At 66.2% G+C, this 101,134-nt stretch carries 84 protein-coding genes, 3 tRNA genes and 1 pseudogene; 54 read left to right on the plus strand and 34 right to left on the minus strand.

Features of this window, described 5'->3' with window-relative positions; translation table 11 throughout:
* Nucleotides 1-97: 97 nt before the first annotated feature.
* Nucleotides 98-174, minus strand: a tRNA-Arg gene (locus AWC12_RS20230).
* A gap of 98 nt (nt 175-272) precedes the next feature.
* Between AWC12_RS20230 and AWC12_RS20235 the strand changes: the two genes are divergently transcribed.
* The 9 genes from AWC12_RS20235 to AWC12_RS20275 all read left to right on the plus strand — a co-directional run bounded on the left by AWC12_RS20235 (nt 273) and on the right by AWC12_RS20275 (nt 16,352).
* Complete coding sequence (locus tag AWC12_RS20235; RefSeq protein ID WP_085176610.1) at nt 273-1,769, plus strand: wax ester/triacylglycerol synthase family O-acyltransferase; 1,497 nt, start codon at nt 273-275, stop codon at nt 1,767-1,769.
* A gap of 20 nt (nt 1,770-1,789) precedes the next feature.
* Nucleotides 1,790-3,325, plus strand: coding sequence for an HAD-IB family hydrolase/lysophospholipid acyltransferase family protein (locus AWC12_RS20240; protein ID WP_207576460.1), 1,536 nt, complete (start codon nt 1,790-1,792; stop codon nt 3,323-3,325).
* Nucleotides 3,322-5,673, plus strand: coding sequence for a glycerol-3-phosphate 1-O-acyltransferase (locus AWC12_RS20245; RefSeq protein WP_024448394.1), 2,352 nt, complete (start codon nt 3,322-3,324; stop codon nt 5,671-5,673). The genes AWC12_RS20240 and AWC12_RS20245 overlap by 4 nt, the downstream gene beginning before the upstream one ends.
* Nucleotides 5,674-5,704: 31 nt before the next feature.
* The gene (locus AWC12_RS20250; protein WP_085176614.1) at nt 5,705-7,714 is read left to right on the plus strand and encodes a bifunctional copper resistance protein CopD/cytochrome c oxidase assembly protein; all 2,010 of its coding nucleotides are present in this window, start codon (nt 5,705-5,707) and stop codon (nt 7,712-7,714) included.
* A 305-nt stretch (nt 7,715-8,019) separates the two neighbouring features.
* Nucleotides 8,020-8,481, plus strand: a complete 462-nt coding sequence (locus AWC12_RS20255; RefSeq protein WP_024448396.1) for a single-stranded DNA-binding protein — start codon at nt 8,020-8,022, stop codon at nt 8,479-8,481.
* 111 nt (nt 8,482-8,592) lie between these two features.
* Entirely contained in the window at nt 8,593-10,266 is a 1,674-nt protein-coding gene (gene ettA, locus AWC12_RS20260) for an energy-dependent translational throttle protein EttA (protein WP_085176616.1), read from the plus strand.
* 118 nt (nt 10,267-10,384) lie between these two features.
* Complete coding sequence (locus tag AWC12_RS20265; protein ID WP_085176618.1) at nt 10,385-15,256, plus strand: NAD-glutamate dehydrogenase; 4,872 nt, start codon at nt 10,385-10,387, stop codon at nt 15,254-15,256.
* Nucleotides 15,253-15,672 (plus strand): acyl-CoA thioesterase, encoded by a 420-nt coding sequence (locus tag AWC12_RS20270; RefSeq protein WP_085176619.1) that lies wholly within the window; start codon nt 15,253-15,255, stop codon nt 15,670-15,672. Before AWC12_RS20265 ends, AWC12_RS20270 begins: the two co-directional genes overlap by 4 nt.
* On the plus strand, nt 15,660-16,352 hold the full coding sequence (locus tag AWC12_RS20275; RefSeq protein ID WP_085176722.1) for a DUF8185 domain-containing protein: 693 nt from the start codon (nt 15,660-15,662) through the stop codon (nt 16,350-16,352). Before AWC12_RS20270 ends, AWC12_RS20275 begins: the two co-directional genes overlap by 13 nt.
* Before the next feature lie 6 nt (nt 16,353-16,358).
* Here AWC12_RS20275 and AWC12_RS20280 read toward each other — a convergent pair whose 3' ends face one another.
* The 3 genes from AWC12_RS20280 to AWC12_RS20290 are packed head-to-tail and all read right to left on the minus strand — an operon-like array spanning nt 16,359 to nt 20,633.
* Complete coding sequence (locus tag AWC12_RS20280; protein ID WP_085176620.1) at nt 16,359-16,769, minus strand: globin; 411 nt, start codon at nt 16,767-16,769, stop codon at nt 16,359-16,361.
* 51 nt (nt 16,770-16,820) lie between these two features.
* The gene (locus AWC12_RS20285; RefSeq protein WP_085176622.1) at nt 16,821-19,418 is read right to left on the minus strand and encodes a LuxR C-terminal-related transcriptional regulator; all 2,598 of its coding nucleotides are present in this window, start codon (nt 19,416-19,418) and stop codon (nt 16,821-16,823) included.
* Nucleotides 19,419-19,445: 27 nt separating this feature from the next.
* The gene (locus AWC12_RS20290) at nt 19,446-20,633 is read right to left on the minus strand and encodes a catalase family protein (RefSeq protein ID WP_085176624.1); all 1,188 of its coding nucleotides are present in this window, start codon (nt 20,631-20,633) and stop codon (nt 19,446-19,448) included.
* Nucleotides 20,634-20,835: 202 nt separating this feature from the next.
* Here AWC12_RS20290 and AWC12_RS20295 point away from each other — a divergent pair, with 202 nt between their 5' ends.
* From AWC12_RS20295 to AWC12_RS20305, 3 genes are read left to right on the plus strand one after another with little or no spacing between them, the layout of a single operon-like run.
* Nucleotides 20,836-21,501, plus strand: coding sequence for an HNH endonuclease (locus AWC12_RS20295; protein WP_085176626.1), 666 nt, complete (start codon nt 20,836-20,838; stop codon nt 21,499-21,501).
* Nucleotides 21,502-21,526: 25 nt separating this feature from the next.
* On the plus strand, nt 21,527-21,760 hold the full coding sequence (gene ctaJ / locus AWC12_RS20300) for an aa3-type cytochrome oxidase subunit CtaJ (RefSeq protein WP_234814107.1): 234 nt from the start codon (nt 21,527-21,529) through the stop codon (nt 21,758-21,760).
* Entirely contained in the window at nt 21,747-22,223 is a 477-nt protein-coding gene (locus tag AWC12_RS20305) for a DUF5130 domain-containing protein (RefSeq protein WP_085176628.1), read from the plus strand. Before ctaJ ends, AWC12_RS20305 begins: the two co-directional genes overlap by 14 nt.
* Before the next feature lie 18 nt (nt 22,224-22,241).
* On the opposite strand, the gene AWC12_RS20310 is transcribed toward AWC12_RS20305, so the two are convergent.
* Together AWC12_RS20310 and pepN are read right to left on the minus strand one after the other, a co-directional pair.
* Complete coding sequence (locus AWC12_RS20310) at nt 22,242-22,634, minus strand: HNH endonuclease (protein WP_024448407.1); 393 nt, start codon at nt 22,632-22,634, stop codon at nt 22,242-22,244.
* Nucleotides 22,635-22,698: 64 nt separating this feature from the next.
* The gene (gene pepN, locus AWC12_RS20315) at nt 22,699-25,422 is read right to left on the minus strand and encodes an aminopeptidase N (RefSeq protein ID WP_133057368.1); all 2,724 of its coding nucleotides are present in this window, start codon (nt 25,420-25,422) and stop codon (nt 22,699-22,701) included.
* 95 nt (nt 25,423-25,517) lie between these two features.
* On the opposite strand from pepN, the gene AWC12_RS20320 reads away from it, so the two are divergent.
* Nucleotides 25,518-26,138 (plus strand): mycothiol-dependent nitroreductase Rv2466c family protein, encoded by a 621-nt coding sequence (locus AWC12_RS20320; RefSeq protein ID WP_024448409.1) that lies wholly within the window; start codon nt 25,518-25,520, stop codon nt 26,136-26,138.
* Between the two features lies 1 nt (nt 26,139).
* Here the strand turns inward: AWC12_RS20320 and AWC12_RS20325 are convergent, their stop codons facing one another.
* Entirely contained in the window at nt 26,140-26,778 is a 639-nt protein-coding gene (locus AWC12_RS20325; RefSeq protein ID WP_085176632.1) for a flavodoxin family protein, read from the minus strand.
* Nucleotides 26,779-27,019: 241 nt separating this feature from the next.
* Between AWC12_RS20325 and AWC12_RS20330 the strand changes: the two genes are divergently transcribed.
* The 6 genes from AWC12_RS20330 to AWC12_RS20355 all read left to right on the plus strand — a co-directional run bounded on the left by AWC12_RS20330 (nt 27,020) and on the right by AWC12_RS20355 (nt 33,218).
* Entirely contained in the window at nt 27,020-27,463 is a 444-nt protein-coding gene (locus tag AWC12_RS20330) for a nucleoside deaminase (protein ID WP_085176634.1), read from the plus strand.
* Entirely contained in the window at nt 27,439-28,413 is a 975-nt protein-coding gene (locus tag AWC12_RS20335; RefSeq protein ID WP_085176635.1) for an isopenicillin N synthase family dioxygenase, read from the plus strand. The genes AWC12_RS20330 and AWC12_RS20335 overlap by 25 nt, the downstream gene beginning before the upstream one ends.
* A gap of 112 nt (nt 28,414-28,525) precedes the next feature.
* The gene (locus tag AWC12_RS20340; protein WP_085176724.1) at nt 28,526-28,999 is read left to right on the plus strand and encodes a ribose-5-phosphate isomerase; all 474 of its coding nucleotides are present in this window, start codon (nt 28,526-28,528) and stop codon (nt 28,997-28,999) included.
* Between the two features lie 126 nt (nt 29,000-29,125).
* Nucleotides 29,126-30,667 carry an amidase family protein gene (locus AWC12_RS20345; RefSeq protein WP_085176637.1) on the plus strand — a complete coding sequence of 514 codons (1,542 nt, stop codon included), beginning with the start codon at nt 29,126-29,128 and terminating at the stop codon, nt 30,665-30,667.
* A 12-nt stretch (nt 30,668-30,679) separates the two neighbouring features.
* On the plus strand, nt 30,680-31,480 hold the full coding sequence (locus AWC12_RS20350; RefSeq protein WP_085176638.1) for an Fpg/Nei family DNA glycosylase: 801 nt from the start codon (nt 30,680-30,682) through the stop codon (nt 31,478-31,480).
* A 49-nt stretch (nt 31,481-31,529) separates the two neighbouring features.
* Complete coding sequence (locus AWC12_RS20355) at nt 31,530-33,218, plus strand: cation:proton antiporter (RefSeq protein WP_085176640.1); 1,689 nt, start codon at nt 31,530-31,532, stop codon at nt 33,216-33,218.
* Between the two features lie 3 nt (nt 33,219-33,221).
* On the opposite strand, the gene AWC12_RS20360 is transcribed toward AWC12_RS20355, so the two are convergent.
* On the minus strand, nt 33,222-34,052 hold the full coding sequence (locus AWC12_RS20360) for a hypothetical protein (protein ID WP_085176642.1): 831 nt from the start codon (nt 34,050-34,052) through the stop codon (nt 33,222-33,224).
* Nucleotides 34,053-34,215: 163 nt separating this feature from the next.
* Here AWC12_RS20360 and AWC12_RS20365 point away from each other — a divergent pair, with 163 nt between their 5' ends.
* Complete coding sequence (locus AWC12_RS20365; protein ID WP_024447887.1) at nt 34,216-34,845, plus strand: C39 family peptidase; 630 nt, start codon at nt 34,216-34,218, stop codon at nt 34,843-34,845.
* A 108-nt stretch (nt 34,846-34,953) separates the two neighbouring features.
* Here the strand turns inward: AWC12_RS20365 and AWC12_RS20370 are convergent, their stop codons facing one another.
* Both AWC12_RS20370 and AWC12_RS20375 read right to left on the minus strand, forming a co-directional pair.
* The gene (locus AWC12_RS20370; RefSeq protein WP_036465527.1) at nt 34,954-35,607 is read right to left on the minus strand and encodes an MmpS family transport accessory protein; all 654 of its coding nucleotides are present in this window, start codon (nt 35,605-35,607) and stop codon (nt 34,954-34,956) included.
* A 216-nt stretch (nt 35,608-35,823) separates the two neighbouring features.
* Nucleotides 35,824-35,897 (minus strand) — tRNA-Gly (locus AWC12_RS20375).
* 136 nt (nt 35,898-36,033) lie between these two features.
* On the opposite strand from AWC12_RS20375, the gene AWC12_RS20380 reads away from it, so the two are divergent.
* The 4 genes from AWC12_RS20380 (at nt 36,034) to clpP2 (ending at nt 38,942) form a co-directional block, all read left to right on the plus strand.
* Nucleotides 36,034-36,110: transfer RNA gene (locus tag AWC12_RS20380), tRNA-Pro, on the plus strand.
* A gap of 43 nt (nt 36,111-36,153) precedes the next feature.
* Nucleotides 36,154-37,596 carry a trigger factor gene (gene tig / locus AWC12_RS20385; RefSeq protein WP_165762839.1) on the plus strand — a complete coding sequence of 481 codons (1,443 nt, stop codon included), beginning with the start codon at nt 36,154-36,156 and terminating at the stop codon, nt 37,594-37,596.
* Nucleotides 37,597-37,650: 54 nt separating this feature from the next.
* Nucleotides 37,651-38,307, plus strand: coding sequence for an ATP-dependent Clp protease proteolytic subunit (locus tag AWC12_RS20390; RefSeq protein ID WP_081660078.1), 657 nt, complete (start codon nt 37,651-37,653; stop codon nt 38,305-38,307).
* Nucleotides 38,304-38,942, plus strand: a complete 639-nt coding sequence (clpP2, locus tag AWC12_RS20395) for an ATP-dependent CLP protease proteolytic subunit ClpP2 (protein WP_024447890.1) — start codon at nt 38,304-38,306, stop codon at nt 38,940-38,942. The genes AWC12_RS20390 and clpP2 overlap by 4 nt, the downstream gene beginning before the upstream one ends.
* 6 nt (nt 38,943-38,948) lie before the next feature.
* Here the strand turns inward: clpP2 and AWC12_RS20400 are convergent, their stop codons facing one another.
* Nucleotides 38,949-39,389 (minus strand): TIGR03618 family F420-dependent PPOX class oxidoreductase, encoded by a 441-nt coding sequence (locus AWC12_RS20400; protein WP_085176647.1) that lies wholly within the window; start codon nt 39,387-39,389, stop codon nt 38,949-38,951.
* Between the two features lie 133 nt (nt 39,390-39,522).
* Between AWC12_RS20400 and AWC12_RS31160 the strand changes: the two genes are divergently transcribed.
* Together AWC12_RS31160 and clpX are read left to right on the plus strand one after the other, a co-directional pair.
* Nucleotides 39,523-39,792 (plus strand): hypothetical protein, encoded by a 270-nt coding sequence (locus AWC12_RS31160; protein ID WP_024447892.1) that lies wholly within the window; start codon nt 39,523-39,525, stop codon nt 39,790-39,792.
* Between the two features lie 375 nt (nt 39,793-40,167).
* Nucleotides 40,168-41,448 (plus strand): ATP-dependent Clp protease ATP-binding subunit ClpX, encoded by a 1,281-nt coding sequence (clpX, locus tag AWC12_RS20405; RefSeq protein WP_085176649.1) that lies wholly within the window; start codon nt 40,168-40,170, stop codon nt 41,446-41,448.
* Nucleotides 41,449-41,455: 7 nt separating this feature from the next.
* Here clpX and AWC12_RS31165 read toward each other — a convergent pair whose 3' ends face one another.
* The 5 genes from AWC12_RS31165 to AWC12_RS20425 all read right to left on the minus strand — a co-directional run bounded on the left by AWC12_RS31165 (nt 41,456) and on the right by AWC12_RS20425 (nt 47,549).
* The gene (locus AWC12_RS31165) at nt 41,456-41,620 is read right to left on the minus strand and encodes a hypothetical protein (RefSeq protein WP_165762840.1); all 165 of its coding nucleotides are present in this window, start codon (nt 41,618-41,620) and stop codon (nt 41,456-41,458) included.
* Nucleotides 41,617-42,963 (minus strand): nucleotide disphospho-sugar-binding domain-containing protein, encoded by a 1,347-nt coding sequence (locus AWC12_RS20410; RefSeq protein ID WP_085176651.1) that lies wholly within the window; start codon nt 42,961-42,963, stop codon nt 41,617-41,619. The genes AWC12_RS31165 and AWC12_RS20410 overlap by 4 nt, the downstream gene beginning before the upstream one ends.
* 12 nt (nt 42,964-42,975) lie before the next feature.
* Nucleotides 42,976-44,286, minus strand: a complete 1,311-nt coding sequence (locus tag AWC12_RS20415) for a glycosyltransferase (RefSeq protein WP_085176653.1) — start codon at nt 44,284-44,286, stop codon at nt 42,976-42,978.
* Nucleotides 44,287-44,364: 78 nt separating this feature from the next.
* Nucleotides 44,365-45,228, minus strand: a complete 864-nt coding sequence (gene fdhD / locus AWC12_RS20420) for a formate dehydrogenase accessory sulfurtransferase FdhD (RefSeq protein ID WP_085176655.1) — start codon at nt 45,226-45,228, stop codon at nt 44,365-44,367.
* 2 nt (nt 45,229-45,230) lie between these two features.
* Entirely contained in the window at nt 45,231-47,549 is a 2,319-nt protein-coding gene (locus AWC12_RS20425; RefSeq protein ID WP_085176725.1) for an FdhF/YdeP family oxidoreductase, read from the minus strand.
* Between the two features lie 286 nt (nt 47,550-47,835).
* Between AWC12_RS20425 and AWC12_RS20430 the strand changes: the two genes are divergently transcribed.
* The gene (locus AWC12_RS20430; protein WP_085176657.1) at nt 47,836-50,013 is read left to right on the plus strand and encodes a glutamine synthetase III family protein; all 2,178 of its coding nucleotides are present in this window, start codon (nt 47,836-47,838) and stop codon (nt 50,011-50,013) included.
* Between the two features lie 103 nt (nt 50,014-50,116).
* Here AWC12_RS20430 and AWC12_RS20435 read toward each other — a convergent pair whose 3' ends face one another.
* From AWC12_RS20435 to iolC, 9 genes are all read right to left on the minus strand, one after another.
* The gene (locus AWC12_RS20435; protein WP_024447899.1) at nt 50,117-51,118 is read right to left on the minus strand and encodes a Vgb family protein; all 1,002 of its coding nucleotides are present in this window, start codon (nt 51,116-51,118) and stop codon (nt 50,117-50,119) included.
* A 237-nt stretch (nt 51,119-51,355) separates the two neighbouring features.
* Entirely contained in the window at nt 51,356-52,201 is an 846-nt protein-coding gene (locus AWC12_RS20440; protein WP_085176661.1) for a sugar phosphate isomerase/epimerase family protein, read from the minus strand.
* 103 nt (nt 52,202-52,304) lie between these two features.
* Entirely contained in the window at nt 52,305-53,798 is a 1,494-nt protein-coding gene (locus AWC12_RS20445) for a CoA-acylating methylmalonate-semialdehyde dehydrogenase (RefSeq protein ID WP_085176663.1), read from the minus strand.
* 33 nt (nt 53,799-53,831) lie between these two features.
* On the minus strand, nt 53,832-54,836 hold the full coding sequence (locus tag AWC12_RS20450) for a Gfo/Idh/MocA family protein (RefSeq protein ID WP_085176665.1): 1,005 nt from the start codon (nt 54,834-54,836) through the stop codon (nt 53,832-53,834).
* A 2-nt stretch (nt 54,837-54,838) separates the two neighbouring features.
* The gene (locus tag AWC12_RS20455) at nt 54,839-55,741 is read right to left on the minus strand and encodes a sugar phosphate isomerase/epimerase family protein (RefSeq protein ID WP_085176727.1); all 903 of its coding nucleotides are present in this window, start codon (nt 55,739-55,741) and stop codon (nt 54,839-54,841) included.
* A gap of 15 nt (nt 55,742-55,756) precedes the next feature.
* Nucleotides 55,757-57,706, minus strand: coding sequence for a 3D-(3,5/4)-trihydroxycyclohexane-1,2-dione acylhydrolase (decyclizing) (iolD, locus tag AWC12_RS20460; RefSeq protein ID WP_085176667.1), 1,950 nt, complete (start codon nt 57,704-57,706; stop codon nt 55,757-55,759).
* 4 nt (nt 57,707-57,710) lie between these two features.
* Nucleotides 57,711-58,586 (minus strand): 5-deoxy-glucuronate isomerase, encoded by an 876-nt coding sequence (gene iolB / locus AWC12_RS20465; RefSeq protein ID WP_085176668.1) that lies wholly within the window; start codon nt 58,584-58,586, stop codon nt 57,711-57,713.
* Nucleotides 58,583-59,467 carry a Cgl0159 family (beta/alpha)8-fold protein gene (locus AWC12_RS20470; RefSeq protein ID WP_085176670.1) on the minus strand — a complete coding sequence of 295 codons (885 nt, stop codon included), beginning with the start codon at nt 59,465-59,467 and terminating at the stop codon, nt 58,583-58,585. The genes iolB and AWC12_RS20470 overlap by 4 nt, the downstream gene beginning before the upstream one ends.
* A complete protein-coding gene (gene iolC / locus AWC12_RS20475) occupies nt 59,460-60,428 on the minus strand; it encodes a 5-dehydro-2-deoxygluconokinase (RefSeq protein WP_085176672.1) in 969 nt (322 codons plus the stop codon). Before iolC ends, AWC12_RS20470 begins: the two co-directional genes overlap by 8 nt.
* 157 nt (nt 60,429-60,585) lie before the next feature.
* Here iolC and AWC12_RS20480 point away from each other — a divergent pair, with 157 nt between their 5' ends.
* A complete protein-coding gene (locus tag AWC12_RS20480; RefSeq protein WP_085176673.1) occupies nt 60,586-61,317 on the plus strand; it encodes a GntR family transcriptional regulator in 732 nt (243 codons plus the stop codon).
* A gap of 75 nt (nt 61,318-61,392) precedes the next feature.
* On the opposite strand, the gene AWC12_RS20485 is transcribed toward AWC12_RS20480, so the two are convergent.
* Nucleotides 61,393-62,175 (minus strand): TIM barrel protein, encoded by a 783-nt coding sequence (locus AWC12_RS20485; protein ID WP_085176675.1) that lies wholly within the window; start codon nt 62,173-62,175, stop codon nt 61,393-61,395.
* A 196-nt stretch (nt 62,176-62,371) separates the two neighbouring features.
* Here AWC12_RS20485 and AWC12_RS20490 point away from each other — a divergent pair, with 196 nt between their 5' ends.
* From AWC12_RS20490 to AWC12_RS31170, 6 genes are all read left to right on the plus strand, one after another.
* Entirely contained in the window at nt 62,372-63,364 is a 993-nt protein-coding gene (locus tag AWC12_RS20490; protein ID WP_085176677.1) for a LacI family DNA-binding transcriptional regulator, read from the plus strand.
* A 164-nt stretch (nt 63,365-63,528) separates the two neighbouring features.
* On the plus strand, nt 63,529-64,515 hold the full coding sequence (locus tag AWC12_RS20495) for a substrate-binding domain-containing protein (RefSeq protein ID WP_024447911.1): 987 nt from the start codon (nt 63,529-63,531) through the stop codon (nt 64,513-64,515).
* Nucleotides 64,515-65,573: an ABC transporter permease gene (locus AWC12_RS20500; protein WP_085176678.1), complete on the plus strand. Its 1,059-nt coding sequence runs from the start codon at nt 64,515-64,517 to the stop codon at nt 65,571-65,573. The genes AWC12_RS20495 and AWC12_RS20500 overlap by 1 nt, the downstream gene beginning before the upstream one ends.
* A 4-nt stretch (nt 65,574-65,577) precedes the next feature.
* Nucleotides 65,578-66,402, plus strand: a complete 825-nt coding sequence (locus AWC12_RS20505; protein ID WP_085176680.1) for an ATP-binding cassette domain-containing protein — start codon at nt 65,578-65,580, stop codon at nt 66,400-66,402.
* A 43-nt stretch (nt 66,403-66,445) separates the two neighbouring features.
* Nucleotides 66,446-66,919, plus strand: coding sequence for an SRPBCC family protein (locus AWC12_RS20510; RefSeq protein WP_024447914.1), 474 nt, complete (start codon nt 66,446-66,448; stop codon nt 66,917-66,919).
* Nucleotides 66,920-67,064: 145 nt separating this feature from the next.
* Nucleotides 67,065-67,214 carry a hypothetical protein gene (locus AWC12_RS31170; protein ID WP_162562248.1) on the plus strand — a complete coding sequence of 50 codons (150 nt, stop codon included), beginning with the start codon at nt 67,065-67,067 and terminating at the stop codon, nt 67,212-67,214.
* Nucleotides 67,215-67,245: 31 nt separating this feature from the next.
* On the opposite strand, the gene AWC12_RS20520 is transcribed toward AWC12_RS31170, so the two are convergent.
* The 4 genes from AWC12_RS20520 to AWC12_RS20535 are packed head-to-tail and all read right to left on the minus strand — an operon-like array spanning nt 67,246 to nt 71,277.
* On the minus strand, nt 67,246-68,208 hold the full coding sequence (locus AWC12_RS20520; RefSeq protein WP_085176684.1) for a Gfo/Idh/MocA family protein: 963 nt from the start codon (nt 68,206-68,208) through the stop codon (nt 67,246-67,248).
* On the minus strand, nt 68,205-69,080 hold the full coding sequence (locus AWC12_RS20525; RefSeq protein ID WP_085176686.1) for a sugar phosphate isomerase/epimerase family protein: 876 nt from the start codon (nt 69,078-69,080) through the stop codon (nt 68,205-68,207). The genes AWC12_RS20520 and AWC12_RS20525 overlap by 4 nt, the downstream gene beginning before the upstream one ends.
* Nucleotides 69,077-70,093: a Gfo/Idh/MocA family protein gene (locus AWC12_RS20530; protein WP_085176688.1), complete on the minus strand. Its 1,017-nt coding sequence runs from the start codon at nt 70,091-70,093 to the stop codon at nt 69,077-69,079. Before AWC12_RS20530 ends, AWC12_RS20525 begins: the two co-directional genes overlap by 4 nt.
* Nucleotides 70,090-71,277 carry a phytanoyl-CoA dioxygenase family protein gene (locus AWC12_RS20535; RefSeq protein WP_085176690.1) on the minus strand — a complete coding sequence of 396 codons (1,188 nt, stop codon included), beginning with the start codon at nt 71,275-71,277 and terminating at the stop codon, nt 70,090-70,092. Before AWC12_RS20535 ends, AWC12_RS20530 begins: the two co-directional genes overlap by 4 nt.
* A gap of 158 nt (nt 71,278-71,435) precedes the next feature.
* On the opposite strand from AWC12_RS20535, the gene AWC12_RS20540 reads away from it, so the two are divergent.
* From AWC12_RS20540 to AWC12_RS20565, 6 genes are all read left to right on the plus strand, one after another.
* Nucleotides 71,436-72,446, plus strand: a complete 1,011-nt coding sequence (locus AWC12_RS20540) for a LacI family DNA-binding transcriptional regulator (protein ID WP_085176692.1) — start codon at nt 71,436-71,438, stop codon at nt 72,444-72,446.
* A gap of 328 nt (nt 72,447-72,774) precedes the next feature.
* Nucleotides 72,775-74,712: a 2-oxoacid:acceptor oxidoreductase subunit alpha gene (locus AWC12_RS20545; RefSeq protein ID WP_085176694.1), complete on the plus strand. Its 1,938-nt coding sequence runs from the start codon at nt 72,775-72,777 to the stop codon at nt 74,710-74,712.
* A 28-nt stretch (nt 74,713-74,740) separates the two neighbouring features.
* Nucleotides 74,741-75,823 (plus strand): 2-oxoacid:ferredoxin oxidoreductase subunit beta, encoded by a 1,083-nt coding sequence (locus AWC12_RS20550; protein WP_085176696.1) that lies wholly within the window; start codon nt 74,741-74,743, stop codon nt 75,821-75,823.
* Between the two features lie 36 nt (nt 75,824-75,859).
* Nucleotides 75,860-76,480 (plus strand): molybdenum cofactor guanylyltransferase, encoded by a 621-nt coding sequence (mobA, locus tag AWC12_RS20555; protein ID WP_085176697.1) that lies wholly within the window; start codon nt 75,860-75,862, stop codon nt 76,478-76,480.
* A 1,016-nt stretch (nt 76,481-77,496) separates the two neighbouring features.
* Nucleotides 77,497-77,820: a transglycosylase family protein gene (locus AWC12_RS20560; protein ID WP_085176699.1), complete on the plus strand. Its 324-nt coding sequence runs from the start codon at nt 77,497-77,499 to the stop codon at nt 77,818-77,820.
* A 240-nt stretch (nt 77,821-78,060) separates the two neighbouring features.
* On the plus strand, nt 78,061-78,561 hold the full coding sequence (locus AWC12_RS20565; RefSeq protein ID WP_024447925.1) for a transglycosylase family protein: 501 nt from the start codon (nt 78,061-78,063) through the stop codon (nt 78,559-78,561).
* 8 nt (nt 78,562-78,569) lie between these two features.
* On the opposite strand, the gene AWC12_RS20570 is transcribed toward AWC12_RS20565, so the two are convergent.
* A complete protein-coding gene (locus AWC12_RS20570) occupies nt 78,570-79,736 on the minus strand; it encodes an FAD-dependent monooxygenase (protein ID WP_085176701.1) in 1,167 nt (388 codons plus the stop codon).
* Between the two features lie 61 nt (nt 79,737-79,797).
* On the opposite strand from AWC12_RS20570, the gene AWC12_RS20575 reads away from it, so the two are divergent.
* The 12 genes from AWC12_RS20575 to proB all read left to right on the plus strand — a co-directional run bounded on the left by AWC12_RS20575 (nt 79,798) and on the right by proB (nt 95,425).
* The gene (locus AWC12_RS20575; protein ID WP_085176703.1) at nt 79,798-81,786 is read left to right on the plus strand and encodes a S9 family peptidase; all 1,989 of its coding nucleotides are present in this window, start codon (nt 79,798-79,800) and stop codon (nt 81,784-81,786) included.
* Between the two features lie 11 nt (nt 81,787-81,797).
* Complete coding sequence (locus AWC12_RS20580) at nt 81,798-83,078, plus strand: saccharopine dehydrogenase family protein (protein ID WP_085176705.1); 1,281 nt, start codon at nt 81,798-81,800, stop codon at nt 83,076-83,078.
* 45 nt (nt 83,079-83,123) lie between these two features.
* The gene (locus AWC12_RS20585) at nt 83,124-83,711 is read left to right on the plus strand and encodes a DUF937 domain-containing protein (RefSeq protein WP_024447932.1); all 588 of its coding nucleotides are present in this window, start codon (nt 83,124-83,126) and stop codon (nt 83,709-83,711) included.
* Nucleotides 83,712-83,764: 53 nt separating this feature from the next.
* Nucleotides 83,765-86,449: a valine--tRNA ligase gene (locus tag AWC12_RS20590; RefSeq protein WP_085176707.1), complete on the plus strand. Its 2,685-nt coding sequence runs from the start codon at nt 83,765-83,767 to the stop codon at nt 86,447-86,449.
* Nucleotides 86,450-86,464: 15 nt separating this feature from the next.
* Nucleotides 86,465-87,880 carry a bifunctional tetrahydrofolate synthase/dihydrofolate synthase gene (folC, locus tag AWC12_RS20595; protein WP_085176709.1) on the plus strand — a complete coding sequence of 472 codons (1,416 nt, stop codon included), beginning with the start codon at nt 86,465-86,467 and terminating at the stop codon, nt 87,878-87,880.
* Nucleotides 87,877-88,260 (plus strand): DUF4233 domain-containing protein, encoded by a 384-nt coding sequence (locus tag AWC12_RS20600; protein WP_024447935.1) that lies wholly within the window; start codon nt 87,877-87,879, stop codon nt 88,258-88,260. Before folC ends, AWC12_RS20600 begins: the two co-directional genes overlap by 4 nt.
* A 31-nt stretch (nt 88,261-88,291) precedes the next feature.
* Nucleotides 88,292-88,702 (plus strand): nucleoside-diphosphate kinase, encoded by a 411-nt coding sequence (gene ndk / locus AWC12_RS20605; RefSeq protein ID WP_085176711.1) that lies wholly within the window; start codon nt 88,292-88,294, stop codon nt 88,700-88,702.
* Between the two features lie 308 nt (nt 88,703-89,010).
* Nucleotides 89,011-92,013 carry a ribonuclease E gene (gene rne / locus AWC12_RS20610; protein WP_085176713.1) on the plus strand — a complete coding sequence of 1,001 codons (3,003 nt, stop codon included), beginning with the start codon at nt 89,011-89,013 and terminating at the stop codon, nt 92,011-92,013.
* Between the two features lie 155 nt (nt 92,014-92,168).
* Nucleotides 92,169-92,492 (plus strand): 50S ribosomal protein L21, encoded by a 324-nt coding sequence (gene rplU, locus AWC12_RS20615; RefSeq protein WP_024447938.1) that lies wholly within the window; start codon nt 92,169-92,171, stop codon nt 92,490-92,492.
* Nucleotides 92,493-92,509: 17 nt separating this feature from the next.
* The gene (gene rpmA, locus AWC12_RS20620; RefSeq protein ID WP_024447939.1) at nt 92,510-92,779 is read left to right on the plus strand and encodes a 50S ribosomal protein L27; all 270 of its coding nucleotides are present in this window, start codon (nt 92,510-92,512) and stop codon (nt 92,777-92,779) included.
* A gap of 88 nt (nt 92,780-92,867) precedes the next feature.
* Nucleotides 92,868-94,322, plus strand: coding sequence for a GTPase ObgE (obgE, locus tag AWC12_RS20625; protein WP_024447940.1), 1,455 nt, complete (start codon nt 92,868-92,870; stop codon nt 94,320-94,322).
* Nucleotides 94,319-95,425 carry a glutamate 5-kinase gene (gene proB / locus AWC12_RS20630; RefSeq protein ID WP_085176715.1) on the plus strand — a complete coding sequence of 369 codons (1,107 nt, stop codon included), beginning with the start codon at nt 94,319-94,321 and terminating at the stop codon, nt 95,423-95,425. The genes obgE and proB overlap by 4 nt, the downstream gene beginning before the upstream one ends.
* On the opposite strand, the gene AWC12_RS20635 is transcribed toward proB, so the two are convergent.
* Nucleotides 95,415-96,050, minus strand: coding sequence for a TetR/AcrR family transcriptional regulator (locus tag AWC12_RS20635; protein ID WP_085176717.1), 636 nt, complete (start codon nt 96,048-96,050; stop codon nt 95,415-95,417). The two genes, proB and AWC12_RS20635, sit on opposite strands and share 11 nt — an antisense overlap.
* A gap of 66 nt (nt 96,051-96,116) precedes the next feature.
* Between AWC12_RS20635 and AWC12_RS20640 the strand changes: the two genes are divergently transcribed.
* Nucleotides 96,117-97,382: a cytochrome P450 gene (locus AWC12_RS20640; RefSeq protein WP_024447943.1), complete on the plus strand. Its 1,266-nt coding sequence runs from the start codon at nt 96,117-96,119 to the stop codon at nt 97,380-97,382.
* On the opposite strand, the gene AWC12_RS20645 is transcribed toward AWC12_RS20640, so the two are convergent.
* Both AWC12_RS20645 and AWC12_RS20650 read right to left on the minus strand, forming a co-directional pair.
* Nucleotides 97,372-98,211, minus strand: coding sequence for an NAD-dependent protein deacetylase (locus AWC12_RS20645; RefSeq protein WP_085176719.1), 840 nt, complete (start codon nt 98,209-98,211; stop codon nt 97,372-97,374). The two genes, AWC12_RS20640 and AWC12_RS20645, sit on opposite strands and share 11 nt — an antisense overlap.
* Nucleotides 98,212-98,397: 186 nt before the next feature.
* A pseudogene (locus tag AWC12_RS20650) lies at nt 98,398-98,814 on the minus strand (Hsp20/alpha crystallin family protein); the annotation flags it as partial.
* 199 nt (nt 98,815-99,013) lie between these two features.
* On the opposite strand from AWC12_RS20650, the gene AWC12_RS20655 reads away from it, so the two are divergent.
* Nucleotides 99,014-101,056 carry an NAD(+) synthase gene (locus AWC12_RS20655; protein WP_085176729.1) on the plus strand — a complete coding sequence of 681 codons (2,043 nt, stop codon included), beginning with the start codon at nt 99,014-99,016 and terminating at the stop codon, nt 101,054-101,056.
* The last annotated feature ends 78 nt before the right edge of the window (nt 101,057-101,134 follow it).

The following is a 101,134-nucleotide window of genomic DNA, read 5'->3' on the forward strand; positions in this document are numbered from 1 at the left end:
GGAGCACCCAAAGGACCCACCCGACAACCCCCGAAACGACAACAGCCGAACCTACAAACGTAGGTCCGGCTGTCGCCGATGTCCTGAGACATCACACTGGCGCCCCCGGCAGGAATCGAACCTGCGACCTAGGGATTAGAAGGCCCTTGCTCTATCCAACTGAGCTACGGAGGCTGCGTCGAGGAGTGTATCGCGAGCACGGGCTGTGACCGCTGCGGCAACAGCGACTAAAGCCGCTCCGAGTCCGACGGGCGCCGACTAGTTTGGTGCGCATGAGCAATGCGCCGGACTTGGACGCGGCCGGACTGCCGGAGGAACTCAGCCCGCTCGACCAGATCCTGCATCGCGGGGAAGCCAATCCTCGCACCCGCTCGGGGATCATGACCGTCGAGCTCCTCGACACCACCCCCGACTGGGACAGGTTCCGCACCCGCTTCGAACACGCGTCGCGCAAGGTCCTTCGGCTGCGTCAGAAAGTCGTCACGCCCACCCTCCCTACCGCGGCGCCGCGCTGGGTGGTGGATCCCGACTTCAATCTCGACTTCCACTTGCGTCGTGTGCGCGTACCGGAGCCGGGCACCTTCCGCCAGGTGATGGATCTCGCCGAGATTGCCGCCCAGTCGCCGCTCGACATCTCGCGGCCGTTGTGGACGGCCACGCTGATCGAGGGGGTGGAGAACGGCCAGGCCGCCTTGATGGTTCACCTGAGCCACGCCGTCACCGACGGTGTCGGCGGTGTCGAGATGTTCGCCAACCTGTACGACCTCGAACGCGATCCACCGCCGCAGCCGGCGCCGCCGCTACCCGTTCCGGCGGACCTGTCACCGAACGATCTGATGCGCCGCGGGCTCAACCGCCTGCCCGGCACCATCGTCGGCAACATGCGCAACGCTGTCGTCGGTGCCGTCAAAGGTGTCGGCCATGTCGTTCGCGACCCGATGAACCGGCTGGGCAGCGCATTCGACTATGCGATGTCGGGGGTCCGCGTGGTCGGCCCGGTCGCCGAGCCGTCGCCGATCCTGCGGCGGCGCAGCCTGTCGACGCGCAGCGAAGCCATCGACATCGAGTTCGGCGACCTGCACCGGGCCTCGAAGGCGGCGGGGGGCTCCATCAACGATGCCTACCTGGCCGGTCTGTGCGGCGCGTTGCGGCTCTACCACCAGGCCAAGGGCGTACCCGTCGACACGCTGCCGATGGCCGTTCCGGTCAACTTGCGCTCCGACGACGACCCCGCCGGGGGCAACCGCTTCGCCGGGATCAACCTTGCGGCACCCATCGGTCTGTCCGACCCCGAGGCCCGCATCCAGAACATCCGCTCGCAGATGACCAGTAAGCGCGACGAACGCGCCCTCGACATGGTCGGCGCGATCGCGCCCGTGGTCAGCCTCCTGCCCGACAGCGTGCTCGAATCGATGGCCGGATCAATCGTCAACTCCGACGTGCAGGCGAGCAATGTGCCCGTCTATGCGGGAGACACCTTCATCGCCGGCGCAAAAGTGTTGCGCCAGTATGGTCTTGGGCCGCTGCCCGGCGTCGCGATGATGGTGGTGCTGGTCTCGCGGTCTGGCTACTGCACGATCACCGCCCGCTACGACCGGGCCTCCATCACCGATCCGGATCTGTTCGCGCAGTGCCTGCTGGCCGGATTCGACGAGGTTCTCGCCCTCGGTGGTGACGGCCGGGCGACGCCCGCCACGTTCACCGAGTCCTCCGAAGACACCGAATCCCAGCAAAGCACAGTGAATCTGAACGGAAGTGGCCAGCAGTGACGACACCGGGCAGCGGGGAGATGCGTCTCCCAGGATCGGTCGCCGAGGTGCGGGCTAGCGAAAGCGGACCGCATATCGGGGCGTTCTTCGACCTCGACGGGACGCTCGTCGCCGGGTTCACCGGCGTGATCATGACGCAGGACCGGTTGCGGCGCAGGCAGATGTCGGCGGGTGAGTTCATCGGCATGGTGCAGGCCGGCCTGAACCACCAGCTGGGCCGGTCCGAATTCGAGGATCTCATCGGCAAGGGCGCCCGCATGCTGCGCGGCAACTCGGTCGATGACGTCGACGAGTTGGCCGAACGACTGTTCGTCCAGAAGGTCGTCGGCAGAATCTATCCCGAGATGCGTGAGCTCGTCCGGGCGCACATGGCCCGCGGCCACACCGTCGTGCTCAGCTCGTCGGCGCTGACCGTCCAGGTCGAGCCTGTGGCCCGCTTCCTGGGGATCAACAACGTCCTGAGCAACAAGTTCGAGACCGACGACGATGGTCTGATCACCGGTGAAGTTCAGCGCCCGATCATCTGGGGTCCTGGAAAGGCAAGGGCGGTACAGGAATTCGCGGCTGCCAATAATATCGACCTTTCGAAGAGCTACTTCTACGCCGACGGCGACGAGGATGTCGCCCTGATGTACCTCGTCGGGAACCCACGCCCCACCAACCCCGAGGGCAAGATGGCGGCCGTCGCGGCGAAGCGAGGCTGGCCGATTCTGCGGTTCAGCAGCCGCAGCGGTGCGAGCCCCGCCTCGCAACTGCGCACCGTCGCGGGCATCGCGAGCATGGTGCCTATCGCGGCCAGCGCTCTCGGCGTCGGTCTGCTGACTCGCAACAGGCGCACGGGCGTCAACTTCTTCACCTCGACCTTCGGCCGGACCCTGCTCGACATCGTCGGCATCGACCTGCAGGTCATCGGCAGGGAGAACCTGACCGCTCAGCGGCCCGCGGTGTTCATCTTCAACCACCGCAACCAAGCCGATCCCCTCATCGCCGGCCGCCTTGTCAGCGACAACTTCACCTCGGTGGGCAAGAAGGAACTCGAGAACGATCCGATCGTCGGCACCCTCGGCAAGATCATGGACGCCGCGTTCATCGACCGAGACGATCCGCAGAAGGCCATCGAGGGACTCAAGAAGGTCGAAGATCTAGCACGCAAGGGGCTTTCGATCCTCATCGCGCCCGAAGGCACGCGCCTGGACACCACTGAGGTGGGCGCCTTCAAGAAGGGGCCGTTCCGCATAGCGATGTCGGTGGGGATTCCCATCGTGCCGATCGTCATTCGCAATGCGGAGGTGATCGCTGCCCGTGACTCGAGCACGTTCAATCCAGGAACCGTGGATATCGCTGTCTACCCGCCGATCTCGGTGGATGACTGGACGCACGACAACCTGCCCGAGCGCATCGACGAGATTCGCCAGCTCTATCTCGACACGCTGAAGGAGTGGCCGCACGACGAACTGAAATTGCCCGACCTGTACACGCGCGCCAAACCTGCCAAGAAGTCGGCCAAGCGTAAGGCGCCGGCCAAGAAGGCCGCCGCACCCAAGGGGCGGCCGTGAAGATCCGCGCCGACGACATTGCGGCCTACACCGCGGTTGGCGACACCCTGGTCCTCGCCGCAGGGTCCTCACCCGCCGAGGAGGCGCTGCTCAACGACTGGTTGGAGAGCCAGCGGCGCGCGCACCCCGAATCGACGATCGAGGTGCTCAGGCTGCCCGCCGACGACGATCCGCCACCGGCCACGCTCGCCCGGCTCGTCCAACTGCTGGGAGCCGACGAGGATCGATCCGTCGTCCCGGTCAGAGTGTTCTGGATCCCCGGCGGTCTTCCGACCCGCTCCAAAGTGGTGGCGCTGATCTCCGGCCGCGATACGTACCGTCCGCCGAAAGTGTTGCAGCACAGCATCCTCAAGCGTGATCCGTCCCGTGCACGTGTCGTCGCGGGCGAACCGGCCAAGGTATCCGAGCTGCACCAGCGCTGGAGCGAGACCACAGTCGCCGAGAACCCCAGGGAATTCGCCCGATTCGTGATCCGTCGCGCGATCCTGGCCATCGAGCGTGTCGAACTGCGCCTGCTCGGCCCCGAATACAAGTCGCCGCAGCTGATCAAGCCGGAAGTGCTCGCGTCGGCCCGGTTTCGGGAGGGGCTGGCGAAGATCCCCGGCGCGACCGTCGAACAAGCCGGCGAGATGCTCGACGAACTCAGCACCGGCTGGAGCCGATTCTCGGTCGACCTGATTCCGTCGCTGGGTCGCGCGATCTTCAGCCGCGGATTCGATCCGAACATCGACTACGACCGTGCCGAGGTCGAGGTCATGCGCCACGCGCTGGAAACCCATCCGGCGGTGCTGCTGTTCTCCCACCGGTCCTACCTCGACGGCGCGATCGTGCCCGTCGCGATGCAGGAGAACCGGCTTCCGCCGGTCCACACCTTCGCAGGCATCAACCTGTCGTTCGGGTTCATGGGCCCACTCATGCGCCGCTCCGGCGTCATCTTCCTGCGCCGCAAGCTCGACGACCCGCTGTACAAGTTCGTGCTGCGCCAGTTCGTCGGCTACATCGTCGAGAAGCGGTTCAACCTGTCCTGGGCGATCGAAGGGACGCGGTCGCGCACCGGAAAGATGTTGCCGCCCAAGCTCGGCCTGCTCGCCTACGTCGCCGATGCGTATCTCGACGGGCGCAGCGACGACATCCTGCTGCAGCCCGTGTCGATCAGCTTCGACCAGCTGCACGAAACCGCCGAGTACGCGCGGTACGCCCGCGGCGGCGAGAAGACTCCCGAGGGGCTGTCGTGGCTCGTCAACTACATCCGGGCGCAAGGGGAACGCAACTACGGCAAGATCTACGTGCGTTTCCCCGAAGCGGTGTCGATGCGCGAATACCTCGGAGAACCGCACGGTCCGATGACCACCGACGAGTCGGCCAAGCGTCTCGCGATGCAGAAGATGGCGTTCGAGGTGGCCTGGCGCATCCTTCAGGTCACGCCCGTCAACGCGACGGCACTGGTGTCCGCGCTGCTGCTCAGCACCCGCGGTGTGGCGCTGACGCTGGACCAGCTTCACCACACGCTGCAGGACTCGCTGGACTATCTCGAGCGCAAGCAGACGCCGATGACCAACAGCGCGTTGCGGTTACGCACTCCTGACGGTGTCCGGACCGCAGTCGACGCCCTGTCCAACGGACACCCGGTGACGCGGGTCGACGGTGGCACCGAACCCGTCTGGTACATCGCGCCGCAGGACGAGCTGGAGGCGTCGTTCTACCGGAATTCGCTCATCGATGCGTTCCTGGAGACCTCGCTGGTCGAGTTGGCGCTGGCCTACGCCTCCCGGGCCGAGTCGGATCGCCTCGAAGCGTTCTGGGCCCAGGTGATGCGGCTGCGCGATCTGTTGAAGTTCGACTTCTACTTCGCCGACTCCACGGCATTCCGGCAGCACGTGGCGGAGGAGATGTCGTGGCATCCGAATTGGGAAAGCCATATTGAATCCGGCGGCGAGCAGATCGACGCATTACTGAGGTCGAAGCGTCCGTCGATCGCCGGGCCGTTGCTCCGGCCGTTCTTCGAGGCCTATCAGATCGTCGCGGACGTGCTGCTCGATGCGCCGGCGGAAATTTCGGAGAAGGACCTGACGACCAAAGCGCTCGGCCTGGGCCAGCAGTACGTGGCCCAGGGGCGGGTGCAGAGCAACGAGTCGGTGTCTGCGTTGCTGTTCGTCACGGCCCGGCAGGTCGTCGCCGACCAGAAGCTGCTCGAACCGGCCGCCGACCTGGGCGAGCGGCGGCGAGCGTTCCGCAACGAACTGCGCGGCATCCTGACCGACATGGACAAGGTCGACGCGTACTCGCGGCAGCAGTTCTTCGAGCGGGAGCGCAGCCGCAGACAACTGCGCAACGCACCTGTGTCGTAGATCGCCTTCGACAAGGTCATACGCTGGCGTCATGACCTCGCCGGATCGGTTAGCAGCCCGCACCGTGCCCGTGTGGTCGGTGCTCTACGGGGTGGCGCTGCTGGCCGGGGTGACGGCGGCGGCTTTGTCTGCGCTGTCGCTGGCCGATGCACTGACTGCGACGGGCCTGCCCGACCCCGGCCCGACGACCACCTACGGCTTGCCGTTCGTCAAGGCAGCCGGGGAGATCGCCGCCGTGACGGCCGTCGGGTCGTTCCTGTTCGCGGCATTCCTGGTGCCACCCCAAAAGAGTCAGGTTCTCGACGCCGCCGGCTATCGCGCGCTGCGCATGGGCACGGTCGCCTCGGGCATCTGGGCGGTCTGCGCCGTGCTGATGGTGCCTCTGACGGTGTCCGATGTCAGTGGGCAGCCGCTGTCGACGAGGCTGAGCTTCGCCGATGTCTGGTCGGTGGCAGACCTGATCGAGATCGCCGGCGCCTGGCGGTGGACGGCCTTGTTCGCCATCCTGGTCACCGTCGTCAGCATTCCGGTGCTGCGCTGGTCATGGACGCCGTTGCTGTTCGCGGGTTCTCTGGTCACGCTTCTGCCGCTGGGCCTGACGGGACACTCGTCGGCCGGCGGCTCCCACGACGTGGGCACCAACAGCCTGCTCATCCATCTGATCGCCGGGGCGCTGTGGGCAGGTGGTCTGCTCGCGCTTCTCGCGCATGCGCTCAGAGGGGGCGAACACGCCGACGTCGCGGCGCGTCGATTCTCTGCGCTCGCACTGTGGTGTTTCGTGGCGATGGCGCTCAGCGGGGTCATCAACGCACTGGTGCGGGTTCGGCTGTCGGACCTGGTGAGCACCACCTACGGCGCGCTGGTCATGGTCAAGGTGGCGGCGCTGCTGACGCTCGGCGCCCTGGGCTGGCAGCAGCGCCGCAGGGCAGTGACTGCGTTGCAGAGCGACCCTGGAGCGCGCCGTGCGCTGATCCGCCTCGCCGTCGTGGAAGCGGTGGTTTTCGGTCTCACGTTCGGCGTGGCCGTCGCTCTCGGCCGCACACCTCCGCCCGCCCCGTTCGACCCGAACCTGTCGATCCCTGCCCTGGAGATCGGCTATGACCTGGCGGGCCCACCGACAGCGGCCCGGGTGCTGTTCGACTGGCGCTTCGACCTCGTCTTCGGCACGGCGGCGCTCGTGTTCGCGCTCGTCTACCTTGCCGCGGTGCGCAGGTTGCGGCGCCGTGGCGACGCATGGCCCACCGGACGAGTGGTGGCATGGTTGCTCGGCTGCCTGGTCCTGCTGCTGGCCACTTCGTCGGGCATCGGTCGATACATGCCCGCGATGTTCAGCATGCACATGATCGCGCACATGCTGTTGTCGATGCTGGCGCCGATTCTGCTCGTGCTCGGGGCTCCGGTGACGCTCGCGCTGCGCGCGCTTCCCGCCGCCGGACGTGATGCCCCGCCGGGTCCGCGGGAGTGGCTGCTGGCCGCACTGCATTCACGGGTCTCACAGGTGCTGACGAATCCGTTCGTCGCCACCGCGCTGTTCATCGTTGGCTTCTACGGCCTGTATTTCGGCGGCATCTTCGACGCCGTCGCCGGCAGCCACTCCGCTCACCTGGCGATGAACTTGCACTTCCTGCTGAGCGGCTATCTGTTCTATTGGGTGGTCATCGGTGTCGACCCGACACCGAGACCGATCCCGCATCTCGCCAAGCTGGGCATGGTGTTCGCGTCGCTGCCGCTGCACGCGTTCTTCGGGGTGGTGCTGATGGGCACCCAGTCGGTGATCGCCGAGACGTTCTACCGGTCGCTGCAACTGCCCTGGCACACGGACCTGATGGGCGACCAGCGGCTCGGCGGCGGAATCGCTTGGGCCGCAGGCGAAGTACCGCTCGTGGTGGTGCTCATCGCGCTCTTCGTGCAGTGGCGCCGCAGTGACGACCGCACCGCAAAGCGACTCGACCGGGCAGCAGATCGCGACGAGGATGCCGACTTGGCGGCCTACAACAACATGCTCGCCGAACTTGCACGGCGCGAGCGGGAACGCCACTGACGCTCCCGGGGGGCGCAACAGGCGGCGACATCTGCTTCATATTTTCAGATGTTCAGGTATTCAGGTGTTGTGCTAGCGTTGCCGGCACGGGCCGGCCAGGCGACAGCGATGCAGCACATCGACGCCATGGCCGGCCCGCACCAGGTGAGCCTCGGTTATCCCCACATCGTTTTTCATCCACAGCCTGCGGTCGCCGCTGGTGTGTCCGCGGGTGAGATGTCGGCGGCGACGCGCTCAATGGCGGTGTCATCAACGGGCCAGGCAGGTGCCTGACCCGTAGCCAAGGAAAAGGGAAAGGCACCGCCATGTTCGAGACACCCATCACCATCGTCGGCACCATCGCCACCAAGCCGGACCGCCGCTGGGTGGGTGACCAGGAACTCATCAAGTTCCGTGTCGCCAGCAATTCCCGTCGCCGCACCGCCGACGGCACCTGGGAGCCCGGGAACTCGCTGTACGCAACAGTGAACTGCTGGGGGCGCCTCATCACCGGGGTCGGCGCGGGCCTGGGGAAGGGAGATCCCGTCATCGTTGTTGGAAACGTGTACACCAGCGAATACGAAGACCGCGACGGGAACCGCAGGTCGTCCCTGGAGATCCGCGCGACCTCCGTGGGCCCGGATTTGGCGCGTTGCATCGTCCGCATGGAAAGCCGCAAGCATCCCGAGCCGCCGCAGGCGAACGCGCAGGCAGGGTCCGAGCCGGGCGAGGACGCCTCGGACGAGGACGTTCCGGAGGTCGACGAGGCGCTGCCGCTGAGCGCCTAGCGGCCAACGGGCCCGATACCGGCGCGCCTAGGATGGTTCCCGACTATCGCGTGGTCCGAACCGTCCGCTGTATTCGAGACCCGAGATCTGAGAAAGGCGACATCTGAGGCTATGGCCGAATTCATCTACACGATGCGGAAGGTCCGCAAGGCGCACGGCGACAAGGTCATCCTTGACGACGTCACGCTGAACTTCCTTCCGGGCGCGAAGATCGGTGTCGTCGGGCCCAACGGCGCCGGCAAGTCGAGCGTCTTGAAGATCATGGCCGGGATCGACCAGCCCAACAACGGCGACGCCTTCCTGCAACCCGGCGCGACGGTCGGCATCCTCATGCAGGAGCCGCAGCTCGACGAGACCAAGACCGTCCGGGAGAACGTCGAGGAAGGCGTCGCCGTCAAGGCGAAGCTCAACCGGTACAACGAGGTCGCCGAGCTGATGGCGACCGACTACACCGACGAGCTGATGGAAGAGATGGGCAAGCTCCAGGAGGAGCTCGATGCCGCCGACGCGTGGGACATCGACAGCCAGCTCGAACAGGCGATGGATGCGTTGCGCTGCCCGCCGCCCGACGAGCCCGTCACCCATCTCTCCGGTGGTGAGAAGCGCCGCGTCGCGCTCTGCAAGCTGCTGCTGTCGAAGCCGGACCTGCTGCTGCTCGACGAGCCGACCAACCACCTCGACGCCGAGAGCGTGCAGTGGCTCGAACAGCACCTCGCCGAGTACAAGGGTGCGATCCTCGCGGTGACCCACGACCGGTACTTCCTCGACAACGTCGCCGAGTGGATCCTGGAGCTCGACCGCGGACGCGCCTATCCCTACGAGGGCAACTACTCCACCTATCTGGAGAAGAAGGCCGAGCGCATTGCGGTGCAAGGGCGCAAGGACGCCAAGCTGCAGAAGCGTCTCAAGGACGAGCTGGAATGGGTCCGGTCGGGTGCCAAGGCGCGCCAGGCGAAGAACAAGGCCCGCCTGCAGCGCTACGAGGAGATGGCCGCCGAAGCGGAGAAGACGCGCAAGCTCGACTTCGAGGAGATCCAGATTCCGACCGGTCCGAGGCTGGGCAATGTGGTGGTCGAGGTCGAGCACCTCGACAAGGGCTTCGACGGCAGGCAGCTCATCAAAGACCTGTCGTTCACGTTGCCTCGTAACGGCATCGTCGGCGTCATTGGTCCCAATGGTGTCGGCAAGACCACGCTGTTCAAGACGATCGTCGGTCTCGAACAGCCCGACAGCGGCACCGTCAAGGTCGGCGAGACAGTCAAGCTCAGCTACGTCGACCAGAGCCGCGGTGGCATCGATCCCAACAAAACGGTGTGGCAGGTCGTCTCCGACGGCCTCGACTACATCGAGGTCGGCCAGAACGAGGTGCCGTCGCGGGCCTACGTATCGGCGTTCGGATTCAAGGGCCCCGATCAGCAGAAGCCCGCAGGCGTGCTCTCCGGCGGTGAGCGCAATCGGCTCAACCTGGCGTTGACCCTCAAAGAGGGCGGCAACCTCATCCTGCTCGACGAGCCGACCAACGACCTCGACGTCGAGACCTTGAGCTCGCTGGAGAACGCGCTGGAGAACTTTCCCGGTTGCGCGGTGGTGATCAGCCACGACCGCTGGTTCCTGGACCGCACCTGCACGCACATCCTGGCGTGGGAGGGCGACTCCGACAACGAAGCCAAGTGGTTCTGGTTCGAAGGAAACTTCGGTGGCTACGAGGAGAACAAGATCGAGCGCCTCGGCGCGGACGCCGCGCGTCCGCACAGGGTCACCCACCGAAAGCTCACGCGGGACTAGTCTCGTTCTGCGGACCAGGTAACCGGGTGCGCACGCGAGGAGCAGTCCAGTCCGAGCCCCAGTGCGCCCGGTTGCAGCCAACGACGGCCGGTGCGCACGTGTGAGTCAGGAGCGGCGAATGTCGTTGAATCTCGGAGCCTTAGGCGATCCGGACCGGCCGGCAGCACCTCCCGAGATGGTCGACCGACTCATCCCCGCCTACCTCGCCACCTACCGGGGTCCGCACGGCGGCGCACCGGGCGCCGAGGCGGCGGTGACGGGGCCGCTACGCAGACACGGTGGCGACACCGTCAACAGTCCTGCACTGGTCGCAGCGCAGCTGCGGCTCGGAAGCAGGCGGGCGCCGGGGGAGACGAACGTCGCGGTGTACTCCGCGGACAACTCCGGCGGCTTCGGACCTGCGTTGCAGATCGTCACCGACAACGCGACGATGCTGATGGACTCGGTGACGGTTCTGCTGCACCGCATCGGTGTTGCCTACACCGCCATCATGAATCCCGTGTTCCGTGTCCGGCGCGGCACCACGGGCGAACTTCTCGAGATCGCCGCCGCCTCGGAAGCCACCGTCGTCGACGGCGTCGACGAAACGTGGGTGCACGTGCAGTTGGCGAATTCGGTCGACCGGCGCGCACTCGACGAGGCTGAGCGGCTGCTGCCGCGCGTGCTGGCCGACGCCAGGCAGGTGGCACGGGATTCCACCGACATGGGCGCGGCGCTGCGGATCCTCGCCGCCGAACTCGACAGCGACACCGGCCGGCGGTTCCCCAGCCCGGACCGCAAGGACGTGGCGGCACTGCTGCGCTGGCTCGCCGACGGCCACTTCGTGATGCTCGGCTACCAGCGCTGCCATGTCCGCGACGGCGAGGCCACAGTCGACGCCGCCAGCCGGCTCGGAGTGCTGCGCCTGCGGCAGGACGTACTGCCGCAGCTGACCAACAAGGACGAGCTGCTGGCATTGGCGCAGGCCACCATCCCGAGCTTTCTGCGCTACGGGGCCTACCCGCAGATCGTCGTCGTCCGTGAGCAGTCGCCGGACGGTGACGACGCCGCGGCGATCGAGCACCGCTTCGTGGGGTTGTTCACCGTCGCGGCGATGAATGCGAACGTGCTCGATATCCCGCTGGTGTCCCGGCGCGTCAACGATGCACTGGCCATGGCGCACCGCGACCCGAGCCATCCCGGGCAGTTGCTGCTCGACATCATCCAGACCATCCCACGCTCGGAGCTGTTCGCGCTCAGCGCGCGCGGGCTGCTCGACATGGCGATGGCCGTGGTCGACCTCGGGTCGCGTCGGCGCACCCTGCTGTTTCTGCGCGCCGATCCGCTCGCCCACTTCGCATCGTGCCTGGTCTATCTGCCCCGCGACCGCTATACCACCGCCGTCCGACTGGAGATGCAGGACATCCTGGTGCGCGAACTCGGCGGTGTGAGCATCGACTACGCCGCGCGTGTCAGCGAATCGCCCTGGGCGGTCGTGCATTTCACGGTGAAGTTGCCGGAGGGTCCTCGCAAGAACGAGATCGACGTGTCCGAGGAGAACGAGGCGCGCATCCAGGACCTCCTGACCGAGGCCGCCCGCACCTGGGGCGATCGGCTGCTGGGGTCCGTGCGTGCCGGCGGCCCGATCGATCAGAGCACCGCCGAGCACTACGCGTCCGCCTTCCCCGAGGTGTACAAGCAGGCCATCCCGCCCGACCATGCGCTCAACGACATCGCGATCATCGAAGAGCTGCAAGACAATTCGGTCAAGCTCGTCCTCGCTGACGGCGATGAGGCCGGAGTGTCGCACCTGATCTGGTATCTGGGCGGGCGGTCGGCGTCGCTGAGCCAACTGCTGCCGATGCTGCAATCCATGGGCGTGGTGGTGCTCGAGGAGCGGCCGTTCACGGTGACGCGGCCCGACGGGCTGCCGGTGTGGATCTACCAGTTCAACGTCTCACCGCACCAGGGCATCCCAGAGGCGCCGTCGGGACCTGAAAGGGAAGCGACCGCAGAACGTTTCGCGGATGCAGTCACCGCCATCTGGCACGGCAACGCCGAGATCGACCGCTTCAACGAGCTGGTGCTGCGCGCCGGGCTGACGTGGCAGCAGGTCGCCGTCCTTCGCGCCTACGCCAAGTACCTGAAGCAGGCCGGCTTCCCCTACAGCCAGTCCCACATCGAGACCGTGCTCAACGACAACGCACGCACCGCGCGCTCTCTGGTCGAACTGTTCGAGGCGCTGTATCAGCCCGCAGGTCAGAACTCGGGCGGGGCGAACCAGGATGCGCAGGCGGCCGCGGCCGCGGTGGCCGCCGATATCGATGCGCTGGTGAGCCTCGACACCGATCGAGTGCTGCGGGCGTTCGCCTCGATGATCCAAGCGACGCTGCGCACCAACTACTTCGTCACCCGCCCCGATTCGGCGCGCGCCAGCAATGTGTTGTCGTTCAAGCTCAATCCGCAGCTGATCGACGAGCTTCCCCTGCCGCGACCAAAGTTCGAGATCTTCGTCTATTCACCGCGTGTGGAGGGCGTGCACCTGCGGTTCGGTTTCGTCGCCCGAGGTGGCCTGCGTTGGTCGGACCGCCGCGAGGATTTCCGCACCGAGATCCTGGGCCTGGTCAAGGCGCAGGCGGTCAAGAACGCAGTCATCGTCCCGGTGGGCGCCAAGGGCGGATTCGTGGTGAAGAACCCGCCGGCGCGCACCGGGGATGCGGCGGTTGACCGCGACGCCACGCGCGAAGAGGGCGTCGCCTGTTACCGGCTTTTCATCGCAGGCCTGCTCGACATCACCGACAATGTCGATAAGGTCACCGGTGACGTGATCGCCCCCGCCGATGTCGTCCGCCGCGACGGTGACGATGCCTATTTGGTGGTGGCGGCCGACAAGGGCACGGCGACGTTCTCCGACATCGCCAACGATGTCGCCAAGTCTTACGGCTTCTGGCTCGGTGACGCCTTCGCGTCAGGTGGATCGGTGGGCTACGACCACAAGGCGATGGGTATCACCGCCAAGGGCGCCTGGGAATCGGTGAAGCGTCACTTCCGCGAGATGGGTATCGACACCCAGTCCGAGGACTTCACCGTCGTCGGCGTGGGCGACATGAGCGGCGACGTCTTCGGCAACGGAATGCTTCTGTCCGAACATATTCGGCTGCTCGCCGCATTCGACCACCGTCACATCTTCATCGACCCGACGCCCGATGCCGCGTCGTCCTTCGCTGAGCGGCGACGGATGTTCGACCTGCCGCGCTCCAGCTGGGATGACTACGACAAGTCGTTGATCAGCAAGGGTGGCGGGGTCTTCAGCCGCGAGCAGAAGTCCATCCCGATCAGCCCGGAAGTCAGAACCGCACTGGGGCTCGAGGACGGCGTCACCGACATGACGCCACCTGCATTGATGAAAGCGATTCTGAAGGCGCCGGCCGACCTTTTGTGGAACGGCGGCATCGGCACGTACGTCAAGGCCGAGACCGAGGCCGACGCCGATGTCGGTGACCGCGCCAACGACGCGGTCCGCGTGAACGGGAACCAGGTGCGCGCCAAGGTGATCGGGGAGGGCGGCAACCTCGGAGTGACGTCGCTGGGCCGCACCGAGTTCGACCTGTGCGGCGGCCGCATCAACACCGACGCGATGGACAACTCCGCCGGGGTCGACTGCTCAGACCACGAGGTCAACATCAAGATTCTGATCGATTCGCTGGTGACGGCCGGCAAGGTCAGTTCCGAGGATCGCACCGATCTGCTGTTGTCGATGACCGACGAGGTCGGTCAGCTCGTGTTGGCCGACAACAAGAGTCAAAACGACCTGATGGGCACCAGCCGTGCCAACGCGGCGAGTCTGCTGAACGTGCACGCCCGCATGATCAAGGACTTCGTCGACGAGCGGGGACTCAACCGCGAACTGGAGGCGCTGCCGTCGGAGAAGGAGATCCGGCGCCGTATCGACGCCGGAATCGGTTTGACCTCACCCGAATTGGCTACCTTGATGGCCCACGTCAAGCTGGCATTGAAGGATGACCTGCTCGCCACCGACCTTCCCGACCAAGAGGTGTTCGCAGCGCGGCTGCCCTCGTACTTCCCGACCCTGCTGCGTGAGCAGTTCGTCAGCGACATCCGCTCCCATCAGCTGCGCCGCGAGATCGTCACCACCATGCTCGTCAACGACGTCGTCGACACGGCAGGCATCTCGTATGCCTACCGCGTGACAGAGGATGTCGGGGTTTCCCCGATCGACGCCGTCCGCAGTTTCGCGGCCGGCGACGCGATCTTCGGATTCGGCAAGGTGTGGCGGCAGATCCGCGAGGCCGGGGACAACGGGGTGTCGGTGGCGGTGACCGACCGCATGACGCTGGATCTGCGTCGCCTCATCGATCGCGCCGCCCGCTGGTTGCTCAACTACCGGCCGCAGCCGCTGGCGGTGGGCGCCGAGATCAATCGGTTCGCCGAGAAGGTGGCGGCGCTGACGCCGCGGATGCCGGACTGGTTACGCGGCGACGACAAGGCGATCGTCGAAAAGGAAGCCGGTGAGTTCAGCGCCCAGGGGGTGCCGAACGACGTCGCGTACATGGTCGCCACCGGGCTGTACCAGTTCAGCCTGCTCGACGTCATCGACATCGCCGACATCGTGGATCGGGATGCCGCCGAGGTCGCCGACGCGTACTTCGCGCTGATGGATCACCTGGGTACCGACGGACTGCTCACCGCGGTGTCCCGGCTCTCTCGTAACGATCGCTGGCATTCGTTGGCGCGGTTGGCAATTCGTGACGACATCTACGGCTCCCTGCGCGCGCTGTGCTTCGACGTTCTCGCTGTCGGTGAGCCCGACGAGAACGGTGCCGAGAAGATCGCGGAGTGGGAGATGACGAACACCTCCCGGATCGGCCGTGCCCGCCGCACGCTCACCGAGCTGTACGAGGCCGGTGAGCACGATCTGGCGACGCTGTCGGTGGCGGCGCGGCAGATCCGCAGCATGACCAGGACGAGTGGAACGGGAAGTACCGGGTGACGGAATCGCGCGGCTTTACGGCACCGGTGCATGTGCGGTGGTCGGACATCGACATGTACCAGCACATCAACCACGCCACGATGGTCACGATCCTCGAAGAGGCCCGGATCCCTTTTCTGACCGAGCCATTCGGAGATGAGATCACCACGATCGGATTGCTGATCGCCGAGGTGAACATCTCCTACAAGGCGCAGCTCCGGCTCGTCGATTCGCCGTTGCAGGTCACGATGTGGTCGAAACGCGTGCGCGCGGTCGATTTCACGATCGGCTACGAGGTGCGCTCCGTCGGCGCGCCACCAGCTTCCAGACCCGCCGTCATCGCCGACACCCAGCTGGCCGCCGTGCACATCGAAGAGCAACGGTTGCAACGGCTCTCCGAGGCTCAGCGCGAATACCTGCAACGCTGGATCCGATGAGCGAGCGCGGAGTCTGGCTCGGACCCGACAACCGGACAGCCCACCGGGAGGACCTGGCGACGTTCACCGAGCGTGCGCTGCGGCTGGACGAAGCCGGCGTGATCCGGCTGCGGGAACGTCCGGACGGCATGATCGTCGCCTGGGTGGCCACCGGATTCGACGTCCTGGCCAGCCGGGTGGTGGCCGGCCGGATCAACCCGGCTGATCTGTGTGCCGGTGCCGACGCGCTGCAGCCGGCGCTGCGGGCGATGGACGCCGACGGCTACGTCGACCCGGGCTTCGCGATGGATTCCGCGTGGCGTGGCGCGCTGCCTCCCGAGACCGGGTTCGTCCATCTCGACGACGTCCCGGCGCGGGTCGTCCTCGATCTGGCTCAGCGGGGGATGAGCCTGGCCAAGCAGCACTCCAGTGCGCACGGTCCGCCGGCATCCCTGCTGGATCAGGAAGTGGTCGCAGTGACCTCCGAGGACGACAGCGTCGGCATCCCGATGCGGTGCGTGTTCGCGTTGACGGCGATGGGGTTCCTGCCGCAGTCGCCGTCCCGGGACCGGTTCGACCCCGAGTCGGTCAGCGCGGACGAGGTGGTGCGAGTGCGGGCGACATCGGCGTGGCTGCGTGTCGACGCCCGCTTCGGCACGGTGTATCGGCGCCGCGGCGACCCGGCGGTGGTGCTGCGCTGACGCCGGTCAGAACGATGAGTTGACCATCGACTGTGCCGCCATCTCCAGATAGGCGATCAGCTCCTGGCGGTGCGCATCGTCCAGGGTCGACGAGTCGATCTCGGCCACCGCGGTGTGCATGCACCGCAGCCACGCATCGCGCTCGAGGTAGCCGATGCGGAAAGGACTGTGGCGCATCCGCAACCGCGGATGACCACGCTGGTCGGAGTATGTGCGTGGTCCACCCCAGTACTGTTCGAGGAACATGCGCAGCCGCTCTTCGGCCCCGTCGAGATCGTCCTCGGGGTAGAGCGGGCGCAGGATCTCGTCCTCGCGCACGAGCTCGTAGAACCGCGACACGATGGCATCGAATGTGGCGTGGCCGCCCACGGCGTCATAGAACGACTGCTGTTTGTTCTGCGCGTCCATTGCCTCCATTGTGGGCCATCGCCGATGCGGACCTGACGCATGGATCGGGACCGACCGGGATTAGGACCGTTTCTTGATCAGTTTGGCCAGCTCATCGCGGTCGGCGACGTCGAGCTTGAAGCAGGCCCGGTACACATGGCCCTCGACGGTGCGCACCGACAGCGTGAGCTGCTCGGCGACCTCGCGATTGCTCAATCCCGCCGCGACCAGTTCGGCGATCTCACGTTCCCGCGGTGTCAGCGGCAACGGCCGCGCCGCGGCTTTGATCGCCGGCGTCGTCGCACCGCCGCATTTCTCGGCCAGGCGCAGCGCATTGGCGCCCGACTCATTGGTCCGGCGGCGGTCGCCCGCGGCGTCGTGCAGTGAGGCGGCCTGTGCGGCGGCATCGGCGGCGGCCAGCAGCAGGCCTGCCTGCTCGAAGTCGGCGCTGACCGAGTCCAGCGCCGCGGCGTCGCCGGCAGCGAAGGCCGCAGCGTGGCGCGCCAGCAGACCCACCACCGGCCCGTAGACGATGTCGGTGAGTTCGGCGAGGCGCGCGGCGGTGGTGCGGTCGCCGAACCTCGTGGCGTGGTGCAGCGCCTCGGCCTCGATCGCGTACTGGCCGGAGCGGCCGGCGTTGTCGGCGGCGGCCCTGGCGAGTTCGGCGGCGCGGCGCTCCATGCCGCTGGCCGCGGCCAGCCACGACCGTGAGATCAGTCGCTGCGGCTCGTGCACCGCCATGGACGGACCGGAGTGCTCGGCGGCGTCGGCGAGAACGCGCTCGGCCTCACCTGTGCGGCCGAGCGCCGCGTATGCACGGGCCAACAGCAGCCGGCCGGGCAATTGCCACGGCAGTGAGTTCTCCGCGTTCAGCGCTGCCAACGCCTGCTCGATCGACTGGATGGTCTCGGGGAAGTCGCCTCGGGCGGTCGCGACGACGCCCGCCATGATCTTGGCGATCGCCCAGGCCAGGAACTGCCCAACCGAGGAGAAGTTCGCATAGTCCGCGGCGCGTTGGTCCGCGAGATCCAGTTGCCCGGTGTGCGTCAGCGCGAGCACGTCGCAGTAACGCACCATCACGCGGATCATGCCGTCGGTCGAACTGAGTTCGGCGCGGCATCGGGCGGCGATCGGTTCGAACTCGTTGCCGCGTCCGGCGACGGGCATCGCCATCCCGGCGGCGAACGCGGCGAACTCGACGGCCTGGTTCGGTGACCTCGAATCCTCGAGAACGGTCAGTGCTTCGGCGATACCCTGCTCGATCTTGTTCTCGTGCACGGCCATTGCCGCGGCTGCCGCGGCGGCGAACAGCTGCAGCGACGGATGCTGAATCCGCTCGCGCACCAACGACATCGCCTCGTGCGCCCGGTCGACTTCGCCGAGGGACCAGAACAGACGAGAGGCGCGGGGCACCCCCCACTGTACCAGCTGGAGCTCGTCGAGTTCGTCGGGATTGAAGCGGGCCAGAACGGCTTCGGACTCCGCAGGCTTGCCCTGCCACAGCAGAGCCCGGGACAGCAGCTCGCCGGCCTGCACGGTGCCGCTGCGCTCGAACGCCGCGCGGGCGAGCCGCTCGCCGAGGGGCAGGTTGGACAGGTAGACCGCGTCTTTGGCGGCGGTGATGAGCAGGGTGTCGTCGACGGCCTGGTCACTTTCGATGGACAGCTGTGCCATCCGGATACGGCTCCCGGCGGAGTCCATCTCCCGCCGGCGCAGAACTTCGACGATCCTTCCTTTGAGCCGGCGTGATGCTGCCTGGCCGATGCGGCTGCGCACGACATCGCCGACCAGCGGGTGGCTGAACCGGGCGTTGAGGGTGTGGCCGTTGGGCACGCAGCGGATCAGCCCCCGCGTCTCCGCGTCGTCGACGGCGGCTTCGCCGGCGAGTTCGGTCAGCGCGTCGATGTCGAGCGGCTCGCACAGCGCCAGCAGTTTGAGCGCGCCGATGACGCCGTCGCCCGCGGAATCCAGGCGCGTGTCGAGGAGTTCGACCAGACCGGCCGGCACTGCGGTGGGGCCGCGCAGCTGCCACACGTCGCCGACCTTCTTCAGGGTGCCCGCGTCGATGGAGCCCTCGACGAGATGACGCAGGAACAGCGGATTGCCGCCGGAGGATTCCCACATCAGGTCCGCGGACAGGCCCTCGAGTCGTCCTCCGATCACCGACTCGATCAACGCGACGCTCTGTTCCTTGGAGAACGGTTGCAGTTCGATGCGGCGCAGGTAGCCGTCTTTCCACAACGATGTGACTGCGTCGGGCACCGGTTCCCCGCTGCGGATCGTGGCAAGGATGCGGCCGCTCTGCTCCACGGCGATCTGGTGCAGCAGCGTCGCGGACAGCTCGTCCAGAAGGTGGGCGTCGTCCACGCCGACGATGTTGTTGCTTCCTTGTGTCACAAGCGATTCGCGCGCGGTGGCGAGCAGGGCGGTGGCGTCGCGCGAGCCTGTGGATCCGACCAAGTGGGAGAAGACGCCCAGAGGAATGCTGCGCGACGACTGGGTCGACGCCACCCACTGCACAGGGGAGCGCAGAGAATCGGTGACCGCGCGCGCCAGCGTGGTCTTGCCGACTCCGGCGGCGCCGACGAGGACGACTCCGCATGACTCGTTGCCGGTCAAGGCGGAGCGGACCGCGCCGAATTCCGCCGGGCGATCGACTATTTGCCAAACCCCCGCCATGTCGTGGAGTCTAGGTCGCCGACGCCGTCAATTCTCGGCAATACCCGGTGCGCTAGATGTGGATCTGTCCCAGGTCGCGCGGCCGGGGAAGTCGGATAAATCCGCCGGCTCGTAGTCGGGCACCTGGTTTCGTTGGTGTCGAAATTTGCTGGACTCCGCGTAGACGCGGAGTTTGAGGCGGTTGATCGAGCCAAGAGGCGTGTGCTCGATGATCCCGCGCCACGAGTTGAACGTCAGCTTGTCGTCGCCGAACGCCTTCAGATCCTCGCTGTATGCCGTTTGCTTCGGGTAGCGGATGACGCCGACCGGGTAGTAGGGCGACCTCTTCTCCGACCACGGCTCGGTGGCATCGTCGAGCGGCATCTCGGTCGTGTCGGTGCACAACTGGGCCGAGATCGCGTACTCGGCGCCGTGGCTGCCGAAGTGCTGTGTGACCGCGTCGGAGGCAGCGTGGTCACCGCCGGGCCGGAGCGTCTCTTTTCTCAGCTTGACGACTTCAGCGGACAGCGGCGACACGCTGATCTTCGCGATGTATTTGCCGTACCGCACGGGCGCCGCGCTGTAGAAGGTCTGGCCCAAGGGGTGGTAGTTCGGCTCGGCGAACACCCGCAGCTTCGGGTGAAGTCGCTTTCCCAGGGCGTCGGTGACCATGCGGGCGCCTCGCAGCACGGTATTGGCGACGATCATGGCGGCGTCGGGCATCCTCGCGAGAATCTTGGCGGTCCTCATCCCGCCCTTGGCGTAGTCCGCCGCGTCCTTGAACAGGAACTCGGGTTCTGTCACGAACACGAAATCCTGGTTCTTGTCTTTCATGAAGTCGGCATGCGCACGTTCTTGAGATTCGACGCCGAGGATCTTGAGCCCCAGCCCGCGCACGCCGCGCACGCGGTCGGATCGGATGGCCCCCGACGTCGCGGAGATGCGTGCGATCACCGGGTAGGTCTTCCCGGGCGTGGAGAACAGCCCCTGCCGGTACTCCTCGGGAAGGTCGGTGTTGACGGTCAGCTCCCCGTACAGAATGGCGCAGCTCTTGGCATGTGCATCGCGGATCGCGTGCGGCTTGCCCCTCTTGAGGCTCTTGCGGTACTGGAACTCGTTGTTGCACCGAAGGTCCTTGATCATTTGGTCGATCAGGGCTTCTTCGGCGGGCTTCCACGCGCTGTGCTCTTCTCTGAACTCCGCGAACTTCGTCGCTCGGTCTTGTGTTGCCCCCATGGCGACAAGTGTGGCGCTCGAGAGGCTCCCATGGCATGAGTAACCGACTACCTGTTTTTCGCACGCGTCAGTTCTCAGGCAACGCGCCGGTTGCGGGCAGACGACGTCCGACACTCGAAGTTCATCGGACTGACCAGCGAACACGACCGGAATTGCCATGCGATCAGAAGGGATCCGTGGTGGACTGTCGGTCGGAGGACGTATGGCGCAGCGCAAGAACGGACGCGGCCACCGGAATCACCGGGCCGCGGTGCCCTCACCCGGGTCGACGGCGACGACTACGTCGCGCGCGCTGCACAGCGTGGTCCCCACCTCGGACACTCACCCCGCCGCCGCGCAGGAGCCCTCGATCTGGGGCCGCCGCCGGGTGCTGCTTCTGAACTCGACCTACGAGCCGTTGACGGCTCTGCCCTTGCGCCGCGCGGTGATCATGCTGATGTGCGGCAAGGCCGACGTCGTCCACGACGACCCCGTGGGCCCGGTGATCCATTCGGCATCGCGGGCGATCGTCGTCCCCACCGTCATCCGCCTGCGCACGTACGTGCGCGTCCCGTATCGCGCACGAATCCCGATGACGCGCGCAGCGCTGATGCATCGGGATCGATTCCGCTGCGCGTACTGCGGAACCAAGGCCGACACCGTCGACCACGTGATCCCGCGAAGCCGCGGCGGTGACCATTCCTGGGAGAACTGCGTGGCCGCATGCTCGTCATGCAACCACCGGAAGGCGGACAAGCTGCTCAGCGAGCTGGGATGGTCGTTGCACACCACGCCGTTGCCGCCGAAGGGCCAGCACTGGCGGCTGCTGTCCAGCGTCAAGGAGCTCGACCCGGCGTGGGTTCGATACCTGGGTGAGGGCGCGGCCTGACCGGGCCGTGGGATACGGTTTGCGCGTGAACTCGACAGCTCTGGTGCACGCAAGCTTCTTACTGGTACCGCTGGCTCTGACCGCGGTTCTCGCGCTGTTCATCTACACCAAGAAGGGTCCGCACCCGAAGACCTACGTCATGTCGGACAAGTGGACGCACGAGCCCATCCTGTGGGCGGCTGACGAACCGGCGGACCACGGCCACGGCGGCCACGGCTCGCACGTGACCATCGGAGGTGGCGCAAGTGGCAAGTGGTGAACTGACGCGGGCGGGCGCGCTCGAGCTGGCCGAACTGCCCTACGGCTCGGTCATCACGGCCAGCGGCCGGATCTCCGGGGTCACCGAGCCCGGCGAGCTGTCGGTGCACTACCCGTTCCCGAACAAGGATCTGGTGATCCTGGACAACGCGCTCAAGTACGGGTCACGTGCGGCGAAGGCGCGGTTCGCCGTGTACGTCGGTGACCTTGGCGCCGACACCGCAGCCACGGCCCGCGAAATCCTGGCCAGGGTGCCCACGCCCGACAATGCCGTGCTGCTGGCGGTCTCGCCGAACCAGCGGGCGATCGAGGTCGTCTACGGCGCAGCCGTCAAGGGCCGCGGCATCGAGGAGTCCGCTCCGCTGGGTGTGTCCGCTGCTGCGGCATCGTTCAAAGAGGGCAACCTGATCGACGGCCTGATCAGCGGCGTGCGGGTGCTCGCAGCCGGCGTCTCACCGCGCTGACACTTCGCGAGATCGCCATCACGGTAGCGGTCGAGCCTCCTCGACTACCGTGATGGCCGTTTCGCGAGCCGCAGCGACGAGTTCACCCCGGATACGGACGTAGCGCTCCAGGAAAAGGCGCTCGTCCAGACGCTTTCTGCGCAGCCAGCCGGTGACTTCGTCGTTGCACTTGCTGGCGTTGCAGGCTGCGCACGCGGGGACGACGTTGTCGACGGTGTAGCGTCCGCCGCGCGAGATCGCCATGACGCAGTCGCGCTGCATCGTCCCGGTGGTCTTGCCGCAATAGGCGCAGCCCTGCCACGCCAGTTTGAGCGCCGCCCACTGTTCGTCGGTGAGGTCGTTGACGACCGCTGCCACCCGGCGCTGACGGCGCCGGGCGGCACGAGCCCTGCGACTGTTGTTGACCGCCATCGCAACAGCATGCGGCGCGAGCGGCGTCTCCGCGTGCAGACACGCTCGCTCGCGCTGCGAGGGGCTAGCTCACATCGAACTCGCGGGCCCGCAGCGAGCGCTCCACGCCGGCGCGACCTTCGAGGACCAGCCGACGCAACGCGGGCGGCACCTCGGGGTCGGACAGGAACGTGTCCGCCGCGCTCAACGCGTCCTGGCTGATCTCCCACGACGGGTACAGCCCGACGACCACGGTCTGCGCGACCTCGCTCGAGCGGCGTTCCCACACACCGGAGATCGCGCCGAAATAGCGGTCGCGGAATGGTGCGAGGACCTCACCCTGGCCGGGCTGAACGAAGCCGCCGATGATCGCGCGCGCGGTGATGTTGGCCAGCGTGTCATCCTCGACGACCTGCTCCCACGCCGCCTGTTTGACGGCCGACTGCGGTCGTGCGGCCCCAGCGGCGGCCGCCTGACGCCGGCCCGCCGCAGTCGGGTCGTTGGCCGCTTCGGCATCGATGAACGGGGTTTCGGTGCCGTCGGCGTCGATGACGCCGGCACGCGCGAGCGCGGTCACGATCCGCCACCGCAGGTCCGTGTCGATCGCCAGGCCGGCCAGGTTCACCGCCGCCGGTTCGTTGTCCAGAAGGGTCTCCAGGACCGCCACGTGGTTGGGTGACAGCACCGATGAGCACAACGCGTTGACGAAAGCCAGCTGGTGGTCTGAGCCCGGCTGCGATTCGCGCGCGAGATCGAGCAGAGCGTCGCCGAATGCGGGCCAGCCGTTCTCTGCGGCCCAGCCCGGGTCGGCATAGGAACCCAGGGCCGTCTGCGCCTGAAGCAGTAGACGCTGCGCGACCCCCACCTCCGTCTCGGCGTGGAGTCCGCTGATCACCAGTGCGACGAAATCGCGGGCCCGCAGCTCGGCGTCGCGCGTCATCTCCCAGGCCGCTGACCACGCCAGCGTCCGGGGGAGCGGCTCGGCGATGTCGGCGATTCGCGTCAAGACTGTCTGCAGCGAGTCGGGGTCGAGCCGCAGCGAGCAGTACGTCAGGTCGTCGTCGTTGAGCAGGATCAGCTTGCCGCGCGAAACTCCTTGCAGCGCAGGCACTTCGGTGGCTGAGCCCTCGACGTCGAGCTCCTCGCGGTGTACGCGCACCAGCTTTCCGGAGCCGTCGTCGTCATAGATCCCGACCGCGAGCCGGTGCACACGTGTCTCGCCCTCGCCCGGCTTGGCGCCGCCCTGGTCGATCGCGAACCGGGTGAACTTGCCGTCCGCGTCGACGTCGAAATCCGGTCGCAGCGTGTTCAACCCGGTCGTCTTCAGCCATTGCCGGCCCCACCCCGACAGGTCGCGCCCCGACGACTTCTCCAGTGCGCCGAGCAGGTCGCCGAAGGTGGCATTGCCGAACGCGTGGTCCCGGAAGTAGTCGCGCAGGCCCGCCAGGAATGCCTCGAGCCCGACATAGGCGACCAGCTGCTTGAGGACGCTGGCGCCCTTCGCGTAGGTGATGCCGTCGAAGTTCACCTCCACGGCGTGGAGGTCGGGAATGTCGGCGGCCACCGGGTGGGTGGACGGCAACTGGTCCTGCCGGTAGGCCCATGACTTCTCGACGTTGGCGAACGTCGTCCACGCCTGCGTGTACTCGGTGGCCTCGGCCTGGCACAGCACCGAGGCGAACGTCGCGAAGGATTCGTTGAGCCACAGGTCATCCCACCACCGCATGGTGACCAGGTCGCCGAACCACATGTGCGCCATCTCGTGCAGCACCGTCTCGGCGCGACGTTCGTAGGAGTAGCGGGTCACCTTGGACCGGAAGACGTAGTCCTCGAGGAACGTCACCGCGCCCGCGTTCTCCATGGCGCCGGCGTTGAACTCGGGGACGAAGAGCTGGTCGTACTTGCCGAACGCATACGGCGCGCCGAAGTTGTTGTGGTAGAAGCCAAAACCCTGCTTCGTCTCGGTGAACAACCGCTCTGCGTCCATGTACTCGGCCAGAGATTTGCGGCAGAAGATGCCGAGCGGGATGTCACCGTGGTCGTCGGAGTACACGTCGTCCCAGCGGGCGTAGGGCCCGGCGATCAACGCGACCAGGTATGTACTCATCCGGGGGGTGGCTTTGAACGTGTGACGTTTGGCGGGTCCCGCGTGTTCGAGGATGCGGTAGAGGTCGGCCTCGACGGTCCGCTGGGACAGGGCGAGCTCGTCGGCGATCTGGTTGACCGACTTTCCGGCCTCCGACAGCGCGGCAATCTTCTTTTCCCGCTCGGTGACCGGCAACCACCCGTCGGCGACATCGAGCGTGGCTCCGTTGGAGATGACCTCCCAGTGCGCGGGCGCGGTCACGGTGACGTCGAAGGCCGCCTTCAGATCCGGCTGATCGAAACACGCGAACATCCGTTTGGCATCGGCGGTTTCGAACTGGGAGTAGAGGTACACCTCGTCGTCCACCGGGTCCACGAACCGGTGCAGGCCTTCGCCGGTGTTCGAGTACAGGCAGTCTGCGTCGACGACGAGCGTGTTGTGTGCTGCCAGGCCCTTCAGGGGGATGCCCGTCGACTCGTCGTACCCGGAGACGTCGATGTCGACGCCGTTCAGGACGGCGCTGCGCACGCGCTCGGCCGCGAGGTCGATGTAGGTGTCGGCACCGGCGAGCGCGTCGAATTCGACGGTCGTCACCGACCGGAACGTTCGCTCACTCGGTTTGCCGTTGGCATCGGTCAGGTCCAGCGCGATGCGGTAGCTGTCGACGGTCACGAGAGCGGCGCGCTCGGCGGCCTGGTCACGGGTCAGGTTAGGTAGTGCCACGCTGGTCAACACTAGCCCCGAACGGGAACACAGGCTGACGGTGCATGGTTGTCCCGGACGGTAGTGCGTCCACAATTCGTCGAAAGGATCTTCAGATGGCCGATAGGGATGTCGCCGGTTTCTGGTTCGACCCGCTGTGCCCGTGGTGTTGGATCACCTCGCGCTGGATTCTCGAGGTGGAGAAAGTGCGTGACGTCGACGTCGACTTCCGGGTCATGAGCCTGGCGGTGCTCAACGAGGGCCGCGATCTGCCTGACGAATACAAGGAGATGATGAAGACGGCGTGGGGGCCGGTGCGTGTGGCCATCGCCGCCGAACAGCTCAAGGGACGCGAAATCCTGCGGCCGCTGTACACCGCGATGGGGACACGGATCCACAACCAGAACTATCGGGAGACCGACCCGAAATTCGAGAAGGTCATCAAAGAGTCGCTCGAAGAGGTTGGCCTACCTGCCGAGCTCGCCGAGGCTGCAACGACCGACAAGTACGACGACGCGCTGCGCAAGAGCCATCACGAGGGCATGGACGCCGTCGGCGACGACGTGGGCACCCCGACGATCCACGTCAACGGTGTCGCATTCTTCGGCCCCGTGCTCTCGAAGATCCCGCGCGGTGAGGAAGCAGGGAAGCTGTGGGATGCCTCGGTGATCTTCGCGGCCTACCCCCACTTCTGGGAACTCAAGCGCACCCGCACCGAGCCACCCACCTTCGACTGAGTCAGGGGCGCGGCCCCCACACCTTGTTGGATCGCTCGGTGTCCAGGCGGTAGTCGGTGACACGAATGTCGAACAGCCGCGTGCCGAGATCGCCTGCGCGCGACACCGGGTCGGACGGGTCGTGCACGATCTCGCCGCGGCTGTTGGCGTTGCCGACGACCACCCCAACGAGTTCCTGCTGCAAATAGCGGGTCAGTTCGTGAAACTGCGCGATGACGCCCTGGGTCGCGCCGACGTAACTCTCCTCGCAGGAGATGAGTACGCCGATTCTCTTGTTCGTGATTCCGCTGATCACCAGGTCTTGCTGAGGGGCGCTGTTCGCCGTGTAGCAGAACAACCGGTCGAACACCGTCTTGAGCCGGCCCGGCATGCCGTAGAAGTACAGCGGCATCGCATAGATGACGCCGTCGGCGGTCAGCAGGTGTTCGAGAAGCAACTCCTCGTAGCGATCGTCGAGCGAGCAGCGGCCGTCGGTGAGTCGACACCGTCGGCAGTTGCCGAGCATCCGGTCGACGTACTCGTCGAGGAAGAGATGTTCGACGTCGTGGCCCGACGAGCGCGCGCCGTCACCGGCGGCGCGCGCCAGAAGGTGGGAGTTACCGTCTTCGCGCGGGCTGGCGCTGAGAATCAGAACCTTCATGCTGGCGTGCAACCTCGCGGGCCGCGCGATTGTTTCCGGCACGTTGACTCGGGTTGCGGCGCGGCATGTTCGGGGTGACGGTTGGGTGATGGCTGAGGCGGAAACTGCGGCGGCGGGCACCCGTGGCTCTGGATGGTGCTTCGTCGGCCCGTACCGACGCCGCGGGCGATATCACGTTCCTTCTGCGTGCCGGAGCCCCATACTGGGTGCTGTGTCGCTCGCAGATCAAGGCAGAACAGGTATGAACTCACCGGAGCAGATGCTCGACGTCGCCGTCGAGGAGGCCCGAAAAGGGTTGGCGGAGGGCGGGATACCGATCGGGGCGGCATTGTTCTCAGCCGATGGCGCGCTGCTGGGCAGCGGTCACAACCGTCGAGTGCAGCTCGACGACCCGTCCATCCACGCCGAAACGGACGCGTTCCGGAACGCGGGGCGGCAACGCGGATACCGTTCGACGACGATGGTGACCACGCTGTCGCCGTGCTGGTACTGCAGCGGACTGGTGCGTCAGTTCAACATCGGCGCGGTGGTGATCGGCGAGAGCCAGACCTTCACCGGTGGCCACGACTGGCTTGCCGAAAACGGTGTGAAGATCACCGTTCTCGATGACGAACGCTGCGTGACGTTGATGCGCGAGTTCATCGCGGACAACCCGGACTTATGGGCGGAGGATATCGGAGAGTGATTGCGAAGGTTGATCTTTCGCGTTGGCGAGGTGGGGGTGCCGACGCGGCCGCAGTCTCCGCGGAGGTCGATGCCGGTCTGCAGAGCGCGGGCTTCATCCTGGTGACCGGTCACGGGGTCGACGCCTCGCTTGCGCGCGACGTCCGCGCCGCGTCACGGGAATTCTTCGCGTTACCCCAGCACAGCAAGGCGGCGTACTCGGTGCCCGTGGGGGGACGCGGGTGGATCGGCCCGGGTGCCGAGGCGAACGCCTACGCCGAGGGGACCGAGACGCCACCGGATCTCAAAGAGAGCTTCAGCCTGGGCGCGGAGACAGCGACCGGTGATCCCGAGGTCGATCGAATCTGGTTCGCGCCCAACGTATGGCCGAGCGAGGTGCCCGACTTGCAAGGTTTGGTCGGCGAGTACGCCGCGCAGATGCGGCGCGTGGCCGATGAGCTCTTGACGCTGTTCGCCCATGCGCTCAAGCTGTCGGTGAACCCGTTCGCCGAGTTGGCCAGCAGGCCCACCTGGACGATGAACATCAACCACTACCCGCCCGTGAGTGTGGTCGGTGAACCGGAACCGGGTCAGTTCCGCATCGGACCGCACACCGACTTCGGCACGGTCACGATCCTCGACCGCGAACCCGGCGCCGGCGGACTTCAGGTGTACTCCGAGGACGGCGGCTGGGAGGATGCGCCCTACGACCCGGCGGCGTTGACGGTGAACATCGGCGATCTTCTGGAGTATTGGAGCGGGCGCCGATGGCCGTCGGGACGCCACAGGGTGCTGCCACCCCAGCCGCACGCCCCCGAAGAGGATCTGGTGTCGTTGATCTACTTCTACGAGGCCAACCACGACGCACTCGTCACGCCGCTGGGCCCGCCGATCGGCAAGGTGGCAGGGCTTGAGCCGGTGACATGCGCGGACTTCATCAAGGAGCGCCTGGACGCGATAACGGTCGGCTGAGCCGACAGTTGAGCTCCCGTCGGTGAGCGCGACGAAAATGTACGGCGAGCACCGCGCGTCGCTGGGCAAACACGCGCGCTCGCGGTGCAGAGCCGGAGGTATGGTTGCCGCCATGCGCGTCTACGTTGGGGCTGACCACGCCGGATTCGAGTTCAAGCAGACCATCATCGACCACCTCACACAGGCAGGTCACGAGCCGATCGACTGCGGGGCGTACACCTACGACGCCGAGGACGACTATCCGGCGTTCTGCATCGCCGCCGCAGAGAAGACGGTCGCCGACCCCGGCAGCCTCGGCATCGTGCTCGGCGGTTCCGGGAACGGCGAGCAGATCGCCGCGAACAAGGTGCCGGGCGCCCGCTGCGCGTTGGCCTGGAGCACCGAGACCGCGACGCTGGCCCGTGAGCACAACAACGCGCAGCTGGTCGGCATCGGTGGCCGCATGCATACCACCGAAGAGGCGTTGGCGATCGTCGATGCGTTCCTGACCGCGAAGTGGTCGGAAGCGCCGCGCCACCAGCGCCGCATCGACATCCTCGCCGAATACGAGAAGACGCACGTCGCGCCGCCCGTTCCCGGCGCCTGAACTCGAACTCGGGCTGCCCGAAGTCCGTAGAAAGGTTCGTCCTCTGCTCACCGATCGGCAGGTGGAGGTCTTGCGCACACATCCTTAGCGGATGCATCGATAAACCGGTGTCTATACGATGCGTCGATGACGGTGTGGATCAGCCGGCGGCCAGAGGCGGACGTCGGCAACGAGCTCGCCGAAAGCCGGAGTGGCCCAGGACTGTTGGCAGGAATCCGGCTGGCCGTCAGCGACGACATCGACGTCGCGGGTCGGGCGACCACCGCGGGCTGCTCGGAGTTCGCCGATATCCCTGACTCCGATGCCGCGGCCGTCGCCGCCCTGCGCGCCGAGGGTGCTGTACTCGTCGGCAAGACGAATCTCGACCAGTTCGCCACTGCGGTCGCCGTGGCCACCGGCGAAACCGACATCGCTGTGTCGACCGACACCGCGGGATCCGGACTGGTGGCAGCGGGACTGCAAGGGATCGTCGGGATCAAACCCACCCGTAGCGTCATCAGCCACGACGACGGTGTGCCGACGTGCGAATCCTATGATTGCAGCACTATTTTCGCGCCGGGACTGCGGCTTGCCGACACGGCGACGGCAGTTCTGGCCGCATCGGCTCCGGGCCGCTCGTGGCCGGCGGACACCACATTGGCCGCGTCGTCATCGCCGGTGGTGGCGATCCCCGACGAGCTGCCACACCTCGACCGGCAGTGGCGCGCGGCCTTCGACGAGGCCGTGACACGCCTGCAGGCGTGCGGAGTTCGTATCGTCACCGTCGGATTCGCGCCGTTCCTGGCCGCGGCCAAGTTGGGCTACGATGGCGCGCTGGCCAGCGAGAGATATTCTGCGATAACGCAATTCATCGACGTGCATCCCGCTGTGGCGCTCGACCCCACCGTGCGTGACATCATCGCCGCCGCACGCGACATCCCGGCGCATCGGCTGATCGCTGAGCGCACTGAAGTGCGGCGGCTGCAGAAGCTGGCGATGAAATCTCTCGCCGGCGCCGCCGCGCTGCTGGTACCGACCGCGCCGACGCACCCGAGCATCGCCGAGGTCGAAGGCGACCCGGTGGGGGTGAACGAGCGGCTCGGCACCTACACGGACTTCTGCAACTTGTTCGACATGTGCGGCGTGGCGGTCCCGGCCGGAACAGCAGGCGATGCTCAGTTCGGCGTCACCGTGCTGGCGCGCGCGTTCGACGACGCCGTCGCACTCGACATCGCCGCGCTGTTCACCGACGAGCCCGCGCCCGCGACGCCCTGGCCGCTCGCCGCCGCCGACCATGTCGAACTGGTGGTGTTCGGGGCGCATCTGCTCGGCGGCCCGCTGGTCCACCAGCTCACCGATCGTGGGGCGCGCTTCGCCGGGGAGATCACCACAGCACCGCGATACCGAATGACGGCTCTGCCGACGACACCGCCCAAACCCGGCGTCACACGGGTCCCCGAGGGCGTCGAGGGCGCCGCGCTGACCGGGCACCGCTGGCTCCTGTCACCAGCGGCACTCGGGCAGTTCCTCGCCGAACTACCCGCGCCCATGCAACTCGGCAAGGTCGAATTCGCCGACGGCAGCTGGCGGACCGCCTTCGGATGCGACGCCGCCGTGCCCGGCGAGGACATCAGCAGTCACGGCAGCTGGACCAACGCTCTCGCGGCAGGAGCGGTGCGACAGGCCTGACAGACTGGGCGGATGCCCGAAGGACATACCGTTCACCGACTCGCCCGTCGGCACCAGAAGATCTTCCGGGGTCAGCACGTCGCCGTCAGCAGCCCTCAGGGCCGGTTCATCGACGGAGCCGACGCAATCAACGGCCGCGTCTTCGATCGGGCGAGCGCATGGGGTAAGCACCTTTTCCACCACTATGCGGGCGGACGAATTGTTCACGTCCACCTCGGTCTCTACGGCAAGTTCACCGAATTCGCCGTCGACGCCGGCGTTCCGGAACCGGTCGGGCAGGTGCGGATGCGCATCGTCGGCACGGACAAAGGAGCCGATCTGCGCGGACCGACGGCGTGTGAGGTCGTCGACGAGTCCGAAGTCTCGGAAATCTTGGCCCGGCTCGGCCCCGACCCCCTGCGCAAGGATGCCGACCCATCTGCGGCGTGGGAGCGGATAAGCAAGTCCCGCAGGGTGATCGGCGCGTTGCTGATGGACCAAAAAGTCATCGCCGGCATCGGGAACGTCTATCGCAACGAGCTGCTGTACCGCCACCGCCTCAACCCTCATCGCCCCGGCACGCGGATGCGCGAAGGGGAGTTCCAGGAAGCCTGGACCGATCTCGTCGAGTTGATGAAGGTCGGTGTCCGCCGCGGTCGGATCATCACTCTTCGCCCCGAAGACGACCACGGCATGCCGTCTTACGCGCCGCGGCGACCGCGCACCTACGTCTACCGGCGCGCCGGGGACCCGTGCCGGATCTGCGGCACCACCATCCGCACCGAGGTCATGGAGGGTCGCAACCTGTTCTGGTGCCCGAGCTGTCAGAGCTAGCCAGGGGCGTCGGCGGGACATACCGGCGGTTAGCCGGGAGAATCTGCGCGTGGAACTGATCCTGGTCGTCGTCGGCGCGATCGTCGTCACCGCGGTGGCGCACCGCCGCGGACTCGAACCCGCACTGATCATCGTCGTCGTCGGCATCGCCGTGTCGTTCCTGCCGGGATTCGAGGCGCCCGAGCTGGATTCACACATCCTCCTGTCGGTTGTGCTGCCACCCCTGCTGTACTCGGCCGCGCTGGACTTCTCGTTCCCGACATTCCTGCGCAACATCAAACCGATCCTCGGACTCGGGGTGGCACTGGTGGTCGTCACCGCTTTCGCGGTGGCTGCGGTCTCGTCCTGGCTGGTGTTCGTCCCATTGACGTTCGGGACCGCGCTGGTGCTCGGTGCGATCGTGGCGCCGCCGGATGCCGTCACCGCCGTTGCGGTCGGTCGCAAGCTTGGGCTGCCCAAGCGTGTGATGTCGATCTTGACCGGCGAGAGTCTGATCAACGATGCGGCCGCGCTCGCGTTGTTCTCCGTCGCCGTCGCGCACGTAGCCGGCACCGACACCTTCATTGAGAATCCGCTGCTGTTGTTCACCTACAGTGCGGTGCTCGGACCGCTGGTCGGCGCTGCACTGGGCTACGTCACGCTCTGGATTCGTCGGCGCCTGGCCAACCCGGCGCTGGAGACGGTGCAGGGGCTCATGGTGCCGTTCGCGGCGTTCATCCTGGCCGAGGAGATGCACGCCTCGGGTGTGCTGGCTGTCGTGGTGGCGGGGTTCGTCGTCGGCAGCGGCACCGTGGACGCCGGCTACCAGACGCGGCTGCAGGAACGATATGTCTGGAACTCGGTCGACGTTCTGCTCGAGGCGTTTGTCTTCGCCTACATCGGCCTGCATCTGCGTTTCGTGCTGGAGGATCTGCGTGAGGCGCATGAGTCGCTCGCCCAGGTGGCCGTGGGTTCGCTGATCGTACTGCTCATCGTATTGGTGGTCCGCCCTGTCTCGGTGTTCGCGATGTTCGGCCGCAAGAAGCTGGCGAATCAGGTCGAGAAGCGGTTGAGCGTTCCGATTCCCGAAGGCGGCGGTCGGGGAGCGCTGGGCGTGCGGCGTCGCGACCCGTCACGCACCAGTTGGCGCCCGCGCACCGGCAACCGGGCCCTGAGTTGGCAGGAGAACGTCGTCGTCTCGTGGACGGGTATGCGCGGCGTGGTGACTTTGGCTGCGGCAGCGGCAATCCCGGTTACGACCGCGGCCGGTGAACCTTTCCCCGAGCGCGCGACCATCCAGGCCATCGCGTTCGTCGTCAGTGTGGGCACCCTACTGCTGCAGGGATGGACCCTGCCGCTGCTGATCCGCAAGCTCAACGTGTCCGGTGACGTCGATCAGGCAGAAGCGTTGCAGGAGACGGAGAAAGCGGAGCGGGTGGTGCACGAGGCCGCCGACGAGGTGCTCGCCGGGTTCCGGGCGAACCCTCCCGCCGGACTGGACCCGCGGGTGCTCGCCGAGATTCGGGGCATCGTGGCGCGCCACTCCCAGGATGCCGACGAGATGCCCGACCCCGAGGCCCACACCTTGCGCGCCGAGGTGTTCGCGCAGCTGTACCGCGACGTGCTGGCCGCGCAGCGGCTCGCGCTCATCGGTGAACGCGACGCGGGCAGAATCGACGACGAGGCGGTCCGGGCGATGCTGGAACGGCTCGATCTGCAGGAGGCAGGGGTTTCCGCGCGACTGGAAAGCCGCTTCTGAGGGCTAGAAGTCGAAGCCGCCGAAGTCGCCACCCCAGTCGCCGCCACCGAAGTCGCCGCCGCCGGAATCCCAGCCGCCGCCACCCCAATCGCCGCCGCCGGCGTCCCCGCCGCCCCAGTCTCCGCCGCCGGCATCGCCGGACCCTTCCAGCTGGCCCTGATCGAGACCGTCCTGGAACCCGTCGCCATAGCCGTTCTCGAACGCCTGCGCGTCATAGCCGACCCCGGCCATGCCGGAGAACATCGTGCTGAACAGCAGTGCAGAACCCAGACCCCACGCACCCGCGACCAAGGCCGGCTTCCACCAGGGCTCGGAGTACCAGCCGGCGGGAACGGGACGGCCTGCGACGCGCCCGCCGGGGTAGTAGTTCGGGGTGCGCTCCGACGGCGACGGTGACGCCTCGATCTCGCGGCCCTCGAAGGTGACGCGGCGGTCCTCGGTCACGGTGCCTGCCGACCGCTGACCCCACAGCGACTCCAGCTCCGGCCCGGGATCCATGCCCATCGCGACGCGCGCAGCCCGCACGTAGTACAGGCCTTCCATCGCACTTTCCTTCGCAAGCTCGGCCTGCTTGGCCGTGGTGGCCTGATCGATCTGCGACGACGCCGCGGTGTAGCGCTCGGAAGCGTCGGCAAGAGCTTGCTTGGACGCGTCGTCGGTACCGGTGAGGGCGAAGACCTGGCCGCCGAGGCGTTCGATGACGCGGCGGGCGTCGGCCTTCGCGTCGGCCAGGGACGCGGCGGTGCGCTTGCCGGAGGCCTTGGACGAGGCATAGACGGCGATACCGATCGCCGCGACGACCAGCAGGATGAGGACGAGCAAAACGCCATTCATGGTTCACAGCGTACCGACAGAAACCGGGAGAACCCTGGGCGTGACAAGGGGCTTCCGTGCCGCCGCGACGGTCGTCAACAATCCCTCAAGAATCCGGCAAGGGCATCCGGCGAACCTCTCCTCAACGCAGCCGACAACGGCTCGCACGAGAGGAGAAGAGACCATGAGGACCACCATCGTCCGGACCGTCGCGACGGTCAGCCTTGCCGGTTTCGCAGCGCTGGGACTCTCGGGCGTCGCCCATGCCGCGATGTTCGGGGATCCCGACGGCATGGCCGGCTGGACGACCCGCCAGGCCTACAACGACTGCGCGATCATGGCCGCCGCCGACGTGATCGGTCAGATGACCGGAGAAGAACCGGCCGAAGACGACATCGTCGCGTACGCGTCGAAGACGCCGAGCGTCTCCCGGCCGGGCGACTGGATCTACGACAACGAAGACGACGGGCATGGTCACACCGCCGGGAGCATCTTCGAAGACCTGCCCATCGTGCTCGCGCACTACGGGGTTGCGGGCAAGTACATCGACGGCGCCAACCTCGCCTCCCTGGAGCAGGTCCTCGGCCGCGGCGGCGGCGTCATCGTGAACCTCAACTCCGAGACAATCTGGGACGTCGACGGTGACCGCTCGGTACCCGACCACGCGCTGGTGGTCACCGGAGTCGATACCGACAACGGCGTCGTCCACCTCAACGACAGCGGTACCGACGACGGCGCCGACGAACAGGTGAGCATCGACACCTTCAATGCCGCATGGCAGACCAGCGGCAACGAGATGATCGCGACGTCCTAGGGGCCGATCCGGATGCCGACGACGCTCGCTGTCCGCCGTCCACTTCGCCTGGAATGCCACAACATTCGTTGCGCTTCGACGCCCCCCCGCGGACCTACGTCCGGGGTGTCATCGGGTGAAGATGCAGTGCGTGCCCGCGCCCGGCGGGTGCTCGACGACGACGGTCCCGTCGACGGTGATGCGGCATCCCTGGGTCCCGGTCTTGGGCACTGAGATGACCTGCAGCAGGAAAGCGTCCGGATCGAGCGGCACCACCTTCGTCCAGGGAACCGGGGTGTTCTCGGGCGCCGTTCCCGCGTCAGGGTCGGTGTTGATGCTGTAGACGGTGCCTGTGCCGGTGATCTCGAAGGTCACGGTGCCCGTGCCGCCGCCCGCGCCCGGCTGGTTGCGCTGATAGTTGGCTTGCGCGTTCGCGTTGGCCGCCTTGTTCTCGGCCCGGATGTCCGGTGTCACGCAGATGGTGTCGCCGTCGAACGCCTCGCGCCAGACGTAGCCCTGAGAGCAGGACTGCGGACCGGACCCCGCGTTCGGATTCTTGTTGGCGCCGGGGGTCGAGTTCTCCAAGGCGGTGCGAGCCCGGAAAGCCGGTGTGACGCATACGGTGTCACCGGTGCGCGCTTCTCTCCACACCAACCCCGAGATGCAAGTGTCCGGGCCGTAGGGCAGCGGCTGGGCAATGGCCGTTGCGGGCATGACGGCGGCGAATACGGCCACCGCGATCGGCAATGGAGTCAGTTTCCAGAAGTCGGCCAAGGCAACCATGTGGTTCATCCTTCGAACGTCGGGTTCAGCGGCTGGTCCCCCCAGCTGCGATCAACGTAGGAGCCCTGCAGTCGGTGAGAACGGGTAGCGCACTACCTGTCTTTGACGCGGCAAACGAAAGCCGGCTGGAGTAGTCGGGCCCGGTGATTCGCCTGCGCCAGGTGAGTGCAGGACCCTTGTCCTGACATGCAAAAACCGCCCCGAAGGGCGGTCGTTTGGAGCGGGCGACGGGAATCGAACCCGCGTAATCAGTTTGGAAGACTGAGGCTCTACCATTGAGCTACGCCCGCGTGTGCTGCACTACGTGAGAGTACCGGCAGACTGTACCGGTCCCACCTAACTCAAATCCAATTGATGGTTCGGTGCGGCCAGGCCGTAGGATCGCCGGTGGTCTAGTGCTGCGCGCATGCGTGTGGCAGCCATGACCGGGGTGTAGCGCAGCTTGGTAGCGCATCCGCTTTGGGAGCGGAAGGCCGCAGGTTCAAATCCTGTCACCCCGACCAGCACCACCCCACCGGAAACAGAAGCAATAGAGGAGCACCAATCGTGAAGAGCACCGTCGAGAAGTTGAGCCCCACCCGGGTTCGCATCAACGTGGAGGTGCCCTTCGCGGAGCTCGAACCCGACATCGACAAGGCGTTCAAGCAGCTGGCCAAGCAGATCCGGCTGCCCGGCTTCCGTCCCGGCAAGGCGCCCCGCAAGCTGCTGGAGGCTCGGGTCGGCCGCGGCGCGGTGCTCGAGCAGGTTGTCAACGACGCACTGCCCGCCCGCTACAGCGAGGCGATCACCTCAGAGTCGCTTCAGCCGATCGGCCAGCCCGAGATCGAGGTCACCAAGCTTGAAGACAACGAGGAGCTGGTCTTCACCGCCGAGGTCGATGTCCGTCCCGAGATCGACCTGCCCGATCTCAAGGCGCTGAAGATCACCGTCGACCCGGTCGAGGTCACCGACGAGGACGTCGACGCCGAGATCGAAGCCTTGCAGAAGCGCTTCGGCACACTCACCGGAGTCGACCGTCCCGCAGCGAACGGCGACTTCGTCTCGATCGACCTTTCCGCCACCGTCGACGGTAAGGACGTGCCCGAGGCCAAGACCGAGGGTCTGTCGCACGAGATCGGTTCCGGTCAGCTGATCGAAGGCCTCGACGAGGCGATCATCGGCCTGAAGGCCGACGAGTCCAAGACCTTCACCACCACGCTGGTGGCCGGTGAGCACGCCGGCCAGGAAGCCGAGGTGACGGTCACCGTCAAGTCCGTCAAGGTGCGCGAGCTGCCCGAACTCGACGACGAATTCGCCCAACTGGCAAGCGAATTCGACACCATCGACGAACTCAAGGCCGACCTTCGCGAGAAGGTCAGCCGAGTCAAGACCGTGCAGCAGGCCGAGGCGATCCGCGACAAGGCCATCGAGGTGCTCCTGGAGCAGACCGAGATCCCGCTGCCCGAAGCGGTGGTGCAGGCGCAGGTCGACGACACACTGCACAACGCGATCCACGGACTCGACCACGACGAGGACAAGTTTGCCGAGACGCTCAAGGAGCAGGGCAGCAGCCGCGAGGAGTTCGACGCCGATAATCGCACCAACGCGGAGAAGGCGATCAAGACCCAGCTGCTGATGGACGCCATCGCCGACAAGCTCGAGATCCAGGTCGGCCAGAACGACATCACCGAGCGGCTGGTGTTGATGTCGCGCCAGTACGGCCTGGAGCCTCAGCAGTTGCTCCAGATGCTGCAGCAGAACAACCAGCTGCCGGCGATGTTTGCCGATGTGCGGCGCGGCCTGACCGTGGCCGCGGTCGTCTTCGGCGCCACGGTCACCGACACCGACGGCACCGAGATCGACACCACCGAGTTCTTCGGACCGTCCGGCGAACAGGCTGCCGCTGCTGCCGGTGACGATGACGAAGACGATGACGACGACGACTCCGAAGATGCCGGAGACGAGGCAGAAGCCCAGAACGACGAAGTCAAGGCCGACGACACCAAGTGACGCTCTGAGCGAACGCGCGCCGTCTGGGGACTCCCCGGCGGCGCGGGTTCGTTAGTGTCATTCGTAAGACCGGTCACCGCGTCGGAAGTAAAACAAGAAAGCAGGTATCCAGTCGTGACTGACATGCGTGGCGCCTCTTCGGGCCTCAACCTTGTCGACTCGGTCTATGAGCGGTTGCTGGCCGAGCGGATCATCTTCCTGGGCTCTCAGGTCGACGACGACATCGCCAACCGGCTGTGCGCTCAGATCCTGCTGCTCTCGGCGGAGGATCCGACGAAAGACATCAACCTCTACATCAATTCGCCCGGCGGCTCGATCAGCGCCGGCATGGCGATCTACGACACGATGGTGCTCGCGCCGTGTGACGTCGCGACCTACGCGATGGGCATGGCCGCGTCGATGGGCGAGTTCCTGTTGGCTGCCGGCGCCAAGGGCAAGCGCTACGCGCTGCCTCACGCCCGCATCCTGATGCACCAGCCGCTGGGCGGTATCACCGGCGGCGCTGCCGACATCGCCATCCAGGCCGAGCAGTTCGCGTCGATCAAGAAGGAGATGTTCCGGCTGAACGCCGAGTTCACCGGGCAGACCATCGAACGGATCGAGGCCGACTCGGATCGCGACCGCTGGTTCACCGCTCAGGAAGCCCTGGAGTACGGCTTCGTCGACCACATCATCACCAGTGTCAACTTCAACGGAGCGAACCCCTCATGATCGACCCCCGGACCACCCCGCAGGCTCGCTACATCCTCCCGTCGTTCATCGAGCACTCGAGCTTCGGCGTCAAGGAGTCCAACCCGTACAACAAGTTGTTCGAGGAACGCATCATCTTCCTCGGCGTGCAGGTGGACGACGCGTCGGCGAACGACATCATGGCGCAGCTGCTGGTGCTCGAATCGCTGGATCCAGACCGTGACATCACGATGTACATCAACTCACCGGGCGGTTCGTTCACGTCGCTGATGGCGATCTACGACACCATGCAGTACGTGCGGGCCGACATCCAGACGGTGTGCCTGGGCCAGGCCGCTTCGGCTGCGGCTGTGCTGCTCGCCGCGGGCACCCCTGGCAAGCGCCTCGCACTGCCGAACGCCCGCGTGCTCATCCACCAGCCGGCACTGGGCGGTGTGATCCAGGGTCAGTTCTCGGACCTCGAGATCCAGGCCGCAGAGATCGAGCGCATGCGCACGCTGATGGAGGAGACGCTGTCGCGCCACACCGGCAAGCCGGCCGACGTGATCCGCAAGGACACCGACCGCGACAAGATCCTGACCGCGGAGGCGGCCAAGGACTACGGCATCATCGACACCGTTCTGGAATACCGGAAGCTGTCTGCGCAGAAGGGCTGACGGGCCTCAGCCGTTGCTGTAAACCCTTGTCGGCTCGATGAGGACGGCGGTGCGCCGCTGCTGGCGCATCGTTGCGTCGTATTCGTCCCAATTGTCGTGGGTTCCGCCCGCCGCGGTGAAGATGTCTCGAAGCAGCTGCGCCAGCTCGTCGGATCCCAGCCACGGCTGCGGATCGTCGGGACCGGCAAGTTCGGCGTGACCTTCGACGGTGGCCCACTGCCATCCCTTTCGGAAGATGAGCGCGATCTGCGGGCGCTCGCGGAGATTGGCCAGTTTGACCTTCCCGTAGGTGACGAACCCGAGTACCTCCCGTCCGGTGGACGGATGCGTCAGCGGTCCGGCATTGATGAGCGACGACTGGATGGTGTGGTCTGCGCGCAGCGTCGAGACGACGGCCAGGCCGTTGTCGCCGCTGGCGAGTGCGAACGCGTCCGTGAGGGTGGTCATGCCCGCACACTACGACGGGAACGGCCGGGCAAATGCCGCGAAAGCACGTCCCCCGGCGTTTGGCCGTGTCACGCTGACATTCCACGCGGTCGTCAGTTTACGGAGCGACTCTGCACGGGTGAAGGAGGACGCCATGGGAGTAAGGAAGACGGCAGCTGCTGCACTGATCGCCGCGGCGGCGGGGGCGGTGTTGCAGGCAGGAGTGTCACAGGCCCAGGAGCCAGTCTGCCCCGCGGGCACCTACTGGAACCCTGTCGCGGTGCGTTGCCTGCCGTACGGCGTGAATCCGGTCGTCGGCCCTGCCGGTCCGGTCGGCGTGGGAGGCGTTGTCGGACCGGTGGGACCCGGTCCCGTCGGTCCGGGGCCGGTCGGTCCCGGCCCGCTCGGTCCCGGTCCGCGCTGACATTGCACGAACCGCGGGGGGCGGCGGCCGCAAAGCTGCCGGCCCCTGTCACCCCTCGTTGGGGGTCGCTTCGCGAATGTCGGCCGGACACCAGCCGGTTACGTTTCCGCCGGACAGGTACTCTCGGTCGGGTAACAGCGGCGACACGCCAGAGACACGGTGGCGCGTTCCGCGGCCGCCCAGGACGAATCAGGCGATATGTTGTCGCAACCACATGTGAATACCACCGACGCTATTCGGCTTTATCGGTCGCACGGCAACGGAAACAGCGGGTAGCGTCGGGGCTACACACTTTCGGTCTTCGTCCCGGTGCCCGGCACGAAACGGCACGCAACGATAGGTATCGACAGCAACAGGAAGTAGGACCCCAGCACCATGGCACGCATCGGAGATGGCGGCGACCTGCTGAAGTGCTCGTTCTGCGGCAAGAGCCAGAAGCAAGTGAAGAAGCTCATTGCGGGACCCGGCGTCTACATCTGCGACGAGTGCATCGACCTGTGCAACGAGATCATCGAGGAGGAACTCGCCGACGCTGACGACGTCAAGCTCGACGAGTTGCCCAAGCCCGCGGAGATCCGCGATTTCCTCGAGGGATATGTCATCGGTCAGGACACCGCCAAGCGCACACTTGCCGTCGCGGTCTACAACCACTACAAGCGCATCCAGGCGGGCGAGAAGAGCCGCGACTCGCGCTCCGAGCCCGTCGAGCTCGCCAAGTCCAACATTCTGATGCTCGGCCCCACCGGCTGCGGGAAGACCTACCTCGCGCAGACCCTTGCCAAGATGCTGAACGTGCCGTTCGCGATCGCCGACGCCACCGCGCTGACCGAAGCGGGCTACGTCGGCGAGGACGTCGAGAACATTCTGCTCAAGCTGATTCAGGCTGCCGACTACGACGTGAAGCGCGCCGAGACCGGCATCATCTACATCGACGAGGTCGACAAGATCGCCCGCAAGAGCGAGAACCCGTCGATCACCCGAGACGTCTCGGGTGAGGGTGTCCAGCAGGCGCTGCTGAAGATTCTCGAAGGCACGCAGGCTTCCGTTCCTCCCCAGGGTGGCCGCAAGCATCCGCACCAGGAGTTCATCCAGATCGACACCACGAACGTGCTCTTCATCGTGGCTGGTGCGTTCGCCGGGCTGGAGAAAATCGTGTCCGACCGCGTCGGCAAGCGCGGTCTGGGCTTCGGCGCCGAGGTGCATTCGAAGGCCGAGATCGACACGCAGGACCATTTCGCCGAGGTCATGCCCGAGGATCTGATCAAGTTCGGCCTGATCCCCGAGTTCATCGGACGCCTCCCGGTCGTCGCCTCGGTGACGAACCTGGACAAGGAATCGCTCGTGCAGATCCTGTCGAAGCCGAAGAACGCGCTCGTCAAGCAGTACACCCGCCTCTTCGAGATGGACGGCGTGGAGCTGGAGTTCGCCGAGGACGCGCTCGAAGCCATCGCCGATCAGGCCATCCATCGCGGCACGGGGGCCCGCGGTCTGCGCGCCATCATGGAGGAAGTGCTGCTGCCGGTGATGTACGACATCCCCAGCCGCGACGACGTCGCCAAGGTGGTCGTCACCAAGGAAACCGTCCAGGACAACGTGTTGCCGACCATCGTGCCGCGCAAGCCATCGCGTACCGAGCGCCGCGACAAGAGCGCCTAAAACCCCATCACCGGGTGTGCACTGAGGGCTGTTCAGTCTGATCGGACTGACAGCCCTCACTGCATTTGCGCGTGACGTGTGCGTCGTCGGGCAGCCAGGCATCGCATACCGCGCTGGCCAGTCCCCACAGCAGAAACGCGGCGACGGCGATGACCTGCAGTTGGTTGATCATGATTCGAGTTTTCTGCCGGCGAGGCTCTGAGTCGTGCGTAGGGGACTACGTGATTGCGCGGATCGTTCGCACGTGACTTCGTCGACGAGGGCGGCGATCTCGGCGACCCCGTCCCTACGCGCAAAGGCCGCTTCCAGCCGGCGGGCGTTGCGCAGGTAGCGGCCGTCGGTGAGGATCCGGCCCACCGCCGACCTCAGTTCGGCCGCCGACGGCGTGCCGGTCCGCAAATTGATGCCCGCACCCGACCATGCGATGCGCGCGGCGACTTCAGGTTTGTCCTCGGTGCTGCCTGCGACCACGATCGGCACCCCCGACGCGAGGGCGCGCTGGACGGCGCTATAGCCACCGTTGGTGACCATCACGTCGACCTTCGGCAGGAGGCGGTCGTGCGGGACATATCCGGCGACATGGGTGTTGGCCGGGATCGGGATGCCGACGGTGTTGGGGTCCCGGCCTCCGGTGCTCACCACGACAACGACGTCGCTGTCGGCGAGCGCGGCAACCGTCGGTTCGATGAGCCGGGACAAGTCCCGGTTGTCGACGGTGCCCTGCGTGACGTGCACGACGGGGCGGCCCGCGTCGAGTCGGTGCCACCATGGCGGCGGGTTGAACGTGTCGCAGGGCCGCGGCCGGACCGCACCGACGAAGCGCACCCCCCGGGGCAGGTCGCTGCGTGGATACTCGAAGCTCGGCACCGTCGGAACGATCAACCGGTCCGCCAGGACTCCCATGTCGAGCAGAGGCACCGGCAATGGCCTCGCGCCCAGCGTTTCCAACATCCGGTTGGCGACCTGTTGCGCATTGCGCAGCAGCACTTTCTGCGAGAACAGCGTCAGCCCCCGGTACACCGTCCGGCGAGTCGTCGACCGCGCCGGCGGCAACGCCATCCCGGTCGGTGCGACGTCGCGGCTCGACAGAAGCAGGGGAGTGGGTGTGAAGGACAGCAGTGGCGGGACGCCGCCCCAGTCGCCGAGGATGAGCGGCAGAACTCCGAAGAATCCGTAGTCGACGATCATCGCGTCGTAGTGCCGGTCTGCCAGCGCGTTGCACAGCTCGGTCATCTGGTGGGGCATCGGTCGCAGGAAGAGCCGGACAATGGCTTGGCTCATCGCGTCGATGCCGGAACGGGTGGCGCGCCGACCGGCATCGAACGGTGCGTCGTCGAAGTCCGCGCTCGGCGGCAGCACGTGGTGTTTCGCGCCGACCTCACGGACCGCGCCGCTGTGCGCGGGACCGGTCATCACGGTGACGTGGTTGCCCCGGTTCACGAGGTCCTCGGCCACTGCCAGCAGCGGTTCGGCATGGCCGATCGGCGACAGCGCAGCGATCAAGATGGCGGCCATCAGCGCGTCCCCTCAGGCCCTTTGCAGGCGAGGAGTTGCCTCGGCGATGGCCTCGTCGACGACACCGGCGATCTCGGCGACACTGTCGCGTGCGGCATAGGCGCGCTGAAGGCGGCGGGCGTTGGTGCGGTACGTCGGATCGGCGAGCACCGCATGCACGGCGCGTCGCACCTCCGCGGGCGCCGGTGTGCCGGTGCGCAGATTGATTCCCGCCCCGAAGTATTCGACACGAGCGGCCACCTCGGGCTTGTCCTCGGTCTGCCCGGCCACCACCATCGGCACACCGACGGACAGCGCCCGCTGGACGGCGCCGTAGCCGCCGTTGGTGACCATCACGTCCACCAGCGGTAACAGCACATCGTGCGGGATGTACTCGGCCACAAGAATATTGGCGGGCAGCGGGGTCGCAATCTGCGACACCGGCCGGCCCCCCGTGGTGACGATGACGGTGACGTTTTCGCCGGCGAACGCCTCGATCGTCGGTTCGATCAGTCGGGTCAGGTCGGCGTTGTCGATCGTGCCCTGCGTGACGTGCACGACCGGGCGGTCACCGTTGAGGTCGCCCCACCATGGCGGGGCGATGAAATCGTCGCTCGGCAGCGGATTCACCGCACCGACAAACCGCACATGGCCGGGCAGGTCGCTGCGGCGGTACTCGAACTGCGGGATCGTCGGGACAATGACCCGGTCGGCGAGCGCGGCGCAATCGAGCACGAATACCGGCAGCTTCGGCAGACCCATCGCTTCGAGCATGCGGTTGGCGGCGCGGTGAGCCGGGCGCAGCATGACCTTCTGCGCGGCGGCGGTCAACAGGCGGTTGCGCAGACGGCCGATCGCGCCGGGCATGGGCGCGATGCCGGGGCCGCCCGGTGCGGTGTCCCTACTCGAGAGGAACAGCGGCGTCGTGGAGTAGGACAGGATCGGCGGCCGCTGCACCGACCTGTCGAGCAGCAGCGGGAGCGTCCCCAGAAAGAAGGCGTCGGTGATGATGGCGTCGTAGTCGTTGGCTCCCAACAATTCCTGGAGTGCACTGAACTGGTGAGGCAGCGGTCGGACGAAGACGTGTTCGACGTCGAAGTTGATGCGCGCGATGCCCGACGTCTCGGCGCGCCCGGGCAGGTCGGCGTCGAAGCTGGCATCGTCGTAGTCCGCGCCATAGGGGAGCGGGCGCGGTTCCGCGCCCACGGCCCTGATCTTGTCGGCGTGACGGGCGCTGGTCAGAACGGTGACACGGTCGCCGCGGGCGACGAGACCGCGGGCGACGTTCAGCAGTGGCGCGATATGCCCGACGGGCGGGCAGGAGGCAATGAGGATCTCTGGCATGGCGTCGATACTCGCCGCTGGTCAGGAGGGGGTGCTTGGAGCTTGTGTGGAGATTGGGTGGAGATCGCAGGTAGATCGCTAATTCGTTACGCGATCCGGGCGGGTGTAGATGTTCATCGAGTCGCCGCGAAGGAAGGCCACCAGCGTGAGGCCGGACTGGCTGGCCAGGTCGACAGCCAGCGACGACGGGGCCGACACGGCAGCGAGCACCGGGATGCCTGCCATCACCGCTTTCTGGGTGAGTTCGAAAGACGCCCGTCCACTGACCAGAAGTACGGTGCCGCTCAAGGGGATCCGACGCTGCTCCAGCGCCCATCCGACTACCTTGTCCACGGCGTTATGCCTGCCGATGTCCTCGCGGACGACCAAGGTCTCACCCTGGGTGTCGAACAGCGCGGCGCCGTGCAGTCCGCCGGTGGCGGCGAAAACCTTCTGTGCACGACGCAGCTTTACGGGCAGCGCCGAGAGCGTGCCGGTGGCGACGGTCGCCGGATCGTCGCCGGGGCCGTGCTTGCTGATCAGTCGGACCGCCTCCAGCGAGGCTTTGCCACACACACCGCACGACGAGGTGGTGTAGAAGTTGCGTGTCGGGTCGATGTCGGGTGGGGGTACGTCGGGCGCCAGCGTGACATCGAGGACGTTGTAGGTGTTGACGCCGTCCTCTTCCGGCGGGCTGGAGCGCAGCGACTCGGGGATGGGTACTGGAGCGCCGCGGCAGTAGCGCACCGACAGGATGTCGTCACGGCCGGAAACGATCCCCTCGGTCAGCAGGAAGCCCTGCGCGAGTTCGACATCCGACCCGGGGGTGCGCATGGTGACCGTGGTCGGCGAGCCGTTGACCCGGATCTCCAGCGGCTCCTCGACCACCAGGGTCTCCGGCCGCGCGACCGCGTCTTCGGCCGTGACGTGACGCGCGCGCCGCCGGGCGGTGACCCTTCCCACGGTTACGCCCGCTCCAGCCGGATCACGATGGCCTTCGACACCGGCGTGTTCGACTTTGTTGCGGTGTGATCAAGGGGGACAAGGGGATTGGTCTCAGGGTAGTACGCCGCAGCGTTGCCCGATGGTGTCGAATATGCGATGACGGCGAAGTCTTTGGCCCGCCGCTCCTGTAGATGGCCCTCGGCGTCGGTGAACTCCGACACAATGTCCACGCGGTCACCGTCGGACAGCCCGAAGCTCTCCAGGTCGGCGGGGTTGACGAACACCACCCGTCGTCCGCCTCTGACGCCGCGGTAGCGGTCGTCGAGCCCGTAGATGGTGGTGTTGTATTGATCGTGGCTGCGCAGCGTCTGCAGCACCAGCCTGCCTTCGGGCACCGCAACCCATTCGACCGGATACGTCATGAAGTTGGCTTTGCCTGTTGCGGTGTGGAATTCGCGGGAGTCGCGTGGTGGGTGCGGCAGCTGGAAGCCGTCGGGGGCGCGCACCTTGCGGTTGTAGTCCCCACAGCCCGGGACGACAGCGGCGATGGCGTCCCGGATGGTGTCGTAGTCGGTGTTGAACGTCGCCCACGGCACGGGATGGTCGGCGCCGAACACGGTGCGAGCAAGCTGACAGATTATCGCCACCTCGCTGCGCACCTGTTCACTCGGCGGATGAAGGCTCCCGCGGGACAGATGCACCATCGACATCGAATCCTCCACGGAGACCATCTGTTTGCCGCTGGCCTGGATGTCGCGGTCAGTGCGGCCCAACGACGGCAGGATCAGCGCGGTGCGCCCGTGTACGAGGTGGCTGCGATTGAGTTTCGTCGACACCTGGACCGTCAGCGCGCAGTTGCGAAGGGCAGCTTCGGTCACCTCCGTGTCGGGGGTCGCCGAGGCGAAGTTGCCGCCCATCGCCATGAACACCTTGGCGTTGCCGTCACGCATCGCGCGAATCGCGCCCACGGTGTCGAGGCCGTGCTCTCGCGGGCTGTGGATACCGAACCTGTCGTCAAGATTTTTCAGGAAGCGCTCGGGCATCTTCTCCCAGATGCCCATGGTGCGGTCACCCTGCACGTTGGAATGGCCGCGCACCGGACACAGTCCGGCGCCGGGTTTGCCGATCATGCCGCGCATCAGCAGCACGTTGGTGATTTCGGTGATGGTGGGTACCGCGTGCTTGTGTTGCGTCAACCCCATGGCCCAACACACGACGGTGCGCTGCGATGACGCCATCATGGCGGCGACGCGGTCGAGTTGCTCTCGGTCGATGCCCGTCGCCTCCAGCACCGTCTCGAGGTCGACGTCGCGGGTGCGGCGTTCGTAGTCGTCGAAACCCGCGGTGTGGTCGGCGACGAATTCGCGGTCGACCACGCTGCCGGGGTCGCGATCGTCGGCCTCCAGCAACAGCTTGCCCAGCCCAGCGAACAGCGCCATGTCGCCGCCGAGGCGGAGCTGGACGAACTCGTCGGCGATCGGGACACCGTCGCCGACGACGCCGTGTACTTTCTGGGGGTCTTTGAAGCGGATCAGACCCGCTTCCGGCAGCGGGTTGATCGCAATGATCTTGGCGCCGTTGGCTTTCGCCTTCTCCAGAATCGACAGCATGCGCGGATGGTTGGTGCCGGGGTTCTGGCCGGCGATGAGGATGAGATCGGACAGGATCAGGTCCTCGACGGTGACCGACCCCTTGCCGATGCCGATGGAGTCGATCAGCGCGGTGCCCGACGACTCGTGGCACATGTTGGAGCAGTCGGGAAGGTTGTTGGTGCCCAGGCACCGCACGAACAGCTGATACAGGAACGCGGCCTCGTTGCTCGTGCGTCCCGACGTGTAGAACACCGCCTCGTTCGGGCTGTCGAGGGCGCGGAGTTCGTCGGCGATCAGGCCGTAGGCGTCGTCCCACGTGATCGGCCGGTAGCGGTCGTCACCGGCGCGCAGCACCATCGGCTCGGTGAGGCGGCCCTGCTGGGAAAGCCAGTACTCCGGCTGGGCCTGCAGTTCGGCGACGGTGTGCCGCGCAAAGAACTCGCGGGTGACGACGCGCTTGGTGGCTTCCTCTGCGACGGCCTTGGCGCCGTTTTCGCAGAACTCGGCCAGTTTCCGGCCACCGTGCTCTTCCGGCCAGGCGCAGCCGGGGCAGTCGAAGCCGTGGCGCTGGTTGAGTTTGGCCAGTGTCGCCGTCGTCCGGAGCAGACCCATCGATTCCAGGCCCCGCTTGAGCGAGACCATCACCGCCTTGACGCCGGCCGCCTCGTGTTTGCGCTGGGTGACGGTCAGGTTGCGCTCGTCGACATCGGCGTCGATGTCTCGGTCGGGGTGGCGACGCGTGGGCATGTCCTCCATTGTGGTCTGCTGCGCAACCACCGCCCACGACGGCACGATTTGCACCGCGATCGAGCGTGTCTGCACACCGCCGCGCCGCCGGCGACGTGCATTGACCGCGCGCTCGTCGCCGTCGAGTGCTACCTAACCGTCGCACCGGGTCCCGAAGTGACCTTTGGTAACGCACGCCTTCTGACGTTGACGCTCGCGTAACAAGTTCGGCATCGATCCTTCCTAAGGTGGGCCGGTCAACTGTCCGTCGAGCCGGGGCGCGGACACAGCAGTGATAGGAAGTCCATTGAGCGGTAATGCGGTACGCCTGCAGGCGATCAACAATGTCGAGGCGTATATGCCGCCGGCGATCAGCTTCGATCCGACCGAGGCGCCCGGTGCGATCTTCGGCTCCAATGTCTTCACCAAGGCCGAGATGCAGCTGCGCCTGCCCAAATCGGTGTACAAGTCCGTGGTGGCGACCATCGAGAAGGGCGCCAAGCTCGATCCGGCGATCGCTGATTCCGTCGCCTCGGCGATGAAGGACTGGGCCCTGTCGAAGGGCGCCACGCACTACGCCCACGTCTTCTATCCGATGACGGGTCTCACGGCGGAGAAGCATGACAGCTTCCTCGAACCGGTCTCCGACGGCGAGACGCTCGCCGAGTTCGCCGGCAAGACGCTGATCCAGGGTGAACCGGACGCCTCGAGCTTCCCGTCCGGCGGCTTGCGCAGCACGTTCGAGGCCCGCGGATACACCGGGTGGGATGTCACCAGCCCCGCCTACATTCTGGAAAACCCCAACGGCAACACCCTGTGCATTCCGACGGTGTTCGTGTCGATGACCGGTGAGGCACTCGACTACAAGACCCCGCTGCTGCGCAGCCAGCAGGCGATGGGCGTGCACGCCGAGCGGATCCTGACGCTGTTCGGGCACAAGGATCTGCAGAAGGTGGTGTCGTTCTGCGGCCCGGAGCAGGAGTACTTCCTCGTCGACCGGCACTTCTTTCTGGCCCGCCCCGACCTCGTCAACGCCGGCCGCACCCTCTTCGGGGCCAAGCCGCCCAAGGGTCAGGAGTTCGACGACCACTACTTCGGAGCGGTGCCCGAGCGCGTCCTCGGCTTCATGATGGACACCGAGCGCGAGCTGTTCAAGCTGGGCATCCCCGCCAAGACCCGGCACAACGAGGTTGCTCCGGCTCAGTTCGAGGTGGCGCCGATGTTCGAGCGCGCCAACATCGCCTCCGACCACCAGCAGCTGCTGATGACGGTGTTCAAGACGATCGCCAAGAAGCACGGTATGGAATGCCTGTTCCATGAAAAGCCGTTCGCCGGCGTCAACGGTTCGGGTAAGCACGTCAACTTCTCGGTGGGCAACGCCGAGCTCGGCTCCCTGCTCGTGCCGGGTGACACCCCGCACGAGAACGCGCAGTTCCTGGTGTTCTGCGCCGCCATCATCCGCGCCGTGCACAAATTCGCCGGGCTGCTGCGTGTTTCGGTCGCCTCCGCGACCAACGACCACCGGCTCGGCGCCAACGAGGCGCCACCCGCCATCATCTCGATCTTCCTGGGCGCCCAGTTGGCCGACGTCTTCGAGCAGATCGCCAAGGGGGCGGCCACGTCGTCAAAAGGCAAGGGCGTCATGCACATCGGCGTCGACACCCTGCCGACGCTGCCGACGGATCCGGGTGATCGCAACCGCACCAGCCCGTTCGCCTTCACCGGCAACCGTTTCGAGTTCCGTGCTCCCGGCTCGGGGCAGACAGTCGCGGTGCCGATGATCGTCCTGAACACGATCATGGCCGATTCGTTCGACTACATGGCGACTGCGCTGGAGAAGGCCATTGCCGACGGCACCGACTTCGACAGCGCCGTGCAGACGCTGCTCACCGAGATCATCACCGAACACGGCGCCGTCGTGTTCAACGGCGACGGCTACTCGGAGAACTGGCAGATCGAAGCCGCCGAGCGCGGACTGCCGAACCTCAAAACCACGCTCGACGCGATCCCCGAGCTGATCAAGCCCGAGGCCATCGAGGTGTTCGAACGTTACGGCGTGTTCAACGAGCGAGAGTTGCACAGCCGGTACGAGGTTCGGCTGGAACAGTATGCGCTGACGATCGCGGTCGAGGCGAAGCTGGCGCTGGAGCTGGGCACGACGGTGATCCTGCCGGCCGCGGTCCGCTACCAGACCGAGCTCGCGCAGAATGTCGGAGCCTTGAAAGCTGCCGGTATCGACGCCGATACCACACTGCTGCAGTCGGTTTCAGCCCCGATCGCCGAACTGACCGTGGCGCTCGCCGCGCTGAAGGCCGCCTTGTCGGATCACTCCGCGGAATCGGCGCTGGACGAGGCCACGCATGCGCAGAAGGCGCTGCTGCCGGCCATGGAAGCGGTGCGCGCTGCGGCGGACACGCTGGAATCCGTGGTGGCCGATGATCTGTGGCCGCTACCGACCTATCAGGAGATGCTCTACATCCTGTGAGTGGGCTAGCGTCGCTCCGTGAGCGCGCGCGTCTGTACGCCGACACCCCGGTATCGCACATACAGGTGCGCGCTCTCGCGCCCTACGAGCGTGACGTTCCGGCTCAGCCCGGGTCGACCATCTGCACCACTCCCGTCGTCACGCCGGCGATGAACAACCGTCCGGTCGTCGGGTCGGCGGCGACGGTGTAGGGGTTCTGCACGGTCGGCACCCGCATCACCTCACGCGGTGTCTCCTCGGCCATGTCGTAACCGACGACCTCATTCGTCCCCGACGATGCCACCCACAACCGGTCCCGCGTGGCATCGTAGGTGATGCCATACGGCCCACCCGGCTGCGGCACCTCCGCGAGTTGCATTGGGCTGGTGTCGAATACGCGTACCGCATCACCGCGCGTGTCGGCGGCGATCAATCGGCCGTGCCTGTCTGCGACCAGATGCGTGGGTCCAGACCCGGCGGGGGTCGACCCGACGATGGTCAGGTTTGTCGTGTCGTAGATCGTCAGATCATTCTTGCGGACGTCAAGCAGGCCCATGCGGTCGCCGACGGGCGCCAACCCCGCCGGCTGCACGCTGTCGGTGAACACCTTGACGACGCGGCCGTCGCGGATCGCGCTGACAGTGCCGCCGAGCTCGTTGGCGACAAATGTGGTTCCGTCGGGTGCCTGCGACGCGTCGTGAGGCACAGTGCCCGTGATGATCTGCGGCTCCGCGGCTCCGCCGGGCAACTCGACTCGTACGAGCGCATTGGCGCTTTCCACCGGCACCAGGACCGGGCCGCCGGGTTTGGCGAGTTGCAGGTGACGGACCGCGCCGGGCAGCGGCGTCCGACCGGTGATGTCGCCGGTGTCCGCATTCATCAGGACGAGTTCGAACGGTTCGCGCGTGGCGACGGCGACGGTGCGGGTGACGGGGTCGACGACGATACCTTCGGGTGCGGCCCCAACTCGCACCTGACGTCCCGGAGGTGGCGTCGTCGGCACGGCGGCCCGCTGAGGTTCGGCCGCGCCCGGCAATTCCGCCACCGGCGGTCGCGTGCCCTCGGTCGGCACGCCCGGCGGGATCAGCCCTGTGGTGGTCGTCGGTGGAGGGCCGGTCGCAGGCACTGTTTCAGCTGGAGGGTTGCTGCAACCCGCTACTAGCAAGATCGCGGCGGCGACGGCCGCTGGGACACGCATTGAGCAGGAGTACCCGCGCCTGCGGACCCGAAGCTGTCCGGCGCCACTCGTAAGAAATGGCCACCCGGTGGCGTCCGCTTCCGGGAATATGCGGCGGGTCTTGAGCGAGGCCTGACCAGGTTGCCTGCGACGGTATCGCCGGTGCTGATCGTCGGACAACGCCGTCTACAGAACCTTTCGAGCGGTCTCGGCTGCCCTCTGCAGCGCCTCCCCGACCGGCAGCGTGCGGAATGATTCGGACAGGATCTCGACTCCCCACGGACCGTCGAATCCCTTGCCCCGCAACACATCCACCAAGCCGCTCAAATCGAAGGATCCTTCACCGCACAGGACACGCCGGTCGATGGTGTCTTCGAACAGGGTGCCAACCACCTCGGGCATGGCGTCGTCGAGCTCGACGCCGAAGACGATTCCGTCGAGTAGGGACGTGTCCAGCTCGGTGAGAGAGGTCTCAGCGCGGAACACATGCCACGCGTCAACCAGCAAACCGACATGGGGATGAGCTACCGCATCGACCAATTCGGCACCCACGGGCACCGTCGCGAGCCGCGAGAAAGGCATCGTCTCGATCGCGATGCGGGTGCCCAGGCGCGAGGCGTCGTCGGCGAGTTCGCGCAGCGGCGCGACGAGGGACGCCAGATCGATGGCGGCGGAGCCATTCTCGGAACCGATTTTGATGAAGGCGGGTTTGAGGACGTCGGCTGCGTCCAGCAGGAGGTCACGGACGTGGTAAGTGTGGCCCGATTGGCCGCGAGGAATCGACCACCGCTCGATCAACTCGATCTCGATGTGCGAAAGGCCGTGTTCGGCGGCCATGGCGCCGAGCGCGGCGAACCCGATCGAATCGCGGATCGCCATGAGATCGTCTGCAACCAAACCAAACCCCATGAAGCCCGCCTCTGCGATGGCTTTCAGCCGCTCGTGGATCGGGACAGGACTTGTCGCGGGGGAGCGCATCGGCGACGTGTTGCCTGCGCTGGTCCATGCCGTCGCGATCAACGCGGTGTTCATATGGTTGCTTTCGTGGCCTGCGAGCGTGCGGAAAATGCCACCGCGAGCGGCGTGTCCACGTACAGACACGCGCGCTCGCGGTGCAGGTGTACTTCCGGGGAACTCAGCCGTTTTGGGGGAAGCCGAGGTTGATGCCGCCGTGGCTGGGGTCGAGCCAGCGTGCGGTGATGGCTTTCTGCCTGGTGAAGAAGTGCACGCCGTCCATCCCGTGGGCGTGGCTGTCGCCGAACAGCGAGGCTTTCCAGCCGCCGAAGCTGAAGTAGGCCATCGGGACCGGGATCGGCACGTTGATGCCGACCATGCCGACCTCGACTTCGTTCTGGAACCGGCGGGCTGCGCCGCCGTCGTTGGTGAAGATGGCGGTGCCGTTGCCGTAGGGGTTGGAGTTGATGAGTTCCAATGCTTGGTCGTAGGTCTCGACCCGCAGGACCGAGAGCACGGGGCCGAAGATCTCGTCGGTGTAGACGCTCATCTGGGGGGTGACGTTGTCGAGCAGGGTCGGGCCGAGCCAGAAGCCCTCTGTAGCGCCGTTGGCTTTCACCGTCCGGCCGTCGACGACGACCTTGGCCCCGTCCTTTTCGCCGGCGTCGATGTAGGAGGCCACCTTGTCGCGGTGGGCCCTGGTGACCAGCGGCCCCATGTCGGAATCCTTGGTGCCGTCGCCGATTTTGAGCGGGGTGGTCCGTTCGGCGATTTTGGCGACCAGGTCGTCGGCGATGGGTCCCACCGCGACGCAGGCGCTGATGGCCATGCACCGCTCACCGGCAGAACCGAATCCGGCGTTGACCATCGCATCGGCGGCCAGGTCCAGGTCGGCATCGGGGAGGATGACGGCGTGGTTCTTGGCTCCGCCCAACGCCTGAACGCGCTTGCCTGCGGCGGTGCCGGTGGCGTAGACGTACTGAGCGATCGGTGTCGAGCCGACAAAGGACACCGACTTGATCCTGGGGTTGGTCAGCAGTTCGTCGACGGCGGTCTTGTCACCCTGGAGGACGTTGAACACGCCGTCGGGCAGTCCGGCTTCTTTCCACAGCTTGGCCAGCCACAGTGCGGCGCTGGGGTCTTTTTCCGAGGGTTTGAGCACGACGGTGTTGCCGGTGGCGATCGCGATGGGGAAGAACCACATCGGCACCATCGCGGGGAAGTTGAAGGGTGAGATGATGCCGACCGGCCCCAGGGGTTGGCGGATCGAGTAGGCGTCGACCTTGGTCGAGGCGTTCTCGGTGAACCCACCTTTGAGTAGATGCGGTATTCCGCAGGCGAACTCGACGACTTCCTGGCCGCGGCTGACCTCGCCGAGTGCGTCGGAGACGACCTTGCCGTGCTCGCTGGTGATGATCTCGGCCAACTCGCCCTTTCGGGCGTTGAGCAGCTCCCGGAAGGCGAACAGGATCTGGGTGCGCTTGGCCAGCGAGCTGTCGCGCCAGGCCGGGAACGCCGCGGCCGCGGCGTCGATGACCTTCTGTGCGTCCTCGACGCTAGCCAGCGCCACCTGGCCGGTTGTCTCGCCCGTCGCCGGGTTGGTGACCGGGGCAGTCGAATTCGAGCTGCCGTCGAAAACAGCGTTGTTGACCCAGTGCGAAATCGTGCTCGTCATCCGTACTTTTCCTTCTCGCTTGTGGTTGAGGTTTCAGGGCCGGTCGGCGAGCCGCACGTCGACAGGCAAGCCGGATTCCAGTGATTCGACGCCGGCGGCACAGACTGCCGCGGCCGCGTAGCCGTCCCACGCGGTGGGACCGTCGATGTTCGTGTTGTTCCGCACCGCGTCGACCCAGCGCTGGATCTCGGTGTCGTAGGCCCGGCCGAACCGCTCCCGAAATCCGGGGGTGATCGTTCCACCCCACGTCCCAGGTGCCGCTTTGCGCACCATCCCGACGTCGAGACCGATCATCGCGCTGCCCTTTTCTCCGACCACTTCAGTGCGTACCTCGTAGGCGACACCGGTGGTGACGAACAGCTCGACGTCCACGTGCCGGCCGGATACGGTCCGCAGGATCGCGATCTGAGGATCGATGACACCCTCAGGCGCACCAGGATTCGAGTTCGGTTTGACGATCCGCACGCTGGCGATCTCCTCGCCGAAAAGAAACCGGGTGACATCGACTTCGTGGACCAGGGAATCCTTGACGATCAGCGAGCTGTCGAAGTAGGACGGCACGCCGGGGTTGCGGTGCACGCAGTGCATCACCAACGGCTCACCGAGCTCGCCGCCATCCAGCAAGGCCTTGAGGCGCATGTATTCGTCGTCGAAACGACGCATGAACCCGACCTGGATCAGCGGACGCTCCAGTTCGGACTCCCGCCGGACGATCTCCAGCGAGGTTGCGACATCGGTGGTGAGCGGCTTCTCGCACATGACAGGCTTCCGATGCTCCAGGCAGGCGAGCAGCTGCTTCTCGTGTGTGGAGCCGGGCGTGGCGAGTACGACGGCGTCGACCTCCGGGTCGGCGATGGCGTCGAGCGGGTCGGCGACGGCGCGGCAGCCTTCGATCTCAAAGGCGATCTGCTCGGCCTTCTCGGTGACGTAATCGTTGACGACGGTGACACGGGCTCCCGAGATCTTCGACGTGATCCGGGCGACGTGATCGGCGCCCATGACGCCGACGCCGAGGACGGCAATTCGCAAGTCGGACATGGTCAGAACCTCACTGACGGGATGCCGCAGGACCCGAGGTAGTTGCGGGTGCGTCGGGCGATGGGCAGGGGTGCGTCCACAGGGCAGGGGTACATGTCCTGCTCGACGATGGCGAACACGTCGATGCCGAGCTTGTCGATTTCGGCCAGCAGCGGCGGCATCTCCGGAATCCCCAGCGGCGGTTCGGTCATCGCGCCGAGCTTGACCGCCTCCCCGAACGGCAGATCCTCGGCCTCGACCTTGGCCCGAACCACCGGATCGACCTGCTTGAGATGCAGGTACCCGATCCGCTCCGGGGCGCGGCGGATGATCGCGATGTTGTCCCCACCGCAGTAGGAGATGTGCCCGGTGTCCAGGCACAGGTTCACAAACCGCCCGTCGGTGCCATCGAGGAACCGGTAGACGTTGTCTTCAGTGTCGACATGGGAATCGGCGTGCGGATGGTACTGCGCACGTACGCCGTAACTTTCGAACATCGCCTTGCCGAGTGCGTTCATGCCGTCGGTCTTCTTGGCCCACTGCTCGACACTGAGGTGGCGGTCTTCGAGGACCGCGCCGGTGGCCGGATCGCGCCACATCTCCGGGATGACCACCACATGCTTACCGCCGACCGCGGCGGTCAGTTTCGCCACATCCTCGATCTGCTTCCAGACCGCCGACCAGGAATCGTCCTGATGCAAATGCTCGAACACGGTACCCGCCGACAACTTCAGGCTGCGAGAAGAGAGTTCGTCGGACAGCTGGGACGGATCGGTCGGCAGATACCCGTAGGGGCCCAACTCGATCCACTCATACCCCGCTTCGGCCACCTCATCGAGAAAGCGCGTGTACGGCGTCTGCTGCGGATCATCGGGAAACCACACACCCCACGAATCCGGCGCGGAGCCAATGGTTATCGTGCTCATCATCTGTCCTTCGAGCTAGCGATCGGACGGGTTGATCAACGGGCGCTGGACCTTCTTCCAATCCACATACCGCGCGTAGGCCTGCTGCGTCGATTCTAGGGTCGACACCTCGCTGACGGGTACGTCCCACCACGAATGACTGTCCGGCGCATAGATCATCGGGTCGGTCTCGACGTAGATGACGGTGGTGCGGTCGCTGGCCTTTGCGACCTTGACCGCGTCGGTGAACTCCGCGGCAGTGCCCGCCTTGATGACGTCGGCGCCGAGGCTGGCGGCGTTGGCGGCCAGGTCCACCGGCAGATGCCCGCCGTCGAGGCGGCCCGCTTCTCCGCGGTACTGGTAGGACGTACCGAATCGTTGGGAGCCCAAAGATTCCGACAGGCCGCCGATCGACGCGAAGCCGTGGTTCTGAACCAGAACCGGGATGATCTTGACGCCTTCCTGCACCGCGGTGGCCAGTTCGGTCGCCATCATCAGGTACGAGCCGTCGCCCACCAGGACGAACACGTCGCGGTCCGGTGCGGCCATCCGCACCCCGATGCCGCCCGCGATCTCATATCCCATACAGGAGAACCCGTATTCGACGTGGTAGCCCTTGCGGTCGCGCATCCGCCACAGCTTGTGCAGATCGCCGGGCATCGAGCCCGCGGCGCACACCACGATGTCGCGGGGATCCGACAGGGTGTTGACCAGGCCGATCACCTGGTTCTGGTTCAATGCGGCCCCGTCCTCGGTGCGGTATGCCTTGGAGACGGTAGCGTTCCACTCGGTCATGAGTTCACCTGCACGCCTGCTGTATTCGTCGCTGACCGAGTAGTCGCCGAGCAGGTCGGTGAGCGCCTCCAACGCCTCGCGGGCGTCGGAGACGACGCTGATGCCGCCCTGCTTCACCGAGTCGAGCGACGCGACGTTGATGTTGACGAAGCGGACGTCGGGATTGTTGAACGCCGTACGTGACGCCGACGTGAAATCGCTGTAGCGGGTGCCGATTCCGATGATGACGTCGGCCTCGCTGGCCAGTGCGTTGGCCGCGGTGGTGCCCGTCGACCCGACGGCACCGACCGAGCGAGGATCCTCGTGCAGCAGCGATCCCTTGCCGGCCTGAGTCTCACACACCGGGATTCCGCTATTGGCTACGAAGCGAGCCAGAGCTTCACTGGCGCCGGAGTAGATGACCCCGCCGCCGGCGACGATCAGCGGCTTGGTCGCCGACCGGATCACGTCGGCTGCCTTGGCGATGACGGCACGTTCCGGTTGTGGCCGAGCGATGTGCCAGGTGCGCTCGGCGAACAGCGATACAGGCCAGTCGAACGATTCCGCCTGCACGTCCTGGGGGAGCGCCACGGTCGCTGCACCGGTCTCGACAGGGTCGGTGAGCACGCGCATCGCGCCGAGCAGCGCGGCAGGCAGTTGCTCTGGGCGCCATACGCGATCGAAGTAGCGCGACAGCGGCTTGAACGCGTCGTTGACGGTGACGTCGCCCGAAGACGGCAACTCGAGCTCCTGAAGGACCGGGGAGCTCACCCTGGTCGCGAATGTGTCGGAGGGCAACAGCAATACGGGCAGCCGGTTGATGGTGGCCAGCGCCGCCCCGGTCAGCATGTTCGTCGAGCCGGGGCCGATGCTCGCGGTCACCGCCCACGTCTGGGTGCGATCCTGCTGGCGTGCATAGGCAACGGCCGTGTGCACCATAGCCTGCTCGTTGCGGCCGAGCACGTACTTCAGGCCGGGCTCGGTGTTCGATTCGACCGCTTCTATTTCGGCTTGCAGCAGCGCCTGCCCGATGCCCGCCACGTTGCCGTGGCCGAAGATGCCCAAGCAGCCGGCGAAGAACTTGTGCCGTTCACCGTCGCGTTCCACATACTGGTTGGACAGGAAGCGAACGGTCGCCTGCGCGACGGTGAGCCGCACGGTCGGTTCGTTGTCGACGAGCTTCTCGGTCGACTTCGGCGCGGTGGAAACCACTGTGTCATTCCCCTTTTCGCGAAGACAATGTGAAGGGCAGGCGCGGGTCGATCTCCTGGTGCTCCCAGCTGCCGCGCAGCCAGGTGTGATTGGGATCGTCGCAAATGAGCCAGGCGCGGGTGGGCCCCGAGCCCGCCATCACGTTCAGGTAGTACATGTGGTGACCGGGTGCTGCGATGGACGGGCCGTGGTAACCGTGGGGGACGAGCACGACGTCTCCGGTCCGAACCTCTTCGAGGACCTCGATCGGCCGTTGGGGCGTCCCGTAGACCCGGTGGTACCCGAAGCCCGGTGTCCCGGCAGGAGAATCGTCGATTTCGAAGTAGTAGATCTCTTCGAGCTGTGTCTCCACGTCGGTGTTCTCGTCGTGCTTGTGGGCGGGATAGCTCGACCAGTTGCCGCCGGGCGTGATCACCTCGCACGCGATCAGCGAGTCCGCTTGGAACGCCGTCGCGGTGCCGAAGTTGTGGACCTGGCGGCTGCAGTTGCCCGCGCCGCGCAGTTCGACGGCGACGTCGGCGGCTGCGACGCGGCGATTGGGGAATGCGTTCGTGGCCTGCGCACCGCAGATCGCGATCCGGCCGTGCCCGGAAATGGTGTAGGCCTGGTCGATGCCCAGGTACACCATGTCGGCCGGACCGTCGAACACCGAAGCCCGCGGCGTCAGATCAAAGCTGTCGTCGCCGCATGCGACGGTTCCGCCGCCGGACAGCGGCAGGATCATCACCTCGGTGTGCCCGGTGTTCAGCGATATCGAACCCTCCGTGCCGAGATCGACCACGTGCAGCGAACATTCGGCCCAGCCGGCGTCTTCTGGGGTGATCGCCACGGTGAACGGCGCGGCGGCGCTGTTGGCTTTTATGTACAACGGGGAATTCATCGGACCATCGCCACCGCGGTCGCGACGGCGGAGCTGACGTCGTCATCGGGTGGGTACAGCAGGGTGCGGCCGACAATCAGGCCGCGCACCGACGGAAGGCACAGCGCCTTCTCCCAGCTGGCGAAGGCCTCCTCCGGATCGGTCGGGTCCCCGCCGAGAAGCAGGGTGGGCAGAGTGGTCGACTCCATCACCCTGTCCATCTCGGGGACGACGGGCAGCTTCATCCAGGTGTACGCCGATGTCGAACCAAGGCCCTGACCGATGTGCACCGACTTGATCACGGCATCGGGGGAGAGGTCGTTCTTGACCTTGCCGTCGACCCGGGTGGACATGAACGGCTCCACCATGGCGATCAGCCCATGGGCGGCGAGCTCGTCAACGGCCTTGGCGCACGCTGCCATCGTGGCGACGGTGCCAGGATCATCGAGGTCGATGCGGCACAACATCTTTCCGCCGTTCATGTTCGCCGCCGCGGTGGAGGCGGCCGTGGCGCCGGTCATCCTGTCGTCGAGTTCGAAGGATGCGCCCGCCAGCCCGCCCCTGTTGAACGACGAGAACACGACCTTGTCCTCGAGCGCACCCAGGAGCACGAGGTCGTCGAGAATGTCGGCGGTGGCCAGCACGCCGTCCACACCGGGATCAGCGAGCGCGGCGCGTAACCGGTCGAGCAGGTCGGTACGGCTGTTCATCGCCGCGGGACGGGACCCCACCGCGAGTGCACCTCGTGCCGGGTGATCGGCTGCCACGATCATCAGCCGTCCGTTGCCGCGCAACGTTGGCCGTGGCGTGCGGTGCGCCCAGGCACGCGCGATTGCGCCAGGGTCGCCAGCCCGGACCTCGGTGATCTGGGCGTAGTCCCGGCACAGCGCAGACTTAGACATTGACGGCCCCCACTGCGGTCTGCTCGGCCAGTTCGGCCACTTCGGCGGCGGTCGGCATGGCGGTCGAGCATTCGAGCCGACCGGCCACGATCGCCCCCGCGGCGTTGGCGTAGCGCAGCGTCTTCTCCAGAGACCAACCGTTGAGGAGGCCGTGGCACAGGCTTCCGCCGAACGCGTCGCCGGCGCCGAGCCCGTTGACGACGTCAACTTCGTTGGGCGGCACTGTAACCGACGAATGACGAGTCTTTCCCAGCACGCCGCGTGGCCCCTGCTTGACGATCGCCAGCTCGATGCCGAGGTCGAGCAACGCGTCCGCGGCCTTGTGCGGGTTGGACTCACCGACGGCGATCTCGCATTCCTCCCGATTGCCGACGGCGACGGTCACATGCGCCAGCGCCCTCTGCACCTGATCGGTGGCGGCACCGGGTGTCGCCCAGAACATCGGGCGGTAGTCGAGATCGAGCACTGTCAGCGGTTTGCGTTCACGCAGCTCCCACGCTGCGAAATGTGCACTGCGGCTTGGCTCTTCGGAAAGTCCGGTGACCGTCGACCAGTACAGCCGCGCCGAGCGTACCGCGTCGGCGTCGATCTCATCGGGGTGGATCTGCAGATCCGGCGCGCTGGGCTTGCGGTAGAAGTACAGCGGGAAGTCGTCGGGCGGGAAGATCTCACAAAACGTCACCGGCGTAGGGAATTCGCCGTGGGTTGCGACATACCGGTTGTCGACTCCGAGGCGGGCTAGTTCGGCCCGGACGTAGCGACCGAACGGATCGTCGCCGACGCCGGAGATGAGCGCAGATCGACTGCCCAGACGCGCGGCAGCGACCGCGACGTTGGCGGCACTGCCGCCCAGGAACTTCCCGAACGTCTCGACCTCCTCGAGGCCGACTCCGACCTGAAGGGGGTACACATCGACGCCGCTGCGCCCGATGGCGAGTACGTCATATGGATGGTTGGTCATCACGAGTCACTCCGACGGATAGGTGTGGGTGGCTGCCTAAGACTGTGCCCCTGGTCACGGTGCGGTGTCAAGACTTTGTCCTGACATTCTATCTTTATCTCAATCGATGTTAGTATTCAGCTTCTGTTGACTGGCCCAACACGAGATCGGAGCCGACGTGCCCCTGACAGTGGAGCTCGACAGGTCAAGCCCGGTTCCTCTCTACTATCAACTCGCCCAGGCGATCGAGGCCACCATCAGAGACGGCGAACTCTCGCCCGGCGACCGGTTCGAGAACGAACTCGCGCTGGCCAAGCGGTTGACCCTGTCGCGCCCCACCACCCGTCGCGCCATCCAGGAGCTCGTCGACAAGGGCTTGCTGGTACGTAAGCGGGGTGTCGGCACCCAGGTCGTCCAGAACCCCGTTCACCGCCGTGTGGAGTTGACCAGCTTGTTCGACGACCTCGCCCGCGCAGGACAGGAGCCCACCACCAAACTGCTCAAGTATCAGGTAGGGCCGCCCGACGAAGAGGTCGCCCGCGAGCTGAACATCGCCGAGGACCGCGAGGTGGTGTCCATCCACCGGTTGCGTTGCGCCAATGGCGAACCCCTCGCCCTGATGATCAACCACCTGCCCGCCGATATCGCGCCCGATTCCGAAGAGCTCGAGACCAACGGCCTCTATCAGTCGTTGCGGGCGCGCGGCGTCCACATTCGGCTTGCCCGGCAACGCATCGGCGCACGCAGCGCCACGCGCGCCGAGGCGCAGCTGCTCGACGAGAAGCCGAACGCACCGCTTCTGACGATGGCGCGCACCGCTTTCGACGACTCCGGTGCCGCGGTCGAGTACGGCCACCACTGCTACCGGGCCTCCCGTTACTACTTCGACACCACACTCGTCGACCGCTGACCTGATCCCGCCGAAACTGCATTCCACGCGGTCTTTTCGGCGAAACATGCGCACGGAATGCAGTTTCGGCGGAGGTCAGCTAAATGCGGCGCGGAACGCATCCAGCGCCGCCGCGCTGCCCTCGACACCGGCACCGGAGGGCCAGGCCTCCATGCCGATCGTTCCCGCATAACCGATTTCGCGCAGCGCGACCGCTATGGCCGGGTAGTTGATCTCACCGGTCCCGGGCTCGCATCGGCCCGGTACGTCGGCGATCTGGATCTCGCCGATGGCATCGCCGCACCGTCGCACCAACTCGATCAGATTTCCCTCACCGATCTGGGCGTGATAGAGGTCCAGCATCATCTTGACGTTGGGATGGCCGACGCCCTCGACCAAGGCAAGTGTGTCCTTGGCGCGGGCGAGTGGAACCCCAGGATGATCCACGATGGTGTTCAGGTTCTCCACGCAGAATGTCACCCCTGCCGCTGCACCGAGTTCGCCGAGGCGCTCCAGGGTGTGCGCCGCAGTCAGCCACATCTGGCCGGTGGCGCGCTGCCGCGGCCGTGCCGCCCGACCGTCGACGAGTTCGGCGGTGTGCAGGTTCAGCCGCCTCACGCCCAGGGTCTCCGCGGCTTCGATGCTGAGCTCGGCGGTGCGAATCACCTCGTCACAGGTCATGGGGTCGATGAGATCGCCGTGCAGGTAGCCCGTCATCGATGTGAACGTCGCGCCGGTCGCTGCAAGCTCGTCGAGGTTCTTGTCGTGCCAACTCCAGATCTCGACCGCGAAGCCGAGTTCGTCGATGCGCTTCACCCGATCCAGAATCGGTAGATCGCGGAACACCATCTCCGAGCACACAGCCAGCTGAAAGCTCACCACCGAACTCCCGTCAAGACGGTGGAAGACACGGTGCAGACCGATCCTGTTGTTGCGAAACCGGTTTGGCTTTCGATGGTTGAACCGGGCATAGACCCTCCGAATCTCCGCCTACAGACCTAGAACGTTCTAGTACGTTAGGGCGAGCAGGATCGATCCGTCAACGACGAAGCTGGAACGTTCTAGGCTGTAGCGGGTGAACCGCCGACCGACGCTGGAAGACGTCGCCGCCCGCGCCGGCGTATCGCGTGCGTTGGTCTCCATCGTGATGCGCGACGCGCCAGGGGCCAGTGACCACACGCGCGAGCGGGTCAAACGCGCGGCCGACGAACTCGGTTACCGTCCGGACCCGCGCGCCCGCCGGTTGCGCCAGCGCCGCTCGAATCTGATCGGCCTGACTTTCGCTGTGGGACAGGCCTTTCACGCCGATCTCGTCGACGGGGTGTATGCCTCGGCTGAGGCGCTCGGTTACGACGTCGTCCTCAGCGCGGTGACCCCGCACCGCGACGAAATGCGGGCGGTGCGCACTCTGGTCGACGATCGGTGCGAGGGCTTGATTCTCATCGGGCCCCGAATGCGTGCAGGTCGGCTCGGCGACCTTGCGTCCGGAATGCCGGTGGTGGTGATGGCACGCCGGGTTCGCGCTGTGGACGCGGTGCGCAGCGATGACGTGGCGGGGGCTGTTGCGGGCGTGGAACACCTGCTCGGCCTGGGGCACCGGCGGATCCTCTACCTGGACGGCGGCGGTGCGCCGGGAGCGGCAGAACGGTTGCGTGGTTATCGGCGGGCCACCGGAGACGCCGGTCTGCCTGAGGTCGTGCGTCCCGGTGGTCTCACCGAACGCGAGGGTGCCGCCGCGGCGGCGGCGATGCTCGAAACGGGCGACCTTCCCGACGCGGTGTTCGCATTCAACGACAGATGCGCACTCGGCGTAATGGACGTTCTGATTCGGGCGGGAGTGACTGTACCGCAACAGATCTCGCTGCTCGGATTCGACGACAGCCCGCTGGCAGGGTTGGCTCACATTCAGTTGAGCACCATTCGGCAGGATGCGGCTGCGCTCGCAGACGCAGCGGTGAGCCGTCTGGTGTCCCGCCTGGACGGTGACGGCGCAGGTAGTGCGCCGACCGATATCGTCAGGACACCGACTTTGGTGGTTCGCGGGTCGACTGCAGCCAGGAAGGCCTGATCTGCGAGGATGCCGACCGACAAATGACATGCAGTCCTAATGTCAGGACAAAGTCTTGACTTTCTGGTGTGAGCCGTATTACATCACCAGGGAGGCGTGTCGCCCGGCACCACCCCGGGAGGGCGATGAGGGCGTCGCGACAGTCTCGACGACAAGGAGAAGCAATGACGTTCAAGCGGCTCGCAGCGTTCGCCGGAGCAGGCATCATGGCCCTGGGCATCGTGTCGTGCTCGTCGACCGGCGGAGCACCAGAGCAGTCCGGTGAGGGTGGGGGCGGCGGCACCGTCGACACCCCGCGCATGACGATCGCGATGATCACGCACGAGGTACCCGGCGACTCGTTCTGGGACCTGATCCGCAAGGGTGCCGAGGCCGCCGCGAAGAAGGACAACATCGAGCTGCGCTACTCGAACGATCCGGAGGCGCCGAACCAGGCGAATTTGGTGCAGACCGCCGTTGACAGCGACGTGGACGGCATCGCTGTCACGCTGGCCAAGCCCGACGCGATGCAGGCTGCGGTCAAAGCCGCAGAGGCCAAGGGGATCCCGGTCGTGGCGTTCAACGCGGGAATGGACGCGTGGAAGCCGATGGGCGTCAAGGAATACTTCGGCCAGGACGGTCGCATCGCGGGCCAGGGTGTCGGTGACCGGCTGCGGGCCGAAGGTGCCACCAAGGCCATCTGCATCATCCAGGAGCAGGGCCACGTCGACCTCGAGGCGCGCTGCGCCGGCGTGAAGGAGACCTTCCCCGCCACCGAGATCCTCAACGTCAACGGCAAGGACATGCCCTCGGTCGAATCCACGATCACGGCCAAGCTGCAGCAGGATCCGAGCGTCGACTACATCGTCGCCCTGGGCGCCCCCTTCGCGCTGACCGCTGTGCAGTCGGCCAAGAATGCGGGCAGCACCGCCAAGATCGGCACCTTCGACACGAATGCCGCCCTCGTCGAGGCGATCCAGGCAGGCGACGTCCAGTGGGCAGTTGACCAGCAGCCGTACCTGCAGGGATACCTCGCCGTGGACTCCCTGTGGCTGTACCTCAGTAACGGCAACGTCATCGGCGGTGGCCAGCCCACGCTGACCGGACCTGCGTTCATCGACAAGTCGAACATCGACGCGGTCGCGGAGTACGCGAAGGGCGGCACCCGATAGTGACTACCCAGGAGGCTCTCGACGTCGCCGGTCACAAGGTGGTCCGCGACGAGCGCGTCAAGGAACGGAATCGCCTGCAGCGCATTCTGATCCGCCCCGAGATGGGTGCCGGCATCGGAGCGATCGGCATCTTCATCTTCTTCCTGATCGTGGCGGCGCCGTTCCGCGAGGCGGCCTCGCTGGCGACCGTGCTGTACGCCAGCTCGACGATCGGCATCATGGCCTGCGGTGTCGCGGTGTTGATGATCGGCGGCGAGTTCGACCTGTCGGCGGGCGTGGCCGTGACGTTCAGCTCGCTGGCCGCGTCGATGCTTGCCTATAACCTGCACCTGAATCTTTGGGTAGGGGCGCTGCTTTCGCTGATCCTGGCGTTGACCGTCGGATTCTTCAACGGCTTCCTGGTGATGAAGACGAAGATCCCCAGCTTCCTGATCACGTTGAGCACGTTCTTTATGCTCGCCGGCATCAACCTGGCGGTCACCAAGCTGGTGGCCGGTCAGGTCGCCACCCAGAGCGTCAGCGACATGCAGGGCTGGGATTCGGCCCAGAAGGTCTTCGCGTCGTCGTTCACCCTGTTCGGGGTCAGCATTCGCATCACGGTGGTGTGGTGGCTGGTGTTCACCGCGATCGCCACCTGGGTGCTGTTCAAGACGAAGGTCGGCAACTGGATTTTCGCCGTCGGCGGAGACTCGGACAGCGCTCGCGCCGTGGGTGTTCCGGTCACCAAGGTGAAGATCGGGCTGTTCATGTTCGTCGGCTTCTGCGCCTGGTTCGTCGGCATGCACCTGCTGTTCGCGTTCAACACCGTGCAGTCCGGTCAGGGCATCGGCAATGAGTTCTTCTACATCATCGCCGCCGTCATCGGAGGCTGCCTGCTCACCGGTGGCTACGGCACTGCGATCGGTGCGGCCATCGGCGCTTTCATCTTCGGCATGACCAACCAGGGCATCGTGTACGCGGGCTGGGACCCGGACTGGTTCAAGTTCTTCTTGGGCGCGATGCTGCTGTTCGCGGTGATCGCCAACAACGCCTTCCGCAACTACGCCGCAAAGAAGTGATCTGATGACCATCTCAGTCGAAAAGGCAAGCAGCGATTCTCAATCCGGCGGCAGGGTGCCGTTGGTCGAACTGCGCAACGTCGGCAAGGCCTATGGCAACATCACCGCCCTGAAGGACATCTGCCTTCGGGTGCATGCCGGCGAGGTGACCGGCATCCTCGGCGACAACGGCGCGGGTAAGTCCACGCTGATCAAGATCATCGCCGGCCTGCACCAGCAGACCGAAGGGGAACTGCTCGTCGATGGTGAGCCGACCAGGTTTGCCTCACCCGCCGACGCGCTGGGCAAGGGCATCGCGACGGTCTACCAGAACCTCGCCGTCGTGCCGCTGATGCCGGTGTGGCGCAACTTCTTCCTCGGACAGGAGCTGCGCAAGAAGTCGTTCCCATGGTCACTGGACGCCAACGCGATGCGTGCCACCACGCTGACCGAGCTGGCCAAGATGGGGATCGACCTACCCGACGTCGACGTACCGATCGGTTCACTGTCCGGTGGGCAGAAGCAGTGTGTGGCGATCGCGCGGGCGGTGTTCTTCGGGGCGCGGGTGCTGATCCTCGACGAGCCGACCGCGGCACTCGGTGTCAAGCAGTCCGGGGTGGTGCTCAAGTACATCACCGCGGCCAAGGAAGCCGGCTTCGGCGTGGTGTTCATCACGCACAATCCGCATCACGCGCACATGGTCGGTGACCACTTCGTGCTGCTCAATCGCGGCAGGCAGAAGCTGGACTGCACCTACGACGACATCACGCTGGAACACCTCACCCAGGAAATGGCCGGCGGTGACGAGCTGGAAGCGCTCACCCACGAACTGCGCGGCGCCAAGAACTGAGTCGGCGGGGTTCGAGGTCGAGGGCACCGGGTACGTGTCGCCCATGACTATCTCGACCCTGAAGACAGAAGACGCGGGACCGAAGGCTGTCAGTCGCAGCGTGCAGGTTTCGGCGCCGGTTTCCACACTCTTCGACCTCATCGCCGACCCCCACCGGCACCCCGAGATCGACGGGTCCGGGACCGTGCGCGACATCGACGTCAAAGGTCCGCACCGGCTGAACGTCGGGGACAAGTTCACCGTGGGGATGACGCAGTACGGTCTGCCGTACAAGATCACGTCGAAGGCCACCAAGGTCGAGGAAAACCGCATCGTCGAATGGGAGCACCCGCTCGGACACCGGTGGCGCTGGGAACTCGCCGAAGTGGGACCCGGCGCGACCAAAGTCACGGAGACCTTCGACTACTCCACGGCCAAGGTTCCGCTGGTCATCGAGATTCTCGGGATGCAGAAGAAGAACGCCGACGGCATCGAGTCGACACTGCGGGCGTTGGCTGAGAAGTTCGACGTGCACTGAACCGGGTGACCCGGGCACCGCCACGGCTCGGCCGACACCTGTGAGTGAGCGGTTTCTCGCCGCTCACGAAGCGTTCATGGTCTCGACATGGTGTCGGTACGGCTGTCGGCGGGCCGGTGCGCCCGACGCCCGGCACAATGAAGACATGGACAGTGATCGCGAATACCGCGTGCACGCCCCGGTGTGGCGTGACCCGCTGTCGGCGGGGTGGCGTGCCCACCGCGGGCTGCTCCTGCTGCGCCTGCGCTGGCACGAGCGCCGCACGCAGCCTTCCGAGCCGACAAACCCGAGCTGACCCGCCAGTGCGGCTGTTCGGGGGGCGAGCGCTAGCGCGGCTGCATCCCGGCCGCGCGATAGGCCTCGTCGATCAGTGCCATGTTCGCCACCGCGTCCTCGACATTCAGCGGCAGCGGCATTGCGTGCTGGACGTGGTTGGCGAAGGCCTCGAGTTGATAGGTGTACGACGCGCGCGTCCCGTGGTGCTCGACGGTCGTGCCGTGCTCGGTCGTGATGGTCAGTCTGTCGTCGTCGCGCGGCTTGATGAAGTTGTGCACGAAGACTTCTCCGCGGGTGCCGAGCATTCGCAGCGTGAACGAGTAGTCATCGTCGACCATCGAATTGCTCGTCGACGCCGTCACCCCTGAGGGAAACATCAACTCTGCGTCGAATCGTTCGTCCACCCCGGCAGAGCGCTCTGCAGCCGTCGCTGTCACGACGGACGGTTCACCGAACCTGCGCATGACGTGCAGCGCGTAGCAGCCGAGGTCCATCAGCGCGCCGCCTGCCAGTTCGAGCGACCACCGCGGATCATCGGGCTGTGGAGTAGGCATTCCCATCCGGACCTCGATGCGCGTCAGGTCGCCGATCGTGCCGTCGCGCGCCACGGCCAGAGCCCGCTGATTCACGGGATGGAACAGGTAGTGGAACCCTTCCATCACCGTGATGTCAGCGGTGACAGCGGCATTCGCGACACGCGCCGCCTCCTCGCGATTGCGGGCGAACGGCTTCTCGGTCAGCACTGGCTTGCCTGCAGCTACGGCGGCCAAGTTCCACGGCGCGTGTAGTGCGTTTGCGAGCGGGTTGTAGATCACGTCCACTTCAGGATCGGACACCAGATCCTGATACGTCGGCACGATCCGGTCCACGCCGTACTTGTCGGCAAATATTCTGGCGCGTAAAGGATCTCGGGCTGCGACGGCGACCAACCGATGCCCCAGCTCCTGGGCCGGTTCGACGATAGCCGATTCGGCGATGCGTGACGCGCCAAGGATTCCGATGCGCAAACTCATGACGAGACGCCGGCTGCGGCGCCCTGCAGGAACGCAACGCTGGCCACCACGTCGCCCAACGGGCCTTGGCCCGCCTGAGGATCCGAATCGAGAATCTTGTCCTGCTCCATGACATACCAGCCGTTGAAACCGTTGTCCTCCAACGTCTTTACAATCTCGGCGATGTCAACGTCCCCCGCGCCGAGCGGGACATACATCCCCGCCGCCACGGCCTGGGTGTAGGTCATCTCCCCGGTCTGCACCTTCGCGGCCAGCGCGGCGTCGACGTCCTTGAGGTGGGCGTGCTTGATCCGCTCGGGTACCTCTTTGGTCAGCGCCAGCGGGTCGGTGCCGCCGATCAGCAGGTGTCCGGTGTCGAGGCACAGAGGGATCGTCGAGCCCGTGAGCACGCGGTCGACTTCGCTGCGGGACTCGACCATCGTGCCGACGTGCGGGTGCAGCACTGCGGTCAATCCTCGCGCAGCGACGATATCGGCTAGCCGATCGAGGTTGGAAAGCAGTGTCGCCCATTGCTGTTCGTCGAGTATCGGTCGTGCGTCGTAGCCGTCCAAGCCGGTCGCAGCTGCCAGCACCACCACTCCTGCACCCGCGGCGACCAGCGACTCCAGTGGGCCGGCGAGGTCTTCGGCGGGGTCATGGTCGTCTTTGAAGAGGACCACCGGCACAAATCCGCCGACACACGAGAGGCCGTGACTGTCCAGCAGTTCCACCAGGTCGACGGTGTTGGTGGGAAGAAAGCCCTCTGGCCCCAGCTCCGTTGCGGTGAGTCCGGCCTGGCGCATCTCGGTCAGTACACGATCCGGGCCGAGCTGATGGCCCCAACCCGGAACCTCACATACGCCCCAGGAAATAGGGGCACCGGCGATCTTCACTGCTGTGTCTCCTTCCGAACCGACTCGATGGCCACGGGGACGCCCCGGCGCAGAGATTCTGTCGCGGCTTCGGCGATCCATGCCACTTCGACCGCATCGGCCACGGTGGCGCCTTGGATCGGGCCTCCCTGAACGACTTTCACGAATGCAGCGAGCTCGGCGCGGAACGCGTCGGTGAAGCGATCCATGAAGAAGTGGTGCGGTTGACCGGTCGGGAAGTCATGAGCGGGGTCGGCATTGAGCACGGGTACGCCCTGGTCCCAGCCGGCGACGGCGGAGTCCTGGAAGCCGTGCACCTCGAGCCGGCAGTCATATCCTCGTCCGTTGTAGCGGCCAGCGGAGACGACACCGAGTGCGCCACCGTCGAAGCGGACCACGATGGCCGCGGTGTCGACATCGCCGTACTCTGCGAACAGCGGATCACCCTGCACGCTGCCGGTCGCGTACACCTCGACGGCCTCCTGTCCGGTAACCCAGCGGATGACGTCGAAATCGTGCACGGCGCAGTCGCGGAAGATACCGCCGGATCCCTTGATGTAGTCCATCGGCGGGGGAGCAGGGTCCATGGTGGTGCTGCGGACCGTCGTCAGCGCTCCGAGCGACCCGCTGTCGACGGCCTGCTTGACCGCAGCGAACGCCGCATCGAAGCGACGCTGGTAGCCCACCTGCACCGGGACCCCGGACCCGCCGATGACCCCTGCCAGACGGGCGCTCTCGGATGCCGTGGATGCGATGGGCTTCTCGCAGAAGGTCGGCAGACCGCGCTCCACGGCCGCCAGCGTCAGCTCGGCGTGCGCCGGGGTGGCCGCCGCAACGATCACACCGTCGATTCCCGACGACAACAGCTTGTCGACCGACTCCGCCGGGGTGGCACCGTATTTCGCGGCAACCTCGCTGACGATGTCCGGTCGCTCATCGGTGATCACCAGTCCGGAGACCTCAGGCAGATTGGTCAGCGTGTCGGCATGGAAGGCGCCGATTCGGCCGAGTCCGATGAGGCCGAGGGTGGTCATGGCATTCTCCGTTCGTTCTGATTGCGAAGCGCGATGTCGAGGTCTTCTTCCGTGAAGTTTCTGGACAGTGCGTCGAGTACGGTGTCGACCTGGCTGGGCGGCGCCAGGCTGCCGATGGGTTGATCGCTGTCCAGATTGGTAGGGAACGCGTAGCCCTCTGCGGTGGCCACCACGACGTTCTCCACGTCGCGGTGCGACCGCCCTGCGGCCTGCATGGCCAGCAGCCAGGGATAGACCGCGCGCACCATCGCGGTGCGATCCATCGCCTCCATCGCCCGCCCGAACGGTGAGCTGATCTGCATGAGGTTCGCGATGCGCCTGATGGCCGAGGATCCCGTCGAGAAGTTGCTTCCCGCACCGTGATAGAGAGCCGGGTTGAAGAACACGGCGTCCCCCTTGCGCAGCGGCAGTTGGACGTGATGGGCGGCGAAGTAATCGATGAACTCGGGCCTGTTGAACGCGATGTAGCCGCCGGTGAAGCGCTGCGAGTGGGGCAACAGCATCGTCGGGCCGCTTTCGACCGGCATGTCGCAATGCGCGACGGCGCCCTGCAGCGTCAGCGTCGGGGAGGCGCGGTGGATATGTGCCGGATAGCGCTCAAGATGGTGCTCCGGGACGAAACCGAGGTGGTAGTCGCGGTGCGGAACCTGAGCAGTACCGCCCGGGTTGACGACGTTGACCTGTGACGTGACCTGATACCTCGGCCCCAGCCACGCCTGGCACACCACGGCCAGCGCGTCATTGGCGTAGTAGTCGGCGAATGCCGCGGGGTCGTGCAGTGCGAGCTTCTGGGCTGCGTTCCAGATGCGGTCGTTGGCGCCGGGCGTGCCGAAGTGATCGCCTGAGGCGCGGCCATCGGCATGCTGCGCCTCGATGATCGCGAAGAAGGCCTCGCTGGCACGGTCCACCACGCCGGCGTCGAACGCGCCGGCGAATACGACGACACCTGGGCCGTCGGCGAGAGCGCGGATGAGCTCCGCTTGCAGCGCGCGACGGTCGCTCGTCTTGGCTGTGGCAGCAGCGTCGTAGATGAGCACATTGCTGCGGACATCGTCGGCGTGCGGATAGTCGGCGAGGTCGGTGTTGCGCTCGACCTGGACGCAGAAGTCGTCCAGGTCGAAATCCGCCTCACCCAGCCAGCATGAGTGCGCGGCGTGGATGTGCTGCTGGATGGACGTTGCCATGGCAGTTAGTCTTGCTGTGATCAGGACCGCAATCAACGGCAAAAAACCATCAAAAAAACCTCAAAATTCGGTCCGATCAGACGCAAAATCGCCTCGTGGGGGTCAGATGCGTGCGACTTTGTGTCTGCTCGCCGAGAAGGGCGGGAGGGAGGGGCAGGGTGCCGCACCGGTACAAAGTCCGCGAGATCGCCCAGCAGTCCGGGCTGAGCGAGGCAACCGTCGACCGCGTTCTCAACAACAGGCCTGGAGTTCGGCAGAACACCATCGCCGAGGTGAACCAGGCGATCGCCGACCTGGACAAGCAGCGTGCTCAGTTGCGCCTGAACGGCCGTCGCTACCTGATCGACGTCGTCATGCAGACACCGCGGCGCTTCTCTGACGCCTTCCGCGCCGCCGTCGAGGCCGAATTGCCGGCCTTCGCGCCCGCGATGGTGCGAGCCCGCTTTCACCTCTGGGAGTCGGGATCCGCGGCGCAGATGGCCGAAGCGCTTGATGGCATCCGTGGCAGTCACGGTGTCGTTCTCAAGGCGCAGGACGACCCTGACGTCGCGGAGGCGATCGACCGCCTGGTGCAGTCGGGCGTACCTGTGGTGACCTATACGACCGACGTGCCCGCCAGCTCCCGCTGCGGATATGTGGGCATCGACAATCACGGCGCCGGCGTCACCGCCGCCTACCTGGTCGAGCAGTGGCTGGCGGGATCACCCTCGGGTGTCCTCATCACGCTCAGCCGCACCGTATTTCGTGGCGAAGGTGAGCGCGAGGTCGGATTCCGGTCTGCGCTGCGCAGCTCGGGGAGGACCGTCGTCGAGGTCAGCGACAGCGACGGCATCGACGCCACCAACGAGCGGCTCGTCCTGGAAGCCCTTGAAGCCAATCCCGGTGTGGAGGCCGTCTACTCCGTGGGTGGCGGCAATCTTGCGACGGTCGCGGCTTTCGAGAGAATCGGTCGCGACTGCAAGGTGTTCATCGCCCACGACCTCGATGCCGACAATCGGCGGCTGCTGAGGGAAGGTCGCATCTCAGCGGTACTGCACATCGACCTGCGTGCCGACGCGCGACTGGCGTTGCGCCTGATCCTGCAGGAGAGAGGCGCTTTGCCCGTGGAGCCCGCGCGGCCGGTGCCCATTCAGATCATCACGCCCTACAACCTGCCGGTCCATTACTAGAACACCCATCGCCGGTGCTAGCTGGCTGCTACTGATTGGTAACTATTTCTAAGAGCGCGACATGTCTCGCCACCGTGACGAACGCCACAGTTTTGTCTCATCGGCGTCAGGCGCGCGGCGCTGAGCAGTGCGTTTCAGCACCGTCCACCTGTGCGCAACCTCGCCGCCTGGTATAGGACTACCTAAGAGAAGTGCAATAATCGGTACTCACAGTGACACCAAACTTTGGTGAGCTCCCACTGATGGCGCGTCCTGTCGATCGCGACACGGTGGAAATTCGCCAGATGTAGGCCTCAGCAGCACCGGGGAAGACACGAAAGGCAGGCGAGTGGGAGAGAACGGCAACGTGGCCAGCCCAGTCTCAGGAGCGCCTCGGCAGAAGCTCGAGAAGGTCGTCATCCGATTCGCCGGTGACTCCGGCGACGGTATGCAGCTCACCGGCGACCGGTTCACCTCCGAGGCCGCCCTGTTCGGCAATGACCTTGCCACGCAACCGAATTACCCCGCCGAGATCAGGGCCCCCCAGGGCACGCTGCCCGGCGTGTCGTCGTTTCAGATTCAGATTGCCGACTACGACATCCTCACCGCGGGCGACCGGCCCGACGTCCTCGTCGCGATGAACCCCGCCGCGCTCAAGGCGAACGTCTCCGATCTCCCGCGCGGCGGCCTGATCATCGCGAACTCGGACGAGTTCACGAAGCGCAATCTGGCCAAGGTGGGCTACGACGCGAACCCGCTGGAGAACGAAGAGCTCTCCGACTACGTCGTGCAGGCCGTTCCGATGACGACGCTGACACTCGGCGCGGTCGAATCGATCGGTGCGACGAAGAAGGACGGTCAGCGGGCGAAGAACATGTTCGCCCTCGGGCTGCTGTCGTGGATGTACGGCCGCGAACTCGAGCACAGCGAGTCCTTCATCCGTGAGAAGTTCGCACGCAAGCCAGACGTTGCCGAGGCCAACGTCCTCGCGTTGAAGGCCGGCTGGAATTTCGGTGAGACCACCGAGGCGTTCGCGACCACCTACGAGGTGTCTCCCGCCAAGCTCAAGACCGGCGAATACCGGCAGATCTCCGGCAACACCGCGCTCGCTTACGGGTTGATCGCCGCCGGTCACCTGTCGAATCTGCAGATCGTGCTCGGCACGTACCCGATCACCCCGGCCTCGGACATCCTCCACGAGCTCTCCAAGCACAAGAACTTCAACGTGATGACCTTCCAGGCCGAGGACGAGATCGCGGGTATCGGCGCCGCCATCGGAGCCTCCTACGGCGGCGCGCTGGGCATCACCAGCACTTCCGGCCCCGGTATCTCGCTGAAGTCGGAGGCGATCGGCCTCGCGGTCATGACCGAGCTGCCGTTGATCGTCATCGACGTCCAGCGCGGCGGCCCGTCCACGGGTTTGCCCACCAAGACCGAGCAGGCTGACCTGCTGCAGGCGATGTTCGGCCGCAACGGTGAGTCACCGGTGGCGCTGCTGGCCCCGCGATCCCCGTCGGACTGCTTCGACATCGCCGTGGAGGCCGCGCGTATCGCGATCAACTACCACACCCCGGTGATGATCCTGTCCGACGGCGCGATCGCCAACGGTTCGGAGCCCTGGGCCATCCCCGACATCTCGTCTTATGAGGGCATCGAGCACACCTTCGCCAAGGAGGGTGAGCCGTTCCAGCCGTACGCGCGCGACCCCGAGACGCTCGCGCGTCAGTTCGCCGTGCCAGGTACGCCAGGGCTGGCGCACCGCATCGGCGGTCTGGAATCGGCCAACGGCTCAGGCAACATCAGCTACGAACCCAAGAACCACGATCTGATGGTGCGGCTGCGTCAGGAGAAGGTCGCCGGTATCGCGGTGCCCGATCTGGAGGTCGATGACCCGACCGGCGATGCCGAACTGCTGATGCTCGGCTGGGGCAGCAGCTACGGCCCGATCGGCGAGGCGTGCCGTCGTGCGCGCCGCAACGGGATCAAGGTTGCGCACGCACAGCTGCGGCACCTCAACCCGTTCCCGGCCAACCTCGGCGACGTGCTGAACAAGTACGCCAAAGTGGTCGTGCCCGAAATGAATCTCGGCCAGCTGGCGCTGTTGTTGCGCGGAAGGTTCCTGGTCGATGTCCAGTCGGTGACCAAGGTCGAGGGAATGGCGTTTCTCGCCGACGAGGTGGAGGGCATCATCAATTCGGCACTGGATGGCACCCTGGCCGAGAAGGAAACCGAAAAAGCGAAGTTCGCGCGGCTGGCGGCGGCCACCGTCGAGGGGGTAAGCGCATGACCTACGAGCGCTTGCGCGAGGAGGCGAAATGACTGACCTGATTGGCAGCGACCTGGGATTGACGGACGCTGCTCTGACGAAGACCAGCCTGGTCCCCAAGGCCGACGAGCCGCAGAAGGGCAAGGACTTCACCAGCGACCAGGAGGTCCGCTGGTGCCCGGGTTGCGGTGACTACGTCATCCTCAACACGATCCGCAACTTCCTGCCCGAGCTGGGATTGCGCCGCGAGAACATCGCGTTCGTCAGCGGGATCGGCTGCTCGAGCCGGTTCCCGTACTACCTGGAGACCTACGGTTTCCACTCGATCCACGGCCGTGCGCCGACCATCGCGACCGGTCTCGCACTGGCTCGCGAGGATCTGTCGGTCTGGGTGGTCACCGGTGACGGTGATGCGCTGTCGATCGGCGGAAACCATCTGATCCATGCGCTGCGCCGCAACATCAACATCACGATCCTGCTGTTCAACAACCGGATCTACGGGCTGACCAAGGGACAGTATTCGCCCACCTCGGAGACGGGGAAGGTCACCAAGTCGACGCCGATGGGCTCGCTGGACTACCCGTTCAATCCGGTGTCGCTGGCGCTCGGCGCAGAAGCCACCTTCGTCGGCCGTGCCCTGGATTCCGACCGCAAGGGTCTGTCCGAGGTGCTCCGGGGTGCCGCGCAGCACCGCGGTGCCGCGCTCGTGGAGATCATGCAGGACTGCCCGATCTTCAACGACGGCTCGTTTGACGCCCTGCGCAAAGAGGGTGCCGAGGAGCGACTGATCAACATCGTTCACGGCGAGCCCATCACGTTCGGCGCCGACGGCGAGTACTGCGTCATCAAGTCGGGTTACGGGCTGGAGGTCGCCAAGACCGCCGACGTCTCGGCTGACGAGATCGTGGTTCACGATGCGGCCCTGCAGGACCCTGCCTACGCCTTTGCGCTGTCGCGGCTTTCGGAGCAGAACCTCGATCACATGGTGATGGGGATCTTCCGCCAGGTCAGCAAGCCCACCTACGACGACGCGGCACGTCAGCAGATCGCGACCGCGCGTGACAGCCGGGCTCACGACACCGCAGCGCTGCAGGCGCTGCTGCGCGGAAAAGACACCTGGACCGTCGACTAACTGACCTCCGGTATCCGCTGCGCTAACGTCACGGGTGTGACGTCGTCGCTGCCGTTGGCTGCTGTGGTACTCGCTGGTGGGGCATCGAAAAGGATGGGCCGAGACAAGGCCACCCTGCCGGTCGACGGTTCTCCCGGATCGCCGACCCTCGTCGAGCGGGTGGTCTCTGTGGTCAGCGCGCGGTGTGAGCCGGTTTTCGTCGTCGCGGCTCCGGGCCAGGCATTGCCGGTCTTGGATGCCGTCGTGCTTCGCGATGAGGTGATGGGCGTGGGGCCGCTGCTGGCCACCGCGAGGGGGCTTCGCGCCGCGGCGGAAGCGGGTCGCGAGCACGCGTTCGTCTGCGCGGTCGACATGCCTGCGTTGACCGCCGATGTCATCGACGCCCTGGCAGGGCCCGCGGAGCGCCTCGATGTCGATGTGGTGCTCCCGTGGGACGGTCGCGATCATTACCTCGCGGGCATCTATCGCACCGCATTGCACGCGGTCATTCCCGGCCTGCTCGAGGCGGGACAGCGGAGCATGCGGGCGCTGGCCGACTCCGTCGACACGCAGCGGATCGTGATGCCCGAGCAGCCGGCCCTGGCCAACGTCAACACCGCCGCCGATCTGGAAGCGGTGCTCCCGCCGAGACTATCCAGCAAACCCGCCACCACTTAGTGCGGTATTTGTTATTTTCGCGCCGCATTTGTTTTGCTTTGAATTGTGTCGTGTTTGTTCGTGATAAAAGTCGACGGCCGGGCTGAAGGCGGTCCCCGATGTTGCCCATGCGCGGGCATACGTGACGACGTAACCCTTTGGTGGAAAACACTTTTCGGCGACATTGATTGCGAAAATGAGCGTATTCGACCATCTTTCGTAACCGGAATGGGAGCCTCGACGAATCCCCGGATGAAAGTATCGGCTGCCCTTCCCCTGACGCCCGTCCCGTCCTTGGCACCTCCGACTTGACCACAGAGGCGCGATTGCGGCGATTTCACATCGAAAACCGTTGTAGTGCAGAAGCATTGAGCACTTCACGCGGTTTCTACGATGAAGGGGTAGACCCTCGAATCGTCTGCGGGGCGAGGCGCTGATCACTCAAATGCTTTGTGCCCCAGGATATTGCTATTTAGAGATGATGTCCTATTAAGGTCTGCGCTCAGCGAATCTGTAAGGCTGTCGAACGGCATCGTGGAGTGTGTTATGGCTGCGTTCAAGCCTTTTCGCGCCGAGTCGGCGCCGTGGCGACGTTTCAGTACGTGGGCCAGTTCACAAAATGGCAGTGATTTGGCTCACCTTCTCGTCGTGCCGGTGATCCATCGACAGTCGCGTCAAACGGTCGGTTGACCTGCATGGACGACGGGCAATCTCGCCCGTGATCATTCCGTGATCTGTTCGCGACACGATCTCGATCAAGATGACTTTGCGTGACCGGGTTTGTACGGTCCCTCTCAGCTTCTTACGGAGCAAATAACTCAAAAACCACGAACCAGCGTGTGAGTGGAGCCCGGGTGGTCATCGACTACCCGCGCTGCCGGGTTCACAACCCGGTGAGGTCCCAGGCGACCTCCCCTGCCGTGCCCGACCGAGACGGCGCGGCCCAACTACCCCGGCCTGCTTGCAGGCTGCACGCCCGCGCGACCCCACGTGTCGTTGCGGGTGTCGATGGCGCGCGCGCGGCGAAAGGATCGAAGTTGAAGAACATCCGCAAGACGTTTGGGCTGGCCACCATCGCTGGAGCGCTCGCAGTGGCGCCGATGGCACTCGGAGCCGGCACCGCGAATGCGGACGGCGTCAACTGGGACGCTGTGGCCGCCTGTGAATCGGGCGGCAACTGGTCCATCAACACGGGGAACGGCTATTACGGCGGCCTGCAGTTCACCATGGGCACCTGGCAGTCCAACGGTGGCTCGGGTTCCCCGCACACCGCCAGCCGGGAAGAGCAGATCCGTGTCGCCAACAACGTCCTGCAGACGCAGGGCATCGGCGCGTGGCCGGTCTGCGGTACGCACGGCTGACGCACCCACAGCTGATAGAGGCGGTGCCGACTTCGGTCGGCACCGCCTTTTCGTCCGTCAGGGCCCATATGCCCCGTTCTTCTCAGACGTCTCTTACGTCATATAAGCAACTACTAAAACTTTCATCTCTCCGGTAACAGGTGACATGCATCACTCGACAGTCCGGGTAGCCGCATCGTGAACCGAGCACCACTTCACTTTCGGGCCTCAAGTCATAACGGTCGGGGAAGGACCGCAGAGATGAACGTTCGTAAGGTTGTCAGCAAGGGCCTCCTGGCCGCCGCGATCTCCGGAGCTTTGGCCGTCGTGCCGATGGCGATGGAGGGCGGCACCGCCACCGCACACGCCGATTCGGTCAACTGGGACGCGATCGCGCAGTGCGAGTCGGGCGGCAATTGGTCGATCAACACCGGAAACGGTCACTACGGAGGCCTGCAGTTCAAGCAGGCCACCTGGTCGGCCAACGGGGGAGTCGGAAACCCCGCTTCGGCGCCGCGGCACGAGCAGATCCGCGTCGCCGAGAACGTGCTGCGCACCCAGGGTCTGAAGGCCTGGCCGAAGTGTGGTGCCAAGGGCGCCGCGGCTCAGGTGTGGGGCAACCCCGCCCCGGTCGCTCCGATGCCCGCCTCCAGGCCCGCTTCGGCCAATGGTTGCGCGACGATGCCCACGTCGGTCTTCGGCGGAATCATCGACCTCCGCAAGATGTGCACCGCGCTTTTCGTGCCACGCTCCGCACGCTGAAACAACCGCTAGCCGGCGGCATCCGTCGCGGTCGGGAGGACGAAGGCGGAACCCGCGGCGATCCAAGCCAGATGTGACGTCACCACCCGCTCCGGGATCAGGGCCGTCGCCCGGCTGGCCAGGCCGCTGAGAAACGCTGGCCGCAGGTTGACCACACGCCCGATCGTCGACGATTCGCGTACCAGCGCACGAACCCTGCGCTTCCGGAACGAGCCGAACCGCTCGAACGCAGCCGCAAGGTCGGGCGCCAACTCGACGAATCGAGCCAGGATCGCCGCATCCTCGATGCCCTGGCAGCCGCCCTGGCCCAGGTGTGGCCGCATCGGATGAGCGGCGTCGCCGACGATCACGGCCCGATCGCGTGACCACCGCCGGGGCTGGGCCCGGTCGTAGAGGTCATTGCGGAGCAGGTCGCCAGGGTCGGTGCGGGCGATGAGTTGCGGGATCGGGTCGGCCCAGCCCGCCAGTTTGGCTGTGAGGTAAGCATGTTCGCCATCCGGGGCGCTGCTGCCCTCGACGGCACGCTCGGTGGCGAACCAGTAGGTGTGGTCGGGGCCGAGCGGAACGTGCCCCACTTCCGCTCCGGGGGCCATGGTCTCGCCGGCCAGATCGGGATCCAGCGCATACGCAGCCACCCCGCGCCAGGCGGTGTATCCGGCGTAGCGGGCGCGAAGCGGACCGTTCAACGTCGTCGCCACGATCGAATGGACGCCGTCGGCGCCCACTACGGCGTCGGCCTCGCGGTGGCTTCCGTCCGACAGTGTGATTCTTGCCCCGGATCCGGTGACGGAGACCGCGGCGGCCGGCCTGCCCCTCTCGACGGTTCCCGGCGGCAGCGCGCCCTGCAGGATGTCGGTCAGCGCGGACCGCCGGACGACCACCAGGGGCTCTCCCAGCGCTGCGACGATCCGCTGTGCCGAGGGGCGGCGCAACCATGTCCCGTCGCGCCAGCGGATCGCCCCCGCGGTCACCCGCCCGCCCGAGCGTCTGACCTCGTCGCCGAGTCCGATCTCGTCGAGCGCGGCCAGCGCGTTGGGCCAGATGCTGATGCCCGCCCCCGAGCCGACATCCGTGCGATGTTCGATGACCGATACGTCGTGACCGATGCGCTGCAAAGCCACGGCTGTTGCCAGACCGGCGATGCCGGCGCCGATGATCGTGATGTGCGCGGGCATGAAGCGACACTAGCGGGCTTGCAGCGGCAGCCGCCACGGCCTCACTGTGTTACGAAGAGTCATGGCCGCAATCCCGGTATCTCCGACGCCCTTTCACGATCTGGACACCTACCTCGCACTGCCGCGGGTTTTGGGTCTCGCGGTCTCACCGGACGGGTCGAGGGTCGTGACGACGGTCGCGCAGCTCAACGACAAGCGCACCGAGTTCGTCTCCGCGCTGTGGGAGCTCGACCCGGCGGGACGAGAACCCGCCCGCCGCATCACCCATGGCATTACCGGGGAGTCGTCGCCCGAATTCACCGATGGCGGCGATCTGCTCTTCCTGGCCGCGCGTCCGACTCCCGATGACGACAAGCCGCCGAAATCGCTGTGGTGCCTGCCCGGGTCTGGCGGCGAAGGCTACGAACTGTGCGCGCTCCCCGGAGGCGTGGACGGTGTCCGGTCGGCCGGTGGTGCCGTAGTGGCCGCATCGTCGATGCTTCCGTCGTCGGCGGACGTCGACTCCGATGCCGCCCTGCGGAAAGTCCGCAAGGACAACAAAGTCTCGGCGATCCTGCACACCGGCTACCCGGTGCGTGCCTGGGACCACGACCTCGGGCCCGCACAGACGCATCTGTTCCTCGCCGACCATGCCGGCCCGCGCGATGTGACCCCGGCACCCGCAGATGCCCTGCGCGAAGCGCATTTCGACGTCAGCCGCGATGGGACTTTCCTGGTCACATCATGGAGCGTTCCGACTTCTGGTGCCGCCCTGCGGAGCACTCTGGTCCGCGTCGATCTGACCACCGCCGAGCGGTCGACGATCGTCGACGACGGGGCCGCCGACGTGGGATCCCCGGCGATCGCACCGGACGGGGGTGCGGTGGCCTACCTTCGTGAGACCATCTCCACGCCGCAGCAGGCGCCGCGAATCACGCTGTGCATCAAGCAATTCGGGCAGGAGCCCCGTGAGGTCACGGCAGAGTGGGACCGGTGGCCGACGTCGGTGACTTGGTCGGCCGACGGCTCCACCCTGATAGTGACCGCTGACGACAACGGCCGTGGACCGATCTTCGAAGTGCATCCCGAAACCGGCGCGGCGCGGTCGTTGGTGTCCGACGACTTCACCTATTCCGACGTGCAGACGGCGCCGGGCGGCGTGCTGTTTGCGCTGCGCAGTTCGTATGCGACGCCCGCGCACCCGGTCCGCATCGATGCCGACGGGTCGGTCACAGTCCTCGATTGTGTCGAGTTTCCCGAACTTCCCGGTGAACTGACCGAGGTTACCGCCGTCGCCGGCGACGGAAGAACCGTCCGCTCGTGGATGGTCGTCCCACACGGTGAAGACCCCGCGCCGCTGCTGCTGTGGATCCATGGGGGTCCGCTCGCCAGCTGGAACGCCTGGCACTGGCGCTGGAATCCGTGGGTGATGGTCGCCCAGGGCTACGCAGTGCTGCTGCCGGACCCGGCGCTGTCCACCGGATACGGCCAGGATTTCATCCAACGAGGCTGGGGTGCTTGGGGTTTCGCGCCTTACACCGATCTGATGGCGGCCACCGACGCGGCGTGCGCGCATCCGCGCATCGACGCGGCGCGCACCGCGGCGATGGGTGGTTCCTTCGGCGGCTACATGGCCAACTGGATAGCCGGGCACACCGACCGCTTCGCGGCGATAGTCACCCATGCCAGTCTTTGGGCCCTCGACCAATTCGGCGGAACCACCGACGGCAGCTACTGGTGGGCCAGAGAAATGACACCGGAGATGACAAGCGCGAACTCACCGCACCTGTTCGTCTCCGAGATCCGCACACCGATGCTCGTCATCCACGGTGACAAGGACTACCGGGTGCCGATCGGGGAAGCGCTGCGGCTCTGGTACGAGCTGTTGAGCAGCTCCGCCCTGCCCGCTGCTGACGACGGCACCACGGTGCACCGATTCCTGTACTTCCCCTCCGAGAACCACTGGGTGCTCAGCCCTCAGCACGCGAAAATCTGGTATCAGGTCGTGCTGGCATTCCTGGCTCAGCACGTGCTCGGGCAGGAGGCCGACTTACCCGAGGTGCTCGGGTAGCGTCCAACCCCATGGGCGCAGGCAACGGAGCAAGCGAGCAGAACCACGACCGCGAGCACGACATCGTGCTGTACGGCGCCACGGGATTCGTCGGGAAACTGACGGCGCAGTACCTCGCCTCGGCCGGGTCCGGCGCACGTATCGCCCTCGCCGGCCGTTCCACCGATCGCTTGCTCGCGGTGCGCGAGTCACTCGGTGAGGCGGCCAAGGACTGGCCGTTGATCGTGGCCGATGCGTCCGAACCCTCGACCATCAACGCGATGGCCGCGACCACACGGGTTGTCGTCACCACCGTTGGTCCCTACCTGCGCTACGGTCTTCCGCTCGTCGCCGCGTGTGCGGCGGCGGGCACCGACTACGCGGACCTGACCGGAGAGACGCTCTTCGTCCGCAAGGCCATCGACCTTCATCACAAGCAGGCGGTCGACACCGGTGCGCGCATCGTGCACGCGTGCGGATTCGATTCCATTCCGTCGGATCTCACGGTCTTCGCGCTGTACCGGCAGGCCGAGCGGGACGGCACCGGACAACTGGGTGACACCAACTTTGTGGTGCGTACCTTCGCGGGCGGGGCGTCGGGTGGCACGATCGCGTCGATGGTCGAGTTCGCCAGAGAGGCCTCCGGTGATCCGGACGGTCGGCAACTCGTCAACGATCCGTACACGCTGAGCCCGGACCGCGGCGCCGAGCCTGAGCTCGGCGCCCAGCCCGACGCGCGCTGGCGGCGAGGCCGCGACATCGCCCCCGAGCTCAACGGCTACTGGGTGGGTGCCTTTCCGATGGCGATCCCGAACAGCCGGATCGTGCGGCGCAGCAATGCGCTTCTCGAATATGCCTACGGCAGGCGCTTCGAGTACGCCGAGCAGATGAGCCTCGGCCGCTCGGTGGGCGCACCCGTCATCGCCGCCATGGCCACCGCAGGCAACGTCGCAACGATGGAGCTCGGCACCCGCTACATCAATCGTGTGCCCCGCGCCGCTCTGGAGAGAGTGCTGCCCAAGCCCGGGACGGGTCCGAACGAGCAGACCCGTGAGCGCGGGCATTACACGGTCGAGACGTACACCACCACGACCCAGGGCGCGCGGTATGTCGCCCGGATGTCCCAGCAGGGCGATCCCGGATACAAGGCCACCTCGGTGCTGCTCGGCGAGAGTGGACTCGCGCTGGCGCTGGACCGAGACAAGCTCTCCGACCTGCGCGGAATCCTGACCCCAGCGGCCGCCATGGGCGACGCGCTGCTCGCCCGGTTCCCGGCCGCTCACGTGTCGCTCGAGGTGTCACGACTGAACTAGGCGAACAGCGCCCGCAGGCCCCTCGGGCGGGTCTACCGTCGGTTCATGGCTGATCTTGATGAACTGTTCGCCGAGATACCCACCCAGCAGATCGCAAGCCGGATCGGCGCCGACGAAGGCGAGGTGAGCAGCGCGGTCAAGACCCTGCTGCCGGTACTCGTCGGCGGTCTGCAGCACAACGCGCAAGACCCGGGAACCGCGTCACGCATCGCGTCGGCAGCCACCACCCACGCCGCCAGCGGCCTGCTCGAGGGCGGGGTGGACGTCGACCAGGTCGACGAGACCGACGGTTCGAAGGCGATCGCGAAGATATTCGGTGGCAACGACACCGGGCAGGTGGCGTCGGCGCTGTCCGGCGGCGGCGCGGGAAACAGCGACCTCATCAACAAGCTGCTGCCGATCCTGGCGCCGATCGTGCTGGCCTACATCGGCAGAAAGTTGTCCGGCGGGCAGGCCGCGCCGCAGGGCCAGTCCGGCGGCGGCCTCGGCGACATCCTCGGTGGAATTCTGGGAGGCGGCCAAGGCGCAGGAGGTGACAACCCGTTGGGCGGCATCCTCGGCAGCGTGCTCGGAGGAGACAAGGGAGGGCCGCTCGGCGACATCCTGGGCGGGCTGCTGGGCGGCCGGAAGTAGGCCGCCACTCGGGCGCAACGCACCGTCTCGCAGCCACTTCCTAGAATGGCGCGGTGACCTCCCAGCCCCATGCCAACGGTGACGCGCGCAGCGTCCCCGCGCTCGACGCCCTGCCCAAGTCCTGGGACCCGGCAGCAGTAGAGAGCGAGCTATACGAAGGCTGGGTCAACGCGGGCTACTTCCGCGCCGATCCGTCCAGCGGCAAGCCCCCGTATTCGATCGTGCTGCCGCCCCCCAACGTCACCGGCAGCCTGCACATGGGTCACGCCCTCGACCACACGCTGATGGATGCGTTGACCAGGCGCAAGCGCATGCAGGGATACGAAGTGTTGTGGCTGCCGGGCATGGACCACGCCGGCATCGCGACCCAGACCGTGGTGGAAAAGCAGCTCGCCGTCGACGGCAAGACCAAAGAGGACTTCGGCCGCGAGCTGTTCATCGAGAAGGTGTGGGACTGGAAGCGCGAGTCCGGTGGCACCATCGGCGCACAGATGCGCCGCCTCGGCGACGGTGTCGACTGGAGCCGCGACCGCTTCACGATGGACGACGGGTTGTCGCGCGCAGTGCGCACGATCTTCAAGCGACTGTTCGACGCCGGGCTGATCTACCGCGCCGAGCGGCTGGTCAACTGGTCTCCGGTGCTGGAGACCGCGATCTCCGACCTGGAGGTCAAATACGAGGACATCGAGGGCGAGCTGGTCTCGTTCCGCTACGGCTCGATGAACGACGACGAACCGCATCTCGTCGTCGCCACCACCCGGCTGGAGACGATGCTCGGTGACACCGCGATCGCGGTGCACCCCGACGACGACCGCTACCGCGACCTCGTCGGCAAAACGCTTCCGCACCCGTTCCTGGATCGCGACATCATCGTCGTCGCGGACGCGCACGTCGACCCCGAATTCGGCACCGGCGCGGTCAAAGTCACGCCAGCCCATGATCCCAACGACTTCGAGATCGGGCTGCGCCACCAGCTGCCGATGCCGACGATGCTCGACACCAAGGGCCGAATCGCCGACACCGGAACCCGATTCGACGGTATGGACCGCTTCGAAGCGCGAGTTGCAGTGCGCGAGGCGCTGGCCGCCGAGGGGCGCATCGTCGCCGAGAAGCGGCCCTACCTGCACAGCGTCGGACACTCCGAGCGCAGCGGCGAGCCGATCGAACCGCGGTTGAGTCTGCAGTGGTGGGTCAAGGTGGAGTCGCTGGCCAAGGCTGCCGGTGACGCGGTTCGCAACGGCGACATCGTGATTCACCCGAAGAGCCTGGAGCCGCGCTGGTTCGGCTGGGTCGACGACATGCACGACTGGACCATCTCGCGACAACTGTGGTGGGGACATCGGATCCCGATCTGGCACGGACCCAACGGCGAGCAGGTGTGTGTCGGCCCGGACGAGACGCCGCCGGAGGGCTGGGAGCAGGACCCCGACGTGCTGGACACCTGGTTCAGCTCGGCGTTGTGGCCATTCTCCACGATGGGCTGGCCCGATCGCACGCCCGAGTTGGAGAAGTTCTATCCGACAAGCGTTTTGGTGACCGGCTACGACATCCTGTTCTTCTGGGTGGCGCGCATGGTGATGTTCGGCACGTTCGTCGCGGGCGACGAGTCGATCACGCTCGACGGCGCGCGCGGACCTCAGGTGCCGTTCGAGAACGTCTTCCTGCACGGGCTGATCCGCGACGAGCACGGCCGCAAGATGAGCAAGTCGAAGGGCAACGGCATCGATCCACTCGACTGGGTCGAGATGTTCGGTGCCGATGCACTCCGATTCACCCTGGCTCGCGGCGCCAGCCCCGGGGGAGACCTGGCGATCGGTGAAGACCATGCCCGCGCGTCCAGGAATTTCGCCACCAAGCTGTTCAACGCCACCCGCTTTGCGCTCCTGAACGGGGCCAGTCCCGCGCCGCTGCCGCCCGTTGGCGAGCTCACCGATGCGGACCGCTGGATTCTGGGCAGGCTCGAAGAGGTTCGGGCCGAGGTGGATTCGACGCTCGACTCCTATGAGTTCAGCCGGGCGTGCGAGGCGCTCTACCACTTCGCTTGGGACGAGTTCTGCGATTGGTATGTCGAACTCGCCAAAGTGCAGCTGAGCGAAGGGATTTCCCATACCACCGCGGTGCTCGCCGCCGTGCTGGACAGCCTGCTGAAGCTGCTGCACCCGGTGATGCCGTTCGTCACCGAGGTGCTGTGGAAGGCCCTGACCGGGGGAGAGTCGCTGGTCGTCGCGCAGTGGCCGACACCGAGTGGCTTCGAAACGGATCACGCTGCGGCCCAACGGGTCGCGGACATGCAGAAGCTCATCACCGAGGTGCGCAGGTTCCGCAGCGACCAGGGTCTCGCGGATCGGCAGAAGGTGCCGGCCCGGTTGTCGGAGGTCGAGGCGGCAGGTCTACAGGCCCATGTCCCCGCGGTGACCGCGCTGGCGTGGCTGACGCCCCCTGCCGAGGGTTTCAGCGCGTCGGCGTCGGTGGAGGTGAGACTGTCGGCTGCGACCGTGGTCGTCGAGGTCGACACATCCGGCACCGTCGACGTCGAAGCCGAGCGCCGAAGGCTGGAAAAGGATCTCGCCGCTGCGGAGAAGGAGCTGTCGGGAACCTCGGCGAAGCTGGGCAACGATGCGTTCCTGGCCAAGGCGCCCGCCGAGGTCGTCGACAAGATCCGCAGCCGTCAGCAGGTGGCAGGCGAGGAAGTGGAGCGGATCAAGGCTCGCCTCGCCGCGCTCTCGGCCAGCCGGTAGCGGAACGGATCGCCCATGTCATCCGTGGAACCCACCCCCGACGAAGTCGCCGCCCTGTTGCAGGTCGAGCACCTGCTCGACCAGCGGTGGCCCGAGACGAAGATCGAGCCCAGCACGTCACGGATCTCCGCGCTGCTGGAGCTGCTCGGTTCGCCGCAACAGGGCTATCCGTCCATCCACATCGGCGGGACCAACGGCAAGACGTCGGTGGCCAGGATGGTCGACGCACTGCTCACGGCGTTCAGTCGCCGGACCGGGCGCACCATCAGCCCGCATCTTCAGTCGGCCGTCGAGCGCATCTCCATCGACGGCAGGCCGATCAGCCCCGCGACCTACGTTGACACCTATCGGGAGATCGAGCCGTTCGTCGAACTCGTCGACCGGCAGTCAGAAGCCGCGGGCGGGCCCCGCATGAGCAAGTTCGAAGTGGTCACCGCGATGGCGTTCGCGGCGTTCGCCGATGCGCCGGTCGACGTCGCCGTCGTGGAGGTCGGCCTCGGTGGCCGCTGGGACGCCACCAACGTCGTCAACGCACCGGTCGCGGTCATCACCCCGATCTCGATGGACCACGTCGACTATCTGGGTGACACGATCGCCGAGATCGCGGGGGAGAAGGCAGGGATCATCACGAGGCAGGCCGACGACCTCGTGCCAACCGACACCGTCGCGGTGCTTGCGCGTCAGGTGCCCGAGGCGATGGAGGTCCTCCTCGCCGAGTCGGTACGGGCCGACGCTGCCGTCGCGCGGGAGGATTCGGAATTCGCCGTTCTCGGCAGGCAGGTCGCCATCGGCGGCCAGGTGCTGGAACTGCAGGGTCTCGGCGGGTTGTACTCGGAGATCTTCCTGCCGCTGCACGGCGAACACCAAGCCCACAACGCAGTGTTGGCGTTGGCGGCCGTCGAGGCGTTCTTCGGTGCCGGCGCCGACCGGCAGCTCGACATCGACACCGTGCGCGCCGGCTTCGCGGCCGTGAAGTCGCCCGGCCGCCTCGAACGATTGCGCAGCGCACCGTCTGTTTTCATCGATGCGGCGCACAACCCTGCTGGAGCGGCCGCGCTTTCGGAGGCGCTGCGCGACGAGTTCGACTTCCGTTTCCTCGTAGGCGTCCTTTCGGTCATGGGCGACAAGGACGTCGACGGCATCCTGGCCGCGCTCGAACCGTCGCTCGATCAGATCGTCGTCACCCACAACGGCTCGCCGCGGGCACTGGAGGTCGGTGCGCTGGCCGTCAAGGCCGAGGAAATCTTCGGGCCGGAGCGGGTTATCACAGCGTCGACGCTCGCCGATGCGATCGAGACGGCCACCGCCGTGGTCGAGGAATCGGGGAATGACGCCGACGGCGCGGGCATGAGTGGCGCAGGGATCGTCATCACAGGTTCTGTGGTCACCGCGGGCGCGGCCCGCACCCTGTTCGGAAAGGACCCGGCATGACGACCCAAGCCCCCGATCCGTGGAAGAGCTTCCGCGGCGTCATGGCGGGCACCTTGATCCTTGAGGCCATCGTCGTGCTCCTGGCGCTGCCGGTCGTCGGCGCCGTGGGGCCTGGGCTCACCGGGTTCTCGATGGCCTACGTCATCGGCGTCGCGGTGCTGCTGGTCCTGATGGCCGGGGTGCAGGGCAGACCGTGGGCGATCTGGGCCAATCTCGGCGTGCAGGTGCTTCTCGTGGCCGGCTGGTTCATCTATCCGGGAATCGGCTTCATCGGCCTGCTGTTTCTGTTGGTTTGGCTGCTCATCGCCTACCTGCGAGCTGAGGTTCTTCGCAGACAGAAGCGGGGTCTGCTGCCGGGACAGCGCCCCGCCGACGACTGAGAGCCGGAACTCCTCAACTAGGCTGTCGTGCGTGACTGAGCGAACTCTCGTACTGATCAAGCCCGACGGTGTGCAGCGCCGCCTCATCGGAGAGATCATCAGCCGAATCGAAGCCAAGGGCCTCACCATCGCAGCCCTGGAGCTGAAGAACGTCAGCGACGAAACTGCCCGCGCCCACTACGCCGAGCACGAAGGCAAGCCGTTCTTCTCGTCGCTGCTCGAGTTCATCACCTCGGGTCCTGTCGTCGCGGCCGTTCTCGAAGGCCCGCGCGCCATCGCAGCGTTCCGGCAACTCGCCGGCGGCACCGACCCCGTCGAGAAGGCCATGCCCGGCACCATCCGCGGTGACCTGGGTCTGGAGACCCAGTTCAACCTGGTACACGGATCCGATTCGCCGGACTCCGCCGCCCGCGAGATCGAGCTCTGGTTCCCCGGTCTCTGACGGCATCTCGCCCGAGCTAACCCAGCCTTCTCGGATCACCCTCCGAGATGTGGGATACTGGTCGCGGGTGACCGGCCTTACAACCCGGGTCGGCCATCCGAATGAAGACTTTGGCGAGCGCGACCACCGCTACATCGGTGCGGCGCAGCCGTCCAGCCATCATTCAGACAGGCACCGAGACCGTTCCTTCGGGATCACTCGGAGCGAGACCATAAGAAGTCCGGGAGTAGGTAGCCCGGATACAGAATCGGAAGCCCTCGCGTGGCCGCGTCAGCAAACTGACGCGCCCGGGGGCTTGAGGAGAATACGTGGCCGACAATGAGAACTTTCAAGCACCATCCCATGATCTCGCGGAAGCGCCTCAGCACGTAGCTGACACGCCCGCCGAAGCAAAGGGTGCTCCAGCGCCCGAGAAGCTGCGGGTGCATTCGCTGGCCAGAGTGCTGGGTACCACCAGCAGGCGGATCATCGACGCGCTCAGCGAGTTCGACGGCCGAGTCCGCAGTGCTCACTCGACGGTGGGCCGCGAGGAGGCCGACCGCGTTCGCGAGGCGTTGGCCGCCTCCGAAGCGGAGACTGCCCCCGAGTCGGTGACCGAGGTCGCCACCGACGCCGTCGAAGCGCAGAGCGAGCCCGAGCCGATGGCAGCAATCCCGGAGCCTGTCGAGGAGCCGCCCGCCGAGGAGGAGCCCGTCTCGGAGGAGCGCGTCGAGCACCCGCCCGCCGACGAGCCGCGCGTCGAGGAGGAGCCGGAGTCCCGGCTGATCCTGGAGGCGCCGAGTTCCCGCTCTGCCGCAGAGCCCGCCGACTACCTTCCGCTGTTCGTCGCTCCGCAGCCCGTGCGCTTCGACGAGCCTGTTGCCGACAGCGATGACGACGACGCCGACGACTCGGACGACGGGGACGCCGACACGGACTCGGACGACGATCAGTCCGGACGGCCTGCCGCCAAGCGGCGCAGGCGCGGACGCCGGGGACGCGGTCGCGGCCGCGGCGAGCAGAGCGGCGACGACTCCGCCGCCGACTCCGATCCCGACGGCGAGGCCGACCCCGAGAAATCTCCGTCGGGCGAGGGCGCCGAGGACCAAGACGACGACAGCGGGGACGACGACGGCTCGGGCGGCGAGGCCGGCAATCGCCGCAGGCGCCGTCGGCGACGCCGCAAGTCCGGGTCCGACGACGACGGCGACAGCAACGGCTCGCCCGACGACCCGCCCAACACCGTCGTCCACGAGCGCGAACCCCGGAAGTCCGGCAAGGGCGACAAGGGGGACAAGAGCGACGAGATCCAGGGGATCAGCGGCTCGACCCGGTTGGAAGCCAAGCGGCAACGCCGCAGGGACGGTCGCGACGCCGGACGGCGTAGGCCGCCGATCCTGTCCGAAGCCGAATTCCTGGCCCGCCGCGAAGCTGTCGAGCGGACGATGGTGGTCCGCGACAAGATCCGCACCGAGCCGCCGCACGAAGGCGCCCGCTACACGCAGATCGCGGTGCTCGAGGACGGCGTCGTCGTCGAGCACTTCGTGACATCGGCGGCGTCCGCGTCACTGGTCGGCAACATCTACCTCGGAATCGTGCAGAACGTGCTGCCGTCGATGGAGGCGGCGTTCGTCGACATCGGCCGCGGCCGCAACGGCGTGCTTTACGCAGGTGAGGTCAACTGGGAGGCCGCGGGCCTGGGCGGTGCCCAGCGCAAGATCGAGCAGGCGCTCAAGCCCGGTGATTACGTCGTCGTCCAGGTCAGCAAGGACCCCGTCGGCCACAAGGGCGCCCGCCTGACCACACAGGTCTCGCTGGCGGGCCGCTATCTGGTCTACGTGCCGGGGGCGTCGTCGACCGGCATCAGCCGCAAGCTGCCCGATACCGAACGGCAGCGGCTCAAGGAAATCCTGCGGGAGGTCGTCCCGCAGGACGCCGGCGTGATCATCCGCACGGCGTCCGAAGGAGTCAAAGAAGAGGACATCCGCACCGACGTCGAGCGCTTGCAGAAGCGCTGGAACGAGATCCAGGCCAAGGCCTCCGAGATCACCGAGAAGAAGGCCGGCGCCGCCGTCGCCCTCTACGAAGAGCCCGATGTACTGGTCAAGGTCATCCGCGACTTGTTCAACGAGGACTTCTCAGGTCTGATCGTGTCGGGTGACGACGCGTGGAAGACGATCACCGACTACGTGACCTCGGTCGCGCCGGAACTGCTCCCGCGGATGACCCAGTACGAGCCCTCGACCCCGGACGGACCCGACGTGTTCGCCGTTCACCGCATCGACGAGCAGCTCGCCAAGGCGATGGACCGCAAGGTGTACCTGCCCTCGGGCGGCACGCTGGTGATCGACCGGACCGAGGCCATGACGGTCGTGGACGTGAACACCGGCAAGTTCACCGGTTCCGGCGGCAACCTCGAACAGACCGTCACCCGCAACAACCTCGAGGCTGCCGAAGAGACGGTGCGGCAGCTGCGCCTGCGTGACATCGGCGGCATCGTCGTCATCGACTTCATCGACATGGTGCTCGAGTCGAACCGGGATCTGGTTCTACGCCGGCTGACCGAGGCGCTGGCCCGCGACCGCACCCGGCACCAGGTGTCGGAAGTGACGTCACTCGGGCTGGTCCAGCTCACCCGGAAACGCCTGGGAACGGGCCTGATCGAGGCGTTCTCCACGACCTGCACGCATTGCGCGGGCCGGGGGATCATGCTGCACGGCGATCCGGTCGATTCGGCGGCGGCCACGAACACTCGCAAGTCGGACAACGCCAACGGCAACGGTGGCGGAGGGGGCCGGCGCGGTAAGCGCGGTAAACGCGGCGGCCGCAGCGAACAGGAAGTCCAGGTCGCCAAGGTGCCGGCGCACTCGCCGGGCGAACATCCCATGTTCAAGGCGATGGCCGCTGCCAATGGCAAGCACGAGGACGACGAGCACGACGAGGACGGCGAGGACGGCGCCATCGCCGCCGAGGATGTCGCGGAGCTCGATACCGATGCTGCTGTGACCGGCGTGCGGGACGACGCCGATGACTTCGGCGACGAGGATTCTGACGACGAGGATTCCGATGACGATTCGGACGACGACTCGGACGAGGATGAGATCGACCTCGATGACGACGATGATGACGACGAGGACGACGACATCGAGGAGCTCGACGACGACTCCGATGACGAGGATGACGACGAGGACTCGTACGATGACGACGAGGACTCGGAGGAGGACGACTCCGATGACGAGGATGACGAATATGAGGAGCCCGTCGCCGCTCCGGTAGGCAGACAGCGGAGGCGAGCAGCCGCCCGACCCGCTGGTCCGCCCAGCCGCGACTGAGCGGTTTGACCCTCCTCCCGCTGGTCACGTACCCTTGACCAGTTGTCTCCAGGGCCTGCCCACAGCGGGCCGGAGACGGGACGAGATCCCACCCAGACCCGCACGCACACCCCCGGTGTTGCGCGCCCGCACGTAGAGCAGAGGAAGACCAAGCGATGGCAGCGAACACAGCCACGTACGCGATCGTCAAGACTGGCGGCAAGCAGTACAAGGTCGCCGCCGGCGACATCGTCAAGGTGGAGAAGCTCGACGCTGAGCCCGGCGCCTCGGTCTCGCTGCCGGTCGCCCTGGTCGTCGACGGCGCGAAGGTGACCACCGATGCCAAGGCGTTGGAGAAGGTCGCGGTCACCGGCGAGGTCCTCGAGCACACCAAGGGCCCGAAGATCCGTATCCACAAGTTCAAGAACAAGACCGGCTATCACAAGCGCCAGGGTCACCGTCAGCAGTTGACGGTGCTCAAGGTCACCGGCATCAAGTAACGACGGGAGCGACAGACATGGCACACAAGAAGGGCGCTTCCAGCTCACGCAACGGTCGCGACTCAGCCGCCCAGCGGCTCGGCGTCAAGCGGTTCGGCGGGCAGGTCGTCAAGGCAGGCGAGATCCTGGTTCGCCAGCGCGGCACTCACTTCCACCCCGGCGTCAACGTCGGTCGTGGCGGTGACGACACGTTGTTCGCCACGGCGCCCGGCGCCGTGGAGTTCGGCACCAAGCGCGGCCGCAAGACTGTCAACGTCGTCCGCGCCACCCCTGCCGGCGAGGCCTAGGTCCTTTACGTCGGAATCGACGTTTTGCGCCGACCGCCCTCGCGATCCGGCACGCAAAACGTAGATTTCGTCATGGAAAGGACGTCCGATGCCTCGCTTCATCGACCGCGTCGTGATTCACGCGCGGGCGGGCAACGGCGGCAACGGCTGTGCCTCGGTTCACCGCGAGAAGTTCAAACCGCTGGGTGGTCCCGACGGCGGTAACGGCGGACGCGGCGGCAGCATCGTCTTCGTCGTCGACCCGCAGGTACACACGCTTCTCGATTTCCATTTCCATCCGCACGTGGTCGCGCCGTCGGGCAAGCAGGGAGCCGGCAGCAATCGTGACGGAGCGGCCGGTGCAGACCTTGAGGTGAAGGTCCCCGACGGGACCGTCGTCCTCGACGAGCATGGGCAGATCCTCGCCGACCTCGTCGGCCCGGGCACGCGCTTCGAAGCCGCCGCAGGCGGTCGCGGTGGTCTCGGTAATGCCGCTCTGGCATCGCGCGCGCGTAAAGCCCCTGGTTTTGCGCTGCTGGGCGAGCAGGGCGAAACCCGTGATCTCACGCTCGAGCTCAAGACCGTCGCCGATGTCGGCCTGGTCGGCTTCCCGTCGGCGGGAAAGTCGTCCCTGGTTTCGGCGATCTCGGCGGCCAAACCCAAGATCGCCGACTATCCGTTCACCACGCTGGCCCCCAACCTCGGTGTCGTATCCGCGGGTGAGCACACCTTCACCGTCGCCGACGTTCCGGGGCTGATCCCGGGTGCATCTGAAGGCCGCGGTCTGGGCCTGGACTTCCTCCGACACATCGAGCGTTGCGCCGTGCTGGTACACGTCGTCGACTGTGCGACGCTGGAGCCGGGTCGTGATCCGATCTCCGACATCGAGGCTTTGGAAGCCGAGATCAGGGCGTATCAACCCACGCTGCAGGGGGATTCGACGCTCGGTGACCTTGCCGACCGGCCGCGCGCCGTGGTCCTGAACAAGATCGATGTTCCCGATGCGCGCGAGCTGGCCGACTTCGTGCGTGACGAGGTTGCCAGCCGTTTCGGCTGGCCGGTATTCGAGATTTCGACCGTCGCCCGAGAAGGGCTGCGCCCGTTGACGTTCGCACTGTGGGACATGGTGGCGGCCTACCGCGCGGCCCAACCCCCGGCTGTGCCTCGACGACCGGTCATCCGGCCCATTGCTGTCGACGAGACGTCGTTCACCGTGGAGCCCGACGGTCACGGAGGGTTCGTCGTCAAGGGCACCCGGCCGCAGCGATGGGTGGCGCAGACCAATTTCGACAACGACGAGGCAGTCGGCTACCTGGGTGATCGGTTGGCGCGCCTGGGTGTCGAGGACGAACTGCTGAAGTTGGGGGCGCGGCCGGGCTGCGCGGTGACGATCGGCGACATGACGTTCGACTGGGAGCCGCAGACCCCAGCCGGGGTCGATGTGCATCTGTCCGGCCGAGGCACCGACGTCAGACTTGAGCACAGTGATCGGGTCTCCGCCGACGAGCGCAAGGCCGCACGCAAGGCGCGGCGGCAGGGCAGCGAGGACGCGGACGTCGAATGAGCGCGCACCGCAACGCTATTCGTAAGGCGCGCTCGGTCGTCGTCAAGATCGGTACGACAGCGCTGACCACGCCGTCGGGCGTGTTCGACGCTGGCAGGCTGCAATACCTCGCCGACGCGATCGAGGCGCGGATGAAGGCAGGGTCCGACGTGGTGATCGTGTCCTCGGGCGCCATCGCGGCGGGCATCGAGCCGTTGCGCCTCACCAAGCGGCCCACCGACCTGGCAACCAAACAGGCGGCAGCCAGCGTCGGGCAGGTGGCTCTGATCAACTCGTGGAGCACGGCGTTCGGCCGCTACGACCGCACGGTCGGTCAGGTTCTACTCACCGCGCACGACATCTCGATGAGGGTCCAGCACACCAACGCCCAGCGCACCCTCGATCGGCTTCGCGCGCTGCACGCGGTGGCCATCGTCAATGAGAACGACACGGTCGCGACCAATGAGATCAGGTTCGGTGACAACGATCGGCTGTCGGCGCTGGTGGCCCACCTCGTCGGCGCCGATGCCCTGGTGCTGCTGTCCGACATCGACGGCCTGTACGACAGCGATCCGCGAAAAGGCGACGCGCGCTTCATCTCCGAGGTATCCGGACCGGATGACCTCGAAGGGGTGACGGCTGGACGGGGCAGTCATCTGGGCACCGGCGGCATGGTGTCGAAGTTGTCGTCGGCGCTGCTGGCGGCCGACGCGGGCGTGCCGGTGCTGCTTGCGGCGGCGTCGGACGCCGCGGCCGCCCTCGACGATGCGTCGGTGGGCACGGTCTTCGCGGCTCGGTCCGAGCGAATGTCGGCACGGCGGTTCTGGGTGCGCTACGCCGCGGAATCGGCCGGTGCGCTGACCCTCGACGAGGGGGCTGTCAGAGCTGTTGTACGGCAGCGCCGCTCACTGCTGCCTGCCGGGATCACGGCACTGTCCGGCAAGTTCTTCGGCGGCGACGTGGTCGAATTGCGCGACCAAACCGACACGATGGTGGCTCGCGGTGTCGTCGCCTACGACGCGGCAGAGTTGGCGACGATGCTCGGCCGGTCGACCTCGGATCTACCTGCCGAGATGCGCAGGCCCGCCGTGCACGCCGACGACCTGGTCGCGGTCAGTCCTTGAACGGCTGCAGATACAGTGCGCTCCATGTGATTTCGGTGAGGACATCGGCCAGTTCGGCGTCGAACGACGTGGGCCGAGACGGCAAAGTCTGTTGGCATGTTCGCTCGACCATCCAGACCAGCGTGCTGGCAGTGGTCGCGGGCGGAAGATGTGGGCGGATGGCGCCGTTGGCCTGGCCCGCGGCGATCACGGCTTCGAACCCCGCCGTAACCTCCTCCAGCAGTTCGCGATAGGTGTCACCAACCGCGCTGTCGTAGGCCGCCAGTTCGTTGAGTGCGATGAGAACCGGTTGATGTCGACGGTATGCGGCGATGATCGCCATCATCGCCGCATGCACGGTCCCCGGGTCCTGACGGGCCGACTCCGACCACCACAGTTGTGCCGCGCCGGTGAGATCGCCGAAGACCTGGGTCGCAAGGCGACGCAGCAGATGGCCCTTGTCCTCGAAATAGATGTAGAAGCTTGCCCGCGATATCCCGGCCTCGGTCGCAAGACGATCGACGCTGAGTTCGGTGAAGCTCGTCCCGTCGCCCATCAGACGGTCCGTCGCGTCAAGCAGTCGGCGTTCGATCTGCTCCCGGCGCTCCTGCCTGGTGGCCTGGGTCTTGCGGGTCAGCGACGGCATCAGCCCAGCGTAGCCGCCGCGTCTGCACCTTGACTAGACACACTGTCTAGCCGTAATGTCCAGTCCATGACTGTGACCGACCACACATCGACCGTCCGGGCCTTCGATCCGATTGATTTGTCGTCGCGAGCCTTCTGGTCGTCCACAGCCGACACTCGCGAGGTGGCTTTTGCCGAACTGCGTCGCGAGCGCCCGGTGAGCTGGCATCGGCCCGTCGACGATGCACTGATGCCCGATCCGCTCGACCGGGGGTTCTGGGCGGTCACCAGGCACGCGGACATCGTGGAGGTCAGCCGCGACAGTGAAGCGTTCTGTTCTGGCAAGGGTGTGCTTTTCGAGAATGTCCCCGAGGAACTTCTCGAAGCGTCGCAGTCGTTCCTGGCCATGGACGCGCCGCGCCACACGCAGATCAGAAAGGTGGTGCACGCGGCCTTCACGCCTCGGCAGGTGCGCCGGATCGAGGACTCGATCAAGGCGAACGCGGCCGCGATCGTGACCGAATTGCAGGCTGCCGGGCCGGGTGCGGATTTCGTCGAGCACTGTGCCAAAGAGCTTCCGGTGCGCACCTTGTCGGACATGGTGGGCATACCCGCCTCGGAACGCGATCACGTTGCCGAGGCCGCCGACGCCATGGTCAGCTGGGCAGACCCGGTGTACCTGGACGGTCGCAACCCGCTCGAAGTGCTCGTCGAAGCGCAGATGTACATGCACCAGGTCGCGCTGAGTCTCGCCGCGCAACGCCGCGAGACCCCCGGCGACGATCTGTTCAGCGCTCTGGTCCACGCCGAGGTGGACGGCTCACGGCTCACCGACGCCGAGGTTGCCGCGTTCTTTGTCCTCCTCGCGGTGGCCGGCAACGATACGACGCGGCAGACGGCGACCCACGCGGTCATGGCACTCACTCAGCATCCTGGCCAACGTGAGTGGCTGACAGCCGATTTCGACAGCCGTGTCGATTGCTCGATCGAGGAGTTCATTCGCTGGGCGACACCGGTGATGACGTTCCGCCGGACCGCGACGCGCGACTACGTACTCGGGGGCAAGCAGATCGACGCCGGCGAAAAGGTCGTCATGTTCTATTCGTCGGGCAATCGGGACGGCGAGGTGTTCGAGGATCCTGCACGGTTCGATCTCAGTCGAAAGCCGAACCCGCACTTGGGATTCGGCGGTGGCGGACGCCACTTCTGTCTCGGCGCGCATGTGGCACGCGCTCAGCTGCGGGCCCTCTTCCGTGAGCTGCTCACCCAGTTGCCCGACCTGCAGGCCGGGGAACCGTCATTGGTGCCCGGCAATTTCGTGCACGCGGTCCGGAGTCTGCCGGTCACCTGGTGAGGTCGGCTGTCACTGGCAATTCGTCGGCGAGCAGCGCCAGCATCGGTGAACAACCGTTGTCGATCTTCACAGTCGCCAGGTCGTCGCCGCGAGTAGAGCCGCGGTTGATGATCGCGACCGGCATGGCCGCGGCGGCCGCATGGCGGACAAAGCGGTAGCCGGAATAGACCGTCAGCGAGGACCCCGCGACAAGTAGCGCGTCAGCCGCGTCGACGAGTGAATACGCCTCATCGACACGGTCTTTCGGAACACTCTCGCCGAAATAGACGATGTCTGGTTTGAGCATTCCGCCACAGCGTGGACAGTCGACGACCCGGAACGACGCGGTGTCGGCCACCACTGCGTCGGCGTCGGGGGCGACCGCGATTCCGCCGACCGCCGCGGCCCGTTCGGCGAAGCCCGGGTTCGCCTCATCGAGCAGATCGGCCAGCGCGGCCCGCGTCATCGTGAAAGCGCAGTCCAGGCAGATCACCCGCGCGTACGTGCCATGCAGGTCGATGACCTTGTCGCTACCCGCCTTCGAATGCAACAGGTCGACGTTCTGGGTGATCAGACCGCAGACGACACCGGCACGTTCCAGCGCCGCCAGCGCACGGTGCCCGGCATTGGGCTGGGTGCGGTCCATATGCTGCCACCCGAGATGGTTGCGAGCCCAGTAGCGCTGCCGGAACACCGCGTCGGAGGTGAACTGACGGATCGTCATGGGATTGCTCGGCGGCGAGTCCGGACCTCGATAGTCAGGGATCCCCGAATCCGTGGAGATCCCTGCGCCGGTCAGCACCGCGATACGTCTACCCCGCAGCAAGGCGACGAGTTCGGGTGCTTCCACCCCTCCGAATGTAGGCGATCAGCCGTGATGGCTGTGTTCCCGCTGGTCGGAGGCTTCCGCATTCCCATTGGTGTGGTGATGGGCAACCTCATCGTCATCGGCATCCTCAACGTCGTCATCGTCACGGTCGTCGTCAAGGTCATCGTCGTCGTCATCGTCGTCCTGCTCGAAACCGACGATCTCGACGACCTCGATGTGCTTCTCCATGCGGTTCTCGTCGGACAGCGGCACCGAGACCGTCAAGATGCCGCGGTCGTAGATGGCGTTGACGTCGTCCTCGTCGGCACCGTCGGGCAGAGGCAAGCTGCGGCTGAACGAGCCGTAGTTGAACTCGGAGCGACCGCAGTTGTCGCCGGGGCGCGATCGCTCTGCGGTGATCGTGACGCGCCCGTCGCGGACGGTCACCTCGATGTCTTCCTCAGGGTCGACACCGGGCAGTTCGGCGCGGATCTCGTACATGTCGTCGTGCAACTCGTCTTCGACGCGGATCACGCGGCCTTCGAAGAGCGGACGCAGCGCCGGGAAGGACGGCAAGTTGTCGAAAAGCTCGACGAGCTCGGACAGCAGGGGAAGGGACTGGCGTTGGGTGGCAACCTTGTTCATGCGCCTACGATGCGCGCCGGAGGGAAAATCCGCGGATCGCGCGCGGTGCGGTCGGGGAAACGGCAGGCCAACTCGGGGCCAGCGGCACCGGCGGCCAATGCTCCTCGCGCATCGCGCCGAGGCGGCCTGCATCAGGCTCCGAACCGCCAAGTTGTGCGGGCTGACGAATAAGCGCGGCGATCGCGGGCAACAATGGGGCATGGATTTCTACTCGGCGTACCAGCAGGGCTTCGTCCGCGTGGCGGCCTGCACGCAGCAGGTCGTCCTGGCTGACCCCGCAGCGAACGCCGCCGCTGTGCTGGAGGTGGCGCGGGAGTGCGACGCCGACGACGTGGCATTGGCCGTGTTTCCGGAGCTGACGCTGTCGGGCTACTCGATCGAAGACATCCTGCTTCAGGACACGCTGCTGGACGCCGTCGGCGAGGCCCTGCTCGAAGTCGTCGCGGGGAGCGCCGATCTGATGACGGTCCTGGTGGTCGGGGCACCGCTGAGATTCGGCCACCGGATCTACAACACTGCCGTCGTCATCCACCGTGGCCGGGTTCTCGGCGTGGTGCCGAAGTCTTACCTGCCCACCTACCGCGAGTTCTACGAGCGCAGGCAGGTCGCTGCGGGCGATGACGTGCGTGGCGTGATGCGGATCGGAGACGTCGACGCGCCGTTCGGTCCGGACTTGCTGTTCGCCGCGGCAGACCTTCCCGGATTCGTCTTGCATGTGGAGATCTGCGAGGACATGTTCATGCCGATTCCGCCGAGCGCGGAAGCGGCCCTGGCTGGAGCGACCGTGCTCGCCAACCTCTCCGGGAGTCCGATCACCATCGGCCGCGCCGAGGACCGCGCCCTCCTCGCCCGCTCGGCGTCGTCGCGGTGTCTGGCGGCCTACGTCTATGCCGCCGCGGGCGAGGGCGAGTCCACCACCGATCTGGCCTGGGACGGCCAGACGATGGTGTGGGAGAACGGTGTCTGCCTGGCGCAATCGGAGCGGTTTCCCTCGGGCGCAAGGCGATCCGTTGCTGACGTCGACTTGGAGCTGTTGCGTGCCGAGCGGTTGCGGATGGGGACCTTCGACGACAACCGCGTCCATCACGGCATCACCGCCGACGACTACCGACGTGTCGAGTTCCTGCTCGACCCACCGCCCGGTGACATCGGACTGCGCCGCGAGGTGGAGCGCTTCCCGTTTGTGCCTGCGGATTACTCGCGACTGCAACAGGATTGCTATGAGGCCTACAACATCCAGGTGTCCGGTCTGGAGCAGCGGCTGCGAGCGATCGGCTCCCCGAAGGTCGTCATCGGGGTGTCCGGAGGTCTGGACTCCACGCATGCACTGATCGTCGCGGCCCGCGCGATGGACCGCCTGGGCAGGCCCCGCAGCGACATCCTGGCGTTCACCCTGCCCGGGTTCGCCACCGGAGATCGGACGAAGCGCAATGCGATTCGCCTCGGCGAGACGCTCGGCGTGACGTTCTCCGAGATCGACATCAGGGAGACGGCGCAGCTGATGCTCTCCGAGATGGACCACCCGTTCGCCCGCGGCGAGAAGGTGTACGACATCACGTTCGAGAACGTGCAGGCAGGTTTGCGCACCGACTATCTGTTCCGGCTTGCCAACCAGCGCGGCGGGATCGTGCTCGGCACCGGCGACCTCTCGGAGCTCGCACTGGGCTGGTCCACCTACGGGGTCGGCGACCAGATGTCGCACTACAACGTCAACGGCGGAGTTCCGAAGACGTTGATCCAGCACCTCATCCGGTGGGTGATCTCATCGGAACAGTTCGAGGATGCCGTCAACGAGGTGCTGCAATCGGTGCTCGACACCGAGATCAGCCCCGAGCTTGTTCCGGCGGGCGAGGACGAGGAGATTCAGAGCAGCCAGGACAAGGTCGGACCCTATGTGTTGCAGGACTTCTCGTTGTTCCAGGTGCTGCGGTACGGGTTTCGTCCCTCGAAGGTCGCCTTCCTCGCGTGGCATGCGTGGAGCGATGCGAACAAGGGGGATTGGCCGCCGGGGATCTCGCAGGACCAGCGTCCGTCGTACTCGCTCAAGGAGATTCGGCACTGGCTGCAGGTCTTCGCCCAGCGGTTCTACTCGTTTTCCCAGTTCAAGCGTTCGGCTCTGCCGAACGGCCCGAAGGTGTCGCACGGTGGATCGCTGTCGCCGCGCGGGGACTGGCGCGCGCCGTCGGACATGTCGGCCCGCATTTGGCTCGACGAGATCGAAAGGTCGATTCCCGAGGACTAGCTGTACTGACCTGAGAGGTTAGGTACGCGGCTGGCTGGTGGTTGACCGCCGAGTGCGGTGTGGCCGCGGTGGTGATTG

The sequence above is a fragment of the Mycolicibacterium iranicum genome (assembly GCF_002101705.1).
Lineage (GTDB): Bacteria > Actinomycetota > Actinomycetes > Mycobacteriales > Mycobacteriaceae > Mycobacterium > Mycobacterium iranicum.

Excerpts from the sequence above, each read along its gene's own strand:
- AWC12_RS20235 (WP_085176610.1), top strand. The coding sequence starts at position 273 with ATGAGCAATGCGCCGGACTTGGACGCGGCCGGACTGCCGGAGGAACTC.
- AWC12_RS20240 (WP_207576460.1), top strand. The coding sequence starts at position 1,790 with ATGCGTCTCCCAGGATCGGTCGCCGAGGTGCGGGCTAGCGAAAGCGGA.
- AWC12_RS20250 (WP_085176614.1), top strand. The coding sequence starts at position 5,705 with ATGACCTCGCCGGATCGGTTAGCAGCCCGCACCGTGCCCGTGTGGTCG.
- AWC12_RS20255 (WP_024448396.1), top strand. The coding sequence starts at position 8,020 with ATGTTCGAGACACCCATCACCATCGTCGGCACCATCGCCACCAAGCCG.
- ettA (WP_085176616.1), top strand. The coding sequence starts at position 8,593 with ATGGCCGAATTCATCTACACGATGCGGAAGGTCCGCAAGGCGCACGGC.
- AWC12_RS20265 (WP_085176618.1), top strand. The coding sequence starts at position 10,385 with ATGTCGTTGAATCTCGGAGCCTTAGGCGATCCGGACCGGCCGGCAGCA.
- AWC12_RS20280 (WP_085176620.1), bottom strand. The coding sequence starts at position 16,769 with ATGGAGGCAATGGACGCGCAGAACAAACAGCAGTCGTTCTATGACGCC.
- AWC12_RS20285 (WP_085176622.1), bottom strand. The coding sequence starts at position 19,418 with ATGGCGGGGGTTTGGCAAATAGTCGATCGCCCGGCGGAATTCGGCGCG.
- AWC12_RS20290 (WP_085176624.1), bottom strand. The coding sequence starts at position 20,633 with ATGGGGGCAACACAAGACCGAGCGACGAAGTTCGCGGAGTTCAGAGAA.
- AWC12_RS20295 (WP_085176626.1), top strand. The coding sequence starts at position 20,836 with ATGGCGCAGCGCAAGAACGGACGCGGCCACCGGAATCACCGGGCCGCG.
- AWC12_RS20310 (WP_024448407.1), bottom strand. The coding sequence starts at position 22,634 with ATGGCGGTCAACAACAGTCGCAGGGCTCGTGCCGCCCGGCGCCGTCAG.
- AWC12_RS20320 (WP_024448409.1), top strand. The coding sequence starts at position 25,518 with ATGGCCGATAGGGATGTCGCCGGTTTCTGGTTCGACCCGCTGTGCCCG.
- AWC12_RS20325 (WP_085176632.1), bottom strand. The coding sequence starts at position 26,778 with ATGAAGGTTCTGATTCTCAGCGCCAGCCCGCGCGAAGACGGTAACTCC.
- AWC12_RS20330 (WP_085176634.1), top strand. The coding sequence starts at position 27,020 with ATGAACTCACCGGAGCAGATGCTCGACGTCGCCGTCGAGGAGGCCCGA.
- AWC12_RS20335 (WP_085176635.1), top strand. The coding sequence starts at position 27,439 with ATGGGCGGAGGATATCGGAGAGTGATTGCGAAGGTTGATCTTTCGCGT.
- AWC12_RS20340 (WP_085176724.1), top strand. The coding sequence starts at position 28,526 with ATGCGCGTCTACGTTGGGGCTGACCACGCCGGATTCGAGTTCAAGCAG.
- AWC12_RS20345 (WP_085176637.1), top strand. The coding sequence starts at position 29,126 with ATGACGGTGTGGATCAGCCGGCGGCCAGAGGCGGACGTCGGCAACGAG.
- AWC12_RS20350 (WP_085176638.1), top strand. The coding sequence starts at position 30,680 with ATGCCCGAAGGACATACCGTTCACCGACTCGCCCGTCGGCACCAGAAG.
- AWC12_RS20360 (WP_085176642.1), bottom strand. The coding sequence starts at position 34,052 with ATGAATGGCGTTTTGCTCGTCCTCATCCTGCTGGTCGTCGCGGCGATC.
- AWC12_RS20365 (WP_024447887.1), top strand. The coding sequence starts at position 34,216 with ATGAGGACCACCATCGTCCGGACCGTCGCGACGGTCAGCCTTGCCGGT.
- AWC12_RS20370 (WP_036465527.1), bottom strand. The coding sequence starts at position 35,607 with ATGGTTGCCTTGGCCGACTTCTGGAAACTGACTCCATTGCCGATCGCG.
- clpP2 (WP_024447890.1), top strand. The coding sequence starts at position 38,304 with ATGATCGACCCCCGGACCACCCCGCAGGCTCGCTACATCCTCCCGTCG.
- AWC12_RS20400 (WP_085176647.1), bottom strand. The coding sequence starts at position 39,389 with ATGACCACCCTCACGGACGCGTTCGCACTCGCCAGCGGCGACAACGGC.
- AWC12_RS31160 (WP_024447892.1), top strand. The coding sequence starts at position 39,523 with ATGGGAGTAAGGAAGACGGCAGCTGCTGCACTGATCGCCGCGGCGGCG.
- clpX (WP_085176649.1), top strand. The coding sequence starts at position 40,168 with ATGGCACGCATCGGAGATGGCGGCGACCTGCTGAAGTGCTCGTTCTGC.
- AWC12_RS31165 (WP_165762840.1), bottom strand. The coding sequence starts at position 41,620 with ATGATCAACCAACTGCAGGTCATCGCCGTCGCCGCGTTTCTGCTGTGG.
- AWC12_RS20410 (WP_085176651.1), bottom strand. The coding sequence starts at position 42,963 with ATGGCCGCCATCTTGATCGCTGCGCTGTCGCCGATCGGCCATGCCGAA.
- AWC12_RS20415 (WP_085176653.1), bottom strand. The coding sequence starts at position 44,286 with ATGCCAGAGATCCTCATTGCCTCCTGCCCGCCCGTCGGGCATATCGCG.
- AWC12_RS20425 (WP_085176725.1), bottom strand. The coding sequence starts at position 47,549 with ATGCCCACGCGTCGCCACCCCGACCGAGACATCGACGCCGATGTCGAC.
- AWC12_RS20440 (WP_085176661.1), bottom strand. The coding sequence starts at position 52,201 with ATGAACACCGCGTTGATCGCGACGGCATGGACCAGCGCAGGCAACACG.
- AWC12_RS20445 (WP_085176663.1), bottom strand. The coding sequence starts at position 53,798 with ATGACGAGCACGATTTCGCACTGGGTCAACAACGCTGTTTTCGACGGC.
- AWC12_RS20450 (WP_085176665.1), bottom strand. The coding sequence starts at position 54,836 with ATGTCCGACTTGCGAATTGCCGTCCTCGGCGTCGGCGTCATGGGCGCC.
- AWC12_RS20455 (WP_085176727.1), bottom strand. The coding sequence starts at position 55,741 with ATGAGCACGATAACCATTGGCTCCGCGCCGGATTCGTGGGGTGTGTGG.
- iolB (WP_085176668.1), bottom strand. The coding sequence starts at position 58,586 with ATGAATTCCCCGTTGTACATAAAAGCCAACAGCGCCGCCGCGCCGTTC.
- AWC12_RS20470 (WP_085176670.1), bottom strand. The coding sequence starts at position 59,467 with ATGTCTAAGTCTGCGCTGTGCCGGGACTACGCCCAGATCACCGAGGTC.
- iolC (WP_085176672.1), bottom strand. The coding sequence starts at position 60,428 with ATGACCAACCATCCATATGACGTACTCGCCATCGGGCGCAGCGGCGTC.
- AWC12_RS20495 (WP_024447911.1), top strand. The coding sequence starts at position 63,529 with ATGACGTTCAAGCGGCTCGCAGCGTTCGCCGGAGCAGGCATCATGGCC.
- AWC12_RS20505 (WP_085176680.1), top strand. The coding sequence starts at position 65,578 with ATGACCATCTCAGTCGAAAAGGCAAGCAGCGATTCTCAATCCGGCGGC.
- AWC12_RS20510 (WP_024447914.1), top strand. The coding sequence starts at position 66,446 with ATGACTATCTCGACCCTGAAGACAGAAGACGCGGGACCGAAGGCTGTC.
- AWC12_RS31170 (WP_162562248.1), top strand. The coding sequence starts at position 67,065 with ATGGACAGTGATCGCGAATACCGCGTGCACGCCCCGGTGTGGCGTGAC.
- AWC12_RS20520 (WP_085176684.1), bottom strand. The coding sequence starts at position 68,208 with ATGAGTTTGCGCATCGGAATCCTTGGCGCGTCACGCATCGCCGAATCG.
- AWC12_RS20530 (WP_085176688.1), bottom strand. The coding sequence starts at position 70,093 with ATGACCACCCTCGGCCTCATCGGACTCGGCCGAATCGGCGCCTTCCAT.
- AWC12_RS20535 (WP_085176690.1), bottom strand. The coding sequence starts at position 71,277 with ATGGCAACGTCCATCCAGCAGCACATCCACGCCGCGCACTCATGCTGG.
- AWC12_RS20550 (WP_085176696.1), top strand. The coding sequence starts at position 74,741 with ATGACTGACCTGATTGGCAGCGACCTGGGATTGACGGACGCTGCTCTG.
- AWC12_RS20565 (WP_024447925.1), top strand. The coding sequence starts at position 78,061 with ATGAACGTTCGTAAGGTTGTCAGCAAGGGCCTCCTGGCCGCCGCGATC.
- AWC12_RS20570 (WP_085176701.1), bottom strand. The coding sequence starts at position 79,736 with ATGCCCGCGCACATCACGATCATCGGCGCCGGCATCGCCGGTCTGGCA.
- AWC12_RS20575 (WP_085176703.1), top strand. The coding sequence starts at position 79,798 with ATGGCCGCAATCCCGGTATCTCCGACGCCCTTTCACGATCTGGACACC.
- AWC12_RS20580 (WP_085176705.1), top strand. The coding sequence starts at position 81,798 with ATGGGCGCAGGCAACGGAGCAAGCGAGCAGAACCACGACCGCGAGCAC.
- AWC12_RS20585 (WP_024447932.1), top strand. The coding sequence starts at position 83,124 with ATGGCTGATCTTGATGAACTGTTCGCCGAGATACCCACCCAGCAGATC.
- folC (WP_085176709.1), top strand. The coding sequence starts at position 86,465 with ATGTCATCCGTGGAACCCACCCCCGACGAAGTCGCCGCCCTGTTGCAG.
- AWC12_RS20600 (WP_024447935.1), top strand. The coding sequence starts at position 87,877 with ATGACGACCCAAGCCCCCGATCCGTGGAAGAGCTTCCGCGGCGTCATG.
- rplU (WP_024447938.1), top strand. The coding sequence starts at position 92,169 with ATGGCAGCGAACACAGCCACGTACGCGATCGTCAAGACTGGCGGCAAG.
- rpmA (WP_024447939.1), top strand. The coding sequence starts at position 92,510 with ATGGCACACAAGAAGGGCGCTTCCAGCTCACGCAACGGTCGCGACTCA.
- obgE (WP_024447940.1), top strand. The coding sequence starts at position 92,868 with ATGCCTCGCTTCATCGACCGCGTCGTGATTCACGCGCGGGCGGGCAAC.
- proB (WP_085176715.1), top strand. The coding sequence starts at position 94,319 with ATGAGCGCGCACCGCAACGCTATTCGTAAGGCGCGCTCGGTCGTCGTC.
- AWC12_RS20635 (WP_085176717.1), bottom strand. The coding sequence starts at position 96,050 with ATGCCGTCGCTGACCCGCAAGACCCAGGCCACCAGGCAGGAGCGCCGG.
- AWC12_RS20640 (WP_024447943.1), top strand. The coding sequence starts at position 96,117 with ATGACTGTGACCGACCACACATCGACCGTCCGGGCCTTCGATCCGATT.
- AWC12_RS20655 (WP_085176729.1), top strand. The coding sequence starts at position 99,014 with ATGGATTTCTACTCGGCGTACCAGCAGGGCTTCGTCCGCGTGGCGGCC.